The sequence below is a fragment of the Spirochaeta isovalerica genome (assembly GCF_014207565.1).
Taxonomy (GTDB): Bacteria; Spirochaetota; Spirochaetia; order DSM-2461; family DSM-2461; genus Spirochaeta_F; species Spirochaeta_F isovalerica.
Window position 1 is genome coordinate 19957 of sequence record NZ_JACHGJ010000011.1, and the last position, 106222, is coordinate 126178.

Sequence of the window (106222 nt, forward strand, 5' to 3'; positions counted from 1 at the left end):
AGAACCTGAACCTGAACCTGAACCTGAACCTGAACCTGAACCTGAACCTGAACCTGAACCTGAACCTGAACCTGAACCTGAACCTGAACCTGAACCTGAACCCGAACCCGAACCCGAACCCGAACCCGAAGAAGATCTTAAAGGTAATCTTCTAGGTCTGATGCATTACCTCTCCGATCTGACAGACTACATGAGCGAAGGTGCCCGGAAAAAGCTCGATGAAAAAGATATTACCCTGAAAATGGCAAAAGTCACATCAAAGCTTGAAGGCAAACACACATTGACTGAAATCGGAAACCTCTACGACAGGAGAAAAAACCAGAGAAAAAATATAGATATCAACGATGATAAATTATTCTCTAGTTTTTCCTTCCTCACACGTATGACAGAAGAACATCCTGATAACAAAGTAAAAAAAGCTCTGGTAAACAAAATGGACAATCTTCTGGAAAAAATCCGAAATCATAAAAAAGAAGAAAACGGAGAAGACTAGAGCTGTCTCCCCTCACTCAGTTTACTTTCAAAAAGGGTTTTGTCCCGTCCTTTCAGTCCGTGTTCTTCTCCTTCCAGCATTCTGCTAAGCGCCTTCAGTTCATCACGGGAAAAACGAACGCTTCCTTTTATATACTGATCGAAAGCCTCAAAGGCGAGAGGACAGACTGTGGAAGCCGCCTGATACATGGCTTCTGCATAAACGCGTATTTCTTTCTGGGCATGGGCATCCATACGCAACCTGAGAAAATGAAAAAGATTATGAAGATCGATCTGCCAGTACCATTCCGTATAGAGACTGAGCGGCAGATTGATTCTGGCAAGCTCTCTGGCAATATCCTGTTCCAGAAGCGATTCATAATTGCTGTAGACCCGTTTCTGATCTTCTTTAAAAAGCTCAATAACTTTTTTCTTGATTTCTTCAGGAACTTCCTCTTCCGAACGCCCCTGCTTGTTATCGGAACTTTGAAAGGAAATATCAGCCAGTTCGGGAATGTAAAAATCATCGTTCATTACACTATAGCGCCCGGAAATTTCATTTAGCCTTGCCGTTCTGTGTCGGATCCATTGTCTGGCGACAAATAGAGGCATCTTACAGTGGAAAGTAAAAACGACCTGCTCAAAAGGAGATGTGTGGTCATTTCTCAGAAGATAGGTTATGAGTCCTTTATCTTCTCTGACGCTTTTTGTCCCTTTTCCATAGGATACCCGGGCAGCCTGGACGATTCTTTCATCACTTCCCATATAATCGACAAGGCGGACAAACCCCTTGTTCAACACCGGAAATTCCTTATCCAGTATTTTCTCCGCTTCTTCTACAAAACAATGTGCCATTAGCAGCTACCTTCCTCAAAAAAGCCGGGGGATATCTCTCCCCGTGAAATATCTCTTATCTTTTCCGCAAACAGGTCTTTTTCATCCATAGGGATTTGAGTCCTTATGGTGATTCCCGTGGAAAATTCTTCCTCCACATTCAAAGCGCCCACATCTGCGAGTATTTTCTTGACTCCGTCAAACAAGCTGTAATCCAGAGTGAAGACAGTCTTTATTGTATAGATTTTTTCTTTAACAGGTAATGCCTCGAGAACATTTTTTGCCGATTGTCCGTAAGCGCTGACAAGTCCGCCCGTTCCAAGTTTCGTTCCTCCGAAATATCTGGTTACGGTTAAAAGGACATCTGTCAAACCGCTTCCCTTCAGAACTTCATATACGGGACGTCCCGCCGTTCCGTGCGGCTCCCCGTCGTCACTAAGCCCCGACATGGCACGATCATCTCCCGTAAAGAATGCATACACCACATGCCGGCATCCGGGATAGGAATCGCGAATTTCCCGGATTCGTTTTTTAACCTCTTCCTGCCCTGTCAGAGGTTCGACAGTGGCAATAAACCGGGATTTTTTCATCTCATACTCAATGGTATGTTTTTTTGCTGGAATTTTTATTTTTTCCATATGATTATTTTAATTATGAATCTCTATATTTTAATATGGTTTGCCCTTGGGATTATTTTCATTATATCAGAATTATTTATTCCGGGCTTTACTATTTTTTTCTTCGGCTGCGGGGCTTTACTCACCGCCGTGACCGGTTTGATTTTTCCTTCTGTCGCTCAGAGTTACGTCATTCAACTGATTATCTGGCTGACTTCCTCGATCCTCTCACTCGTCTTCCTGAGAAGAAAATTTTCCAAAACCTTCACCGGGAAAATTCACAAAAACCAAACAGACAGCTTCATAGGAGAACAGGCTGTCGTCATAGACGATATCGGAGAAAAGACACCGGGGCGGATAAGCATACTGGGAACGACCTGGAAGGCCGAATCATCCGATGGATCCAGATTTTACAAAAAAGACAAAGTCCGTATTGTAAAGCGGAAAGAGTCTGAGAGCCTCACATTTATCGTAGAAAGATTTACTGATGATTAAGAATTATATAAAGGAGTTGTGAATGGAATTAATACCGCTGATTATTATATCAGCCCTAGTGATTATCATCCTGTTCAAGATGATCCGCATCGTTCCCGAACAGGAAGCATGGATTATCGAGGAATTCGGAAAATTCAAAAAAGAATTGGGTGCCGGATTGCATTTTGTAATCCCGGTTATTCAGAGAGTCGCCTATAAGCTCGAACTGAGAGAGGAAGTGATCGACGTTATGCCTCAGATCTGCATAACAAGAGACAATGTGCAGATAACTGTTGACGGAATTTTATATCTCAAAGTAATCGATCCTCAGAAAGCCAGTTACGGCATTGAAAATTACCGGTTTGCAACAGCTCAGCTCGCACAGACCACAATGAGATCGGAAATCGGAAAAATCGAGCTGGATAACACTTTTTCCGAAAGAAATTCTATCAATAATGCTGTTGTGAAAAGCGTAGATGAGGCAAGTGACCCCTGGGGTATTAAAGTTACCCGGTATGAAATTAAAAACCTCGATCCTCCGGAATCCGTTGAAAAAGCCATGGAAAGGCAAATGACCGCTGAAAGAGAGAAAAGAGCTGATGTTCTTGAAAGCGATGGTGTAAAACAGGCTGCCATCAACGAATCAAAAGGAGCGAGAGAGGAAGCTATAAACCGGAGTAAAGGTGAAAAGCAGAAGAAGATCAATGTCGCCGACGGAAAAGCAAGAGCAATAGAACTCCAGGCTGAAGCAACGGCGGAAGGAATAAGGCTGATCGCCCAGGCTATCAATAAGCCCAACGGAGATAAGGCCAGATCCATGAGAATATTCCAGCAGTATTTATCTCAGCTTGGAACGATTCTCAAGAATTCCAAAACTCAGGTCATTCCTCTGGAAGCAGCACAGCTCAAATCTCTTTTCAAAACGGTTATTCCGGCTTTGTCAGATAAGGAGGCCAAGTAATGCTCAGTAATATAGTAATAATCATTCTTCTGGTCATTCTTGGAATAGCCATACTGCGCAGTATCAGAATCGTTCCGGCCAAAAAAGCCTTTGTTGTAGAGAGACTGGGAAAATACTGTAAAACCATGGAAGCCGGTTTCCATATTCTGGTACCCTTTATCGACAAGGTGGCATACAAGCACTCCCTGAAAGAGAAAGCTCTCGACGTCCCCATACAGCCCTGCTTTACACAGGACAACGTCAAGGTCATGGTTGACGGCGTGGTTTACATGCGCGTTGTCGATCCCAAAAAAGCCAGTTACGGAATTACCAAAAGAGTTAAAACGCCTCATCTGACTGATTATGAATACGCCACGATTCAACTAGCCCAGACAACCATGAGATCCGTCATCGGCAAACTGGAACTGGACAGGACTTTCGAGGAGAGAGATTCGATCAACGCGGAGATAGTCAGAGATGTAGACGAAGCTACGAATCCCTGGGGAATTACGGTTTCCCGATATGAAATCCAGAATATCAAAGTTCCCGACAGCATTTTAACCACTATGGAAAAACAGATGCAGGCCGAGAGGATCCGGAGAGCTGTCATTCTTGAAAGCGAGGGATCGATGGAAGCAAGAATCAACCGCTCCATCGGAGATATGGAAAAAGCCATCAATGAAAGTGAAGGGGAAAAGCAGAAAATGATCAACGAAGCCGAAGGAAAGGCTTCAGAGATCAGAGCCCTTTCTCGGGCAACGGCGATCAGTTTAGCCAAAGTGGCGTCAGCAATAGGACAGGAAAACGGTGAGGATGCCGTATCTCTTCAGCTGACCGAAAGCTATTTTGAAGAGCTTAACAATCTGGCGAAAAGTGATACGGAAGTCATTCTTCCCGTCGACATGACCAATATCAAAGAGATCGAAAACCGAATCAAAGATTTTATTAAATAATAAACCATTCCGGCCGGCAGCGTGAAAATCTGCCGGCCTCTAATTTAAAAATATTGTTGACAGATAAAAATACTTATAATTAGACATTTGACGTTTTTTATGTTATCTTATCCATGTATTAATTTATAAAATAAAACTCACAATTACATACACAACTGACTTTCTCTATATTAGTATTTATTATATCTACTTTCTGTCTTAATCGTGAATTGTGAAGTTATCGGAATAGTATCGAGGAGAATTCGTGTTAAAAAAGCAGTTTCCCAAAGTTCATTACTACGATCAGGACTTTGTCGATATATATAACAGAACATGGGCATGGACACAGGATGTATGGAAAAAAGGTACTCCCGAAAACGGTTTCGGAAGTACTTATATGTCGCATCAGGACGATTCCGTCATCAATCAATTCGATACCTGTTTTTCATCTTTTTTTCTGGTATACAGCAATAAAGTTTATGATCCCGCCAAACAGCTGGATATTTTTTATTCAAAACAGGAAGAAAACGGCGCCATAAGAAGCATGTACTCAATAGACGACGGTAAACCTGTTTTTACTGAAGGAAACCCCGAGTCTGTCATGCCTCCCCTTTTCGCCTGGGCCGAGTACAATATCTTTCACAAAGTCGGACAGAAAAAACGAATTAAAGAAATCATGCCTGCGCTCGAACAGTACTATGACTGGCTTGAAAGCGAATTCATGGATGATTCGGGTATGTATTCCGTGCCTCTCGAGGCGACAACCATGATTAATTCACCAAGAGACAAGATGTATTATCCCGTTGATTTTAACAGCCAGCAGGCTCTCAACAGTCTATACATGTCAGCACTTGGCGATATATTGAATGACAAGGATCTGAGTTTCCGTTATAAAAGAAAATATTTTGCCTTGAAAACCCGTATCAATTCACAGATGTGGGACGATGTAACCGGCCTCTATCTCGATCTGGATAAAAACAGAGAAAGAATTCAGGTAAAAACCATTGCTTCATTCTGGCCTTTACTTGCAGAGATACCCAATGAAGAAAAACTTGAACAGCTGATAGCCCATCTGAAAAACCCGGACACTTTCGGTACTGATAATCCATTCCCCTCACTGGCAGCTGACGAACCCGCTTTTTCTGAAAACGGAGAAGGTTACAGAGGTTCAGTTTTTCCGGTATTCACATTTATGGTTATCAAAGGTCTGGAAAAGTACGGTCAATACGATCTGGCAAGGGAATGCTCAATCCGTCATATGTATTATATACTCGATACCTTTCACCCTGAAAGCGGAAAAAAGGGGTCCCTCTGGGAAGCCTACAAGCCCATGAAAGACGGTCCGGCTATCTGGACAGGTAAAGAAGATTTTAACAGGGAACTCTTCATTCCTGCTGCTGCACTCTCCACTCTCTCTTTAATGATAGAGAATGTTGTGGGGCTGTTTATTTCTCTACCGAGGAAAACAGTAGACTGGATCATTCCCACACTGGAATTAATGGGTATTGAAGATCTTTCCTTGAAAAGAAATTACATTACCATATTGAGTAATAAGAGTTCGAGAGGATGGGAAATCAGACTCGAATCTGAAAAGCTATACTATTTTACAATTGATTTGATCGGAAGCAAGAAGAAAACGCTTCCCATTCCTTCGGGAAAATGTTCCATGCTGATCGAAAAGCTTTAATAAAAAACGCCTCTTTTTGAGGCATTTTTTATTTATAATTCCCGCCTGCCCTTAAAGGCTCTACTGATACTCAATTTATCGGCGTATTCAAAATCACCACCGACCGGAATCCCTGAAGCGATCCTCGTTATGCTTATCGCGCTTTCCTTAAACATCTGTGCAATAAATAAAGCCGTTGAATCCCCTTCAAGCGTAGGGTTTGTGGCGATGATGATTTCCTCTATACTATTTTTCTTGACTCTCTCCGCCAGTCTTCCCAGTTGCAGTTCTTCCGGACCTATGCCATCTAAAGGAGACAGGACGCCATTGATAACGTGAAACAGCCCATGGAATTCACCGGTTGAATCAATAGTCAGAACATCCTGGGGCTGTTCTACGACACAGAGTATCGATCTGTCACGAGAGAGTGAGCTGCATATGTGACATATATCATCTTCTGTATAATTGCCGCATTCGGGGCAGGGATGTATTCTATCCTGAATCTCCATAATCTCAAGCCCAAGCGTTTCATTGAAACCCCTCTGACTTCCAAGCAGATAATAAGCGATTCTGGAAGCGCTTTTCTTTCCAACCCCGGGAAGCTTTGAAAGGTTTTTAATGAGAAGATCGAGACTGTCCATCAGAAACCGGCCATTCCTGGAGGTATGTTGAGGTCTCCCGCCATTTCCGTTTTTATTTTTTCTTTTATATTTATACTGGCAGCCACAAAAGCTGACTTTATCAGATCTTCAAGCATCGTAATGTCGCGGGGATCCACGCAGAGAGGATCGAGTTTAACCGACTGTACTTCCATCTGTCCGTTGATAACGACTTCCACAAGATTTCCGCCGGCATTACCACTGGCCGTTATATTCTTCAGTTTCTCCTGCATATCTCCCATTTTAGACTGCACGTCCTGAAGATTTTTCATAAAATCCATTGGATTGAAATTCATTTATTCACCTCTGATCAGTTGTCCCCTGAATACTGATTTGACAAGATCGATCTGGGGATCTGATTCCTCTTTCTTTTCCTGCTCTTCCACGTTGCTTACCGTTTCAATTCTGATGTCTTTATCGAAAAGCTTTTTCATCTCATCGATAATGAAACTCGATTCCCGGTTAACAAAAGAGGATTCAAAAAGCGACCGGAAAGTCAAAGTCAGAATTTTATCGTTCAGCTCCCATCTCTGAGCTTTGCTCAAAGCGGCGTAAAGAGACATATTTGCTGATTTCAAGTGTTTCAATAATCTGTTTTTCAATTCGACCGAACTGAGTTCCGGTTCCCCGGCAGGCTCTTCTTCCGGCTGAGCAACGATCCTTTCCTGTACCGGAACGGAGGGGCTTTCATTTTTTCTGAACTTACTGAAAAACTCACTGGCCGCCTGGCCGCTGTCCTGCGGTTTCTCAAAGCCCGTTTCCTCAATTACCGATTGCTTTACCGGAGCTGTCGGCGTTACTGACGTACCTGACCCGGGAGAGATGCTACCTGTAACAAGTTCATTTCTCAGCATACCGATATTATTCATTATCGCTTCAGGACTGATGTATACCGCAAGCGATGACATTTTGCTTAAAAGGATATCGAGTTCAAAACGCTGATTCAGAGAATAGCGAATATCTCTGTAAAGTTGAAAAGTCAAGTCTACGGCATATTCGAGCTGCTGCACCGAAAAGGAATCAATAACTTTCCGGGAAAACCTTTCGATATTGAAACCGAGTAGTGATTCCTTGCGAATATTGTGCTTGATAAAAAGTATATGACGGAAATATTCCGAAAGATCTATTACAAACTGTTCGATGGCAACACCTGTGTTGAGAATCGTTTCTCCATATTCAATGACATCCGCCGCTTTCCCGTCGGCCATAAGTTCGGCAAGCTCATTCATCTGATCGAGACCGACCAGACCCAGCTTCTCGCGTATTTTCTCAAGAGTCAGTTCACCTTCGGAGAACGAAACGACCTGATCGTACAAAGTATAGGCATCGCGAAGCGATCCCGTTGCCTCTTTGGCAATCCAGAAGAGCGCGTCATCTTCATATTTCAACCCGGATTCATCGGATATCGATGCCAGAAGCTCTTTAATGACATCAGTGGATATAAGACGGAAATTAAACTGCTGGCAGCGGGATTTTATTGTCGCCGGCACTTTATGAATTTCCGTAGTGGCGAAGATGAATACAATATAGGGGGGTGGTTCTTCAATAGTTTTCAACAGCGCGTTAAAAGCACTGTTTGAAAGCATGTGGACCTCATCGATAATATAAATCTTAAATTTGGAATTGCTGGGAGCAAAAAGAACTTCATCTTTGATCTCGCGAATATCGTTGACGCCCGTATTCGACGCACCGTCGATCTCTATGACGTCAAGGGAATTGCCCTGAGCAATTTCTTTGCAGTTCGTACATGTACCGCAGGGATCCGCCGTCGGACCGTTCAGACAATTTAAAGATTTTGCGAGTATCCGCGCTGATGAGGTTTTACCTACCCCTCTGGGCCCGGAAAAGAGATAGGCGTGGGCTATTCTCTCTGTTTCGATGGAACGTCTCAGTGTCGCCGCGACAAATTCCTGACCGGAGAGTTCGTCCAGCTTCTGAGGTCTCTTTCTGCTAGCTGTTACTTCGTATGCCATAAAAAAACCCCTTCAGCTCATTTCAAGCTAGTTGCACACATTTCTCAATTACTTACCGCTGCTACCTTCCGGTCCTGACGGGGTTGGGCAATGAGGAATAGTGCAGAACCTGAAAGTCAGCACCGAAGGGGAAAAAACGGAGAGAGGGGGATTCGAACCCCCGGTACCTTGCGATACACACGCTTTCCAAGCGTGCTCCTTCGGCCTCTCGGACATCTCTCCAGGTTGAAATGATATGTTTTTACCGTCAGTACCGATTGGCTTCTGACAGAGTATGCCCAAGAGGATTCGAACCTCCGACCTTTAGATCCGCAATCTAACGCTCTATCCAACTGAGCTATGGGCACGCGATCGGAGAGGGGGGGATTCGAACCCCCGGTGCGGTTACCCGCACAACACCTTAGCAGGGTGCCACCTTCGGCCGCTCGGTCACCTCTCCAGTAATTGTTTGAACGGAGAGGGTGGGATTCGAACCCACGGTAGGTCTCCCTACGCTGGTTTTCAAGACCAGTTCCTTCGACCGCTCGGACACCTCTCCTTATAATTACGAAGGGTAAAATAACCTGAATGCCCTCTATAAGTCAATAGTTTTTAACCTTTTTAAAAGATTAATTATCTTTTATAATACGCCCTATGAATGATATAAAAATGGTCCAGCTCAAGAGTCTAGGTTTTAATTTCACTGATAAAAAATATCTGCCTGAAAACGCCGATGAGTTCACAATCCGCTTCAGACAGGCTCCTGCACGGGAGTACAGACAATTATCTCACGATGAAATAGGTATTTTAAAAAGTCGAGGCAACACAGCCGACAACTGGAACAATATTCTGGTAACGGAAAATTTCAGCCCGAACAGGGTTATCAATAATAAATTCTACGGATTAAACCGAATCGGTGATATCGATGACGTCTATCTCGATTTCCATGATCTGCACCAGCCCGCGGGTATCTATGACAGTACGATTGTATCTTGCGATATCGGCTCCAATGCGGCTCTCAGCAATGTAAACTATATATCCCATTATATTGTCGGAGACGGTGCTATCATACTCAACGTCAATGAAATGCTGACTACCGATCATGCCAAATTCGGTAACGGTATCGTAAAAGACGGAGAAGATGAAAGCGTCAGAATCGAAATTGAGTTGAGCAATGAAAACGGCAACAGGGCTGTTCTCCCCTTCGATACAATGATCTCCGGAGACGCCTGGCTCTGGTCTAAATTCCGCGATGACAGAGCTCTGATGAACAGGCTCAAAGAGATAACGCAAAATTCTTTTGATTCTTCCAGAGCCTATTACGGAACAATCGGTGAATTTACGGTTATAAAGAACTGCCGGATTATTAAAGATGTTAAAGTCGGAAGCCACGCCTATATCAAGGGATGCAATAAACTGAAAAACCTTACGGTTAACAGCAGTCTTAAATCATCAACACAGCTTGGAGAAGGCATTGAATTGGTCAATGGAATAGTAGGGTACGGATGCCGGGCATTTTATGGTGTAAAAGCCATTCGGTTTATTATGTCCGATTATTCAACACTGAAATACGGAGCCAGGCTGATAAACTCGTTCCTCGGTTCTAATTCAACGATATCCTGTTGCGAAGTTCTCAATTCCCTTATTTTCCCAGGTCATGAACAACACCACAACAATTCCTTCCTCTGTGCAGCCACATTGGGGGGTCAGAGCAATATTGCTTCCGGCGCCACTATTGGTTCCAATCACAATTCGCGAGCCAATGACGGCGAAATACAGGCCTCAAGGGGATTCTGGCCGGGCCTTTGCACAAGTCTGAAACATAACTCCAAATTTTCTTCCTTTAATCTGCTGGCGAAAGGATCCTATCCTTCGGAAATAAATAATCCCCTCCCTTTTTCTCTTCTTTCCAATAACGAAACAAAAGGACATCTTCAAATTATCCCCGCCTACTGGTTTCAATATAATCTCTATGCTCTGGCAAGAAATTCATGGAAATATTCCGTACGGGACCAGAGAGTCGTCAAGCAATTGAATCTGAAATTCGATTATCTGGCACCGGATACGGCAAATGAAATAGTCGAAGCCTTATCTTATCTGAAAAAGATTGTAACCGAAACTGATGCTTTTAAAGATTCAAAATTCACCGATGAAGAGGAATACCTGCTGGCAAACCCTCAGCTTACCATTGATGTCAATACGATTGAAAATAACAGGAGAAGCACTCAGATTCTGAAATGCGGAAAAGCCTATAAAATCTATAAGGAATTTCTTCTCTTTTATTTACTTCGCAACACTATAACATATTGCGAAACTTTCAATGTAAGCCTTTCTGCTCTATGGGAAGAATATCAAGATTCTGAAATTGACAAATGGAGTAGCCTCGGAGGTCAATTAATCAGGGAAAAAGATCTTGATGATTTGAAAACACGGATCAAAAACGGAGAATTGAAGACCTGGGATGATATTCATCAGAAATATAATGACTATTCTTCCCTATATGAAAAATCAAAGCTGCAACATGGTTTATCTCTCTTTAAAAGATACTTCAAAAGTTTAAATATGGAAGATTATATTGATAGTTTCATCCAAACCTGTCGCTATATCAGTGAAAAAACTTATGAATCGAGAGCAAAAGATTATACTAATCCGTTCAGATTGAGTACCTATGATAACAGGGAAGAAATGGAAGAAGTTGTGGGAAAACTGGAAGATAACAGCTTTATTATTCAGATAGAAGATGAAATGAATGAATTAATAAAACTGGCGGAGAAACATCTCCGCCGATCATGAAAATCAATCATTACTGATAATTTCAAATATACGGTCGAGATCATCTGAAGAATAATAGGTGATCTCGATTTTTCCCTTATTGATATTACCTTTAATTTGTACTTTCGTACCGAAAACATCGATAAATTTCTGCTCGACATGCATGATTTCCGGTATTTTCTTTTTGGGTATTCCCTCTTTTTTACTCGTAGGCCGTGATCCTTTATTCAGATCTCCCGCCATAGTTTCCGCTTCACGGACAGTTAAACCCTTATCAACGATTCGGTTAAAAAGGATTCTCTGGTCCGCAGGGTTCACAGTAGAGAGGATTGAGCGTGCGTGCCCGGATGTCAGTTTACCTTCGTTAAGAGAATCCTGCATATCTTCAGGTAATTTTAAAAGACGTAGGCTATTAGCCACCGTTGATCGATTTTTTCCGACCCGATCAGCCAGATCCTGCTGGTTGAGATTAAGGGTTTCCATAATATGACGATAAGCTCTGGCCTCTTCTATGGGTGTGAGGTTTTCTCTCTGTATATTTTCGATTAAGGCAATTTCAAGCTTATCTTCTTCAGAAAAGGATCTAACGATTAAGGGTATCTGTTCAATTCCCGCCAGGCGTGAAGCGCGATAACGCCTTTCACCGGCAACAATAATATAATAACCCTCTTTTTCAGAGTTTTTTTCAGCTAAAACAGGCTGAATAACACCTTTCTGTTTGATCGATTCAGCAAGTTCAACAAGAGAATCTTCGTCAAAAGTTTTTCTCGGCTGATTTGGATTGGCTTCGATTCTATCCAGAGATACAAATATGATTTTATCTGTATCATCTACAACTACCCTATCCATCTCCGCATAGTTATTGATATCAATCATTTCTGAATTCAATTCAAGGAGAGCATCAAGCCCTTTCCCGAGAGCTTTGTTTTTAGACACGGTCAATTACCTCTAATGCGAGTTTATAGTAGCTTTTTGCTCCGACACAGCTGTTATCGTACAGATTGATGGGAACACCATGCGAAGGCGCTTCGGTCAATCGTATATTCCTTGGAATGATTGTCTGAAAGAGGATCTCCGGATGAGATGCAAATGTGGATTTTACCTTATGGATGACTTCGTTGCTCAATCTCGTTCTGGAATCATACATAGTAAATACAATACCGGCTATTTTTAATTTCTTGTTTACCGTCTGCTGAATTCTCTTAACCGTTTGAAATAACATTGTAATAAAACCCTCAAGGGCGAAAAACTCACACTGGAGGGGAACGATTACATAATCTGAAGCAACAAACCCATTGAGAGTTAAAACTCCCAGCGAAGGTGGACAATCAATCAGAATATAATCAAAATTATCCTTAACGCTTTCAAGAGCCTTTTTGAGAATGAATTCCCGGCCTTCCATATCGACTAGCTCAATCGTCGCTCCTGAAAGATTAAGGTTTGAAGTTACAATGAAAAGACCTTCCTGGTCCGTTTTTACAATGACATCCTCGATATTTCTTTTATCTGTAATGACTTCGTAAATTCCATCCTGTTTATTATTACAACCGACAGAACTGGACAGATTACCTTGAGGGTCAAAGTCAACCAGAAGGACTTTTTTGCCTTCCGCTGCTATATAGGAACCGACATTTACGGCTGTCGTAGTCTTTCCGACTCCACCTTTCTGGTTAGCAAATACGATAGTTTTTCCCATGAGAAAGATTATACATGATTGTATTTGTCTTGTCGATTAAGAAGGGTTTGACTATGGACTTTACTGTTTTGAATTTAGTATTATTACTCCGAGCCTGAATTACCCTAATCATGGTCCTATAACTGATCAGGCCTCAAGAATACAATTCTTACAGGAGTTTAAAATGAAAGATAGAGTCGAAGCTGCATTAAACGATGTTCGACCTTCCCTTCAGGCAGATGGAGGAGATATTGAGCTTATAGAAGTACAGGAAGACGGAACCGTTATGGTTAAGCTCGTCGGAGCCTGTGCAGGATGCCCTATGTCACAGATGACACTGAAGCAGGGTGTTGAAAACTATCTCAAAAAAGTTATACCCGAAGTAAAATCTGTAGAATCCGTTTAATTTCCAAAAAGTTTTATTACAAATCTACCGATAATCATAAATGAATTGAATTTATTGAATTATGATCTAAATTGTATAATACAGCACATTATTATTAATGTGCCTGTATTATTTATATAAAAATGATATCGGAGATATTAATGAAAAGTAGCAGTCGGGCACAATCTGTTTCACTGCTGGATAAATCTTTACTGAAGACTTTTCCAAAAGTAGAACTACATCGTCATCTGGAAGGTATGTTTTCTCTAAAACATCTCTTCGAACTTTCCCGAAAGAACAATCTCGATACTCCGGAAGCTTTTGCAGATTTTAAAAAAGAGGTCCAGTTTCCCAAAGATTCCGGTCCGGACTTTCTCCTTTTTTTATCTAAATTTAAAAGATACTGGTATAGATCCTTCGATGATATCGATTATCTTGTCTATCATTCCGTCTTAAATCTCAAAGAAGAAGGTTTAATCTACCTCGAATTGAGATTTGCTCCGGAACATTTCGCTGAATATAATGATTTTGATAGAATAGAAGTTGTTAAAACAGTCATAAATGCTGCAGATAGAGCTGCTAAAGAAATAAATCTTCCCATCAATTATCTTCTGACCTATAACAGAATGTTTCAAACTGCTGAACAAATGATAGAGCAGCATAAAAAAATTGATAAGCTGGAAATCCCCAGTATCGTGGGAATAGACCTGGCAGGAGATGAAGTTAACTACGCTCCTGAGCTCTATATTCCTTTCTTTGACTATATAAAGGGATTAAATAAATACAAGATAGACATTCATGCCGGAGAAATAACCGGTCCCGATCAGGTTTGGAGTGCAATTGAAAAACTTCATGCTGACAGAATTGGTCATGGTATATCTGCAATAAAAGATACAAAACTGCTCGAATATCTTAAGAAAAATGATATTTATCTCTGCCAGTGTATAACGTCAAATTTCCAGACCGGCTCCTGGGTCGATTCACCATCCCATCCTCTCAATGATCTCTATAAAATGGGATATCCCGTATGTATCAATTCAGACGATCCTTCAGTACAGGATGCAGACTTGACGGATGATTACCTCAAATGCGTCGAATATTTTGATTTTAGTGCAGAGGATTTCTATAAACTAAATATAAATGCCATCAATGCTTCATTCATTTCTGAAAACGAAAAAAGGATACTAATATCAAAATTCGATAAAGAGTATAAGGTATTCCTGGAAAAGCTTAAATAATTCCACTTACTGCATTTTCTTCATCAAACAACTCAGATATTCTTTTCAATATTTTATCCACAGAAGATTAGAATTAATCATCGAACTGTTATTAAAGGGTTTATATAGTCTATTTTCTTATAATAAAAAGAATTAATTCCTTTAAATAATAAAACCCAACCTGAGTTTTCTATAATTCACTAATTTTATTAACAAGATATCCACAGTCAATGTTTCACGTGAAACATTGAGATCCAAATTATAAATAAAAAAGTTTCACGTGAAACATCCAGTTATAATAAAACTGTCTTGAGCGTTTCACGTGAAACATTTATCTATGACGGATTACTTAATTATATAAGTATCTTTGAAATTATTCGTCAAATAATGTAGGTTCGTCTGAATCATCATTTTTAATAATCTCAGCAGCTGTTTCCGCTCCTTCTTCCGGATCTACTTTATCATTTTCAGCTCTGGCAACACCTACTAAGGAATCATCTTCTGCCACATTGACAATTTTAACTCCCAAAGCATTTCTTCCAAGAATGGAAACATTTGCAAGCGAAAGCTTTATAGTTTTTCCTTGGGAAGTCATGCAAACTAAACTATCAGTGTCATTAACTGTTATCGCACTGATAAGCTTTCCGGTTTTATCTGTGACATTATAGGCTTTCTGTCCCTGTGTTCCTCTTCCATGTGGATTAAAATCATCAAACTCGGTACGTTTACCAAAACCATATTCAGAAAGCATAAAAATCTGTTCATTTTCTTTCTTAATGCTGACTCCTACCAGAATATCATCATCATCAGATAACTTGATACCTCGCACGCCATGAGTCTGCCGTCCCATGGCTCTTACGCTTTCTTCGTGAAATCTCAATCCTTTTCCATTTCTGGTAAACAGCATAACATCATCGTCTCCGGTAGTAAGCTCCGCTTTTATGAGCTTATCTCCTTCGTCGAGAATAATAGCAGCTATACCTCTTGTCTTAGCATTTCTGAAAGCATAAGTGGATACTCTTTTTACAACTGCTTTTTCAGTAGCCATGAAAAGATATGTATCTTCTGAAAACTCATCTATCTGGACTGTAGTCGTTATATCCTCATCGGGCAGGAATTCAAAAATTGTTTTAAGGTGCTTTCCTCTTGATCCTCTTGTTCCCTCAGGGATTTCATATACTTTCAACCAGTAAGCCTTACCAAGAGTTGTGACAAACATAATCTTATCATGCGTATTGGCAATGAAAATATGCTCTACATAATCATCATCTTTCAGAACGGTTGAATTGGAACCTTTTCCACCTCGAGCCTGTTCTTTATAAGCTGTTAAAGGAACTCTTTTAATAAATCCTCTATTGGAAATAAGAACGACTACATCCTCTTTTTCAATGAGGTCTTCCATAATCATTCCATTGATTTCCTCGTTCAGAATTTCGGTCCTTCTTTCATCTCCGTATTTTTCTGAAAGTTCTGTTGTCTCTTCCTTTATAACATCGAGTATTTTCTTATCATCAGCTAATAATCCTTCAAGATAGGCTATTAGTTCCCTGATTTCTATCAATTCATCGATAATCTTCTGAGTTTCAAGACTGGTCAGTTTCTGGAGCCTCATATCCAGGATAGCCTGTGATTGCTCTTCGGAAAAACTGAATCTTGCCATCAGATTAGCTCTGGCAATATTAACATTACTGGAGGATTTGATAATCTGAATTACTTCATCTATATTATCAAGGGCAATTTTCAATCCCTCTAATATATGTTCTCTCTCTTTGGCCTTTTTAAGATCAAATTTGGTTCTTCTGGTAATAACATCAAATCTGTGCTCTATAAAAGAATCGAGCATGTCTTTTAAAGTGCAAAGCTTTGGCATGCCATTAACGAGAGCCAGGTTGTTGACATTGAAATTCGATTGGAGAGCTGTATGATTAAACAAAAGATTCATTGTAACTTTCGGAGAAACATTTCTCTTCAGTTCAATAACAATCCTCATTCCGTTTCTATCAGACTCATCACGAATATCCGATATTCCGTCAACTCTCTTGTCACGAACAAGATCGGCTATTTTAATTATTAGAGTCGCCTTGTTAACCATATAAGGTAACTCTGTGACTATGATAGCCTCTTTCTCCGGTCTGATTTCTTCTACTGTGTATCTGGCTCTTACGGTAATCTTACCCCGTCCGGTGAGAAAAGCATCTTTAATTCCTTTTCTCCCATAGATGATTCCCCCCTGGGGAAAATCAGGCCCTTGAATACACTCAAGAAGCTCTTCTGAAGTAATATCTCTGTTCTCTATTGAGGCGTTTATTGCATTACAGACTTCAATAAGATTATGAGGGGCCATATTGGTGGCCATACCGACTGCAATACCGCTTGCTCCATTGACCAGCAAAAAGGGAAAGGCTGTCGGAAGAACAAGAGGTTCCTTCATAGAATCATCGTAGTTCGGGCCGAAATCGATAGTATCTTTTTTAATATCCCGCAACATGGCTTCAGCAACTTTAGCCATTTTTGCTTCAGTATAACGCATAGCTGCAGGGGGATCTCCGTCAATGGACCCGAAGTTACCCTGACCCTGGACGACAGGCAATCTCAACGAAAAATCCTGGGCTAATCGCACCAGAGCATCATAAATAGACTGGTCGCCATGTGGGTGATACTTACCGAGAACATCTCCGACAATTCGTCCACATTTTTTATAGGACCGCTCGTTTCGGAGACCCATCTCATTCATGGCATAAAGAATTCGCCTATGGACCGGTTTAAGACCGTCCCTGACATCTGGCAATGCCCGGCTGACAATGACGGACATAGCATAGTTGAGATAAGATTCCTTAACCTCGTCTTCTATAGCTATAGGTATGATCCTGCTTTTATCATCCTTTATTAAATCACTCATGAGTTATCCTTTATTTAATTAAACATCAAGATTGGAAACAGATAAGGCATTATCTTCAATAAACTTTCGTCTCGGCGGTACTTCTTCACCCATCAAAGTTGTAAACATCTCATCTGCTGCAACAAAATCTTCAAGTTTAACCTGTTTTATCAATCTTCTGTCGGGATCCATTGTCGTCTCCCAGAGCTGGTCGGGGTTCATTTCTCCCAAACCTTTATATCTTTGAATATTGAGTTTATCTTCAGACATATTGAGTTCTTTCAGAAGCCTGTCCTTTTGAGCATCATCATAGACATAATTGATTTTTTTATCAGCAACAATCTTATAGAGAGGAGGCATGGCCAGATAAACATGACCGTTTTCAATAAGCGGTGTCATATACCGGAAAAAGAAAGTTAAGAGAAGAGTTCTGATATGCGATCCGTCAACATCGGCATCAGCCATAATGATAACTTTATGATATCGCAGTTTTGACAGATCAAAAGTACTACCGATACTGGCTCCTAAAGCCGTAATTATTGGAAGCATCTTTTCATTACTAATTACTTTCTCAATTCTGGTTTTCTCTACATTGAGCATTTTTCCCCAGAGAGGAAGAATAGCCTGAAATGACCTGTCTCTTCCCATCTTAGCGCTTCCACCAGCAGAATCTCCCTCAACAATATAAACTTCACAGTTTTCGGGATTTCTATCGGAACAGTCAGCCAGTTTTCCCGGAAGACTTGTCGATTCAAGGAATCCTTTTCTTCTGGTCATCTCTCTGGCACGCTTGGCAGCTGCTCTGGCTTTAGCCGCTGTTAAACATTTTTCCAGTATGACATCGACAATTTCAGGGTTTTCTTCAAAATAATTGGTCAGTCTCTCGGAGACAATGGAATCTGTAATTCCCCTGACCTCGGAGTTGCCCAGTTTTGTCTTCGTCTGACCTTCAAACTGAGGATCGGGTATTTTTACCGATAAAACACAGGTCAAACCTTCTCTGACGTCATCACCGGAAAGGCTTTCATCGAACTTTTTTGATATTTTTGAATTTTTCAACAATTCATTAATTGTTCTTGTCAGCGCCGCTTTAAAACCGGAAAGATGGGTTCCCCCTTCTTTCGTGTTTATATTATTGGCAAAAGTGAAGATATTTTCCGTGTAGCCGTGATTGTACTGCATTGCCAGTTCAACAGTTACCATGTCTTTCAAAAATTCAAAATATATGGGTTCCTCATGAAGAGGTTCTTTATTTTTATTGAGATACTGTACAAAGGATTTTACGCCTCCCTCGAACATGAATTCTCTCTCTTTCTCCAAACCGGCTCTTTCGTCTTTCAGAACGATTTTTATCCCTTTATTCAGGAACGCAAGTTCTCTCAGACGCTTTGAAAGGATATCGAATGAGTATTCACACTCATCAAAAATAGTAGGATCGGGCTGAAATCTCGTTCTGGTTCCGCGGATATCCGTAGTTCCTTCTACAGCAACAGGTCCATCGGGTATTCCCCTCTTATACCTCTGCACATGAACTTTTCCCAGTCTGTGAACATCAACTTCACACCAGGTTGAAAGCGCATTAACGACAGAAGCACCTACTCCGTGTAGACCTCCCGAGACTTTATAAGTGCTGCCGTCGAATTTTCCACCGGCATGAAGTTTAGTCATAACCATTTCAAGAGCACTTATTTTCTCAACGGGGTGGATATCGACAGGAATTCCTCGTCCATTATCAATAACAGAGATACTGTTACCATCTTCTATACAGACTTTGATTTCCGTACAAAATCCGGCAAGAGCTTCATCTATACTGTTATCGACTATTTCATAAACAAGATGATGTAAACCGTCAGGTCCTGTTGAACCGATATACATTCCCGGTCTTTTCCGGACAGCTTCCAGCCCTTTAAGTACCTGGATATGTTGAGCATCATAATTATTCTGCATGATTAACTACCTGTTTGCATAATTTTATACATATAAAATGTTCGTGTGAAAAGATAAATCAGTATATCGACTGATAGTGAAAAAGTAAAGGTCGATAAGCGCTTGCAACTCTATGATTTCTCAAATAAACTATATTCGCTTTGACTTTGTATAACATGTGGATAAATACCAATATTTATTTACTATATAAACAATTACAATATCAAATATATCGTTAATATGTATTTTATTTGAATTTATTCTGTGGAAAAAAATTAAGTGCTTCTCTGTCAAGTAATTACAAAGATACCGGAAACACTTATCCACAGGCATATATATTAATTAATTATTTACAATTTGCGGAAATTCTTAATAATATGGTTTATGGAGAGATTATGAGTTCCTACGATTTCAGCATTTTCTGGAAAGAATCGATTAAGCAGCTTAAAGAGGAAAAATTGATAAGCAGCCAGGAATTTGATATGTGGTTCACTAATATCAATTATGTGAGGAGCTCCGAATCAACCATAACTGTCAGTGTTCCTTCCAATTTTTACAAAGATCAGGTTATTCAAAGGTATCTGGATATTCTGGAAAATAAGCTTTTCGAACTTTCCGGAAGAAAATTAAAACTCGAATTTGAAATTATTCAGAAAACCGAGATTGTAATTCCGGAGAAAGAAGAAAAGGCCCAGAATCGACCTTCCTTTAGTGAGAAAGGACAGGAAATATCTGTAAAAGAAGTAAGACGATCCCATCCACAGTTAAGGGAAGATTATACTTTCGATAATTTTATTATTGGTAACAATAATGAATTCGCCGCGAACGCGGCAAAGGGAATAGCCGATAACCCCGGAGCCAACTACAACCCCTGTTTGATTTATGGCGGTGTCGGTATGGGCAAAACCCACTTGATGCAGTCAATTGGAAATTCCATTTATCAGAAAATGAATGGAAAAAAAATCGTATTTATTTCAGCTGAAACTTTTGTTTCAGAATTCGTGCAAGCCGTTCAGAAAGGATCACAGCAGGCCTTTAAAAACAAGTACAGAAACAATGTTGACGTCCTTCTTATTGACGACATTCACGAATTTCACAGTAAAGAAAGTACTCAGGATGAACTTTTTCATACTTTTAACGCCCTTTATGATGCCAATAAGCAAATGGTATTTACCATTGACCGTCCGCCTTCCGAACTGGTTAACTTTGCTAACCGCCTAAAAAGCCGTTTTGAAATGGGTCTTAATGTCGATCTCCAGCCTCCTAATTATGAAACAAGACTGGCTATTCTCAAGAATATGAATGAAAACAGCCATAGCAATATTCCTGAAGAAGTCATGGAACTTATAAGTAAAAACATAACGACCAATATCAGGGATCTCAAAGCGGCTCTGACGAAATTGATAGCCTATGCTGAACTGGTCGGGAAAAATATTACTCTCGAAATTGCCCAGAACCAGCTTAAACAGGCTTTTAATGCTCCTATACAGGCAAATATTACTATTGATCGTGTACAGAGAATCGTATCCGAATACTTCAATATCACTCCAAACGATCTCAAAGGTAAAAAAAGGACAAAAGTTATTACCTATCCCAGGCAGATATGTATGTATATTATCAGGGAGATTACCGACTTTTCCACTACGGAAATCGGTCTTGAATTCGGAGGAAGGGACCATACAACGGTTATGCATTCCTGTCAGAGAATTGAAGACAGAATGAAAACCGACTCGACACTCGAGCCACTGGTGATGAATTTAATACGGTCCGTAAAAGAACATGGTAATAATTAGTTAATAAGTGATATAATTCAGTGGATAAATTCTGTATAATCCGCTTTACTTTAGAAAGACTGTGAATTCTGTGAATTCCCGAGGCCATTTATACAGAAGTTTAGTATTGGATAAAATGTGATTATCTATAGATTTGTTTGGTTATCCACAAATTCACAAGGCCTACTACTACAACTACTGTTTTTTATAAAAAAATTTAGGAGAATTTGAAAATGAAATTCAATTGTGAAAAAAACGTTATTCTCAAGGAAATTTCCATAGCACATGAGATAATTTCCTCAAGAAATGCTCTGTCTATCCTCTCTAATGTAATGATTGAAGCCATTGACGATTCGCTAATTATAAGGGCTACTGATCTCAAAGTCGGTTTTGAAACCAGAATTCCAGTACATGTTGAAGTTTCGGGAAGCACTTCAGTTTTTTGTGATAAATTTCTTGGAATACTTCGCTCATTACCGGAAGGGGATATTGATTTTCTTCTGAAAGATAACGAGAAGCTGGTAATCAAACCAGTTGATAAAAAGATCGATTTTCAGCTCAAAACCATTTCTTCTGAAAAATTTCCGGAAATTCAGGATATCGGAGAAGAGCATTATTTTGAGTTTCCCCAGAGTAAATTCAATGAAATGATTTCTCAGACTGTTTTTTCCATCTCCGATGATGAGACCAGATATTTTATGAATGGTGTCTATATGGAGAAAAACGGGGAAGAAATCATTATGGTCGCGACTGACGGAAGACGGCTTTCCTATATTTCCGAGACTTCTGAAAATCCCATCGATGATTTTAACGGGGTGATTATTCCCTCTAAAATTCTCAATCTCGTGAAAAAATTATCCTCCGGTGAAGGAAATCTTTCCATTGCCGTTTCAGAGAAAACGCTTTATGTTAAATTCGATAATCAGAAAGTCTACTCAACTCTGATTGACGGCCAGTTTCCCAATTACAATCGCGTCATACCCGAAAAACAGGATTACAGTATTACCATCAGTAAAAGAGACTTTTCCGATGCTTTGAAACGTGTTTCCCTTTTAGCCGAACAGAAGTCCAAGAGGATTTTTCTCACTGTATCAGGAGAAACAATCTCACTTAAATCGGAAGAGAGTGATATCGGGGTGGCTAAAGAGGATTTTTCCTGTGTCTACAATGGTCCCGATCTGACTATCGCATTAAATTGCCAGTATCTTCAGGATCCGCTGAGAGTCATAGAAGACGAGGAAATCAGAATTGATTTTACAGAAGCTAATAGAGCTATCACTCTTAATTCCGTACCTCAGAAAAATTATTTTCATATCATAATGCCAATGCAGATGGATTAAAATTGCCTGTAACAGCAATAAAACTGATAAACTTCCGGAATATTAAACAGTGTGAACTGAATACCGATGCTCCGGAAGTTTTTTTTGTCGGTGAAAACGGACAGGGAAAAACAAATATTCTCGAATCAGTCTATTATCTCTGTTACGGGACGTCATTCAGAACCAGAGAAGATAGCATTCTCTGTAAAAATGATGAGAGTTTTTTCAGCGCTTCAGCCTCCTACTTCAAATCAAGGGAAGATATCAATGAAATTGCCATTTCCTGGAAGAACAGAGTTAAAAATATCCGCCTGAATGGGAAAACCATCACTGACAGAAAAGATATAATCAGAAACCAGCCCTGTATTATTTTCTGTCATGATGACATAGGATTTGTTAACGGCCCTCCTGAAAAACGGAGGCTTTTCCTCGATCAGACTCTCAGTCTTTACAACCCCTATTACATCGATCTGCTGCGCAAATATAAAAAAATTCTCAAAACGAGAAACCATCTTCTCAGGGAGAATAATACTGCTCTGCTTGACGTATATGATGAGCAGTTTGTGGAACTCGGTATGGAAATTCAGAAGAAAAGAGAAGAAATAACCAGTCTTTTCGAACCATTTTTCAAAGATAAATTCAGTGAAATTGCCAAATTCAAAGAACTAGTGGCGATACAGTATCAATCGACGTGGTCGGGAATGAATGAAAAAGATGAAATTCTGAATTTTATCAGAAATAAGCGGAAATATGAGATTCTCAATGGCGTCTCCTCTTCAGGACCTCACAGGGACAAACTTCTTTTTCTTCACAGAGACAGTGATTTTTCTCAGATAGGATCGACGGGTCAGATGAGATTGATCTCCCTTATCCTGAGGATTATCCAGGCTGAATTCTATTCCCGCACTACCGGAAGAAAACCCCTTCTGCTGTTAGATGATGTTTTACTGGAGCTGGACAGGGAAAAAAGAATTCGCATTCTAGAAAATCTGCCGCCTTATGAACAGGCATTTTTCACCTTTCTGCCCAATGAAGACTATGTAAATTACCACAAAGAAAATACAATGGTTTATGAAGTGAAATCGGGAGGCTTCAAAAAACGTGGATAAAGCCGGAGATCTGTTAAGAAATCTTCCATTTTTCTCTCAGTCAGGAGATCCGAATTCCGGTGACTATGCTGGTTTTTTTGGATCCTGGGAAAAATTAGCCGGTCAAAAACTCTCTCAATATTCCAGAATAGTCGATATTGAAAACAATTCTCTTCTGATCGAAGTTGATCATCCCGCCATAATACAGCTCCTGCAGATGAAATACAGTGAAATTCTTGGAAAAGTAAGGCGAAATTATCCTCAGCTGCAAATCGGGGACATGAGGATGTTTGTAAAAAATCCCGAATACGTAAAACAGAGGGAAGATAGGAAAAACATATCTTTTCCCGGAGATGAAAAAGCAATAAGAGAAAGCGCTGAAAAAAAACAGGACGTAATTGAGTCGATTGATAACGAGAATTTCAGAGATCTTTTACGGGACATGAAGAAAAGGTCTCAACTTTAATCGGGAGAGTTGACATGTGGCGAATTTAAAATTTATATTAACTGGAATTGTAAATTTCGCCAAATAAAATTCTTTATCCATATACAGGAGTATTAAGATGAAAAGAACATATCAGCCCAGTAAGGTAAAAAGAAATAGAAAATTCGGATTTCGGGCCAGAATGAAGACTAAATCCGGTAGAGCTGTTCTTGCCAGAAGAAGAAGAAAAGGCAGAACAAAACTTTCTATATCAGATGAGAAAAAGCCTTACTAAGAATGAACGTTTAGGGAAAAGGTCAGATCTGAAACGGGTTTTCTCTGAAGGAAAACATATTTCCTCCAGAGGAGCCAAATTGATTTACGTTTCAAACGGTCTGGCCTTTAACCGTTTTGCCGTAGCTCTGGTGAGAAAGTACGGTAATTCTGTTGAGCGGAACAAGGCCAAAAGGGTATTGAGAGAAATATATAGAGAATCAAAAGATTCTCTTATTTCCGGATACGATATAATCGTTGTCTTGTATCCTGGCAATTTAACTTTTATCGAAAGAAAAAAACAGTTTTATTCCTTAATGAAAAGGGGAGATCTTGTTAAAGTTTCTTAAAAATATAATCAAGTATCTCTTGATTGGTATTATTCTATTCTATAAAAAAGTGATTTCTCCGCTATTGCCGAACAGCTGCAGATTTTACCCTACATGTTCTACTTATTCGCTGGAAGCGGTAAAAAAATACGGCCCTTTTAAAGGGTCTTATTTATCTATTAAAAGAATTACAAAATGCCACCCATTTAATCCGGGTGGATATGATCCTTTACCATAAGGATATGGGAGATTAAATGGACAAACGAACGCTTTTGGCAGTTATTCTGTCAGTCATAGTTATGACAGGGGGGTATCTGCTTCAGAACAAACTGGCACCTCCCGCGCCTGTAATTGAAGAGACTGAAGCAGCTGCAGCGGTTGAAACAGTTGAACAGGAGACTACAGCGGAACCTGCAGAGACTGTAACAATCGATTTTGAAGCGGTCGATGAGGTTGTTCCTGCAAGAACAGTAAAAGTTGATACAGATGTTTTGTCTGTTGAATTCAGCAACAGCGGAGCCGTTATAACTTCTCTGGTTCTGAAAGACCATTTGGATTATGCCACAAATCTTCCAATTGACATGATTAATAAGGGAGATGGCGATTACAATGCCTTCAACATCAGTTTTGATGAAAAATTCAATCAGTTTCTGACTGAAAATTTTCATTATGAGAACAAAGGCAACGGAGTTCATGAATTTTACAGAGATTTCCGTAAAACAGGCAGTGATGAAGTTTTCAGAGTTGTCAAACGATACACATTTTCCGATCAGGAATATCTTTTTAAAATTGATGTAACCCTGGTCGATGCTCCCTATAGCAGTTATTCTCTTTCTTTCGGACCTGACATCGGTCCAACTTTTACCAAACTTGATAACAGAAATGAACTGAGACGGTATTATTCCTATAGCGACGGGAAAAAAGAGAATCACAAACTTAAAGGCGATGTGGAAACCATCACCAATCAAGTCGATTGGGCTTCAATCAACGGGAAGTATTTCTCATTGATTATTGTTCCCGAAGATAGAACCAGCGCTATTACCTGGGAAAAGAATACATTAAGCGGTTATAATAATTCTTCCGAACTCCATTTGACCAGTAATTTATCTGGAAGCAGAACTGACAGCAGTTATTATGTTTATGCGGGACCGAAAAATACTGAGATACTGAAAAAATATGAAAGCAGTGAAACTAATCAGTTCGGTCTGAGCGAAAGTCATTTTGATGAAGTCATTGATTCATCGACTATTCCCGGTCTCGGATGGCTTTCAAATATCCTTAAATACATTCTAATTTTCTTTAATAAGCTTATACCGAACTACGGTATTGCCATTATATTGCTAACTTTATTAATTAAGATTATTTTTTATCCTGTAACTCATAAGAGCTTTGAGTCTACCAGTAAGATGCAGGCTATACAGCCCAAGCTGAAGAAACTCCAGGATCAGTATAAGAATGATCCACAGAAGCTCAATATGGCAACTGCGGAGCTTTATAAAGAAGAAGGTGTCAATCCTTTAGGCGGGTGTCTGCCTATGCTGGTGCAGATGCCGATCTTTTTTGCTCTTTACGGTTTGCTGAACAGCTATTTCGGATTGAGAGGCGCGTCGTTCATCCCCGGATGGATTGATAATCTTTCCAGTCCCGAATCCATATTTACATTACCTTTTGCCATACCTCTTCTTGGATGGACAGCCGTGAGGCTTCTTCCTTTCCTTTATCTGGGAACGCAGCTGGTGATGTCCAGAATCACTCAGGCCGGCACTGCAGCAGCAGGCGGACAGAGTAATTCGCAGATGAAAATGCTTACTTTAGGTATGCCGATAATGTTCTTTTTCATTCTTTATGACATGCCGTCGGGACTTCTCCTGTACTGGACCGTAACAAACGTTCTGTCAGCGGCGCAGCAATATGTCATTAACAAAAAAAAGGCGGCGCAATCCTGAAAGTGAGCTCCTGAAAGGAAAACGAAAGCAACCAGGAGTTGACTATGATAAAAGAATTTGAAGGTAAAACCGAGAAAGAGGCTATTTCAAAGGCTGTCTCAGAACTCGGTCTTCAACAGGATGAGTTTGATGTTGAAATTTTAGAAACAGTATCGAACGGAATTTTTAAAAGAGGTTCAGTCAAAATCCGCGTACATGTGGAAGATGAATCTACCGGAGTCCCTCATCAGAAAATTGATTTTGAAGGGGATCTGGAAAAAGAAACAGCGGTATTTGTGACAAATATCATTGAAAAGATGGGTTATCCCGGTTCGGTTTCAGTGAATTTCCGCGATGAAAGAAAAATAGGTCTGGATATAAAATCAGAGCATTCGGCTATTCTTATCGGCAAGAAAGGAAAGAATATGGATGCTATCCAGTTACTGGCCAATGTTTATCTGGGAAAGATAACTCCTTCCGATGAAAAGCCGGCAAGGGTTATTATTGATTCTGAGAACTACAGGAGACGGAGAGAAGACAGTATTGTCAGAATGGCGAGAAAAACAGCTGAACAGGTTTGCCGTTCAAAGAATTCCAAACTCCTCGAGCCGATGAATCCCTTTGAAAGAAGGCTCATCCATACAGCGCTCAATGATATGAATGATGTAATAACAAAGAGTGAAGGTGACGGACTCTACAAGCAGGTGAGAATCATCTACAAAGGCAGTAGAGAATAAAGATTTACTTGTGGAAAAAATGTTTATAATTTTAAAACAGGAAGCTTATGGCTTCCTGTTTTTTTATTTTCTGAATTTTTATTCCCTGAATTTTATAAATATTCACTAATCCCTTATAAAAAGTATACTGTCTGAATTTTTATTAATAGAAATTCAGACAGTATTTTCAGAATAACAAAGCTTCAGTTGTTAATAAGTTGTTAATAAAAAATCCTTTAGAGATTCAGATGTGTTCTCAATGATTACTGATACTTTTTCTCTTCTCTCCAGTTTACGGAGTTCTTCGGGAAGTTCAGGTTTAACAGAGATAACTTTTTCGATAACTTCAGTGAATTTTCCCGGATGAGCCGTCGAAAGAACCATTAGGGGCTGATCTCCATTGTCCTTTTGGAATAATCGAGCTGCTTTGTATCCCACAGCTGTATGTGGACACATTATATACTTCTCTTTTTCATAAACTTCTTTAATAGTGTCTTCTGTTGTTGTATCGTCGACTCTGTAAGCGGAAATTTTATTACGGAAATTTTCCACTTTCCCCTTAAAAAGATGAAACATTCTCTCGTAGTTGCTTGGAGCACCGACATCCATGGCATTTGAAATGGTGTGAACGGAAGCCATGGGGTTATAAAAGCCGTCTTCAAGATATTTCGGTACAACATCATTGGCATTAGTTGCTGCGACAAAACGGGAAATCGGTAACCCCCAGGACTGGGCATAAAGTCCGGCAGTCAGATTTCCGAAATTACCGCTTGGTACGGTAAAAACTGTTTCTGGGGCATGATCCTTTATTCGGGAGTAGGCCCAGACATAATAAAAAGACTGAGGGATCAATCGTCCCAGATTTATGGAATTGGCTGAAGAAAGGGTAATTTTATCAGTAATATCTTTATCGACAAAAGCATCCTTTACCATTTTCTGGCAATCATCAAAGGAACCTTTTACTTCGAGGGCTCTGATATTTTCTCCCAGTGTTGTTAGCTGTTTTTCCTGAAGTGGACTGACCCTTCCTGAAGGATAAAGTATGACGACTTCAATATTGTTTTTACCGACAAAGGCCTGGGCTACTGCCGATCCTGTATCACCGGAAGTCGCTGTAAGGATAACAGCTTTTCTCTCTCTTTTTTTCAGAAGAGTATCCATTGACTGGGCGAGAAAGGAAGCTCCGAAATCCTTGAATGCGCAACTTTTTCCATGAAAGAGTTCGAGGATGGAAATATTATTTTGCAGTTCAGTGATTTCAGGTGAAAAAGGGAAAGCCTTTTCTGCTATGTCAAATGACTGGCTCCGGTTGAAAGTAGATCTGAGCAGACTGAAAATCATCTCTCCGGCAATTTCCGTAAAAGATGTTTCATTCCCGAATCTGCTGAAAATGACACTTAAATCAGCCTGTTCTGCCGGAATATAGAGTCCTCCGTCGGGAGCCAGTCCCTGGAAGAGGGCTGTGGAAAAATCGACCATATCGTCTGAATTTCTTGTACTGTAAAAATGCATAAAAACTCCTTGGAAAAATCTAGGCAATAAATGTTTTGTGAATGGTATTCAGAGCCGTTTCCTTGTCTCTGTTTTCTATAACCAGAGATATGTTGCGCTCTGAAGACCCCTGGGCTATGGCCAGGATGTTGACTCCGCTGTTTCCAAGTGAACTGAAAAGTTTTCCCGATATGCCGGTCATACCCTTCATGTTCTCTCCGATCACAGCAATTATTTCAAGGTTGTTTTTTACATCAATTCTATTTATTTTTTTTGTTTTGATTTCATATTCAAGTTTCTTCTCAAGATAACTGACGGCTTTTTCGACTTCCGAAGAGCGAATTACTATGCAGATACTGTGCTCTGAAGACGCCTGGGTAATCATGATAATATTGACACCAGCTTCAGCCAGGGCGCTGAAAATGGAAGAAGCTATACCGGGGATACCGAGCATACCACCCCCTTCCACATTGATAAAGGAAACACTGTCAATGGATGCTATTCCAGTAATGGCTCTCTCTCTGATAACCGGTCCTGTCCCGATTATTGTTCCTTTATTAGATGGATTGAGAGTATTTTTGATTACGACCGGTATATTTTTTTCCACTGTGGGCATAAGAGTGTAAGGGTGAATAACTTCAGCACCGAAATATGAAAGCTCCATAGCTTCTTCTATGGTTAATCTCGGAATAGTATGGGCATTATCCACAATCCTGGGATCCGCCGTTAGAACACCGTTAACATCTGTCCATATTTCCACAATATCAGCATTCATGGCCGCACCGATAAGAGAAGCGGTATAATCGCTGCCGTTTCGGCCGAGTGTTGTCGTTATACCCTTCTCAGATGAGGCGATAAAACCGGTAATTATATATAGTGTTTCAGGATCGGACAGTCTTTCGCGAATCCTGCTGTAGCTTCTGTCCAGAAAAACATTGCTGCTTCCGTAATGATCATCTGTCACAATCATATCTCTGGCATCGGCCATTTCCGATTTTTGTCCGAGAGAATTGAAATAGGCCGCCGTGACAGTACAATTGAGCCGCTCACCGAAACTCATAATTAGATCTCCGGTTCTGAGCGAACACTCCTGAACCAGTTCCACACCATGAAGAATATCTTTCAGTTCTCCGATAAGTGTGTTTACCGATTCAATAACAGGCTGCTTGTCCTTCCCCTCGAAAAGCACTTCAATTGCGTTATAATGCTGATCTCTGATTGCTTGCAGGTTGTTTATGTAGTTTTTATCACCATTTTCAGCGCTGGAAGAGGCTTCGAGCAGCAGGTTGGTTATCCCTTTCATGGCAGAAAGAACGACGAAAACCCTCTCGTTTTCCGATTGAATAATTTTGACTGTATTTTTAATTCTGTCTCCGTCGGCGAGAGAGCTCCCGCCGAATTTCTGCACCTTCATGAGATTTCCTCTATTGATGTTATTTAACCCATACTATATCTTTTTCTAGTCAGATTAGAAAATATATAAATCTTGAATATATCAACAAAAAGGTGTTTTCCATGCATAAATATATTATTGAGGGCGGCTTTCCCATAAAAGGGAAAATCAAGGCTAACGGCAATAAAAATGCCGCTCTTCCCTGCATCGCCGCCACTCTTTTGAGCGATGAAGATGTTATTCTGAGCAACATACCGGAGATTGAAGATGTTCTGGTTATGTTTGATATTCTCAGACATCTGGGGTCGGATGTTGAAAAAATCAGCGATCATAAATACAGAGTCAAAACCAATGATATAAAAACCAGCGAGCTCCCGGCTGAGATATGCGGAAAGGTGAGAGCCTCCATACTTTTTGCCGGTCCCATTCTGGCCAGAACAGGTAAAGTCATTCTTCCCCCACCGGGAGGCGATGTCATAGGCCGGAGACGACTGGATACCCATTTTCTGGCGCTTTCCGAGCTTGGTGCCCGCGTTGAGATTGACGGTGTTTTCAAACTTACAGCCAACAAACTGATCGGACAGGATATTTTTCTCGATGAGGCATCTGTTACGGCAACGGAAAACGCCATTATGGCTGCTGTATTGGCAGAAGGGGAAACCATTCTCTCCAATTGTGCTTCGGAGCCCCATATCCAGGATCTCTGCAATATGCTCAATGCCATGGGAGCTGATATTTCCGGTATCGGATCCAACATTCTCAAAATCCAGGGAAAAGGTAAACTATCGGGAACGGAATTTAATATCGGAGCTGATTTTATGGAAGTCGGCTCTCTAATTGGTTTATGTGCCGTAACAGGCGGAGAACTTGAGATAAACGATGCTGATCCCCATTACCTGAGAATGACCCGTCTCGGTTTTAACAAAATGGGTATTAACTGGCAGCAGGATGAAAATTCCGTATTTGTTCCTTCCAACCAGAAGATGAAAATAGTAGCCGATCTCGGAGGAAGTATCCCTCATATCGATGACGCTCCCTGGCCCGGTTTTCCACCGGATCTTCTGAGCATCATGACGGTTGTCGCTACGCAGGTTGAGGGAACAATACTTATCCATGAGAAAATGTTCGAGTCCAGAATGTTTTTTGTGGACAAACTGATAGGAATGGGTGCGGGTATCATTCTCTGCGATCCCCATAGAGCAGTAATAACAGGCCCCAGACGGCTTCGGGGCGACAGTCTGGTATCTCCGGACGTCAGAGCAGGAATGGCTATGGTTATAGCCGCTCTCTGCGCTCAGGGACAAAGTGAAATTCATAATGTCTATCAGATTGAAAGGGGTTATGAAGACATTGCAAACCGTTTGAATTCTCTGGGTGCACGCATTAAGCGGGTAAAAGACGAATAAATTCACATTTCCACAGGATCAGCCCGGTAAATTCGGTACCGGGCTTTTTTTATCCACAATTTATTAGAGAAATTCAGAATTCATCCACAGCTTTTCCACAAGGCTTGAATTCATTATATTAGTTATAACTTATTTTTTAATTGATTATATAGAAAGGAATTATTTGTTTACGGATCTCATAAATCTCAAAATTAATCAAATTTATTAATAACTTGTTCCACTCTTTTGAAAAGTTTTTAACAAGTTATCCACAAGTAAATTGTGTATTAATCGTATAACCCTTTCCCCTGACAGTCTTTATAATGAAATTATCTTCAGAGAGGTCTTTCATCAGGAAAAATAGCTTTTTTCTCAGTGAATTGATATGGACATCGAGAGAGCGGCTTTTATCCTCTCCCAGGCCTAATCTGTAGATAAATGTCTCCCGCCCTACAATTCTGTTTTTGTTGGAGACAAGAAGGTGAAGTATCTTATATTCCATTTCCGTTAAAGAGATTGAGTTTTCTCTGAAATGAATACCGGATAAATCGAAAAAAGCTGTCTCTCCCTTGATGCTTAGCCTGTCATAATTGAAGATTTTTAAAGCTCTGCTATTCAATTCATCAAGCACAAAAGGCGCTTTGATAAAATCTGATGCTCCCAGAGAAAAGGCACGGCTGATGAGGGAGATCTGTCCATAAACTATAAAGGGGATAAAATCATATTCTTTGAACAAATTTCTTTTATCTGATATTTCACGGAAGGAAGCAAGAATTATATCGGAAGATTTGTAGGGCTTTTCCGTGATTACATAAGTGAAGGGAGTGTAATTATCTTCTGATAATTCGGAGATAAGATAATCAAGTTCGCTTTCGGGATTGATTATATTTAATATCTTCCTCATTTATATGGCCCGCTTATAATAAAAAAAAGGGTCTTAAAGACCCTTTTACATCAACCCAGGAAAACCTGGCCGCTGTTATCAATAGCAAGTATTGTTTTACATTCACTGCATCGGAATCTGCCGGCCCGGCTGGCTTTAAGTTTTTTGGAACAAATAGGACAGCGGAAAATTTTCGGAAAAACATCGCTTTTAGGCGCCGTTCCGTCAGGTCCGAAAAATTCGACAGCTTCATCCAGACTATCCTGGATATTGAAAAACTGGGAAAAACCGAGAAGCTGAAATACTTCGTAAACTTTAGGCTGTATCTCAAGTAGGACCAGATCACCGCCGCGGGGTTTAACAGATTTCAGAAAAGCTGTGAAAGATCCTATACCGGTACTGGAGACGTAATTCAATCCACCGCAATGGAAAATGAGCTTTGTAAAACCGGCTTCAATAGCCTTGGTTACACGCTTCTGGAAAAAGTTCGAATTGTATGTATCGATATATCCGGTTAAATAAAGGACTAGGCATCCTTTTGTTGTCGGTATACTCTGTAGTCTTATTTTGAGGCTATCATCTTTTTCTTCGTCAAAACCCGGTACGATATTGTTGTTGTTGCTCATGCTACCCCTTCATTTTCACATATTGAAAGTGAAGTATTCAAAATGTATCAATTTCTATTCTATTTATCGGCATCCTTTTTGTCAAATATTATAGATATTATTTCACTTCATATTTCAAATACAATTGTAAAACTTTATTGAGCCGTTTATTATTTTTAGAGAGGTAATGCCTGTGAAAAGAATAATTTCATCATTTATTATATTAATTCCCTTTGCCCTTTCCTTTCTGACGGCCCAGACGACTAATGATCTATCTGATTTTCTCAATCCGGATATTTCTCTGGAAGTCCTGAGCCGTTTAAAGCCTTCAGAACTGGATGAGATCATAAATTCTGAAAAATTCATTGTTATCAACGGAACTGTTTCGTCAATCATGGAGATTGAAAGGTCCGACAACGATCTCATACTGGATCTTCATGTCGTCAACGGAAAGTGGATTGGTCTCGATAAAGTTGAAAATTACTCCTGTATCGTCAATATTAACGGAAAGGAGTGGGAATCACGTTTTCCCGGAAGAACGCCCAGGGTTGTCTCTGACGAAATTTTTGTACAGAACGACAGAATCCTCGTAATTGGTAAATTGAGCTCTTATGTTATGGAACAGGGCGTTCTGAAAGCTGTGATTGATGCGGACTATTTAAGAAAGATTCAGTAGAAAACAATATGCTTCGGTTCAATGGCTTTATTCTGCCATGAAAAATGATCGGCCCTTTCAATCACCTGTTTCAGTTCTCTGATATTGCCCGGCCAGGAGTGATCTTTTAATTTGTTCATAGCACCGGCCGTTATTTTTCTTTCACTTTTATTTATTTTCAGAAAATGCCGCGATAGTTCACCGATATCCTCTTTTCGGGCCCTTAAGGGAGGTATATTAATAATTAGCGTCGTAATTCTGTAAAATAAATCTTCTCTGAAGTTCCCCTTGCTGACTTCATCTCTCAAGTTGCGGTTTGACGCTGTAATAAGTTGAAAGTCAGATTTCAACTCTTTTGTCCCTCCCACTCTGTTGAAAGTTCCGTATTCTAGAACTCTCAGCAGTTTCACTTGAGCCGTTTTGGATAATTCACTCACTTCATCGAGCATCAGGGTTGAACCGTCGGCGGTCTCGAACAGTCCGGCTCTTTCTACAGCATCGGTGAAAGCTCCTTTTCTTGTACCGAAGAGTTCCGATTCGACCAGGTTTTCCGCAAGAGAGCCGCAGTTCAGAGCAAACAGCTTTTTTTTCTGATCCGACCGGCATTTATGTATGGCTCTGGCGGCCATTTCTTTTCCCGTACCGGTTTCGCCGGTTAAATGGATATGAATGGAACTGGATCTCAATCTGATAATATCTTTTTTGAGCTTTTGAATATGGGAAGATGTTCCAACAAGCTCCGGGAGCAGTATTTCCGATTCCGAATCCGAATGATCGGGCATGTTATAGATAATCTGTTTTATGGTTTCTATGAGAATGCTTTTGTCTTTTCTTTTATTGAGAAAGGAATGGGCTCCTGTTTTCATCAGCGATACAACAAAAGGAAGTTCCGTTGTATCGGACAGAAATATCAGAGGTACGGGCAGAAGTCTTTCTATGAGCTCTGAGAGAAAATCCACGCTGTGCCCTGTGTATTCGGGGTTGATCAGAAGTATATCTGTTTCCCATTTCAGCGGCGGCAGTCGTGATTCAATATCCTGAAGGAGAAGATTGTGGAGAGTGCAGTATTCAGGGAGCCAGCAGATCAGATCATTGTAGTAATCAGGATCTCTATCAATGTAAAATAAGCGGAACATGGGAAGATTATACATCAATGAGAAGAGTCGGAAAGGAAGGTAAAGGGAAAGTTATTTTTCCAATTGTCCCTAATCAGATCTTCATATACTCGTAGACAGTATGCCAGTCGGTATCGCTTTTTACTGACAGGTATTTACCTGCCGGAACGGACAGAGGCGGCAGAAGTATAAAGAAACCGATTATTGAAGAAACAAATCCGGGCATGAACAGAAGCAGAGCCGCAAGGAATGCTCCCGACAGTTTATGAAAAAGAGTTTCGGGAAAACAGCCGTCGAGACAGCTTTCGTTAATCTTGCTTATTCTATTGCTTACGCTCAGATAAGAGAAGAAAAGTCCAGCCAGAGACAGGCAGCTGATAAGAGCGAGTATGAGAAAATCTCCGAAGAGGTGAGTCAGAAAAAGTGTGAGGATGAGATCCACTATCTGAATTATAGCCGCTCCCATAAGAAAAAAAAGTATCTGAACGGCTTTAGTATCTTTAAATAAAGAAAGAATATACTGAACGCTTAGCATGAAAACCTCATTTATTTTTGAAAAGTCTGTAGACAATCAGGTTTATATGGAACATCAAGTAGGGGAAAATATAAAAAATCCGCCAGGGTTTGAGAATCGACCTACCCAGTCTCGAGAAAAAACGTTTTGAGACTCTCTTTGAAGGCCTTTTCTTTTTACCTGAAAAGATTTCAAAGCAGTCAGGGCTCCATAGAGTCAGGCCGGGATTGAATTTATCGCAGTTGCGGTAGAGCCAGTAATTTTTTCCTTTCAGTCCGCTTCCCGCCAGCAGAAGAGAAGGTGAAGATTTTTTAATAGCCAGGGTTATATCTTTTTCACTCTCTTTATTGTAGAAACTGCTGCTTCTTCCAACGAGATGAAGACCGGGATAGGAATCCTTAAGGTTTTTTTCCGACGTCATAATCGTTTTTCTGTTGGAACCGATGATATATATGGATTTTCCGTTTCTTTCCAGTATGCTCAGAATCTTCAAAACAAGATCATAATTGATATAGACTGATGATTCGCGGCCGTAAAGAAATTTTATCCCCCCTGTGATCAGGGATGATGATGGCAATACAAGGGATGCTTTATTCAAAAGAGTTCTGAATTCTCTGCTGTTCCGAGCTTTAATATAATCGGCAAAGCTTAAAAGAACTATCTGATTGGATTTATCATTCTGCAGTAATTCCAGAATTTTTTCCTCCAGATTCTTTTCTTCGAGAATATCCAGGGGAACTTTCATAAAGTTGATGCGGCTGTTCAGTCTTTCAGACTCCATTTTTCATTCTCCAGTAATAGAACTTTGACAGCAGCCGTTGCAAAAAGGGCTGCTGTTTCTGTTCTCAAAATATTGTCTCCCAGGTAAACCGGTTTAAAATCTCTCTCGAAAAGGATCTCCACTTCCCGATCTGATAATCCCCCCTCCGGGCCGATCACTATAAAAACCTCATCGGGGGTCTCATTAAGATACTGATGTAGGGAATTGTGGTCAATCCTCTCCTGATGGCAGAAAAGTCCCAGACTTTTTATTCCTGTATAATCGAATAATCTTTCCATTTTGACTGGCTTACAGATTTCCGGGACTATTTCCGAACCGCTTTGCTGCATAGCTTCCAGGGCAATCTTCTCCCACCGCTCCCTTTTTTTGTTTCTGTCTTTATCGTTTTCAAAACGGGGAACGGCGTGGTCGCTTTCAACTGGGATGATACGGGAAACGCCCGATTCAACAGCCTGGCGGATGACAAGATCCATCTTTTTACCTTTCGGCAAACACTGAACAAGTGTTATTTCAGTCAGTTTTCTCCTCGAAGTTTTATCGGGACTGACATTGAGGCGGCATGAGTCTTCTTCTATTTTGCTGATCACGATATTCCAGTGATTCCCTTGTCTGTCCAGACCGGGAAAAGTATCGCCTTCTTTTTTTCTGAGAACCCGGCAGAGATAATGAAAGCTTTCACCTGTCAAAGTTAGAGTATCATCTCCGGAAAACTCATTTGGTAAAATAAACTGTCTCATACTTATCCGTTTACAGATTTTACTATGAATCTCCGGTTTCTGGGTCCGTCATATTCACAGAAATATATACCCTGCCATGTTCCCAGAGCCAGCCGGCCGCCAAATACTGGTACGGTAACGGACAAACCGGTTAAAGTCGCTTTTATATGGGCATCGGAATTTCCTTCCAGATGGGTGTAACCCGCTTGATAGGGTATCAGTTTGTTGAGCGATCGGATCATATCCTTTTTTACAGCAGGATCGGCATTTTCATTGATGGTAATTCCGGCTGTCGTATGAGGGCAGTAGACGACAGCGATTCCTTCTTCAAGTCCGGTGGCGGAAACCGCCGCCTGAACTTGCGGGGAAATATCGATCATGATAGTCCGCTCGGGAGTTTTTATAGGTATTTCACTGTAGCTCATAACTTTTCTTTCAGCAGTTCCACGGCCTTCTGGAGAGATTCATCGTACTCCATATCGAAAACCGGAGGATTGTCCGACATGCGGTTCACTTCCGAATTGATCAGTCTCCGGATCGTCGTATCGGAGAGAATGATATTATCATTTCTCAATTCTTTGATGAAACTGGCGATTGTTCTGTCGTTGACTTCACTATCCTGTACGAACTCTCTTATCGTGTTCTTTTCAAGGAGTCTGGAGTAGGATTCCAGTTCTTCGTCAGTGAATTCGGGTAGCTCTACAGGCACATCGGGATCGATTCCGGTTTTATCTATGCTGATTCCTGAAGGTGTATAATAACGGGCCATAGTGAGTTTTATGGCGCTTTCTCCCAGGCCGACCATGGTCTGCACCGACCCTTTTCCGTAACTTGTCTGACCTACGACAACAGCTCTGTTTCTATCTTTCAGTGCTCCGGTCAGGATTTCTGAAGCCGAAGCGGAACCGTTATCGATAATAACAACTATGGGGATATCTTCATCGACAAGAGTTCCTCTTTTTGCAGTAAAAACCTCATTTTCGTCTTCTATACGTGATTTAGTGCTGACAATTGTGCCGTTGTCGAAAAAATAATCAGCAATTTCCACAACTGACGAGAGAAGACCCCCGGGATTCCCGCGAAGATCAATAATAAGCCCTTCATAGCGGTTCCGTTTAAAGGTTTTTATGGCATCTTCAATGCGCTTCGCCGTGTAGGGAGTGAACTGGATGATTCTCATATAGGCGATTTCGTCATCGATCATATCCTCTTTGACGGTGGGTATTTCTATGTTGTCTCTGACAAGTGTCACATCGAAAGTGATGCTTTCTCCTCTGAGGATTGTCACATCAACAGGTGTGCCGGGAGTGCCTCTGAGCAGATCGGAGACTTCACTTGTTGTCAGATCTTTGGCCGATTCACCATCAATTTTATAAATGTAGTCACCCGAGTGAATGCCTGCTCTGAATGCCGGCGTTCCTTCTATCGGCGAGACAACTTCTACATAGGGCTTTCGGCCATAGGGATTATCCTCATCAAAGATGAGGGATTTGGAAATGTACAAACCGACACCGCCGAATTTCCCCTGGGTCGTATCGGTCAGGTTCTGAACCGCCAGTTCGTCGAGATAAACCGAATAGGGATCATCAAGACTTTCAAAAAGTCCGTTCATGGCTCCTTTGAACAGGTCTTCCGGCGGAACTTCCTCCACATAATTATTTAAAATGTAATAATAGGCGTTTTTGAGAAGATTCATGTACTTCTCAACTTCCCGGTTGTATGTGAAACTGTTCTGTGCTGCAACGGAGGGCGCCCTGAAGGCGAAAAGGAGTATAACGACAGCGACAAGCAATGTCGATGTGACCCCCGCCCAGATTAATCTTTCTCTCTTTCTTTTCATAACAATCCTCTAAGGCCTTACTTGACCGGTTTATACTAACAAACTTAAAATTACTCTGTGTACATTATAATATAATAACAGAAAAAGAAAGGAGACCAGATGCAGATTCTGTCCATAGCCAGCGGAAAAGGGGGCGTGGGAAAATCCTTAGTCGCCGCGAATCTCTCCATCGCCCTGGCCAAAGCCGGTAAAAAAGTCGTTCTCGCCGATCTGGATCTGGGAGGATCCAATCTCCATCTCATTCTGGGAAACCGCATTCCCGAAAAAGGGATAGGGACTCTTCTCAACAAACCTTTCACCACTATCGACGAGATTATTTACGAAACGGATTACAAAAACCTCCTCTTCATTCCCGGTGAAGCCGAACTTCCCGGAGCTGCCAATATCAGCGCGACCCAGAAAAAAAAGCTGATCAGAAAGCTTCTTACTCTCGATGCGGATTATCTAATCGCCGACCTGGGGGCCGGAACCAGCTTCAATACGATGGATATGTTTCTGCTTTCGGGGCAGGGACTGATTGTTACCACCCCGACTCTGACAGCGACGCTCAATGCCTACCTGTTTCTGAAAAATGCCGTTTTCAGAATCATGAGCGCCTCCTTTCCCAGGAAATCTCCGGCCTTTCAATATCTGGAGTCTCTGAGGAAAGACGGCGAGTCGCTTCAGAAGGTCTTTATTCCCCGGCTGGTGGAAAACATAAAGAAAATCGATCCGGAAAGCCACGCTTTATACGAAGAGAGGATAAAGAGCCTCCAGCCGAGACTGATTCTCAATATGCTCGAAGATCCTAAAGACGCGAATAAAGCAGGTAAGCTCCGCCATTCCTGCCGGGAGTACCTGGGAATCAACCTCGATCATCTCGGCGTGATGTACCGGGACGAGCTGCAGACGGTAGCTCTTAATTCTCGGTTGCCGATTGTGTCCTATAAGCCCCAGTCGGTTCTGTCACAGGCTATTTTCCGCATTGCCGACAAAATCCTGGAACAGGAAAACGATCTGGCGCCCCGGCCGCTGACATTTGATGAGAGTGAGACGTCTTTCCAGATAGCCGAGCTGGAAGCGGAGACTGACTTCAACTCCAAGATGCAGTCACTGGAAGAGCTCCTCGACTGCGGCGCTCTGACTCAGGGAGATTTGATTGATACGATAAAAAGCCAGCAGTTCGAACTGAATATGCTGAGAAGAGAGAACCGGTTTTTGAAAAACCAGTTTGTAAAAAACAATAAAAGAAAGTAACTAATAAGGAAAAACAATGCTCTATATTTCTTTTCCCACCTGGCTGAAGCCGGAAATCATACCGGGGCTTCCCGTGCGATGGTACGGCCTGATGTATTTAATCGCTTTTGCCATCGCCTTCTACCTGTTCAAATATCAGGTAAAAGAGAAAAAAATCGATGTTCCCGAAGATGATGTCGTGAATTTTATTTTCTGGACCATAATCGGCCTGATTATCGGGGCGAGAATTTTCGCCGCCCTCGTTTACGACACGACGGGAATTTACAGGTCAAAGCCCTGGTTGATTTTCTGGCCATTCTATAACGGTCAGTTTGTCGGTCTTCAGGGGATGTCCTATCATGGGGGCGTCATAGGCGGAGTTGTCGGCGCCGTTATCTACACAAAAGTTAAAAAGTACAACACGCTTCTGTGGGGCGATATGCTCACCGCCGCCATACCCCTGGGCTACACATTCGGGCGTCTGGGCAATTTTATCAACGGGGAACTTTACGGGCGAGTCACTACATCTCCCTTGGGAATTGTTTTCCCTCATGCCCAGCGCTTTTCGACGTCTCTGGACTGGGTCCGTGACACGGCCGCCAGGATCGGTATGGATATAAGCGGCATGAATGTCGTCAATCTTCCCCGTCATCCCTCTCAGTTGTATGAAGCGCTTTTCGAAGGAATTATCCTCTGGGCGATACTGTGGTTTATTGTAAGAAAGAGGAAGCCCTTTAACGGATTTGTTATAAGCGCCTATATGATCGGATACGGCGTTTTCCGGTTTTTTATCGAATATATGAGAGAGCCCGATGCGGGAATGGATTTCCCCCTTCAGTGGGGCGCATCGGAAGCTCCCAACTATCTGCTCACCTCATTTTTCAACTTCTCGACCGGTCAGATTCTCTGTTTCATCATGATTCTTTCCGGAACGGGTATGAATCTCTTTCTCTATTTCAGAAAGAAAAACAGTGAGAAAATCGTGGAAAAGCCGATAAATAAAGGTAAGAACGACATGAGGAAATTGAAAAAAAAGATAAAATGATCAGAATTAAAGCAATAATGCTGCTGGTTGTATTCATAACTCTTCCTCTTTTCGGGGAAGAGTTTTTTATTGAAGAATACAATTACACAGTTTACATTCCCGAAGGCTGGAACACTTTTGACCGGACCAGCCTCTCAGAACTTTCATTCGTTTCCGATGACCAGACGGTCATTTTTCAGACGACAGTATACGACGGGGCGAAATTCGGCTCATCTCTGGAAATGTATGAGGCTCTTACAGTAGATTTTCGTGGAGAAAGCGATGGCGAAAGATTCCGTTATAACGGAGATGATGCCTATCTGGCGGATATCACTTTTTCACAGGGAGACGGCGAGCTGAGGGGATGGTTTCTCTTCATTAATAGAGATGACAGAGACTATTACCTTTTATCATTCAGCGGGTTGGATTTCTATGAGGAGAAGCTCCCTTTTATTCTATCTACACTCGACAGTTTCAGGATTGAAAGCGAAAACTCCCTGTATAAGCCGGGAGCTATCAGTCAATTCTATTATCCCTTTCCCGGAAAAGGCGATGTCATGGCCCAGATGGTGCTCAATGGATCCATCGTCAGTTTTCAGACCGATCTGAATGAATTCGATGCCTCCCAGGCGGTTATTGAAAGAGAAGCTCAGCTGATGAAATATTATCAGGATCTGGGTGACAAACCTCTGTTCGAGGAAGCCTGGAAACGCTATTACAATATAATATACAGAGATAATTACAGCCGTTTTGACTCTCTGGGACAGACTCTGCAGAGTGTTTTGTCCGGCAACAGTGACCGGGAAAAAGCTGTTATTCTCCTCAACTGGATACAGAATTTCAAATATACCAGCTCGGATACTTTTTCTGACCTCCTGTCTCCTATAAGCACGGTCTCCAATGAAGAGGGGGACTGCGATGCCCGGGGGCTTTCCTATTCCATTATGCTGGGACACCTGGGAATCGATTCCATACTCCTCGTTTCGTGGCAGTACAAGCACTCAATCAGTGCGGTGAATGTCCCCGGAGATGGAGCCAGGTATCCTCTCGGCGATGTCAGTTACTTGGTCGGAGAAACCACGGAAGTGGTCGATCTGGGAATGATACCCCAATCCATGGCTGACGGTGAAAAGTGGATTCCCGTTGTTTTTACAGGGGATTAAAGCTTAAACTTAATACGAACAAATACCGAATTTTTATAAGGAAATATGAAAAAACAGAACCGGCTCACAAACCTGGTAAAAAACACCCCATATCTCAAACCGACTTTGGCATTTATGCTGATTTTTATTTTAGCTGGAGCTTTGGTCGTCTGGACCGAAAGCGACAGCAATGATCAGTTTGTTGATTTTATCGACGGTCTCTGGTGGGCGATCATTACATTCAGCACGACGGGCTACGGGGATAAATACCCCATAACTCTGGGCGGGCGGATCGTTGCGGTCATCACGATTTTTCTGGGTGTGGCGGGAATGAGCTTCCTTTCCGGTGTGTTCGCTTCTGTTTTTGTCGATAGAAATTCCAGAGCGAGGAGGGGTCTCGTGGATTATCCGAAAATGAAAGATCATCTTGTAATATGCGGTTGGACCGAAGAGATAAAGGAGATCCTTCTCGATATCGTCGGTTTTGCCAACAGTTTCGTTTCCGAAGAGATTATAATCATCTCAAATATACCCAGCGAAAGAATTGAAACTCTCAAGGAAAGCCGGGAACTGGCTGATCTGAAGTTTGTCAGGGGAGATTATTTTTCCGATTCCGCCCTTAAAAGAGCCAATGTCCAGTCGGCTAGAAAAGTTCTGATTCTATCGGATACTTTTGAAAGTCACGCCGATGCGGAAGCCGATTCCAAAACGATCATGACAGTTATGTCGATCAGAACCCTTTCCCGGGAAGTTTATATATGTGCGGAAATGATAAACCGTAAATATGAAAGCAACCTCAAACAGGCCATGTGCGACGAAATCCTCTTTAAAAGAGAGGTCTCTCAGAAAGTGCTTTCCTATACTTCTGTAGAAAACGGAATGGGGCATATCCTCTATGATCTTTTGTCCCAGAGAGAGCATGGATCAAGATTGAGAACCATAGATATCGATGAACGTTACATAGACGGTCCTTTTCACGATTACAAAGTCGGGGAGGCCGAATCTCCTTTTATCATACTCGGGCTTCTGGAAAATACAGGATCACCAAACAAGATGAAAATGGAAGCTCTTAGAGCGGCACAGAAAACCTCCAATATGTCTCTGCTGGTGGACAATCTGCAAAGCGTAAAGGATCTGGAAGTTAACAAGCCCCTTTTTGTTCCTCCCAACGATTATGTCATTAAGAGACATACTCAGGCCATCGTTCTGGAGAAAATCTATGAAGCAAAATGAGATAATTGATAAACTTAAGAAGATTCCCCTTTTTGCAGAGATCTGCGAAAACGATGAATATATGAATGAAGTGAGCCGCATCTGCACTATCCGGAAATTCAGGAAAGATGAGAAAATCATAGTTGAAGGCGATATCGGCTCTGAGATGTTCATTGTCTATGATGGAGCTGTTGAAATCATTAAAAGATCCCGGGCGGGAGACGACTTTACAGTTGTCAAACTCAAAGCGGAATACAATGTTTTTTTCGGGGAAATGGCCCTGATTGATGATGATAAACGATCTGCTACTGTTCTGGCCCTGGAGGATTCGATCTTTATTGTAATCGATAAAGATGATTTTGAAAAACTCGGCAACAGAAAACCGGAAATAGGTTTGCCCATTACCAGAGTCATTCTCAAGACTCTGGCATCCCGTTTGAGAAAGACAAATGAAGATGTTCTGACTCTTTTTGATGCCCTTGTTAATGAAATTAAGAACTGATTTTCCTGAAAATGGTAGTCATTTGAGAATTTGTATGTATGAAAAAGAATACAGTAAACTATGTGCCAGGCGTGATATATTTCAGATGAAATGTTAATTCTATATATAATAAGAAAATATATGTTTTTATGTATAGATACATTGTTGGTATGGAAATTGCATTATTAAAACTGTTAATAAAAAATTGGAGCTTGATGATGTTTAATAATGTGAGCGTGACTGTTGCAGCTAATCCGGCTGGTTCGCTGGAAAAAGAATTTGTAAGAAAATCCATTCATTTGCTTATTGCATCCATTCCGGTTCTGGCTTCTATTAATATATCCATTACAATCGGACTGCTTACGGCTGGTACGCTGATTTACAGTTATGCTGAGACCTTGCGATGCTCCGGTTCCAATGTCTTTCTTATATCCAATATTACAGTAATGGCAGCAAGAGAAAGAGACAATAATAGATTTGTTCTCGGTCCCGTCACCCTCGGTCTCGGAGCTTTGCTCACCCTGCTGCTCTATCCCAATCCCGCTGCGACAATTGGTATCTATGCTCTGGCTTTCGGAGATGGTTTGTCCAGTGTTTTCGGGAAGTTGTTCGGCAGAGTTAGAATACCTGGCCTCGGAGGAAAAACCGTTGCTGGTTCTCTGACTTGCTTTCTCGCCGTGTTTCTTGCGACCACAGCTGTCTCCGGCCTTGTTTTCGAGTCTGTTCTGATAGCCCTGGCCGCCACCGCCATCGAAGCAATCCCCTTGAAGGATTTCGATAACCTTGTCATTCCTGTCGGAACGGCAGCCATTGCCCAACTGATTTTATAAAGAAATCATATCCATAGATAATATGTATACAAAGATCTCGAATAGATAATCGCACCCGTAAATAATAGCGTTATGGAAATAAGAGGGACGGGAAGCAGGAGAAGTAATTCATCTCCGGCAATTATCAGAACGGCAGCTATAAGAACTGCCAGATAGTTTCGCGATCTTGTCGTCAGAGATACCCGTATAAAATTAATAACAGTCAGAACCCTAATCGACAGTGTCATGACAAGCAGACTCAGGGAATCACTTATATTATAGAGAAAAAAACCGTTCATTCTCGTGGGATCGATTGGCATAAGGGCCGATATGGTAAAAGAAAGCAATAGGATGGATATCAGAATGGTTCCCAATTTCTGAAACTGTACGCCTATGGGAAAGAGACTCGAAGCAAAAAAGCAGAAAACGCCGAACAGTCTGAAAAAATAATAAGCTCTGGTAATCAGAACTCCGTAAAAAGGCGAAACCTGAATCATAATAAGCTGTAATTCAAACAGTCTGATAGACTGAAGGGACAGTGACAAAATAAAGAGGATGAAGAAGAATATTTCGGGAGAGACTTTTTTCTTGAAATAATGAAAGAGAACCAACGATGTTATTATGGAAAAGACATAAAGAACCGAAGCCGTAATTATGGCCCAGTATAGAGAATTGTAGGCCGAATCGGATGTAAACCTGTCCAGTTTATTAAGCGAATTCACCAGTGAGGACAGAGAGAAATAATCATCCTTATTGAGATAAAAAAAAGTGATGAGAAAAAAAGCCGAGAGGACAAAACAGAATAGAATAGTCAGTCTTATAAGTCTGTTTCTCAGCGATAAAGTCATATTCCTATTAAATACTACTTTTATCAAAAAAACAAAGGATAAAAAACTTTTGTTTTTTCATTTTTGTTCGATAAAGAAAGAAGAGACTTGTTGTAAATAAATTTTACGGCCGGTCTTTGCTATCTGAGGAGTGTCCATGAAAAAAACAGTTCTTATCTGCAGCTTACTGCTTATAGCTTTTTCTCTTTTTGCCGGAGATACTGCAAGGTTTGTCAATCTCGGCTTTTCCGGTGACGGCGCTTACTTCATGTTTGCCCAGCACGGCTTTCAGTCTGATACAGGAAAGTTATACTCAGATCTATATATTGTGGATGTTAAGAGGAATGTCTTTGTTTCCGGAGGAGTCCATCACGGGGAATATGAGTCCATTATAGAACCGGGGCAATCTTCAGACGGAGCTCTTTACACGTTACTGGAATCCACAGCCGATCAGAGAAGACGATATAATATCGCCTATCTGGAAAAAGGCCGCCCTTTATATATAAGATTTCCCGAACGGGAAGAGGAAAATCCCAATAATCTGAATTTCCGGGATTTTGAAAGGAACACAGCCTATACCATAGATCTTGTGCAGGAAGTGGAAGGTGAAGGATCGGCTCTTAAATCGCGATTCTATATCGACCTCAAACTGGAACAGCGCAACGGAATTGTCAAAAATCTGAAAATCGGTCATCCCGATTATTACAGAGAGGGGATTACTGGATATGAAATAAACAGAATTCTTCTTTCACCCGATGAAGATTCTCTCATATTCATAATCAATAAAAGCGATGTGGATCTCAATGTCCGTTATATGATCGAAACGGCAAAAATAAATTAAACAATAATCATATTTTTGATATTATGAGGCTTCCGGGAGGGAGCCTTTTCTTTTCCCGCAGCAAAGTTCAGGAGTCAATTATGAGAATTAGCCGAATGTTTTACCGCACCATGAAAGAAGTTCCGAAGGAAGCGTCCATTCCGAGCCATCAGCTGATGTTCCGCGCCGGTATGATCCAGCAGGTTTCCAGCGGCATATACAATTATCTCCCTCTGGCTTTGAAAAGCATTCGGAAGATAGAGCGGATAATTCGCGACGTTCTAGTGGAATCCGGTTGCGAGGAAGTTCTTCTTCCAGTGGTGCAGCCAGCAGAGCTTTGGAAAGAAAGCGGCCGCTGGGAATATTACGGAGATGAACTTCTCCGGTTTACCGACCGAAAAGATAATGAGTTCTGTCTGGGGCCGACCCATGAAGAGGTCATTACCGATATGGTCAGACGCAATCTCAAATCCTATAAGCAGCTTCCCTGGAATATATTTCAGATACAGACGAAATTCCGCGATGAGATCAGGCCCCGTTTCGGACTTATGAGAGGACGGGAATTTATAATGAAAGACGGATACAGTTTCGATACTGATTCGGAAGCATCCCGGGAAACATATTACAGAATGTATAAGGCTTATGAAGAGATTTTCCGGCGGACCGGTGTGGACTTTAAAGCCGTGGAAGCTCTGACAGGCAATATCGGGGGATCTCTCAGTCATGAATTTCAGGTTCTGGCCGATTCCGGAGAAGATCTGATTATCAGTTGCCCCAGGTGTGCCTATGCAGCCAATGCAGAGAAAGCCCGTACAGTCTTCCCTGTTGACGAGGCAGAGGTCACCACAACCGAATCACCTGCGGATGTACATACTCCCGGAGCCGGCTCCATTGAAGAGGTTTCAGCCTTTCTCGACCGGAGTCCCCGGGACTTTATAAAAAGCCTTCTCTATCGGGTTGACGGGAAACCGGTTCTGGTTCTCCTTCGGGGAGATCGGGAGGTCAATGAAGCTAAATTACTGGCTGTACTTCAGGGCAATACAATCGGGCTCGCTGATGAAGAGACGGTTCAGTCTCTCTGCGGAACGGAAACTGGATATGTCGGGCCTGTTGGCTTGAATGATAAAGTTCCGGTATTGGCGGACAGATCCGTGGAAGGCCGTTCGGGTATGGTCTGCGGTGCTAACAGGAAAGACTATCACAAAATCAATGTCTGTTGGGAAAGAGATTACAAAGCGGAAATAGTGGATGATTTTTCATTCGCCCGCTCTGGAGACCCCTGTCCCGAATGCGGAGCAAAGCTTGAGGAGTTCCGCGGCATAGAAGTCGGGCAGGTCTTTCATCTCGGGACTAAATACAGCGAATCGATGAATTGTACTTTTCTCGACAGCGAAGGTAAGGAGCAGCCGGTTGTAATGGGCTGTTACGGAATCGGTGTGGGAAGAACTATGGCTGCAGCGATCGAGCAGAATCATGACGAATCCGGAATTGTCTGGCCGGTCGCCATCGCTCCCTATGAAGTGGTTGTCATGCCCCTTCAAATGAACAGTTCTGAAGTCATTGAAGCCGGAGAGAAAATCTATAGGGAACTTCTCGAAGGGGGAATTGATGCCCTGATTGATGACAGAGAGGAAAGAGCGGGATTTAAATTCAATGATGCCGATCTGGTCGGTTATCCGCTTCAGATCGGCATAGGCCGGAAATCCCTTGAAAAAGGAGTTCTGGAAATCAAAATCCGGAAAACCGGAGAAAAGCTGGAAATGTCTCCCGATGCAGTTGTCTCATTTGTTTCCGATTTTCTGGGCAGAGAAAAAGTGAAGTGATATACTTTAACAATATGAAAAGAACCGGGTTTACTCTCATAATGCTGTTTATTACCGCTTCCGCCTCTCTCCAGGCGGTTGATCACTTCATGATGGAGCTGGGGTCGGGTGTGATGTGGGTTCATAATGAAGCTTATGGAAAAGATGGCCCTGGAGATCAAGACCCCGATCCGATCCTGTTCCATCTGACTCTCAATTTTCCCCTGTACTTTTCAGAGAATTTTTATTTTAACCCCGGTATCGGGATTTCAGCGAATTCCTGGCAGTTTGTGGAAGATCAGGGGTGGGCCATGCCGGTCGATCCCATGTGGCAGGATCTTTATGTCATGATGCTGGATCTGGATCTGCCGGTGGGGTTTCAGTTGAATTTCAAATCCTTTTCCCTTTCATTCTATGCAGGACCTCAGTTCAATTTCAGAATACCCCTCTGGGGTGAAAAACAGGATGTCCGCAATGAAATGACAAATTATTTCTTCTCCGGCGGGAGCTTTCTCAATGTACTGGGCGGCTTTTCCTTTGTTTTTCCCCTTTCGGAAAAATTCGCTTTTACCTTCAGAACCGAATCTCACATACCCCTCCATAACCTATGGAATGATGGAGGACTCCCTTTCAGTGATGGCTTTACCCTCAGCGCATCAGCGGGAGCCCGTTTTATCTGGTAGCAGGGAATCTATTCCAAAGTGCTTTTCCGGCTGACAATGAGAGTTATCAGTGCCGAGGTGGCTACGTCGATCAGAACGGCGAATCCGATAAGCAGGGGAACGACCGGTTTTATCAGCAGGTAGGAATCTGTCAGCCCCGTATGGGAACGGCTGTAAAATTCGGAAAGCATATAAAGGGCTGTGTAGACGCCCATAGCCGGAAAAGATGCCAGAGTGAACGAAACCAGAATCGAAAATAAAATCACCCAGAAAATCTGATATAAAGTAATTTCAAGACTCGAATAGGACTTGAGGATTGTCAGGAATGTCACTGAAGTGACAAGGGCCGTACCCGCTTTGGCAAACATGGCATTTAAAGGCAGAGTCAGTGCTGAAATTTTTCTGGATATAAAAAGGTTTTTTTTCAACGTTCTTGTGAGAATAGAAAGGCTGAAAAAGGAATCTCCGCTTATCAGACCGTGAAACAGAGGAAGGATCAGGTTGTAAAGCGTTTTATAGGGGTTGGTTTTTCTGTCGGTCAAATACAAAGCCAGCGGATATGCGATCAGAATAATAACCGCCGATGAGATGGAGAGTATCAGAATGAGATTGGAAAACATGGCCCTGTCGGGAATCGACTTTATGGATCTGGTAAGGCTGAAGCTGATAAATGCCAGAAATACTGGAGAAATGCCGGAAATGACCATATTCAATTCAAAAAGAATCCGCGAAAGCGAATCGAAGAGGTTAAAAGCCGGTTCGGATACTTCTTTGTCTCTGTACATTATAAAGCCGAGTATGAAGGAGAGAAAATAGATCGGAAGAAGTACATTGCTGTTTCCTGTGAAAAGGGTAAACATATTCTGAGGGAAAATGGACATGAATGTGTTTCTCTGATCAGCAAGATCGAAAAGGCTTCGGGTTTCAACTATAAGCGGGATACGGGAGGGAGAAATAATAATCGTCACCAGGACACCGATTGAAACAAGAAGAACGGTTGACGCTGCGATAAGCAGAGCGGTGATCAGAACGGTCCGGATCAGTTTTTTTTCCCGTCTCAGTTTACATACCGCAATAGCCAGGGAAAAGAAGACCATAGGAAAGACAATGTATCTCCCGATATTGATTGACAGGGAAGAGAGATGCAGTAAAAAGCTATTCACTCCTTCTCCGACAGGTATTAATAATGCCGAAAGGATGCCGGCCAGAAGAGCCACTATCGAGCTTATAAGTAATTTCATGAATTTCTCCTGTTACTTTGGGTTAAATGGTGTCCGGTTTTCTCGGAATGACAGGCAGGCTTGAGAAGAGATTTTTCTTCTCCCGGTAATCCAGCCATTGGCCGTCTCCCTTCTCCGGTTTTTCATTCAGAATGTTGTTAATAAAAAGCGCGTAGCTGTCCATATCAGTTACATCACTGGTAAAAGCGCATCTGTAGGGAGCTCCCTCATCGGAAATGACAGCATCGGCAAAGGACCGGAAGAACCCCAGAAATCCTTTTTCCATGGGACTGCCCGTATGCCGGTTTTTTCTTGTCAGGGCAAAGGAAAGAACTTTTGCGGAGTCTCCTTCCATGATTTTCAGAAGCTCTCTTGTGAGATAAACCGTACCGTGAATGGATGACTCTATAGCTTCGTCGATTTCGGAAGTCGAAAAATCAGATAGTTGCTCATTGGTTTTATTTTCAGAATACACTAAAATGGCTTCGTCTATAGAGCGGAAAATTCTCATGCCTTCACGGATCACCGTACGGGAGGAGATGATGGAGGATTTGTTCCAGGGGAGTACCAGCAAGTTGTTTTTCTGCGGTTCTCCGCTGTTCTCGTCTCTGGAAATGACCGGCGCAATTACCTTATTTCCAGCTGCGAGATTTTTCTCGATCAGTTTCCTTCCAAGTAGTGTTTCGCTGCCCGTGATCAGTATGACTTTTCCCATATTGAGATTATAGTATCCTCTATATATTGCGAGGTCAACAAGGAGTCTAGATTGAAAATAGCAGCCGGACAGATAAATTCCGTCATTGCCGATTTTGAAGGAAACCGGGAGAAAATTGTCGAATATTCTCTCAGAGGAGCGAAGGAAGGCGCCGATCTTATTGTCTTTCCCGAGTTGTCTCTCTGCGGCTATCCTCCCATGGATCTTCTCGATTACAACAGCTTTGTTGAGGAAAACACATTGTCTCTGCGGTGGCTCCAGAGGCACCTTCCTGCTGAAATCGCCGTAGCAGTGGGACATGTTTCGCTTAACTCAAGCGGAACAGGTAAGAAACTCCGCAATGTCATTTCAGTAATTTACGGGGGAGAAGTTATCTTCACACAGGACAAGACACTCCTTCCCACTTACGATGTCTTCGATGAAACAAGGTATTTTGAGCCATCTTCGGAAAGAAAGCTTTTCACTTTCAGAGGAGAGAAAATCGGCATAGCCATTTGCGAAGATCTCTGGTGGGAATCGGCGAGAGATACAGATTCGGTCTATCCTATCGATCCGGTTATGGAACTGCTCGATCTGGGCGCGGAAATCATCCTCGTCCCTTCGGCCTCGCCTTTTCACAAAAGCAAAATCAAGAAGCGGCTCGCACTTTGCAGAAAGACAATCCGGAAAGGGGCTTCTTCCGTCTTTTACATTAACAGCGTCGGAGCAAACGACAGCCTTATCTTTGACGGGAATTCCATTGTGGTAGACAGGAAAGGGCGCCTGGTTAAAAAAGCGGCCGATTTCGAAGAGGATTTCTTTGTTTGTGATCCGGATGATTCCTGTAATGAAATCGAACTGGAATATGATAAGTATGGAGAGATTGAAAAAGCCCTGGTTCTGGGTCTTCGCGATTACGTTCACAAATGCGGTTTCTCCCGTGTTCACCTGGGCTCTTCAGGAGGGATCGACTCGGCTCTGGTCGCTGCGCTCGCCGTCAAAGCCCTGGGAGCGGAGAATGTCAAAACTTTCGCGATGCCTTCCCGATATTCATCAGACGGGAGTCTGACAGATTCGAAAAAACTGGCTGAAAATCTCGGCGTTTCCTACGATGTCATTGCCATAGAAGACATGTTCACATCTTTTCTCGGGGCGCTGGAGCCTCATTTCGGCGGACGGGAAATGGATGTGGCTGAAGAAAACATACAAGCCAGAATCAGAGGAACGCTGATGATGGGTTATTCCAACAAGTGGGGGTCCCTTGTTCTGACGACGGGAAACAAATCGGAACTTGCGACGGGCTACTGTACCCTTTACGGCGATATGGCCGGCGGACTGGCGGTTATAGGCGACCTCCTTAAAACAGAAGTATTTGATCTTTGCCGCTATATAAACCGCGACGGGGAGATCATTCCCTGGGAAATCATTAATAAACCGCCTTCCGCTGAATTGAGACCCGATCAAAAGGATGAGGATTCCCTTCCTCCCTATGATGTTCTGGACGGGATTCTCGTTGAATATCTGATGAACCACAGAACAGCTGATGAAATCGAAGCTCTCGGATATGAGCCGGAGACAGTTGAAAAGATTGTCAAGCTTGTGGGTCGGGTTGAATATAAAAGAGGCCAGGCTCCGCCGGTGCTCCGCATATCTGATAAGGCTTTCGGAACGGGCAGGAGGATGCCTGTCGCCAGAAAGCTGTACGAGGTTTAAAATATAACAGCCGCAAAAGTTCTGAAAAGACGATTGCGGCTGTTTTTTTATTTGATGAGTTTCAGAAGGGCGTCAAAATCATATTCAGATTTTTCAGCTGCTTTTTGCCATTTAGGTATTTTCTTGAATATGTCCGATGCCTCTTTCATATCTTTCCCGGATAGCGTCCAATAGTAGGCCCACCAGAGATAGAGCTCGAACCTTTCCTTGTTGAACCAGAGCGTCCCTTCATAGGAATTCAGTCCCATCAACTGTCTGAAGCCATCCATATCTATCAGTTCTTCCAGAAATTCCCCGGACAGGTAAGAACCCTTGATCCCGGCTATGCGGCTGTAGCGCTCCTGCAGAAATTTGAACAGGGAAATGATTTTATCGATATCGCTTTCCCCCCAGCCCATATCGGTAAAGAGATCTCTCAGGTAATGGATGATCATCCAGTTATCCAGTATGTTTCTGTTTATTCTTTCCTCGTCCGCCGGACTGATGAGACGACCAGTGTACCGATAGAGGGAGAACAGATAGAGAACAATGCGGTTCTGCCAGGTGAACCCTTCGCTGAAATAAGCGGATGCGGCTTTTTCCTTTTTAAGTTTTTTAGTTATATCATCGGGATGGGCCAGGGCTTCTCTGACCAGAGAAGCTACCTCTTCGACATCTCCCGTGCCACCGGCAAAATCGCGAACTGATTGATATGTTTCGACAAAATCCTTCAACGGCTCTTCTGAAATATCAGAAAGAGTTAAATGATTTTCTTTAAGATTCGTGAGGATTTCACGGTTCACATGTTTCCGGTAGGCTGCGTAAAGCGGCTGGAAAATCATTTCTCTGTATTCTCTGTCCATATCGGGCGTTCCCGAGCCATTGAGTTTGGAGCAGATATCGGCAATGCGGTTGGAATCGCTGTTTCTCAGTTCATGGATGTCCATAAAGACGTGGCTGTTAAAACCATCCAGCTCGACAAAGAGCCCGTTTTCGTAGATTTCCCTGCTGTTCCTGATAAACCACAATCCGTTTTTCAATTCCCTGAAGACACAGTAACAGTCGCCATCGTTTGTCAGGCCGAGAGATTCTCCCAGAGAAGAGCTTTCGAAACGGGATCCATTCTCATCATTTTCAATAAAAGGAGCTGAGTGGTTGATTGTACCTACGGCTCTTTCATAAGCATTGTTGTAGAGAACGAGCACATATTCTCCCCCGCATTTGTTGGAGTAGGCAAAGACATTATCATTTACGGCGCCCGAATGCTCGAACAGGTCAAAAAGCCTGAATCGATTTGCTGAAACAAACAGATAGCGGCGTTTCATAATAGGGAATATTTCCCTTTCGTGACGTTCAACCAGAGCCGGATCGGGATACTCATCCCAGAGCGGCTTATGAAATTCCATTCCGTATTTTTCTTTATAGCCTTCGATCTGGCCATGGCCTATCATGGGAAGGCCGGGCATCGTGAGCATCAGGGTCAGGACGCCGAAGTATTTGTCTCCTGTTCCGAACTGTACCGCTGCCGTATCTTCATCGGGGTTATTCATGAAATTCACAAATCGTTTGAGAATTTTTCTATCGTAATTGAGCGTGTTTTTTATGGTCTCTTTGTATTTACCGTTTTCCTCGTTTTTAAGCATATTCATGAAAGCGGAGTTGTAGACTCTGTGCATTCCCAGATTGCGGACGAAGTATCCCTCCATCATCCAGAAGGCTTCGGCGAGCAGCAGTGTATCGGGAGCTTCGGCGGCAACGCGGCTGACAACTTCCTTCCAGAATTCACCGCCGCAGGCATCGTCAAAATCCTTTGCGGTCATGGCGAAGTTTGCTCTCGATGCGATATCTCCTCCCTGTCCGGGAAGCGGGTACCAGAGCCTCTGGATATGTTTTTTAGCCAGAGTCATGGCTGCGTCGAAGCGAATGACGGGAAAATTCCTGGCGACATGAATTATCTGGCCGATAACGGCTTCCCGAACTTCTTCTTTGAGAAAATCGAGCTGGGCCGTATCGTTCCAGGGCATGGATGTTCCGTCATTGCCGTGATAAATGTACCGGGTTTCTCCTGTATGGAAATTGACCCGCTTGAAGGTAACGGCGGCATCGCTTTTGTCATAGTAATGGTCTTCCAGGTATATTCCGATTCCAGGGTCTTCGGAAAGATTTTCACTGTTGTAGGTATAGGAGGGAAAGGGAGGCCTATCGGTCTGTATGAACCAGTCCGGTCGGCTGCGAGTCCATTCGGAATCGATCCCCGTGTGATTGGGAACCATGTCACTAGCCAGGCGTATGCCTCTGTTCCGGCACCGTTCCCGCAGGTTGGCAAGAGCTTCCCAACCGCCGATTTCCCAGTCTATGTCATAACTGAATAGGGAATAAGCCGAAGAAACGGCATCGTGATTGCCGCAGCGTCTTTTGATTTCCCGTGAAGCATTGCTTCTGTTCCATATGCCGATCAGCCAAAGGCAGTTGATACCCCGGGACGCCATTATGTCGAGCTCTTCATCGGGAATCTGATCGAGCCTTTTTATTTCTCTTTTATAATCGCGGCTAAGCTGATTAAGCCAGACCAGTGCGTTTTTAGCCAGAAGGATAACTTCGGGCATCCAGTTGCTGTCGGCACTGTAGTTGGGGTTATCTTCATCCTCGCTGTTGTGATAAGCCCCGAATTCTAACGCCGTGGTCGGTCCCGGTCCGCTGAAATGTACTTTGTTCTCTTCTCTTATAAGATCAATGCCCTTAAGAAGCAATAAGAGAAAGTCATCAGTCAGAAAAGTCCACATTTCCTTCATATACTCGATCTGACTCTGGAGCGATTCAGGATGTTTCTGCGCCGGCTCAAGCAGAAGCTTGAGAAGATTGTCTCCATAAGTTCCGAAAGAGGGCGTTTTGTCGAAATGTTCCAGCAGCGAATAAAACGCCGGAGTGTAAGGCGTCTTCTCTGCAAGGGGCGAATCGTCAAATATTTCTCTGTATTTCTGTGCCGCCCTGTTACTGTTGCAGATTTTTAGAAGAATGATTTCTTCGAGTATTTTCTCCCGGGCGGGACTATTCTCTATAGGGTCGTCGAGAGAGCGCTCCGGTCCTCCAGAAAAAAATTGCCCGTAGAGCTTGAGCATGGCATCTATTTTCCCCTTTCCATACTGTTCGGAAAGGGTTTTCAGTGCGCTATTGAAAGCGAGATTGTCCGACTCCAGGAGATAACGTCCGATCAGATAGTGGTTAATTCTCTCAATCAGAGCCAAAGCATTCAAATCGCTGGAATGATAAAATTCTTCCAGCTCCGAATTCTTTCGCTTGATTTTATTAATATTCTCGGTGAGATCCTGTATCTGATAATTTCCTTTCAGGAGTGTTTTGCCTGTCTCAGAAAAGGATAATTCTTTCAAATTGTATTTCTCTCTGCATTCATTTCTCAAATGCATTTCCAGAGTCATATCACCGATCATTTTTGGTATCTCCTGATTTCGTCTTTATTCAACTATAAATGAAAAGCCGGCTTAAAGCCGGCAATTTATTATTTAGAGAGTTATTTTCTGGTTTTTTCTGATTTCCACCAGAGAGCTGATGCTTTCCTTGAGCTTTTCCGCTTTCATCAGCTTTTCCACAGTCGGAGTCATCCGGTAGGACCAGTTAACATCCTGGACCGTACCGGGGATGTTTATCCTCTCGAAGTGAATATCGCTGTCGCAAATGCTGCTGTCCAGAGCGAAAAAATCCTGAATCTGAATCATACAGATTGCCGACCGGCTCCTGAACAGAGCTTCAAGGAAAAACTTGACAGCTTCTTCGCCAGGCTGATCATAAGGAATCTCCTGCACATCAAGACCTGCGGCAAGAGCGGCTTTATCCTGCTCCTCAAACCACCACTGCCTCAGGGTTGTTGAGTCATGAACAGCAGGCGTACAGACTGACAGCTCTGGATACTGGCTGACTTTGGTATAGGGATCACCTTCCTGTCCCCATTCTCTGGCCCAGCGAACAACTTTGAGTCCCAGGATTCCGAGTTTCTGAAGAACGGAAGGCACACAGTCGGGGACGGCCCCCAGATCTTCCGCGCAGACAAGCATATCTGTTGTATTTTTCATAAAGGAGAGGAGATTCAGGGCATTTTCCTCCCAGATTTTCTCGGCTTCTGCACCGCATCGGGCAGAAAGCTCCTCTATTTTGCCTTTTTCCCATTGATTGAGGCTTTCGTAACCTCTTGTTTCCCGGAAAGACCAGGAAAGACTGAAATTATCATCATCTACAGGAATGAGCGTGACATTTTTAAGCATCTCTCCCAGTACGGATTTGGCTTTATCGGAAAGATCGGACCGGTAAATCACTTTCTCCGATGAATAAGTGTCATTAAAGAGAAAGAGATTTTCGTTTCCGATTCTGTCGAGACAGATATTTATGACAGACTCGGCTTCGGCTCCCAGCTTTTCTCTCAATTCGTGTTCAAAAACGTGAGGTCGGGACATCCATGTGATTCGCCCCTTATCAAAGCCGATATCTTCCAGGTCTTTTCTGGATATATAAGCTGAGGGATTGAAGTAGCCCATACTGCCCGTAACCATATGAAAGGGGATATTCCAGATACGGAAGAAACCGAGCACATGGTCAATCCTGTAGGCGTGATAGAATTTCGCCGCCTGTTTCAAACGTTTTCTCCACCAGCTGTAATCATCTTTTTTCAGATTGGTCCAATTGTAGACGGGAAACCCCCAATTCTGACCGTCTGTCGAGAACATATCCGGCGGAGCGCCCGCGGAAAGGCTGAGATCGAAAAATTTTCTATCGGCCCAGACATCGCAGCTGTCTTCATTCATCAGGATGGGTATATCTCCTTTGAGGCTGATACCCATGGAATCGAGCTTGGCAGCCGAATCCTTCAGCTGTTTTTCCAGATGATACTGGACCCATACGTGAAAGTAATTGTCCTCTTCATATTTATCCCATAGTTTGTCGAGATCTTTTGCGGAGGGATTTCTGAAGTTTTTCCAATCCTTCCATGATGCCATCAGGTTGTTCCTGCGGATTGTGGAAAAAACAGCATAATTTTTGACCCAGGGATTTTCTTTCATCCAGCCGGTGACAGCTTTGTCAGCTCTGATAGATTTTATATTGCTGTCATATATTTTTCTTAAGATTTCCAGTTTTCCCGTCAGAACGGAAGCAAAACTGACTCTTTTCAGCGGCTCCAGCTCTTTTTTCAGAGCCGCAATGTCCCCGGCGAAATCTTTCGATTCGGGTATATCTTCAAGACGCATGAAAATGGGGTGAAGGGCAAAGGCGCTTAATGCGCTATAAGGAGATTCCTGATAACCGGTATCGTTTACGGGAAGAATCTGAATCAGATCGAGATTGGTCTGACGGCACCATTCTCCCAAATGTGCCAAATCGGCAAATTCTCCAATACCGCAGCTTTTTTCGCTCCTGAGAGAAAATACGGGGACAACGACACCGGTCAATTTATGATCTACAGGGGGAAACTTCATTGTTAACCTCTTTGTTTTTATGTTTGTTCCAGCAGTCTATCATTAAAAGTGCTGCAACTCAATGGAATACGTGCAAACGGTTGCATAAAAGGTGAGTTTTCTTATGGCTGATTATTCGGGCATCGTGCCCTTATGCCCACATATGTTCCAGCTTTTCTATGAGCTTGCCATTCTGTGTATCGGGAATATGGTCTTTCAGCATGATTTCATGCAGTGACGTGATAATGAGATCCTGAACCTCATTGTCTGTGATTTTTTCCGCCATCTCCCAGAATGTTTCAATTGTTTTTACTCTTTCTTCAAAAGTTTCGAGATAGGAATCAAAAGAGTCGAAGTAAAGTTTTTCTGTCAGCTCATGAAGATCGGATACTTCCGAATCCTCAATCTTTCCGTCTGACAACAGTAGACTCTTCAGGCAGCCGGCAAAGAAAACTTTTTCTTTCTGATCCAAAAGATTTACATTTTCCATAAAAACTCCTGTACATATTGAATTTTATCACGCACAGGATTTATCTGCAAATTAATTCAGGAGCGGGAACAGGCCTCTTTGCACCAGGACCGGAATTGCGGTTCGGAAATACGTTTAAGTTTATCGTATTGCTTGTCATCCAGCTTCTTTAGAGCCTGATTGATTTTTTTGACCTCTTCTTCGGGAAGACGGCACTCCTCCGCTCTTAAAGTCAGATAAGCTATATTCTCCTCTTTTGTCATTTTTATCCCTCAGTGTATTAAAGTTCGATCCAGATAAAGATATAATTACCGTCATATAGAATCAATTACAAAATTAGAGGTGTTTGATGACCTGTAAAAGAGCCGGCTTAGTTTTATTGTCTTTATCCATAGTTATTCTACTGGGAAGCTGCAGTAAAGGGAACAGCGGATTATTCCCGGTAACCCTTAAAGGCAGAACCGGATTTATTAATAGAAAAGGAGACGTCGTCATTGAGCCCCGTTATGAGACAGCTCTGAGTTTTTCCGAAGGTCTCGCCCTGGCTGTCGAAGAGGGTAAAGGCGGTTTTATCAATTCCAAAGGAGAAACGGTTATTCCCTTTATTTATGATAATGCCTCCTCTTTCAGCGAAGGGCTGGCTATGGTTGTTCAGGATGGAAAGTGCGGCTATATCAATCAGAAAAACGAGATCGTGATACCTTTTGTGTATGATCGCGCCGGAGATTTCAATGAAAACGCCGCTTCTGTCGTTTCCGGAGATGAACATTTTTATATAAATAAGAAAAATGAGAAACTATTCGGCGGCGATTGGCTGAGCGCCACCTCATTCAGCGAGGGAATGGCCAGAATAAGCCGTGAGGGAAAAATCGGATTTATCAACAGCAAAGGGGTGGAAGTCATCGCCCCTAAATATGAATTCGCCGGAGATTTTTCCGAAGGTCTCGCGCTTGCGGTGTCCGGGGATAAAGGCGGGTATATCAATAAGGATGAGGAATTTGTTATAGAGCCTCAGTATCTCTACTCCAAAGATTTTTCCGAAGGACTGGCTTTAATCGTTTCCGAAGGCCTGGGCGGGTTTATCGATAAAAAAGGAGAACTTGTCATTGAGCCGAAGTACAGTTTTGCCGGAGATTTTTCAGACGGACTGGCAAGAGTCCGCTTGGGCAAAGATGATAAACTCGGATTTATCAATAAAGAGGGGGAATGGGTGATTGAAGCCCATTATGACTATGCCGATGATTTCCATTTCGGTATGGCTCTTGTTATCGAAGACGGATATGCGCGGTATATCAACCGGAAAGGCGAAACAATCTGGAGTTACAAAGATGAAGAAAATTGAAATACGGAAGCCCGATGATTTTCATATTCACTTAAGACAGGGGGATCTTCTGAGAATGACCGTCCCTCATTGTTCAGCATACTATGCCCGGGCCATTGTGATGCCCAATACCATTCCGCCTGTTGATTCTGTTTCGACGATGGAGGAATATCGTCGCCAGATCAATAAAATAGATCCCGGCTTTGAACCATTAATGACATTCAAGCTGCTGAAAAACATGGCGGAAGATGAAATCCGATCCCTGAAAAAAGCAGGGGCGATAGCGGGAAAACTTTATCCCGCCGGCGCGACGACCAATTCGGCTGACGGAATAACCGATTGGAGAGATATTGCCGGTTTATTGAAAGTGATGGAAGAGGAGGGATTGATCCTGAGTATTCACGGAGAAGATCCTTCAGTTTTTTCCCTCGATAGAGAGAAAGCCTATATTCCGGAGATTCTGGAGATTTGCCGAAATTTCCCAGATTTAAGGGTCGTATTTGAGCATCTTTCCAGTGCCGAAGGGGTTGAAGCCGTAAAGGAGGGTCCGGATAATCTGGCAGGAACCATTACGGTACATCACCTTTTGCTGACCCTTGATGATGTGATCGGAGGCGCTCTGAATCCCCATAATTTCTGCAAACCCGTTCTGAAAGGACCGGAGGACAGAAAGGCTATTCAGGACGTCGTTCTGGAGGGAAACGGGAAATTCTTTTTCGGTTCCGACAGTGCTCCCCATAGTTCTGACAAAAAGCTGCAGGGGGCGGCCGGTGCCTACACGGCTCCCGTGACTCTGCTTTTGCTGGCGGATTTTTTTGATGAAAAGGGAAAACTGGATCTGCTGGAGAATTTTACATCGAGGTTCGGCGCTGAATTTTACGGGATTCCCCTTAACAGGGAAAAAATAACGCTGACAGAGAAGAGCTGGACGATGCCCGATAAATATGGAGACGTCGTTCCCTTTTTCGCATCGAAAAAGATCAACTGGACAGTGAAAAACCAAAGTATCAATCAGGAGAGTTTATAAATGGCTGACGGTACGGTATTACCGGTTATTGTAGATATTGAAGGCGGTATCAGGGCGGGTGCTCTTATGAACCGCAAAGCTTTTTCCAAAAGCATAGAGACGAAAGTGCTGTGGATCGTTCATCCCGAAACCGGACGGGTTCTCCCCTGGGAGGGAGATCCTTTATATATTTCTCTGATAGAGAATAAGGGCTTTTTTTCGGCACAGCTGCCGGAGGGCAGTTCTCCCATTGCCTGTGAGCTGACTGACGGGGAGGAAGATCCGGAACTGCATGAAAATACAGCGCTGGATGCGGAGAAGGAAAAGGAGTCGAGAATCCTCTACAGTCTGGCGGAAACAATAGCCCGGCGGAAAAAAGAGATGCCTTCAGGCTCCTACACGACACATCTCTTTGAGAAAGGTCTTGAGAAGATCCGCAAAAAGGTGGGGGAGGAAGCTATTGAATTGATTCTGGCTGTCTCCAGAGAAGATATCGTATATGAATCGGCGGATCTGATTTACCATCTGCTCGTGCTGCTTGAAGCGGCCGGCGTGGATTTCCACGATCTTATGGCCGAACTCGAAAGGCGCGATTCCTAGAATGTCCTCCCGGTATCGGAGGGCGTGGCTTTCCAAATCCCTCCGATTGGTCATAGTGGCGAAATCCGCAGTCCATTGAGCCGGGAGATCGAGCTCATGTTTCAGTTATAGTCTTTTCTCGAGTACTGAATTTTCGGTTTGCTCTTCATAAAGATGGAAATGGCCCGGACGGGACATTCGTTGACACAGCGGTAGCAAAGAGTACATCGGCCTTGCTGTCCGACTCTGTTTTCTCTGATTTCCAGGTTTTCCACAGGACAGATCTGAACGCATTTCTGGCATAAGATGCAATCGCTGCTGATTTTCACAGAGTTTCTGAGCTTCACCATCATGGCTTTGCCCCAGGTCCGCTGAAGAATAAATCCGGAAAAACGGGAAAACCATTTTCTTCCGTCCCTGCATATTCCCCCGCTCCTGATCGTATCAACGGCTAAAGCGATTTTACGATCAGCCTTGACATATGATCGGGCTGTTTCGGAAAGCGGCTTGTTGAAAAAAATATTAACATCGGTCAGGTTGCTCGGCATATTGATATGAATGCTGTGGAGATGCTTAACGCCGGCTTCTTTCAGAATGTAGAAGGGGAGAGCCCCTCCGTCTCCGCTGAATAAAAGCTGGGTGCAGATCGTCGTGAGATTTTTACCTTTAAAGTCCTCAATATGGCTCTCCAGGAATTCTTTAACGATGAATGGCAGCATGCTGTCGTGGATGGGGTAGGCCAGCACGATGTTTTCGGCTTCGCCGATGATTCGGGAAAAATCGATCTCTCTGTGTTCGATCGAATGAAGGCTGTAATAACTTCCCCGTTCGTAAAGTTCAGCAAATTTGCCTATAACGTATTTGGTATTTCCCGTTCCTGAAAAATAGAGGTAGAGGTTTTTCATATCTTATCCTCCTCTGTTTGCCCGAAAGGTCTTCTGCGAAGATAACTCTTTCAATTTCAAACAGGACTGTTACAATATTCAGTATGACACACTTTGAAGAAATTGAAATACTGAACAATTTTTATCAGACTTCCTCTTTTTTCCCCATGCCGACGGTTTTAATCAGCACGTTGAGTCCTGAGGGAGAAACGAACCTCGGGGCCTATAGCCTCTGTTTTCCCTATTATATTGCGGAAAAAGATTATTTCGGAATGTTTCTGGGGGCGAGGAATTCGAGCAATACGGCGCAGAATATTCTGAGGGACAGGAAATGTGCTATCAATTTTCTGCCCGATAAAAAAAGGTATCTGAAAGAGATTGTCCGGCTCGGTTTTCCCGGGGAGGAGACTTCCGAGAAAATGAGAGAAACCATTTTTCATCTCCAGAAAGGGCTCCGCGCAGAAGAAAAAGCCGATGAATCATTTCCTCTGATCATTTCGGAAGCCGAACAGGTTTTTGAGTGCACCTGGGATGATTTCGAGACAATTCCGCCCGATGGCGATGGTGTCGTCTATCATCCTCCCTATAACCGGTATAACGGGATAACGTCGGAACACGGGGCCATTTTCATTCTGAAAATCGATAAGATCCTTCTCAGAACCAAATGGAAAAAAGCTCTTATCGAAGGCAGTTCGCATATGCCGGCTTTTCCGGTTGACTACGGGTTCAGGAATAATGCGGACTTCTGGATCTCCCCTTTCCGGAAACCTCTCCGATTTCCGATTCCGAAAGACAAAGGCGTGGGAGAGGATGTGGTCCGTGCCGCAGCCTTGAAATTGAATGAGCAGATACAATGGGATGAAGAGTGCTTCATCAGGCTCAAGAGAATTCCGAAGATATTTCTCAATACAGCTTTGAAGGGGATTCTGGAAGATGCGGAAAATCGCGGGGTTTCCCGTATAACACTTGAGCTGCTCGATGAGATCAGAGATAAGAGGAACAAGGAGAAAAAGTATAATTAAAAAAGCCCCTGTCGGTTTTGTATCCAACAGAGGCCTGTTTCATTTGAAGCAGATTATGCTTTCAGTAGCTTATTAATGGATTCAGCGGCATGCCGCCCCTGACCCATGGCGAGTATGACCGTCGCCGCTCCCAGAACGATGTCCCCTCCGGCGTAGATCCGGTCAATCGAGGTCTTGTTGTTCTCATCGACAACGATATTTCCCCACTTGTTCACTTCCAGATCGGGTGTGGAATTGCTCAGAATCGGGTTGGCGTTATTTCCCAGCGAGGGAATGCAGGCATCGAGATCTATGATGAAGTTACTACCCTCGATGGGAACGGGTCTCCGCCGTCCCGAATCGTCAGGCTCGCCCAGCTCATATTTCAGGCATTCTATTCCTTTTACGCGGCCGTTTTCATCGCCGAGAATTTTAACCGGATTGGTAAGGAAATCAAAAATGATACCCTCTTCCTTGGCATGATGGACTTCCTCCACTCTGGCGGGCATTTCGGCCTCCGTCCGGCGGTAAACGACATGGACTTCTTCGGCGCCGATGCGCTTGGCTGTCCTGGCCGCATCCATGGCTACGTTTCCCCCTCCGAAGATAGCGACTTTTTTCGCATGGTAAATCGGGGTGCGGGAGTTTGCCGTATCATAGGCTTTCATCAGGTTTGAGCGGGTCAGGTATTCATTGGCCGAGAAGACGCCGACGAGATTTTCCCCTTCTATGCCCATAAACTTGGGCAGTCCCGCACCGGCAGCAATGTAAACGGCATCAAATCCATCTTTTTCCAACAGATCCGTGAGCTTTCTCGTTTTTCCCACAAGAAAGTTGGTCACAATCTTTACGCCCATTTTTACAAGCGTATCGATTTCGATTTCAACTATTTTCTTGGGAAGTCTGAACTCAGGGATGCCGTAAACCGTAACGCCGCCGTTCTTGTGGAAGGCTTCGTAAACCGTAACATCATGTCCTTCCTTGCGAAGGTCGAAGGCGGCGGAGAGTCCCGAGGGACCGCTTCCCACGATGGCGACTCTCTTTCCGGTGGAAGGCGCCACTTCGGGAACCTGTATTTTATCGTTCTCTCTCTCCCAATCGGCAACATATCTTTCGATACGGCCGATCTGTACGGAACGCATAACATCTTTTTCCGCTTTTCCTACAGTACAGGTCGCCATACATTGGGTTTCCTGGGGGCAGACCCGTCCGCAGATGGCTGGAAGGCTGCTGCTTTCCTTGATTATGCCGATTGATTTTTCGAAATCCCCTTCGGCAGCGGCGGCAATAAATCCCGGAATATTGATGGAGACGGGACAGCCGGAAATACAGGGGGCATTCTTGCACTGGAGGCAGCGCATGGCTTCCAGTTTCACCTGGCTTTCAGTATATCCGAGTGCCACTTCCTCCATATTGTTTCTCCGGACCAAGGGATCCTGGGACGGCATTTCCTGAAGCGGAATAGCCCGTCTGGATTTAGGGTTCAATGCTGAAGGATCGATCGTCTTTATCAGTTCGTCGGCTTCTTTCGCCAGTACATCGGGGCTGACGTATTCCATTATTTCTCCCCTCCTTTGCTGTCCAGGCCGATGCGGCAGTTGTGTTCCTCTTCCTGATGTTTGTATGTATTGAGCCTGTTGATCATGTTGTCGAAATCCACAAGATGCCCATCGAACTCCGGTCCGTCGACGCAGACGAATTTGGTTTCGTCTCCGACCGTGACCCGGCAGCCGCCGCACATTCCCGTTCCGTCGATCATAATGGTGTTGAGCGAGACTGTGGTTTTCACCTTGTAAGGTTTGGTGGTGAGAGCGCAGAATTTCATCATGACCGGCGGCCCTATGGCTACGACTTCGGCGGGATCGCGGCTTTCGCAGATCTCTTTCAATGGCGCGGTTACAAGGTCTTTCCGTCCGTAGGATCCGTCGTCGGTACAAATGATCACCTCATCGGAATAAGCCCGGATTTCATCTTCCAGAATCAGAAGATCTTTGTTTCTGGCTCCGATAATGGAGATCACCTCGTTCCCTGCTTTTTTGAAAGCTTCCACAATCGGTCTCAAGGGAGCGACACCGATTCCTCCGCCGACGCAGACGACGGGCTTGTCGTATTTGACAATATGGGTCGCTTTGCCCAGTGGTCCGAGCAGACTGTCGATGTAGTCGCCTTCCGATTTTTTCCCCAGTTCTTTTGTCGAATCGCCAACAGCCTGGAAGATGATGGTTATGGTTCCCTTCTCTTCATCAGCTCCGGCAATAGTCAGGGGAATTCTTTCTCCGAACTCCTCGCTGACGATTAGAATGATAAACTGACCGGCTTTTCTCTCTTCGGCGATCAGGGGTGCCTCAATCTCCATCTGAAAGACGTCGTCGGATAATTGAATTTTTCTTATAATTTTGTTCATAGTGTTTTCCTGTTTTCAGTATCATACCATTTGTCTGATGAATCCCAAACGAACTTTTTTATTATTTATAGATAAATTTTTTGTTATTCAACTATAAGTAACAATTTATGATAGATTAGAATAATCCATTTTTTGCACTAATCTCAGCCCCGGCGGTATTTTCAGTTGACCTTTCAAAATGATCGGACGAGAATTCAGATATGAAAAATTTCCAATATTATAACCCGGTCAGAGTCGTCTTCGGAAAAGGAACCATAAGAGAGTTGAAAAAGCTTTTGCGCGATAAGAGCAAGATTCTCTTCCTCTACGGCGGCGGTTCGATCAAGAAAAACGGCGTATACGATCAGGTCGTCGAGGCATTAAAAGGCAAGGACTTTATAGAATACAGCGGGATACAGGCCAATCCCGATTACGAAGACTGCATGAACTGCGTCCTTCTGGCGGAAAAGGAGAATGTTGATTTCATTCTCTCCGTAGGAGGGGGATCGGTTCTCGATGCGGCGAAGTTCATCGCCGCGGCTATTTACTACGAAGGCGGGGAGCCATGGGAAATTCTCATCGGCAAAGGGAGGATTAAAAAGGCTCTTCCCCTCGGTTCCGTATTGACGCTTCCGGCGACGGGCTCGGAAATGAATGCCAATTCTGTCATCTCCAGACGGGAGATCGGAGAAAAGCGGGCATTCAGCAGTCCCCATGTATATCCCGAGTTTTCCATTCTCGATCCCGAAACAACTTACAGCCTCTCGAAGCGTCAGGTAGCAAACGGAATCGTCGATGCCTGGGTTCATGTGCTTGAACAGTATATGACGACAAGTCTCGATTCACCTCTTCAGGACAGACAGGCGGAAGCCGTGCTGCTCACTCTGCTGGAAGAAGGACCGAAAGCCGTTCTCAGCAATAAGGATTATGAAGTCCAGGCCAATATTATGTGGTGTTCCACAAACGCTTTGAACGGTTTGATCGGCTGCGGCGTGGATCAGGATTGGGCCACCCACGGCATCGGACATGAACTGACCGCTCTTTACGGCATCGATCATGCCCGGACTCTCGCAGTTGTTCTTCCCGGTCTATTATCATTAATGAGAAAACAAAAGGAACAGAAACTTCTGCAGTATGCCGAGCGAATCTGGGGAATCTCCATGGGCGACACCAATGTGAGGATCGATGAAGCCATAGCCAGAACCTGTCTTTTCTTCGAGTCTCTGGGAGTTGATACCCGCTATTCCGATCTGGGTATCGATGAAGATGCTCCTGAAAAAATAGCAGCCAGAATCGATGGAAGAAATGAAGTGTTCGGCGAGGGGCAGAATATCCGCGGTCCCGAAATCATCAAAATCCTGAAGAATCTTAAAGATTGATACTATTTCCGGAGGGGAATATACCTCTCCGGAATTTCCCAGATAATGATACTGCTTCCGGTTTCCCGGAAATAACCGCTTTTTATCAATTCCCTCATCGGTTCAAGCGGACCGACACCTTCTTTTGCCAGATTCAGAATATCCAACTGAAGAGCCAGTTTTAATTCCGATTCAAAATTCCAGCGGCTGTCGAAACTGTAACTCGTTCCCACGAGAAGTAGGGGGATCTCAGGATCATCAAACAAACCCAGCGAAGGGGGGGCCGCGTCTGCCAAAATCGTTTTTCTATAGCGTTCCTCTTTATTCTCCAGAGGAGGCACAAAAGCCAGAAGATCGCCTTTGAATGGCTGATACTCCGCTTCTGAGATATAGAAGCTTCGCCGTGATAAGCCATATTTTTCGATATATGGCATCACAAGACTGGATATCTCCCGGGCTGCGGCCGCTGAAGCAGCTTCCGTCCAGTGAGTATCGTATTGAAAGAATACTTTTTCTTTCAAAGAAGTCTTTTGGAAGGGTTCTCTCAGATCTGCCGCAGGGATTCCCAGATTTCTAAACCGGGCCAGCGCATCATCATATCGGTTTTCCAGGGGGGATGAAAAAGAATACAGCTGTGACTTCTCCCGGTAAATCCGGCTTTTATTGGGGATCGGCACAATGACCAGTTCTAACCCCTCGTTATCAAAAAAAGTTTTGGCTTTTTCAATTTCTCCGAAAAAATCATCATAAGTCGTTTCTGGATTCAAATCTTCATCAAACTCTTCCGAAGTGAAAAGCCAGTCTTCCCGTCCAATGAGGACTCCCCGGTTACCCTCTTTGAAGAACCGGTATTTTATTCCCGACCAGAAGCTGAGAGCCCGGTTCTGCAGAGATATGCTCTTTTCAAAGCGACTCGTCATTTCACTGATAAAGCGACCGTCGATCAGTTCCTTTTTTTCTTTTATACTGAAGTCCTCAAGATCTGTCAGTCCCTCGACTCCGGGGTAAAGGAGAAAAGCCAGGGAAAGAATGGCAAGCAGTGCAACTGCTGTTTTTTTCAATCGAATCATAGCCTTTCCTCCTAAAACCTGAAGTAGAGAAAGGGAGAGTAGCTGTCCGAAAGAATCTTCAGAACTGACAGACCCAGTAAGGCTGTATAAATAACGGCGTGGGACATTCCCTTCTCCCTGATAGTATTGAGCGCTTTATCATCGTGATACTTTTCTTCGAAAACAATAAGAAGAACAGCCACAGCTCCGGTAAAAAGGGAGAATCGGCTCAGCTGCCAGCTGACCGATGCGCTTATGGCCAGTCCGTTTAGGCCGAACATTCCGCTCAGCATGGACGTTATGCCATTGAAATCTCCCGCCCGGAAGAAAACCCAGCTGATACCGACTAATATAAGAGTCCTGACATGATGGAGGGTCTTTTTCGCTGTCGATTCCTGATGAAGGTGAAGACCGCTTTTTCTTTCGATCATAAGCCACAGGCCGTGCCATATTCCCCATAGGGCAAAATTCCAGGCTGCACCGTGCCAGAGCCCGCCGAGAAACATGACGAGAAAGAGATTCAAATAGGTTCTCCGGCTCCCTTTCCGGTTTCCCCCAAGGGGGATGTAGAGATAATCGCGGAGCCAGCGGGACAGGCTGATGTGCCAGCGCTGCCAGAACTCCGTTATGCTTGCCGACTTATAGGGCGCATCGAAATTCTTTTTAAAATGGAAGCCCATCATCTGCCCCAGACCCAGGGCCATATCGGAATAACCGGAGAAATCAAAGTAGATCTGAATGGCATAGGCCGCTGTGCCCAGCCACGATTCAATAAATGTTGGAGCGCTCTGTGCGAAAATTACGTCGGCCAGCGGCGCTACCGTATCGGCTATGAGAACTTTTTTACAGACTCCGATAGCAAAGAGAACAAAACCCTGACCGAAAAGATGAAGGTTGTGTTCCCTTTGTTTCAGCTGGTCTATTATGTCTTTGTATCGAAGAATGGGACCGGCAATGAGCTGGGGAAAAAGAGTGACATAGGTCGCCAATTCAAAAAAGCTGTCAGCCGGGGGCGCATCGTTCCGATAGACATCGATGACATAACTCATGGACTGAAAAATATAAAAAGAAATGCCGATGGGAAGAATGACCTGCTGATAGGCGAGGGGTTGTAACCCCGCCAGTTCCAGCAGAGCGTTTAAGGAATCCGCTCCGAAATTGAAGTATTTGAAGTAAGCCAGAATCGAGAGATTGGAGGCGACAGCAGTTGCGAGGAGGAGGCGCGCTTTCTTATTCTGTTCTCTGTTCCTGTACAGGGAGCGGCCAAAAAGATAGTTTCCAAGGGAGACTCCGATAAGCAGCAGGAGAAAATCCACCCGCCAGAAGGCGTAAAACAACCAGCTCCCCAGAAGTATGACAGATGTTCTCATTTTCTCCGGTACGAGGTAGTACAGGAGAAAAAAAAGAGGCATGAATAAAAAAAGGAAAGCCGGAGTGGTAAAGACCATGTTCCGTCAGGGCTCCTTTATGCCGGCAGTGATGACCATAGACCGGGGAGAGGCGTTATTGCCGTAAACAATTACAGAGGTTGATCCTCCCCGTGTCATGGGAAGCGGGCCCAGTTCAAGAATCTTTCCGCTACCGGATTTTAAAGCAAAATCAATTTCAAGCGGATTGACGGCCCGCTGAACCGATTGTCCGGGATTTATGTCTGAGAACAGATCGTCTCCTGTTTCGCTCACATAAAGAGACGCTGTCTCTTCAAGGCAATTGTAGAAATAAATCTGGTTTTTAGCCGGAGCCTCATGTTCGATATCTTCAAAAGCGAAACTACCTGCCGCAGTAAAAATGAGAGTGTAGTATTTGCCGCTCATGGGAATGATTTCCAGAAAATCATCGCCTGCCTCGATAAAATACATCCCCGGGCCGATCTGATGGTATAGGGCGCTTTCTCTGCTTTCCGCCGTGGAAAATGTTTCCGACCCGATATGAATTTCCATATTTGTCCGGGGCTCCGCAAAAATGACCCTTACGAGAGCGCTCTCCGGAGAAATTCCCGAACCGTAGAGAGACTGGGCCGCCAGGGAGATCGATACAATCCATGATAAGAGGAGCATCAGACTTACTTTTTTCATCATACTTTATTCTCCGAAGGATCTCATCCACTCTATCGAGTCGGCGAATCCGGCCATTCTGGTGTATTTGTGGGGAATTCCGGGGTAGACTTCATACTTCACTTCGCTGCCCAGCTCTCTGAGCCCGTCGACGAAAATGTCGGCGCTGGCCGTTGTAATGATAAAGTCCGTTCCTCCCTGAACAACAAATGAAGGAATACCGTGTCCCGAAAGACCGGTGTTGTTCATCGCCATATATTTGTGCATGACCGGGTAATCCTCCGCGAGATTGTCGGTATAGAGTGACCGGTAAAAATCTTCATTGAAGAGTTTCTTTGAATCATAGCCGAAGTAGTATTGGAAGACATCGACGCACATGGTAGAGGCATCTTCCTCGAAGGTTTCGAGAAAGCGTTCCTGCAGGTAATCGGCGGGATCGATTTTATCTTCGCCGTACATTTTCATATAGGTGTAAATGATTTCCGCACCATAGCAGACGCCTTCTCTGAAGAGAGCTGCGATATCATTGGTCGAGGCGTATCCTATCACTCCCGTCAGATCTATTTCGGGAGCGTATTCCGACAGCAGATCGGCGGCGGCGAATGCGGCGTGGCCTCCCTGGGAATAGCCGGCAGTAAAGGTCTGTCCGGAGAGGTTTGCCTTGAGAGATGAAAAGTCTTCGGTCTCGAAGAGGTTTTTAACGGCTCTGATGGAATCGAGCATTACGTGACCTTCGGCCAGCTTGGAAAAGTAGCGCTGCGGCCGGTCGGGATCATTGAAACCCAGATAATCGGGGAATACGGCGATAAACCCGCTGCCTCCGTAGGCCAGCATGTTCTGCTTGTACCATCCCCAGCGTCTTAATTCCGGAACTTCGAAAGAGGGCGCGCAGGCATCGGATATTCCCGTCGTGCCGGAACCGAATACGTAGAGGGGGAAATCCTCATCCACAGCCGTATCGGGTATGAACAGCTGGGCGTGTATTATGGCCTGAGAACCGTCGAAATCCGTGCTGACGAACCGGATGTGGTAGGTTCGGACACCATATTGCAGCGGCTCCATGGCATAATCTTCTATGAAGGGCTTGACCGCTTCAACCGTTTCATTCAGAGAGTAGACTTTCCTTTTCTCAACGAGGGTGATGTCTCCCGGAAGGGGGAGCTGCGGTTCTTCCGCGACTGGCTGCGGCTCAACCTGCACCTGGGTTTGGTTTTCAACCGTCTGTTCAATATCAGCGCTCTTGTTTCCGCTGCAGGAAAAAGAGAGAAGTATAAAGGGCAATATCAATAAAAAAAATAAATTACCTGTAATGGATTTCATGGTTTCCTCTTATTTCGTATGGTTTTCGATCCAGGTTCTGGATTTTTCAAAACTTATCTGTCTGGTATCGTGTCTGGCATCTTTGTAAAAGACATAATCCACCGGAACATTCATAGACCTCAGCTTTTCTACAAATTGTGTCTGTGTTTCCGGGAAAATGACGATATCGTTTCCACCCTGATAGATGGCTACGGGAATCCTCTGTCCGGCAAGTCCCGTGCTATTCATTTCCACATAATGGAAAAGGTCGGGATAATCCCTTTCAAGGGTTTCTTCTGTAAGCGATGCGATAAACTCATCCCTGAAAAGCCCCTGCGGCACATGAGGGTAATAGGACTGCATGCCGCCCACACACATCCGAAGCAGATCTCTCTCAAGATTGTCGGCAAATTTTTCTATCAGGATTTGTGACGGGTCGACATTTTCAATTCCGTATAATTGGCTGTAAGTGTAGAGAACCATAGGTGCCACATCGGAATACTCCCGGAAAAGGGAAAAAATATCTGTTGTAGGACCGTAGCCGATAATGCCGCTCAGCGACACATCGGGAGCGTATGAAAGCCTGTAATCGGCGGCGGCGAAGGCGGCATGACCCCCCTGGGAAAAGCCGGCCACAAAGTGGCTCGTATAAGAAACGGTATCCAGTTTCAGTTCCTGAAGAAGGTTTTTAAGGGCTCTTATGGAATCGAGGAGAACTCTCGCTTCACATTCGGCGACCATATAATACTGCAATCTGTCAGGATCTCCGAATCCCATATAATCGGAAAAAATCCCGATTGATCCCTGTCCGGCATGGGCCAGAACATGAGAGCGGTATAAGCCCCATCTGATTCCCAGGATGTGCTCTCTGGAAGGGCGGCAGCTGTCCCTCAGGCCCGTGGAGCCTGCGCCGAATACATAGACGGAACGGCTGTCCCTGTCTTCATAGCGGGGGATAAAAATCTGTGTCGTTATCGGAGCATCTGTGCCGTCAGGGTAAAGGCTGTTGAACTTTACCCAGTAAATATCGACAGAGTATTTCGCTTCCGGTACAACATATCCTTCAAATAGCTCCTGATTGAAGTCCTCTATCTCCCGGGGACTTAAGGTGCCTTCCAGTTCGTATGAAATGATTTCACCGGGAGCTCTGGATGATAGGGGTGAAAGAATCAGCAGTAAAAACAGAACCGGAAGGCTTTTTCTCACTGGCTGCTCTCTTCAGACGCAGCGGGAGAAGTCTCTACCATCTCTCCGTTGGTTGCCGGAGTCGTCTCCAGGTCGGGATTGTAATAGAGAATACTGAGTCTCTCATTATCCACCCTGTGCTTGAGTTTCACATAGAGCGTTTCCGTTGCCTTGTCGTACACCCAGCCATCGGAATAACGCTGAAAATTGGGGTCGCTGTTCCACTTCATGCCGTGCATATAGATCCGCACGAAAGGCTTTACCCCTTTTATGGCAAAGTGATGTATCGAACCTTTGGGAAAATTGATCGTCACTATTGTTTCCCTTGTGCTTTTCTGGATTGTCTGAGAGGAGGCTGATGTGAGAATCCAGGATCCGGCCCCGAGGATCTCATCGAGTGGTTCCTGTCTCACATAATAGGGATTTTCCGTCAGATCATAATAAAAATCTTCCGGAAGTATTGTCCCGGATTCAGAGGAGATCCTGTTGTCTTCTGTAATTAAGAAAGCCGGAATAAATGCCGACTCTCCCGCACGGCTCAGGATGGAAATAATCATTTTCATCCCGACAGTCCTGTAGAAGTCGTTATCCAGAAGATTTCCCGATCTAAGAAGCTCCCTTCCCGCACGGAATGAGCTTTCTACATTGACCTGTCCCTCTTCATCGAGAAACAGACCTTCGTCGAGCCAGTTCACCGACGGGAGAATATGCTGTTCGACAGTATCGATGATAAAAGCGTCGTAATCCCTGTCGGGATAATCATTATAGACACTGTTTATAATCTGAAGTTTCGTAATTGTCCGCCCGAGGCTGTCGCTGTCCAGAATTGACGAGGACATGGTCAGAACTTTATCTATCTGGTTTTCCAGACGATTGCTTCTCATAAAATCAAGCAGGTTTTCCCGGGACAGGATGGCCTGATTCTCGGCATCGAGCTGAGCTATAATCTCCCGGCGTTCCAGATTCTGATCACTTATCAAATCGCGTGTTTCGACGACGATATTCCCGATATAGGGAGCTGACCAGGCCGTGAGTTCGTTCTCCAGGGCGACGGAAGCGGTGCGGATGAGGCTGGCAGAGGTTCTGTAGGATCCCCTTGTCAGACTCTCAGAAAGGTAGGAACGGGCCGTCGTTTCATTAAACTGCTGCTCCCCTTCGGCATCGGTCCACATTCCCGTTTTACTGTTGAATCGGGAATTCCATCCGAAAAAGGCATTGTTGACGAAAGTGGAAACGGCTTCGCTGTATTCGGAAGAAAGATCTTCGCTGTTCTGCTCGTACCATTTTTCAGCTGTCCGCCCTTTGCTGACCAGCGTTTCCTGGATGACAAGCGTAACGGGGTTGTTGTCCGGGACAGCAATCTTTATAAAATCATTCTGGCTGTCCACGACATACTCATTGGTCATGGCCAGAAAAAAATTGGTTTCTCCGTTGCTGATAACCGGCGTATTGTCCTCTTCCGTATAACCGAGTGCGAAGCCTCTGTCCTCCTTGAACGGGAGGGACAGGCTGGTAATGGGAGGAACGGTTTCTGGCAGGTCCGCGCGGACGGAAATTTTGTTGTCGGCGAAATCTGTGCTGAATTCCAGTCTGATCTCGTTGTCAAAAAAAAGGGTGAAGCTGTTTTCCCCCTCTTCGTAATTTGTCAAAATCGATTTATGTGTGATGCCGTCGGCTGTTTCAATTGTCAGCACTTTGCGGGAGTTGAAGAGAAAACTCATACCATTGACGAACATGTTCAGTTTTTTTATTTCCGATGGTCTGACGGGAGTGCCCTTTGTAGCCTTGCCTGTCAGTTCTATATTCCCGATGGCTCTGCTGAAGCTCAGCTGCTGCGTATAGTGCATAAAAAAGAAAAACCCGGTCATCAGGATGTACAGCGCCGGAATTATGTAGAAGCGGCGTCTAATTTTTTTTTCCATAGGGAAAAATAGTATCAGCAGAAATCCAAAAATGCAACCTTGTCCAGAACGCCCAGTCACTATATATTTAAGGCCTATAGGAGATATAAGCCAATGTCACAACGGGTAAAGGGTTTGCTCATCAGCCCTTTTATTCTTTTTATAATCACATCCTGTGTCAGCTCGCCGGAAAATCCGGAAAAACCCTATACCGGCGACAAGGAGTCTTCCGCCGTTGCAGAACGGCCCGGGGAAGATCCCATAGCTTTTTATCGCGGACCGGAAGACGCTGCCGAAGCGATCCGGGTAATGGAAGAAATGGAAGATGAAAAAATGGACCGCGATTCCCGCTTCATCTACTACTCACTGCTTATTTCCAACAATGATTTGGATAAAGCGGCGGAACAGCTCGATATCCTGCTTAGTGAGAATCCCGACGACAAAGAGGTTCTGGCCGCTTATATTACCCTGGCTGACTACAGAGGAGAGAAAGACAGGAGAGATACAGCTCTCGATAATCTGATTTCTCTTGATCCCGACAGCAGTTTTGTTATTAACATGAAAGGGTCTTTCGCCCTGAGGGATGAAAAATACGGGGAAGCGGAAAAGCTCTTCCTGAACAGCCTCTCTCTGGACAGGGAAAACTCCGAGACTTATATCGGACTGGCCAACGCTTTAATGCACATAAAGGACAGGGAAGAGGAGAGCCTCCGTTTTTTTAACATGGCGGAACAGATCGATCCTGATAATCCCTACATTTACAGCGATCGATCGAGGGTCTACCGTTTTCTCAAAGATTATGGGAAGGCGGAAGATGACATTTCCAGAGCTATCGAACTCTATCCTTCTGAGTGGAATTATCTGGACAGAGCCAGAATACGGATAGGAGACCTCAATGAAAAGGATGATGCGAAAGAGGATCTTCTCAAGGTTCTCGCTCTCAATCCGGAGAATTTCTTCGCCAATGTGTATCTGGCCGGTATTTATGATGAACAGGGTGAGTATGATCTATCCCTGACTCATTACGAGAAGGTTCTTGATCTCGCTTCCGATTACAATTTCGCTTATCCGGCAATGGGAAAACTGTATTTTATTAAAGAGCGCTGGGCCGAATCCGCGGAAATGTACCGAAAGGCTGTTGAAAGCGGTCTCAATGAAATGACATATCCCCTTATGGGCTGGCTGGCTTTTTATAAAGACGGCAAAGAAAAGGAAGGACAGCGGCTGCTCAATGCCTATATCGGGAAGCTGGACAGAAGCAGTTCCCTATACGAGATGTACCGTTATTATCTCTCTCCCTCATCGCCTTATTTTGTTCAGATGGCCATTGATAAGGAGAAAGATCAGATGATGCAGGACCGTATGAAGTTCTATATGGGCATGATTGATTATCTTAAAGGTAGAAAAGACACGGCGCGGGCCATTCTTGGAGAGGTCGCTGCCAGAAAAGGGGCTCCGGAATTTGAACTGGCTAACCTCTATATGGAGAAAGAATGAAAATAGATAATATCAGTGATACGATAAACAGAATTGTGTTCGATGACAGGGAGATCCTGCTGATCGGCACGGCTCACGTATCACATGAAAGCGTTGATGAAGTAAAACAGGCTATTGAGAGTGAAGAGCCCGGAAGGGTGTGTATTGAAATTGACGAAGGTCGATATCAGTCGATAATTGATGAGGAAAGTTGGAAAAAGCTCGATATCCATCAGGCTATCAGACAGAAAAAAGGCTTTCTCATGATTGCCAGCCTTATCCTCGGTTCCTTTCAGAAGAAGATAGGGGCCGATATGGGAATCCGCCCCGGAGAAGAAATGAAAATAGCCGCGGAAGCCGCTACAGAAAAAGGCATTCCCTTTTCTTTCAGCGACAGGCCGATTCAGATAACGCTCCAGAGGGCCTGGAGAAAAAGCAACCTCTGGAACAAAATGAAGCTTCTCTCCTCTTTGATTGCTTCGGCCTTTACTACGGAGAAGGTAGAGAAAAGCGATATAGAAGAACTGAAAAACTCCAATGCCCTCCAGGGAATGATGGAAGAGCTGGCCGGTTATCTCCCTTCGGTAAAAGAAGTTCTCATCGATGAAAGAGACCGCTATCTGGCTACGAACATCTTCAACACGACTGAAAAAAAGGTCGTCGCCGTCGTGGGAGCCGGTCATGGACCGGGAATCCTGAAATGGTTCGAAAGGCTTGATAAAAAAGAAGTAGAGGCGGATATTTCCGATATTTCCGTAGTCCCGCCCAAAAGGCTATACGAAAAGGCCATTCCCTGGATTATTCCTTTTGTTATTGTGGGAATTATCACCGCGGGATTTTTCACCTCCGGTGTAAACGCCGGTTTCAATATGATACTTGTCTGGATTCTGGCCAACGGGATACCTGCCGCTTTGGGGGCTATTATCGCCGCGGCGCATCCCCTTACCATCATTATCAGTTTCGCCGCGGCACCCATAACGTCGATGAATCCGACTATCGGAGTGGGATTTGTTTCGGGGCTTCTTGAATCATCTTTCCGCAAACCGCGAATCAGGGATCTGGAAAACCTTCAGGATGATGCCGGTTCTCTGAAAGGGTGGTATGGAAACCGTGTCCTTAGAATCCTTCTGGTATTTCTCCTCTCCTCTCTCGGCAGCGCCATAGGGACCTGGTGGGCCATACCTCATCTGTCCATCCTCCTCGGATCCTGATGGAAAAGATCCTGGATCCCCAATGGAGGCTCCCCGTTAAATCGTGGTGCTCCTCCATTGAAGATTCCGCCATGAGCCAGATCGCCAATCTGGCCGGGCATCCCGCCCTTTTCAAACATATCGCTATTATGCCCGACTGCCATAGCGGTTACGGCATGCCCATCGGCGGTGTCATCGCCAGTGAAAGTTATGTGGTTCCCAATGCCGTCGGTGTCGATATCGGCTGCGGCATGGGGGCTGTCGAAACGGATCTGAACCTATCTGATATTCAGGATAACAGGACTATCCGGTCTCTGCTCGATGCGGTTAAGGCTTCTGTTCCGGTCGGTGAAGGTCATGCTCATAGAGAAGAAAAGGGCTGGGAGGGTTTCGAGGCCTTTCTCGAGTCCATACCGGACTCTCCCGGATGGTTCAGTCCCGCAGTCTGGAGCCTGGCGAAGAGGAATCTCGGAACGCTCGGCGGCGGAAATCATTTCATTGAACTTCAGCATGATGAAAACAATCGCATCTGGCTGATGCTCCACTCGGGATCGAGAAATCTCGGATACAAAATCGCCGAATTCTACAACAATCTCGCCAGGGAAAAAGAGACCCGTCCCGATGATCTGGCCTATCTCAGCGCAGACAGTCCCGGTGGAAAAGCATATATCCGCGATATGGTTTTCGCCATGGCTTATGCTGCAGAGAACAGGAGCCGGATGATGACGGCATTCAAGGAATCCCTCCTGGACCTGTTTCCCGGCGCTGCTTTTATCAGAGAGATTAATATTCATCACAATTTTGCCGCCAGAGAAAAACATTTCGGGAAGGATGTGTGGATTCATCGCAAAGGGGCCACCTCCGCCGCCGGGGGAGAGATGGGAATAATACCGGGAAGTATGGGGACGGCTTCCTACATTGTCAGAGGTCTCGGAAACCCGGAATCCTTTATGTCCTGTTCACATGGCGCGGGAAGGATTATGAGCCGAACGAAAGCCTGCCGCGAATTGTCGGTGGATGAATGTAATGCCGCTATGGGAGATATCGTCTTTGACCGGTGGCGCATGGTCGGGAAAGGAAACAGGAAAAACCGCCATATGCTTGATCTCGGAGAGAGCCCTCTGGCTTACAAGAACATTGATGATGTCATCGATGCCCAAAGGGATCTTGTCGAACCGGTTGTAAAATTGAAGCCTCTCGGAGTGATCAAAGGCTAGCCGCCATTTTACTTATGAAAGATATTGTTCAAAACGGCTTTGATTTTTTCCGGTTCTTTTCCCGGGGCGGGAGCGTAAAACTTGTTATATCCCATCTCTTTGGCGGTCTTCTCCCGCCGTTTTAAATGGGAGACTTTTCTGATTTCTCCTGCCAGGCTCAGCTCTCCCGCCGAAGCGAGTTCCGCCGGAAGGGACAATCCCGTTCTGGCGGAATAAATAGCCAGAGCCAGGGGCAGCTCAATACCCACTTCACTGATTTTTAAACCGCCGGCAATATTGATGTAGATATCCTGATCGGAAAAACGGATTCCCCCGTGCTTTTCCAGAACAGCGGCGACTCGTGAAACTCTCTGCGAGTCTATCCGGTCAGAGTAAACCCGGGAGGATCCTCCTTTGGCCGGAACAGTGAGAGCCTGTATTTCCACCATGAGAATTCGGGAGCCTTCGTATACCGATGCTATGGCTATTCCCGCGGGTATGTCTCCTTGTCTTTTTTCCAGAAAAATCCCCGAAGGATTTGTCACTTCATTCAGTCCCTTGCCGTCCATTAGAAAAAGACCGATTTCATCGATACTGCCGAAACGGTTTTTCGTGGAGCGGAGGATCCGCAGATCAGAGTCGGACTGATCAAAGTAGAGAACCGTATCAACCATGTGCTCAATGACTTTAGGTCCGGCAATGGTTCCTTCCTTCGTGACATGGGCAATGAGAAAAATGGAACTGCTGTGTTCTTTGGCCCAGCTTATCAGCTCGTGACAGCAGAATTTCAGTTGACCGACTGTGCCGGGAACAGATCCGGCTTCCGATGCGAACAGAGTCTGGATGGAATCGATAATAACCAGTTTCGGTCTGCCTTTTTCCAACTCTGTTAAAATTCGGGCGAGATCGAAATCCGTCAGAATTTTCAAATCCGAACCGGTGACACCGAGCCTGTGTGCTCTCATTTTTATCTGTCCGGGAGATTCCTCCCCCGAAACGTAAAGAACCGATTCTTTTTTCGCGGCAGTGCCGGAAAGCTGGAGCATGAGAGTCGATTTCCCGATCCCCGGTTCTCCCCCGATAAGAATGGCAGAGCCCTTCATGATTCCGCCGCCCAGTACCCGGTCGACTTCCCCTATCCCCGATCCGGTTCTTATATCCGGAGTCGTTTCAATTTTATCGATGGACTGCACGGGGGAAAGCGCGATATCCCTGCCCGCAGGAGTGGATCGGTTCTCCTCAGCCGAAACTTCGGTAAAACTGTTCCACTCGCCGCATTCGGGACAGCGTCCGAGCCATTTGGGTTCGCGATGATCACATATGCTGCAAAGAAAGACTGTCTTTTTTTTTGCCAAATCTATGCCGTTCTATTTTATATCCAGAAGTTCAACCTGAAACAGAAGCCAGGAATTGGGAGCAATCGGTCCGGCCTGAACATCACCGTAAGCCAGATTGGGCGGTATGATTACCGACCTCTGTTCACCGATAGACATGGAAAGAAGAGTTTCATCCCATCCGGCGATAACGGACTGGGTTCCGACTGTGAATTCAAAGGGCTGACCTCTTGATATGGAGCTGTCAAAAACAGTGCCATCGATGAGCATAGCTGTATAATGAACGCTCACGGTGTCTCCGTTCTGCGCTTTAATGCCATTACCTTCTCTGGATATATTGTAATAAATACCGGTCAGAGTTTTCTGAACACCCTCTCCCAAAGCGTCAATGGCCGCAAAGACATCGGGATTTTCAGTTTTAAAAGTTTCCAGCTGCCGGTCAAGAGCCACTTTGCTCAGACGATTGAAGGTGTCTTGATCCGTTTGGAAAGAGAGAGCATCAGAATCGGTTCTGACAATCTCGACAGATAAAATTTCCTGTCCTCTTTTCAATTTGGCCAGAACCGCATTTCCCTCAACCAGGCGTCCGAAAGCAGTATATTTCCCATTCAGAACGGAGTCAGTTGTTTTTGAAATAAAGAAACGGCTTCCGCTGGACATGCCGGAAACGGCATCCATTGAGATAAGGCCCGGTTGATCGTATGTAAGAGAACTGTCCATTTCCACAGGAAAGTTGTATCCGATATCGGAACTTCCGTTATTAGCCGGATCCCCTGCGAACAAAGCGTAATTTTCTATTTCGCGATAAAATTCCATACCATCGTAGAAACCCTCTTCCGCAACATTTATAAAATTCAGTACTGTCAGCGGCGCTGTTTCATAATCGAGATCGAAAATCATCGTACCTTTGTCTGTTGCTATTTTTGCGTATATTCCGGGATTTAAGAGAGATTCGCCGTCTTTATACAGGTCTTCCGTGGTCTGTCCTTTAGCGGAAAGAAGCACTGTGGAGATTAAAAGCAGCGTAATGACTGCCCATATTCGTTTTATCATAATCATGTTCCTGTGGTCGTGGTCTTAAAGGCTGCATAAGCCTCTATAAAGTTAACATATAATAAATGAAATTGCGATGTTTCCGTTACAAAGAAAAAAAGCCGTTTTATTAAAACGGCTTTTAAGTACAAGGAACAATCAGTAACTGATCAGTTCAACCTCAAAAACGAGCCATGTGTCGGGAGGAATAATTCCGCCGGCACCACGACTGCCGTAGGCCATTTCGGGGGGCAGAACGATTGTTCTCTTCTCTCCGACTTTCATGGAAAGAACAGTTTCGTCCCAACCGGGGATAACCTGGCGGGCGCCGACGACAAACTCGAAGGGCTGGTTTCTATCGACGGAAGAATCGAATTTTCTGCCGTCCATGAAAGTTCCCGTATAGTGAACTGTTACTTTTGTTCCGGCGGGGGGAGTTTTTCCCGTACCTTCTTTTTTGATAACATAGCGTATTCCCGAGTCTGTTACCTGGGCATCGGGCCATCTGCTGTTGATTTCATCGATGATGGCTTTACTGGCTTCTTCAGCTTTTTTTCTGGCATCGGCCACAAGCTTTTCATTGATGGCATCGAATGCCGCCTGGTCAGCCTGGAATGCCTCGGCTTCGGCGCCGTTGCGGATAATGGTCACTTTTTTGATTTCATCGCCCTGCTTGATGGCGTTGACAACATCCTGACCTTCCACGACATGGCCGAAAATGGTGTGTTTGCCCTGGAGCCAGTCAGTGGCCACATGAGTTATGAAAAACTGACTTCCGTTTGTGCCGGGACCGGCATTGGCCATAGCCAGAACACCCGGTCCGTCGAAGACAAGGCTGTCATCGATTTCATCGGCGAAATTGTACCCGGGGCCGCCGGCTCCCGTACCCATGGGATCTCCTCCCTGTATCATGAAATCGGCGATGACCCTGTGGAATTTCAATCCGTCGTAGTAAGGTCCGCTTTTCACGGAAGTATTCATCTTGCCTTCCGCAAGGGCGACAAAGTTAATAACTGTAAGGGGTGTTTTTTCGTATTCCAGGGATAGGATGATATCTCCCCTGGTGGTTTCCATAACGGCGTAGAGGCCGTCAGGCAGGTTTTTTGCTTCTTCACATGCAGACATAGTTACGGTGACGAGCAATAAAGTAAGTGTAGACAATAGTCTGGAGAACCTGAAATTGCTCATATCTCCTCCTGTAAGAAATTTTCCATACGATAACACAATTGGATTATTAAAAAAAGAGTGCACCATATACGGTTAGAGGAAGTTCCAGCGATTCTCCCCGGTCAAATTGACCAGGCCGGATTCCTCCAGGTGCCCGGCGATGACATCGCCAAGAAAAATTTCTCTGTCGATAGCTTCAAGGCTATGTCCTGTATCCGGGAAGAAGCCCAGCCTCTTATTGCTTTCCAGATCGGTATGAGCGATTCTGTATGTCTTGTTTTCATCCAGAGGAACTCCCCGGATTTCGACGCTTTTGATTCTGTTGCCTTTTTTTAACGACAAATCGGCTTCAACTCTCATTCCGCTTATCTGTGGAATGCCGATGGGTGCCCCTCTCAGGCCGTGGTGATAGAAACGGTTCAGATTTTCATCCAGACCTTTTTCAAGGCTTTCCAGAATGGCCGATCCTGTCATTGTGGACACACAGGGATTCGCTGTTGAAAAACAGGCTCTGTTCAAGTCGGCACGGGTTATTTCTCCTTTCGAAATGGGCTTTTGAAGATTGCCCGCGGCGACAAGAGCCAGTTCCGTATTACCGTAGCGGCACAGCGCGTCTGCTGTCAGGTTGCCCAGGGCACACTCATTCCAGTAATCCAGGTCCAGATCCCTTTGGGCGGCTGCCACAAACTGCCGACCTATGACCGCAGCTTCCTCTCTGGCCTTTTCTATGGCTGATATAATCTCGGGAGCCTCTTCTACATGATCATTGACAGGGTATAGAAATGCTTTTTTAGATATGATCTTTCCGGTCTCTGAGTCGACGGTAATATCGACCCGCCCCAGGTATTCTCCATACTGACCGCAATGGTGGATTAGGTTTTCGCTGTTGTTTATAACGCCGCCCGGTGTCCGCGTGTGACTGTGCCCGCCGATAACCAGATCTATATCATCGTTATTGAAAAGAATTTCGATGTCCTCCTGAATGCCCATGTGGGATAGGAATATAATCACCTGAGCACCTTTTTCTTTCAGCTTTTCTGTCTGTTCCTGCGCACAGGATACATTGTCGGGAAAATGGAGCCCCAGGGGTTCATAAGCTCTGCCCCAGGGGTTGGACATGCCGAAAACACCGATTTTTATCGGACCGAAATAAAAAATCATGTTTTCCTTCAGCCCTTCGAGAGGCGGATTTTCTCCGTTTCGGAAGTTAGCCCCCAGAACAGGAAAGTTCAAGCGTTTAAGGGACTCTTTCAGGGAATCCAGACCGTAGACCAGTCCAATGTCATTCCCGACAGTCTGGGCATCGTATCCCATGGCATTGAGGATGTGTGTGTAGGCTCGGCATTTTGTCAGCCCGCAGTAATCGAGGCTGCGGTCCGAGCTGTCTCCCGCGTCAAAAAAAAGGCAGGTTTTCCCTTCTGCTTCCGCAATGGCCCGCTCTCTTTTGTATATGGTGAAAATCCTGGCGCTGTTTCTGTCTCTTCCATGAATGTCTGAAGTAAAGAAAATAGTAAAATCGCGATTCATGTATAATGACCTCTTTCTGTTCAGTCTTAATCTACAGATATACTATTCCGGAATTAACGAAAAAAAAAGGAGTCCTCTTCAGAACTCCCTTTGCTTATGAAAATTGTTATCTCAATTTATCTGGCCTCAGTCGATAACTCTGGCTATAAGAACACAATCGGAGGATTTTATTCCCTCTACCAGCTCTGCGACATCAGAACCTTTTGCCACTTCAATGATGTTATAGTAGATTTCCCCTCTGTGCTGGGATGCCATTCCTTCTGTCGAGATACCTTTAGCGGAAAGACCTTTCAGCAGGTCGTTCATCTGATCATTGCACTCTTTTGTCGCCAGTATGATTCTGGTTCCGCCATTGTAATCGAGCGTACAGGAGGGGAAGTTGACAGAGTTGACGATATTTCCCGTTTCCAGGAAATCCTTCAGCTGCTGGGATACCATTTCCGCACAGTTTTCTTCCGCTTCATCAGTCGATGCCCCCAGGTGGGGAACGCAGATGACATTGTCCTTTCCGATAACCGTATTGTTGGGGAAGTCGGTAACGTATTTGGCTATCTGTCCTGCCGCAACGGCATCTACAGCAGCCTGGTCATCGATGATGCCCCCTCTGGCGAAGTTGAGAATAACGGCGTTTTTCTTCATCAGCTTCATGTTTTCTGCGTTGATAATGCCTTTAGTTCCGTCATTGAGGGGAACATGAACTGTCACATAGTCACAGACTTTCAGCATCTTATCGAGGTTATCCGCCTGATGGATGCTGCTGGAAATATTCCAGGCGGCTTTCAGGGTCAGATAGGGGTCGTATCCGTAAACTTCCATTCCAAGAGCGGAGCAGGCGTTGGCGACCTGAACACCGATGGCTCCCAGTCCGATTACGCCCAGTTTCTTGCCTTTGATTTCTCCACCGGCAAAGTTGGATTTGTTTTTTTCCACGACTTTAGCGACATCTTCTTCCCCGGCAATAGTCTTTGTCCAGGCAACACCGCCGGCAAAGTCTCTGGCAGTCGTCAGCATGGCGCCGATAACGAGCTCTTTAACCGAGTTGGCATTTGCCCCCGGTGCGTTGAACACAACGATTCCCTGTTCCGTACATCTGTCCAGGGGGATATTGTTTACCCCGGCTCCTGCTCTGGCGACAACTTTGACTGATGCAGGAATTTCCATATCATGCATTTTGTAGCTTCTCAAGATGATCCCGTCGGGATTTGTCCCGTCTTCCGATATGCTATAGCTCTCGCCGGGGAGCAACCCCAATCCCTTTTCTGAAATCTTGTTTAAAGTCTGTATTTTAAACACTCTCAACCTCCGGTATTTTTTTGACTATATCATTCTGCCGCCTGGGTATCAGGAGACTCTTTGTATACGATCTGAAGATGAAGGTCGCTGACCTGCTCTTCATCGACATGGGCGGGACAATCGTCCATAGGAGAAATGCCCATATTGTTTTTCGGGAAGGGGATGACATCGCGAATTGTTTCTCTTCCCGCCATGATCATGACCAACCGGTCCAGTCCCGAAGCGATTCCTCCATGGGGGGGGGCTCCGTAGCGGAAAGATTCAAGCAGAAATCCAAAGCGCTCTTCCGCCAGCTCCTTCGGAAATCCGACGATATTGAAAATTCTCTGCTGCAGCACCGGATCATGGACCCTGATAGACCCCGAAGCCAGTTCGTAGCCGTTGAGGACCAGGTCGTAGAGATCTCCGAGGACATCCCCGGGATTCTCTTCCATGGTATCGATAAAGCGGTCCTGAGGCATGGAGAACATATGGTGAGCCGGTTCCCAGCACTCTTCTTCCTCGTTGTAATCGAAGAGGGGGAAGTCGACTATCCAGCAGAAACGGTACTGGCTTTCGTCTATAAGGTTCAGATCCTTACCGAGACGGCTTCTCACAGCGCCGAGAGAGGTACAGGCTGTTTTCCAGGGCGCACCCATCAGGAGAATCAGGTCCCCTTCTTTTGCGCCGAGTCCTTCTTTGATCCGGTCCGCCGTGTTCTGGTAGAACTTGGAAATTCCGCCGTCGAGGCCCTCAGCTGTGACTTTCATCCAGGCCAGGCCTTTGGCGCCGTATTTCTTCGCTGTATCCTCCAGCTCGGTAATTTTCTTTCTCGAATAGGCTTCCGCTGCGCCGGGAACGACCAGCGCTTTGACAGCCCCTTTGCCGTCTTCCAGAACGGATTTGAATACGGAGAAATCCCCTCCGTCCACGTAGGGTGCGAAATCCCGGAATTTGAGATCGAATCTCAGGTCGGGCTTGTCGCTACCGTATGTATTCATGGCATCGTGATAGCTTATTCTCTCGAAAGTTGCGGGCAGTTCGATATTCATCAGTTTCCGGAAGATATGCTGATACATGGCTTCGGTCATTTCGAAAACATCGTCCGCCGAAACGAAGCTCATTTCCACGTCGATCTGGGTGAACTCGAGCTGTCTGTCTCCTCTGGCGTCCTCATCGCGGTAACACCGGGCGATCTGGAAATAGCGGTCAAAACCGGAGACCATGAGGATCTGCTTGTAGAGCTGGGGCGACTGGGGAAGGGCGAAAAATTTCCCTTCGTGGAGCCGAGAGGGAACGAGAAAGTCCCTGGCTCCTTCGGGCGTGGATTTTATCAGGGTCGGAGTTTCGATCTCCATAAAATCGCGGCTGTCGAAAAACTCTCTGACAGCGAAAGCCAGATCGGTCCTGAGTTTGATTCTCTTCTGCATTCCTGCGCTTCTCAGGTCGAGATAGCGGTAACGGAGCCGGAGGTTTTCATTGGCTTCGCTCTCTTCATCAATCATGAAGGGAAGTGTTTCGCAGCTGTTGAGAATGGTTATTTTCTCGGCTTTCACCTCGATTTCACCGGTACTCATATCTTTATTGACCATGGAGTCGGGGCGCTTGCGAACTTCACCCTCCACGGCGATTACATATTCTATTTTCAGGGATTCGGCATCGCTTTTCAGTTTTTCATCAGCATCTTCGTCAATGACGACCTGAGTCATGCCGTATCTGTCTCTGAGATTGAGGAAATGGATTCCCCCGTGGTCGCGGTTTCTGTGTACCCATCCGTTGAGTGTTACTTTTTTTCCGGCCCAGCTCGCGTCGAGCTGGCCGCATGTTGCCGTACGTCTGTTTTTTACCATGTAGCTAATGTATCATCACTGCGTACATGAATCAATTGCGAGTTCGGCAGTGATTGTCAGACTTTCGGGTAAATTCTGTACTTGTGGAGCATCCTGTCGGGCTGGTAGGACCTTTTTGTCTTTCTCAGGCCTTCCATTCCCATATCCTGTTCCAGATTGATGATCCGTGCCTCATCACAGAACTCGCGGACATAAGCCTGGAACATATACTGGTATATGCCTTTTTTTTCGATATTGCCTTTGGCGAAATGTATCACATAGGATGATTCTCCGGCATATTCTCCCATGACAAATCCCGAAGGCTCTCCATCAGCCAGGAACAGCGCGCCGGAAAGACCCAGTTCGTTGTAGAGCTTCAAGCCGTCGATACAGGCATTGTAATCGGAATCGCCCATCTCCTGGCCCGATCGGCATTGCCAGAGCTGGAGAAGCGAAAGAATATCCTTCATGGAATCTTTGTCGATTTTCCGGATCTCGGGATCGTGTTCCCTCAGAAACTGGCTGACCAGGTTCCGCTTTTTCGACAGCTTCCTTCCGGGGTAATCGGCGAGCTTTTCTTTTTGGTAGATGTATTCCGAATCGTCTTCTATGTACTCGATCCGGTAATCATTTTCCGGAAAAAAACGCAGCCACTTTTCCGGTATGGGAAAGATGCATTGATAGGATTCGCTTCTTACGAGGTTTTTCAGTGATTCGATATAGTTTTCGGAACATTTTTCGAGGTTTTCCAGGGGCATGATGTAATGCTCGCCATTGTAGCTCAGTCCCGACAGATAGGTATAACCGTCGCTATCGACTATTTGATAATCGTGTTTGTCTCTGAACAGATAGAGATTGGCAAAACAGTATTCAGACAGGGCCGTATCCGCATCTTTCAATTTGGAAATAAGCAGCTCCCGGTTATTGAGCCCCAGCGGGCTTGTATGCACATGCAATTTGGTCGCAGTCATTTTTTCTCCAGAATAACAGTGAAATCGTTTTGCAGATAATGTTCGATGATTTTTATGCTCTTTAACTTGTTATTATTAATATCTTCGATCATCTTAACGACTTCTTCAGGGTGAAAATAATAATAGGTTTCATCCCGGTCGGGCGAATTATGGTGTAGCAGGTTGAAAACAACATACTTTTCCGCCAGAGCGAGAAACAGCTTAATGGCATCTTTGAGGAAATCGTGATTGTTTCCCATATTGATATTAAAGATGCCTGATGAATAAATGGTATGAAAATCTCCTTCGGCAAAGGAGTTTTCCGCAAAGATATCCAGGTGGAGGAAATTGTACTCCGGGTATTTCGCCCGTGCCCTTTCCACCATATGTTCAAGAATATCCACACCCGTATAATCAGGAGTTTCGTGAATGGCCTTCAGATGTTCCAGGAGATTGCCCAGGCCGCAGCCGACATCGAGAATTCTGTGACCGTTGAGTTCAACATTCTCGGTTAAAATGCGGAAGCGGTCAAATTGGGCTTCTCGGCTTTCCCAGCCCAGAGTCCTGAAATCAGGCAGGTCTTCGCGGAGTTTCGGTTCATAGTAATTCCTGATTATATCAAGCTTTTTCATTTAGTTCCCTAATTTGGTGATAATTGAAAAATACAAAACATGGGAGAGAAAGTAAAATTTAATGTTCACTTTATATACTGTTTTTATTATATTGTTGTGGAAACAGGAGTGTTCATGAACAAAATTTATCTCGACAATAACGCCACAACGAAAGTCGATCCGCGCGTTATGGATAAAATGGCGCCTTTTTTTGTGGAGAAATACGGCAATCCCAATTCTCTCCACGGATTCGGAACGGAAACCCATCCCGCCATGGCCGAAGCTTTGAACAGTTTGTATGCCGGTATAAATGCATCTGACGATTCTGACATCCTCGTTACCAGCTGCGGCACGGAAAGCAATAACACGGTCCTTAAGGGCATATTCATAGATTACATTTTAAAAGGTGAGAAAAAGCACCTTATCACATCTCAGATTGAGCATCCCGCGATCAGAAACACCTGCGAATTCCTGGAATCGATAGGTGCTGAAGTGACGTATCTTCCGGTTAATGATGACGGCATCGTCACTCCGGAAATTCTGAAAAAGCATCTGAGGCGGGGCGAAACGGCTCTCGTTTCCATTATGTGGGCCAATAACGAAACCGGCCTTATCAATCCCGTCAAAGATCTGGCTTTGGCCGCTCATGAATACGGAGCGCTTTTCCATACCGATGCCGTACAGGCCCTGGGAAAGATCAAAGTCGATGTTCAGGATACGGATGTGGATTTTCTGACCTTCAGCGGACATAAATTTCACGGGCCCAAAGGGGTCGGCGGTCTCTATATCAAGGAAGGGCTGAAACTGACACCATTCTTCCACGGCGGCGAGCAGATGGGGAGGAAGAGAGCCGGAACGGTCAATGTTCCCCTTATGGTGGGAATGGGCTATGCCCTTGATCTGGCTGTAAAAGCCCTCGATTACGAGAATAAGGAAATCAGAAGGCTGAGAGACAAGCTGGAAGATGCCATAATGTCTATAAAAGATACTATCGTCATCGGTAAGAGAGAGCTCAGGACGCCAAACACAATTCTGGTCAGTTTCAAGGGGATCGAAGGAGAAGCTTTTCTCTGGGACCTCAACTGGAACGGTATCGCCGCTTCCACGGGAAGCGCCTGTTCCTCTGAAGATCTTGAGGCGGATGCCACATTCCAGGCCATGCATGTCGATGCGGACCTCTCCCATACGGGCGTCAGGTTCAGCCTCTCGCGCTTCACGACGGAAGAGGAAATTGACCGGGCCATTGAAGTGATTAAAAAAACAGTAGAAAGACTGCGCTCGATTTCGAGTACTTATAGATAGAAAGGAGATCATGAATGGGAAAAAATGATCTGATCGGCGGTTCCCTCTGGGACCATTATTCCAACAAGGTTGCCGATAGAATGAACAATCCAAGGAATCTTGGTGAAATATCAGAAGATGAAGCCAAAGCGATGGGAGCAAGGCTCATTGTCGCTGACTGGGGAGCCGAATCGTGCGGAGATGCGGTTAGACTCTACTGGGCTGTCGATGAGAAGACCGAAAAGATCGTCAAAGGCTCCTTTAAGAGTTTCGGCTGCGGTACGGCAATCGCTTCCAGCGATATGATGGTGGAACTCTGTCTGGGGAAAACCGTCGAGGAAGCCATGAAGATAACTAACCTCGATGTTGAAAAAGCTCTCAGAGACAATCCCGACGAGCCGGCTGTGCCTCCTCAGAAAATGCATTGTTCCGTTATGGCTTACGATGTCATCAAACAGGCTGTCGCTATATACAAAGGAACCGATAAGGAAGCGCTTGATGACCAGGAGATGGTCTGCGAGTGTGCCCAGGTTACCCTTTCCACGATAAAGGAAGTCATTCGAATCAATGACCTGAAAACGGTGGAGGCTATTACGGAATATACGAAAGCGGGAGCTTTCTGCAAATCCTGTATCAAACCGGGCGGCCATGAGGAAAAGAAATATTATCTTGTTGATATTCTGAAAGAAACCAGAGCCGAAATAGAGCTGGAAAGAGAGAAAGAAGAAGCTGAAAAGTTTGAAAACAAGAGCTTCTTCCAGAAGAGCAAGATGATTCAGGCATTCTTTGATGCGGAAATCCGGCCCATGCTTCAGTCCGATGGCGGAGATATTGATATCGTTGATATCATCGACAAAGGGGACGACCTCGAACTTCAGGTCCGTTACCAGGGAGCCTGTCACGGCTGCGCCAGCTCTACAGCCGGTACGCTTTATTTTATTGAAGGAAAAGTCCATGAATCTCTGAGCGATAAAATCGCCGTATCCATTGTGTGATCTAGCGTTTCAGATTTGAAAAAGGGATATCACCGTTTCCGGTTTGATATCCCTTTTTTTTATTCTTCGGGAATGATCCTGAAGCGGACAGACTGAATCCTGTTGTTCCTGACTTTCAGGATTTCGTAAGTCCCCTCTTCAAAATCGAGGACTTCTCCCTCTTCGGGAATATGGCCGATTTTCTCTATGATATATCCGCTTATCGTCAGTATCCTGCGGCTGTGTTCCAGTTCTATATCCAGCTTATCGTGAATTGTATAGAAGCTCGTGTCTCCGGCAATGATCCAGGAATTTTTCCCTTCGGATATAATCTTGTCTGTTTCCTTTATTTCGTTTTCGTCGTATAGCTCTCCGAAAATCTCTTCGATCACATCTTCTCTGGTGACGATTCCCGCCAGGCCGCCGTATTCGTCGAGTACTATGGCGATATTGATAGCCTTCTGTTTAAAGAGAGTGAAGACTTCATTCACTTTTTTGGAGTGGGGTATATACAGAGGTTCGAGCATCATATCGCGCAACCGGAGATCTTCCATCGTTTCCCGGTCTATTTTTATCAGTTCCTTGACAAGAACGATACCGACGATATTCTCGGGATTTTCTTTGAAAATGGGGATGCGGCTGAAACCGGATCGGAGCATATCATCTATTGCTTCCGAAAGAAACAGGTCACCGCTGAGGCTGTATACATCTTTTCTATGGGTTACGATCCCCTGGATCGGCGTGTCGTTGATGCGGAAGACGTTTTTCACCATCTGGTTCTCATAGGTTTCCACAATCCCCATATTCTCTCCCATGCTTACCATAAGGAGAAGGTTTTCCAGAGTGAGAGTCTTCTGGGTGCTGGAAACGAAAATCCTCGTAATGGTTGAACTTATGAGTGTTATGATCCATATAAAAGGACGGAATATCCAGGAGAGAAACCAGACCACAGGAGCCGTATGGAGACAGATCGACGTGTTTTTCGCCATGGCGATCTGCTTAGGCGTCACCTCTCCGAAAATAAGAATAAACAGAGTGAGCGCCCCGGTCATATAACCCAGGGCATGACTGCCGAACAAGTTAATGGTCAGCTTGGTCGCCAGTGTTGTCGCACCGATATTTACCAGGTTGTTACCTATGAGCAGCGTCGTCAGAAGAATGTCGGGGTTGTGGGAGAGCTTCTGAACCCGCTCTCCCTTTTTTCCATGCTCATCTACAAGCTTATGCGCCTGAATCAGCGAAAGAGAAGTGAATGCGGTTTCTGTAGATGAAAAAAAGCCGGATAACATCAGAAAAACAGTCAGGAGAACCAGATCAATAGTCATTGAAGTCTCCTGCAGGTCGGAAATTAGAGATTCTTAAAGTACATAAAAAAGGGTCGTCATCATCCATAAATGAAGTATTTAACGTCTTTTTGATTTTTTCAAGAATCATGAGGTCTAAAAAAGGGAATAAGAATTGCCGTTTTGCGAAAATATTGTTATTTTCTTCTTCGATAATCACAAGACATATATCTAACGTACAAGGAGCCTTAGACTAAAATGGGGAAAAAAAAGTTTAAGACGGAAGTGGATCAGCTGCTTCATCTGCTGATTCACTCACTTTACTCTCACAGCGAAATCTTCCTGAGAGAGCTTATTTCCAACTCATCAGACGCACTGGACAAGCTGAAATACCTGACAGTTGCCGATGAAAACTATAAAAACATTACTTTCGAACCCAGAATCGACATTAAAATCGATGAAGAAAACCACAAGACCCTGACTATTTCCGATACGGGAATCGGTATGAACGACAAGGATCTGGAAGAGTCTCTGGGAACAATCGCCCGTTCGGGAACCAAGAACTTCCTGAGCCAGCTCTCCGGAGACGCCGTTAAAGACTCGAACCTGATCGGCCAGTTCGGCGTCGGTTTCTATTCCATCTTCATGGTTGCCGACAAAGTTGAAGTTCTCACCAGAAAAGCCGGTGAAGAGAAGGGATGGAGCTGGACCAGCGACGGCAAGAGCGGCTATACCCTTGTTGAAAAAGAGAAGGAGACCCACGGGACCGATGTGATTCTTCACCTCAACGAGAAGGGCAGCGAATACGACAACCGCTGGCAGTTGGAGCAGATAACCAAGAAATACTCCAACCATATCGCTTTCCCGATCTTCCTCCATTACGAGTCCAAGCGCTATGAAGGCGAAGGGGACGACAGAAAAGAGATTAAAGAGAACAAGGTTGAGCAGATCAACTCTGCCTCGGCTCTCTGGAAGCGGTCCAAATCCGAACTGAAAGACGAAGATTACAACGAATTCTATAAAACCATCACCGGAGAAAGTGAAGAGCCGATGATGACGATGCATACAAAAGCAGAAGGTACTCTCGAGTACACGACCCTTTTCTATGTTCCGAAAAAAGCACCCATGGACATGTTCTACGCCGACTACAAGCCGGGTGTTAAGCTCTATGTCCGCCGTGTTTTCATTACAGATGATGAAAAGGAGCTTCTGCCCACATACCTTCGCTTCATAAAAGGTGTAATCGATTCGGAAGATCTGCCTCTCAATGTAAGCCGCGAAATCCTCCAGCAGAACCGCGTTATGAACAATATCAGAACCGCTTCTGTTAAGAAGATTCTCTCTGAACTGAAAAAGTTCTCTGATGACAAGGACAAATACGCCGAGTTTATCGAGCAGTACAACCGTCCCCTCAAAGAAGGGGTTTACTCCGATTACGCCAACAAGGAAGAGCTTCTCGAGCTTGTCCGCTACAAATCGACCAAGGTTGAAGGATGGACAAGCCTCCAGGAGTACAAGGACAGAATGCAGGTGGATCAGAAAGGGATCTACTACATTACCGGAGACAACGAGAAGACCTTGAGAAACTCTCCTCTTCTCGAAGCCTATAAGAAAAAAGATATCGAAGTCCTGATTATGGATGATGAGATCGATGAAATCGTCGCACCCATGATCGGAACGTTCAAAGAATCCGAGCTCAAGGCTGTCAATAAGTCCGGGGCAATGGATGACCTGAAGACCGAAGAAGATGAAAAGAAAGAAGAGGAAATGAAACCCCTTCTCGAAAAGATTAAAGCCGCTCTCGGTGAAGCTGTTAAAGATGTCGTCGCTTCAAGCCGTCTCCACGATTCGCCTTCCTGTATCGTTGTTGATGAGAATGACCCGACTGCCCAGATGCAGCAGATGCTGAAACAGATGGGGCAGACGGATATTCCCGAAATCAAACCGATTCTCGAAATCAACCCCGATCACGAGATCGTTAAGAAGATGGAAAGCAGCAGCGATGAGGATCTGATCAAAGATGCCAGCCTCCTGCTGCTCGATCAGGCCATGATGGTAGAGGGGATGGAACTGAAAGATCCTTCGGAATTTGCCAAGAGACTGAACAGAGTCATTGCCAAATCCTTATAGGTGCAGAGGTTTTCAATTTACTAAAAGAGTAACCGCGGTCGATGGGCCGCGGTTTTTTTTATTCTGTTGGAACCCTGCGGATTAGCATACTAAAAAGCATGATGAGAGCCGGCTTCCTGTGGTAGAATAAGCGCAAAACAATTTAAAAAGGAGCAATCATGGATAAATTGCAGGAATACGCCGATGTCATTCTGACTTCAGGCGTCAATCTTAAAAAAGGACAGAAACTTAATATAGCCTGCAGCTACGGAAGCTATGGCTTCGCCAGGCTGCTTGGAGAGCGGGCCTATGATCAGGGCGCAGGATTCGTCAATATCGAAATACGGGATAATTATCTGGCGAGAGCGAGAGCGGCAAACCAGGAAGGTGCCCAGCTTGAATACTTTCCTCTCTTCAGCCAGGTTCAGTCGGCCCAATGCGTTTCCGAGGAATGGGCTTACATAAGCATCGATAACACCGATGAATCCCATGTTCTGAAGGATGCTGATGCCGATAAAATTCAAACCATGACGAAAACCAGCCGCAAGGGAAGAGACATTCTGTTAACCTCTCTGATGAAAGATAAAATCCCCTGGAACATTGTCGCTTTCCCCAATGAAACCTGGGCGAAGGAAGTTCTGGGAGATGACGCTACGGCGGAAGAGCTCTGGAAAGTTCTGAAACCGATTCTCCGCCTCGACCAGAATGACCCTGTTGCCGCATGGAGAGAACACAGCGAAACGCTGAGAAGGCGATGCCGGAAACTTGAAGAGATGAAGATTGACTCCCTCCGCTTTACCGACGGCGACGGGACTGACCTTTATCTCGGTATTCCTAAGGGATCAAAATGGGAAGGCGGAGGAGCCTTGCTCCCCGACGGAAGGGCTTTTATGCCTAACATTCCGACAGAAGAGGTTTTTACCACACCCGACAGATTGCGAACGGAGGGATTTGTCAAAGTGAGAAAGCCTCTTCAGGTCCTCGAAACAAGAGTCGAAGGAGCCTGGTTCCGCTTCAAAGCCGGTAAAGTGGTGGAGTTCGGAGCCGAAGTGGGTGAAGAGATCCTCGGGAAATTCCTTGCTATTGATGAAGGAGCTACCATGCTGGGAGAAATTGCTCTGGTTGACGGGTCTTCCAAAATCGCTGAATCGGGCAAATTGTTCGGATCGATTCTCTTTGATGAAAACGCCTCCAGCCATATGGCTCTGGGATTCGGATTCCCCGGATCGGTTCCCGGCGGCGATGCCATGACCGAAGATGAACTCCGCGACGCCGGCTGCAATACTTCTATGGTTCATATCGACTTTATGATCGGCTGGGAGAAAACAAATGTGACAGCCATGGACAAATCGGGGAAGGAAATCACTATAATGAAAGATGGAACCTTTGTAATTTAATCTTGCAGATCAGGAGATTACATGAACATCTTACTGGGCCATACCAATATGGATCTCGACTGTATCGGATCGATTGTTATGGCCCGATACCTTTATCCCGATTATGTGCCGGTGAAAAGCCGGCTTATCCATCCTGTTGCTAATAATCTCTATAACCTTTATCAGAATCATCTCGGATTTATCAATCCCATCGAACTGGAGAATGAACAGGTCGATCATGTGGTTGTTTTCGATACGAGGTCGCGGAAGCGGATCCGGGAGTATTTTGACCGGCTGGGTGCGGACTGGCAGGGAAAAATCGACATCTACGATCATCATGTCAACGATTCGATGGATATACCCGGCGCAGAGCTGAATGAATGCGTGTATGGATCAAATACGTCATTTATCTGTGAAAAAGTGATGGAAAAGGGATCGGTCATCCATCCCGACGACGCGACAATCGCTTTGTGCGGCATATTCGCCGACACGGGAAACTTTACCCATCAGAATGTCTGTGCCCAGGATTTCGCCGCAGCGGCCTGGCTTATGGAAATGGGGGCGAATAAATCGATCGCCATGAAATTCCTGAGCAAGCTGAGCGAAGAGTATCAGGTGACCCTGTTTCATCAGGTCCTCAATAATATCACCATCCGCAATATTCACGGCCATTCTGTAGCCATTGTCTATATGGAGCTGGAGAGCCAGGTCAATGGAATGGCGGCGGTTATAGAAAAAGCTTTCGAGATAGAGCATTGCGACGCTATTTTCGGCATTTTCTGTTTCTGCGATTCCGAGAACTCCCTGATTATAGGAAGGAGCCGGAAAGAAAAAATCGATATGGTTTCCATTCTGGGCGACTGGGGCGGAGGAGGCCATACCAGGGCCGGCTCAGCACTTTTGAAAAAGCGGTTCGGCACAACGGTGAAAGATGAATTCCTGCTCCACCTGGAATCCATGCTTCTACCTGCCATAAAAGCCAGAGATCTGATGACAGCCGAAGTCTTGACGATTAATGAGAACAAAACGGTTCTGGAGTGCTCTCTTTATCTGGAGGAGATTTCCCATACCGGCGTACCTGTTGAAAATGATGCGGGACAGCTTTGCGGAATGATAACTCTCAGAGATATAAGCAAAGCCCGTAAAGTTGATCAGATGCATTCGAGAATAAAAGGATATATGACAAAGAAAGTGTTTTCCTGCCATCCCGATGCTTCGGTTCGGAAGATAGAATCGCTATTCAACCAGCACCATGTCGGGCACCTTCCGGTCGTAGATGAAGAGATGAAGATTCTGGGAATTGTGACCAGAAGGGATTATCTTGATTTTCTGGAGAACATTAAGGGATGAATTTTGCTGAATATTAGTAATTTCATACACCTTGTAGTATATTTTATTATACAGTTTCACCTTTTTATTCAGACTTAGTGTGCAAAAAGAAACTGATAGAGGAACAGAAGTGCACAGATTTGGTGTTTAATTATTATGGCACAGTCTTTGCATTATGTTTATGCCAGTTAAAAATGTTAAAAAAAAGATTATCCATGGAGGATATTATGAAGAAAATAGTATTAGGTTTGATTGTCAGCACACTGGTTTTCGGTCTGGCAGCCCAGAGCCGTCCTTTTGAAGTTTCCAAAAACTCCTACGATCCGTTTATCGCGCAGAAGGGAGGGTTCGAGTCCCTTTTCGTAAACCCCGCTGCCATGGCCGGTGAGACAGATATATTTACCTGGGATATTGAAGGCGGAATGCAGGGGAAGAAGAGTACGTTCGATACAATACAGCTGATGATGAATAACTCGGAACTGCTTTCGGGAGAATCAACTGCTGCCGAACTGACTCCTGCTGATGCAGAGCAGATTATGGATCTTCTTGCGGAAAATATGACTGATCAGACAGTGCAAGACCTTCTTGCATCAACATCTTTGGATGGCTCCATTACAACACCAGAAGAACTTATTGCATATCTGGAAAACAATGAAATCAGTGAAACCGATGCAACCCAGATTGCCCAGAACATCGAAAATGATCCAGCAATTCTGGAAGACGCCGTTAACGGGCTGATCGGTGAACTGAAAGTCAATGTCGAGTTTACAACCAAAATGGGTACCCTTATAAAAGGTTTCGGTATCGGTATTTATGGTAATGCCTATTCCGTACTCGATGCCGGGCAGATGGGATTCGATACTCTAATAGCCGAGACAGGTGTTAAAGCCGGATACGGTTTCAATATCGGACCTTTCGGAATCGGTGTCAGCGGTGACTTCGCCATGATCGGAGATTTTACCGGGGATGGTCAGGGAATCGCTCTTGCTGATATCGGCGGTATTATGAACCACACCATGTACTACGGATATGCCTGGGGAATCGATGCCGGTATGACATTTGATATCCTTCCCAGCCTTACAGTCGGTGCCGTTATGACAGACATTATCGGTACATACAACTATGTGGGAATCACAACTCTGGAAAATATGATGTCCGGAGCGACTCCGGCAAAACTTTCCTATGATTACAAATTCGATCTCGATCTGGATATGGGTATAACATGGTCTCCTAAAATCGGCAGCGGCAAGCTTCTCAACTTTTCATTCAGTGCCGATTATTACGATTTTATCGGAATGTTCAGAACTCCTCCCCAGAATTTTCAGGATGTTGTTGATCATATGAGATTCGGAGCCCATATGCAGCTTCTCTCGTTTATCAATGCCAGAGCTCAGTACTACCAGGAATACTTTACAGTCGGTGCCGGTGTTGACCTGCTGTTCCTCGAAGTCTACGGAGAATTCCAGTTCAAACAGACTTTCGACGATATCGGAGCGGCTGCTCTTGTAAAACTGCACTTCTAATTGATGTAATATTATTGGTTACGAATGAGGCCTCCCGAACTCCGGGAGGCCTTTATTATTTATAAGATGCTGGTGAGGGCTCTTTGATGAGATCCTCTTCCTTTACATTAAAAATCTTCATTAAATTCAATTTCAGATCGGAAAAATCAGGCTCTCAATTTATTCAGCAATTCGAAAAATCCCGGGAAAGTAATATCGACAGCTTCCGCAGTATCAATCCTATTCACTCCCGATGCTCCCAGAGCCGCAATAGCCAGAGACATGACCACTCTATGGTCTCCATGGCCTTTTACATCGGTCCCGGTCAGTTTGCTTTTCCGGATGATCATGCCGTCTTCCAGCTCATCGATATGAGCCCCCATTTTGCGAAGCTCTTTAGTCATCACATCTATCCGGTCGGTTTCTTTCATTCGCGCCTGGGGAACATTGGCCAGATGGGTTTCCCCTTCGGCATAACAGGCTGTTACAGCTAGAGCGGGCAGAGCGTCCGGAGTGGCATTGAGGTCAAGAGTACAACCTTTCATAGGCCGGCCCTTGATTGTGATGTAATCCGCACCGATCTCGGTTTCGCATCCGAGCTTTTCCAGCATATGAACAACGTCCTTGTCACCCTGGCTATCTGTCATATCCAGACCGTTCAGGGTTAATTCCGATCCGGTAATGGCAGCGGCACAGAGGAAGAAGGTTCCTGATGAAAAATCGGCAGGTATCGCTTTGTTGAAAGCCTTGTATTTCTGCCCGCCTGGAATAATGAAGCGTTTGAAGTTTTCGTTTGTGTATCTGATCCCCTGTTCATCGAGCCAGCGAAGAGTTATCTCTGCATAGGGCTGTTCATTGAGCAGAGGAACATTGATGATTGTCTCCCCATTAAAGAGCGGTGCCGCAAGAAGCAGGCTGGAAAGGTATTGGCTGGTAGGGCATTCTATTGAGATTTCCCCCCCCGCAGCTGGTCCGGAAATGGTAAAGGGGGCACAACCTCTCTCAGAAGATTTTACATTGGCTCCCAGTTCGGAAAGGGCGTTGAGCAGGTTGGCGGCAGATCGGTTTCGGATCTGTTCGTCTCCATCAAAAGTAATCGGCTTGTCGGTTAACCCGGCAAGAGATGCTATCAGGTAAATGGTGGTTCCGGAATTGCCCACATCGATAGGGTCTTGCGGAGCAGTCAGTTTTCCTCCGGTCCCTACGACAGTAAAAGTTCCGTTTTCAGATGTAATTCGGGCTCCAAGAGCCCGGCAGGCTTCCATGCAGGACCGCACATCGGCGGAATCGAGGAGGTTGGTCAGCGTGCTGGTGCCATCGGCCAATGTTGCGATGAGCAGCGCTCTGATGGAATGGGATTTTGATGCGGGGATGTTTATTGATCCCTTTAATCTGGAAGGTCCGGCTTCGGCAATCATGGATTTCTCCTCGAATGGTGTTTCTTTCTGGAGAGTCTAGCACTTTTGGATAATTTTGTAAGACTTTTTGACTTTACTTTTACAGTAAGAAAGATTTTTGCAGATTTTGGAGTATTTTTATAATTACGCTGCGGGTTGGTTTTACTGGAGCAGCTTTTTGATTTTACTTGTGCCAATGCCCCGTTGTGTAGGTGGTGAGGTATGGGTAAGACATTTTTATTGTTTTTTGTTTTTTTTCTGGTTCTGACGGGGTGTAAGAATCCTATCGTGCCTGACGGGGGGGATGAGGATCCTGCTTCAGAGGAAAATCAAGCGCCTTATAATATTATCGGACCGTCACTTTATGATTATGAGTTTGATTATGGAGTTGCAACTTCTTTCTTTCTTGAAACGGCTTCTCCCGGTTCGCAACTTGATCCTGATGGCGATTCTGTTCAATTTGATTTTGATTCATTACCGGAAGGTTTTTCCCTGGATCTGGACACAGGTGAAATCACAATTCTTAATCCCGAAAGCCCCAATAATCATGGCGGCGATTATAATGTAATCATTAATGTATGGACTGAAGATGAGTTCGGGCTGACTTCAGATAGTTTTGAAGTTACTGTTTTTGTGCATAATCCCTCCTAATTTTCCGATAGTGAAAGTATGAGTTTGCATTAATTGTTTAGCAGTGCTTAAATTATAAAAAAGATAACAATCAGGAGTAGCTGATAATGAGATCTAAAAAAGTTTTTTTTCTAACCGTACTAACTGTTGTGTTTTTTTCATGTTCCAACTCTTTTCTGCCGATCGGTAGTGACGATCAATTGGGGATTGATGGTTCCCTTGCTTCAACAGAGCCGGAAATAATAGTGGACTCTGATAGAAATGTTGCTGTTTTCAGAGGTTCTGATGGTGTTTCTATTGATATAGAATCTGATGATGAGGAACTGGATAAAACAGTGAAATGTGTAACTCCTCTGCAATCAATAATATTCCCGGAAAATCAAGTTTCACGTAATGCAAGTTCCCAAAGATCTCTAAAAAGCATTGTTATCGGTAAAAGTGATGATGGTGAAACGGGAATCTGGCTGGTTTTCAATGACGGCACTGTCAGAAACCCGATAAATGAAGAAACAGGTAAAAGGACTTCCCGATTCAGAGGAGTCAGTCAGGAAGATGGAGAAGGCTTTCTCGGAAATGATATAAGGGCATTTCTCGGTTGGACATATCATCCGGAAATAATCAGCGAGGATGGAAAGATCATCGGCGGGTATGCATACAATGAGTCAGGTTTTGATAAACATAGGATTTTCATTGCTCCTGGTTCTCAGGCTGGACTCTATTGGAGATTGCACGAGCGAAGTGACGGTTCTTATATCCTGACGAGACCGAATGTCATTGGCGTAAAGGAAATAGGAGAGGATCTGCTCTCCAGGTTCCTGTGGAGAATCCTTTCTCGTTTGAAGCTTCTATTTCTGGACTCTCTTGATAACTACTTAATAAATGTAACAGAAATTACGTCCGGTGATGTTGAAGGAACATATGAAATCAATGGCTCGGATAAAGATAATCAACAATCGAAAGCCCTTGTGAATCTATGGAATGTTCTATCCATTGAAACTGTTAATAATCAAACAGGAAATAATCCCTACAATATTATCGGTCCCGAAGAAGTTACTGTAATATTTGATTATGGAGAAGAAACGCCTATAACACTCGATATCGATTCTCCTGACAGTTCTCTCGACCCCGATGGCGATAGTGTTTTGTTCTTCAGCGGAGAGCTACCCGAGGGTGTCACTCTGGATGCGACTACAGGTATTATTACCGTACTGAATCCGCCAAAGGGTGATTATGACGAAACAATCACTCTATGGACGGAAGATGAAACAGGGTTGAGATCCGATCAATTCTATTTGGTAATTCATTTTCGAATGCCTTCCTGATTTAGCAGATACCGGACTTTTTCCGGTTAATATTAAATAGTAGATATAAAGTATCCTCTGAGAGTCTGTATTTTCAATAATCAAGATTTTCAGAGGATTTTACTGTATGTTAGAATAGGTCAATTTTACGGAATAGAAGGTGGATTATCGTATAATGAAGAGGTTTCTAACATTTCTGTGTTTCTCGATATTAATATTTCCTCTTTCAGCACAGAGTCGGATTCCCAAAGATACAGGCGGAGTAACCTATGACACATATTTAGGTATAGCTTCTGTTGCAGGATCCGGATCTCAAGATACCGTTCAGGTTTTGTTCTATGAAGTTGATAATACAGAGAGCGATCCATTTTATCTGGCTATCGACAGCCCCGGTGTTATTTCCAATACATCTCCTGATGACATTTTAGGAGCATCTCCTCAAACCACCGTCGATGTTCTGGGAGGATCGGGCGCACTTTCTGACCCTGTAGCAAATGACTTTGAATTTGTCGATAGAGCAGAAGCAATATCGGGAGCAACATCTCTTGGTTCCCAGATATTCACTAATGAAACAGGTTGGGAGTACATAGGCCCATTCTATCCTTCAGACGGAGAAGCAATAGGTAATAAATATTATTTTCGTATTGTGATCTCTATAAATGCTGATGTGGATAGAAACGGCTATAGACTGGATGTCTCTTATAATAACCCCGGAAGCGGAAATCCTCCCAGCGGATCATCCTCTTTCAGAGCTTTCGCCTATTCCTGGAATATTGCTTTGCTGGGCGATAGTAACAGCGATGCAGCGGGAGGAACAGATCGCCTTTACGAGTTATACCCTTTTGTTCCGGAAGGAGCCGTCGCCGCATCGGATCAAATCGTTTTTTCCAATTTGGATGTGGATCAGGCCCAGGGAACCGGTAATGCACAAATTAATGTAACAGGTTCTGGATATAATTTGTCCAATGCCGAATCAGAAGCGGTTTCTCTCGGAGCAGTCGGCGCTTCTGGTAATGGCGTTGTGTTTAATTCAGCCTATTCCATTTCCGAAGATACGGGAACATGGAAAGCCAAATACCTCGATGGTGAAGGTATGGCCGGTTACTATTCAAACCCGGCTGAATTCTGGCATTGGAGGGCTTTGAATGGCTTTCCAGTCGTCGCCGGAACGTTTTATAACCCCGATTCAGATGGAAATGTTCAGGAACTACTGAGAACATATGCCGATTATTACGTCCCACAGCCTCCGGACCATATTTCATTAAGTCTTGATGACGGAATTGCGGAAATCGGAGGAACAGAGACTGTTGTTTTACAGGTCGTTGATGAGGCTGGAAATCCCGTTCCTTATATTAGAGATATATATGTCACGGTTAGCGGAAGCGGTGTAATCGCGCCTGATATCACGAACCCCGATGGGGGATTGGCAGATACCCTGGAAGAGCTGCTGACGACAGACTCATCTGGAATGGCCACTTTTACGGTTACCGATGCCGTTCCGGAAAGCGTTACGATTACTGTCACGACTGACGGTTCAAACAGTTCTGATAATTTAACAAATAATGTTGCGAATGATAGTGGATCGATTGTTTTTTTCAATACGATCCCCCCTACTATCAGTTCAACAGCCGGCACTACAATAGATATTAACCAGACTGCTCAGGCAATCGGTGATATTTTGATAACGGATGTTGGTGGTGGCAACCTTACGACTGTAAATGATATTCGGTTAATGATACCGTCCGCTTTGTCAGATACGTTCTTCAATAATGGCGCTACAATAGGTTTAACTCCTACCGGAACAGGTACAGTCGGAGCTGCAGATTTTCTCCCCGATCCCGACGATGGAGATGAAAATATAATCCTCATTCCTGTAACAGCGGATTTTTCGGCTGGAGATACTTTGACAATCACTGGGCTGGAAGTCGACACGGGATCTATAACCGGAAATGGCAGGATAGCTCTTTCCTTCGATGGCGGCGGAACATATAATGTTATTGACGATAAATATGTCTCGGTCAGCAATCTAAGTCTTTACACCTGGCTGGGAACAGTCGATAGCAGCTGGAATACCGGGGGCAACTGGGACCAGGGCACTGTACCCGGTGATACCGATGATGTCAAAATCAAGAATACTGTTAATAGCCCGGTTCTCGATATCAATACTGCCAATCTGGGATCTCTCATAATTGATTCCGGTGCTTCGTTAGACCTTAGTACATATAATCTGACTGTCAGCGGTTTAATCAGTAATAACGGTACAATCTTCCTTGAGGGGACTCAAACCGTTTCAGCGACAATGGATTCTGATTCCGGTCTGGTCGTTTATGATGGGAATACTGATGTAACTTCTCTAGCCGCCGGTTCAGATTATTTTGATTTGGAATTCAATGGGACCGGAACGAACTGGGCTATAAACGCTGCTCTGACCGTAAACGGAGATTTATCTGTTGAATCGGGAAACACTCTGGACCTTGGCTCTGATAACCTTGCTGTCATCGGAAGTATTTCGAATAACGGAATAATTTCCCTTGAGGGAGCCCAAACCTTTACTGCAACTATGGATACTGATTCCGGGCTGGTCATTTTCAATGGTAATGCGGGAGCCACGGGTCTTGTGGCCGGCTATGATTACTATGATCTTGAGTTTTCAGGTGCTGGTGCGCCAACGGCCTGGGAGCTCGGTGGTGTCCTGACAATTAATAATGATTTAACTATTTCTGTCAATAACGAGGTCGATCTCGCTGCAAATGACATCACTGTTACTGGAACGTTCTCTAATAACGGAACTTTGATTCTCGATGGAACGGAAACTTTGGCATTGACTATGGATACGGATTCCGGTCTTGTCTCGTATCAGGGAGCAGCCGGCGGAACGCTGTATGACCTTGCCGATCCTGATTATTTCGATCTGGAAATCGATAGCGCCGGCCAGGTTTTCGTTGCAGATGGAGCCATAACTGTTGCAAATGATTTGACTGTAACAGCAGGAACTCTGAGCGCTGTGACAAATGCCCTGACAGTAGCAGGAGCTTCTGATCTTGCTGGAAATATTACCTCATCTGATGGAAATCTCTGGCTGCAGGGAGCTGTTACTCTCTCAGGAAATGCAGCAGTAGATTCCGGAGCCGGAGCCGGAGATATTCAGATCGATAGTACTATCGATGGCGCTTTCGGACTGACGCTTGATAGCGGAACCGGAACGGTTACTCTCGGAGGAGCAGCCGGAGCTATCGGCTCAGGGACATCATTAACAACTTTGCTTATTGATGGAGTTTCAATCAGTTCCATTCCATCTATAAGATCATCTGTTGTAGAAATGAATTCCACCGGTGCTGCCGATATTACTATCAGTCAGGCAGGAAGTCAGATTTCTTCATTTGCTGCAGCCGTTGCCAACGGTCGATCTATTCTTCTATCGAATAATACGGCTTCACTGATAATTCCAAACGGCGGTACGATTGTCCCCGGTGATATATCGGCGACGGACGGTACTATAAATATTCAGAATACAGGAAGCATAACACTGACCGGAGATATAAATGCCGGAACAGGAACAGCGACTCTGGACACTTTAAGCGCAGCTGTAATTGATGGAAACGGCGCCATTTACTCTGATGTCATCAATCTGCAAACAGATGCTTCATCGAGCGGGTTTATTGGCTCTTTCGCGAATAATATTGAAACTTATTCAAGCGGCGCTGCTATAACAACAGCTCTCTCTGTGGGAGGCGGCGCTCAATTAAGTACTTATATCGATCATCAGACTGGTAATCTCAGTCTTGTTTCAGTCAATCTCGGTTTAACTCCGGCCGGTTTCTCATTAATCTCTTCCGGTTTGCTAACTATAACAGGATCACCAATTTCCGTCGTCGATCTCAACCTCGAAAGCACAGGTGGAGCTCTTTCCATTCCGGCTTCAGCTGACTTAACGGCTTCCGGGACTCTTGATCTGTCAGCCGGAAACGGAGATCTGACCATAAGTGCAGTTGTTACTAAAACAGGAGCCGGAACAGCGACAATATCGTCATCTACTGGCAACATTAGTGATTCCGGTGCCGGCTATATTGTCAATTCGACTGGAACAACATTTTTAAATGCAGCAGGAACAATCATTTTAGATAATGTTTCCAATAATATTGCCGATCTAACCATCGATACTACAGGGAATGATATTACCTTAGATTATGGAAATAATTCTGTTCTATCTGCCGGAGCAGGAGATTCTTTTGGTAATCTGACCCTTGGCGGAATTAATTCTGCAGTTTTTACTCTCGGTACAGCTATCGATATCAATGGCGATTTAAATCTGGCAAATGGAACGCTTGATGTCGATAACACAAATGATTTTCAAATCAACCTGGCAGGCAACTGGAATAATACCGGTGGAATCTTTAACGAGCAGAACGGATTAGTCGTTCTCGATGGAGCCGGAGGTGGAACTGTCAGTTCCGAGACTTATTATAATCTTGAAGTGAGTTCCGGTGCCGGAACCTATACGTTAACCGGGAATCTGGACGTAAATGATCTTTCCTTAACTTCAGGGGTGCTTGATGTTTCTGCTTCTGATTTTCAGATTAATGTAGCCGGAAACTGGAGCAATTCCGGGGCGACATTTAACGAACAGAACGGTCTGGTCGTTTTTGATGGAACAGGTACTATAGATGCGGAAACCTTTTATGATATGGAAGTGAATTCCGCAGCCGGAACTCATACCTTATCGGGAAATCTTGTTGTCGGTAACGATATAACTTTAACTTCCGGGACCTTGGATGTTTCTGCGACGAACTATTCAGTCAATGTAATAAGAAGTTGGACGAATTCCGGCGGTACTTTCATCGCACAAAACGGAACAGTGACCTTCGACGGAGCCGGGCAGACCGGCAGCATCGCCACAGGAGGAACAGGAGCCGGTCAGGATTTCTACAACCTTGTAATCAACGACGGAGGCGGTTTGGCGTCGACCTGGACGTTGGGTAACGATACGCTTGTGACCAATGACCTGACGGTAACGGACGGAACGCTGGACACTTCGACCTTCAACCTTCAGGTGAGCGGCGCGACGGCTCTTGTGGACACAGACGGAACACTTGATTTCTCCTCTTCCCTGATCGCGGATGTTTTGAATCTCGATGCGGTGCTGGATGTAAACGGTACATTGCTCGGCGGAGCGGGAACGATCCAGGCTAGCGAGAATGTCGATTTCACCGGAGGAGCGTTTACCAAGGGCACAGGAGTCTTCGAGTTTGACGGAGTCGCTCCGAGTAAGACGCTTGTTGCAGC

The 106222-nt window shown here is 44.4% G+C and carries 91 protein-coding genes, 4 tRNA genes and 1 other RNA gene; 46 read left to right on the forward strand and 50 right to left on the reverse strand.

All coding sequences use genetic code 11. The features are described from left to right. Nucleotides 1-160 precede the first annotated feature (160 nt). A complete protein-coding gene (locus tag HNR50_RS19840; RefSeq protein WP_221439941.1) occupies nt 161-493 on the forward strand; it encodes a hypothetical protein in 333 nt (110 codons plus the stop codon). On the opposite strand, the gene thyX is transcribed toward HNR50_RS19840, so the two are convergent. Then, entirely contained in the window at nt 490-1326 is an 837-nt protein-coding gene (gene thyX, locus HNR50_RS19845; RefSeq protein ID WP_184748552.1) for an FAD-dependent thymidylate synthase, read from the reverse strand. The genes HNR50_RS19840 and thyX overlap by 4 nt on opposite strands. Continuing rightward, a complete protein-coding gene (locus tag HNR50_RS19850) occupies nt 1326-1943 on the reverse strand; it encodes an IMPACT family protein (RefSeq protein WP_184748553.1) in 618 nt (205 codons plus the stop codon). The genes thyX and HNR50_RS19850 overlap by 1 nt, the downstream gene beginning before the upstream one ends. Here HNR50_RS19850 and HNR50_RS19855 point away from each other — a divergent pair, their 5' ends adjacent. The 4 genes from HNR50_RS19855 (at nt 1944) to HNR50_RS19870 (ending at nt 5955) form a co-directional block, all read left to right on the forward strand. After that, nucleotides 1944-2417 (forward strand): NfeD family protein, encoded by a 474-nt coding sequence (locus HNR50_RS19855; protein ID WP_184748554.1) that lies wholly within the window; start codon nt 1944-1946, stop codon nt 2415-2417. 22 nt (nt 2418-2439) lie between these two features. Beyond that, complete coding sequence (locus HNR50_RS19860) at nt 2440-3357, forward strand: SPFH domain-containing protein (protein ID WP_184748555.1); 918 nt, start codon at nt 2440-2442, stop codon at nt 3355-3357. Continuing rightward, a complete protein-coding gene (locus HNR50_RS19865; RefSeq protein WP_184748556.1) occupies nt 3357-4289 on the forward strand; it encodes an SPFH domain-containing protein in 933 nt (310 codons plus the stop codon). Before HNR50_RS19860 ends, HNR50_RS19865 begins: the two co-directional genes overlap by 1 nt. 244 nt (nt 4290-4533) lie before the next feature. Next, nucleotides 4534-5955, forward strand: a complete 1422-nt coding sequence (locus HNR50_RS19870) for an MGH1-like glycoside hydrolase domain-containing protein (protein WP_184748557.1) — start codon at nt 4534-4536, stop codon at nt 5953-5955. A 32-nt stretch (nt 5956-5987) separates the two neighbouring features. On the opposite strand, the gene recR is transcribed toward HNR50_RS19870, so the two are convergent. From recR to HNR50_RS19910, 8 genes are all read right to left on the reverse strand, one after another. Further along, a complete protein-coding gene (gene recR, locus HNR50_RS19875; protein ID WP_184748558.1) occupies nt 5988-6575 on the reverse strand; it encodes a recombination mediator RecR in 588 nt (195 codons plus the stop codon). Continuing rightward, nucleotides 6575-6889, reverse strand: coding sequence for a YbaB/EbfC family nucleoid-associated protein (locus HNR50_RS19880; RefSeq protein ID WP_184748559.1), 315 nt, complete (start codon nt 6887-6889; stop codon nt 6575-6577). Before HNR50_RS19880 ends, recR begins: the two co-directional genes overlap by 1 nt. Further along, nucleotides 6890-8566: a DNA polymerase III subunit gamma/tau gene (dnaX, locus tag HNR50_RS19885; protein ID WP_184748560.1), complete on the reverse strand. Its 1677-nt coding sequence runs from the start codon at nt 8564-8566 to the stop codon at nt 6890-6892. Nucleotides 8567-8583: 17 nt separating this feature from the next. Then, nucleotides 8584-8681, reverse strand: an RNA gene (gene ffs, locus HNR50_RS19890) — signal recognition particle sRNA small type. Nucleotides 8682-8703: 22 nt separating this feature from the next. After that, a tRNA-Ser gene (locus HNR50_RS19895) sits at nt 8704-8788 on the reverse strand. A gap of 51 nt (nt 8789-8839) precedes the next feature. Continuing rightward, nucleotides 8840-8913 (reverse strand) — tRNA-Arg (locus HNR50_RS19900). A gap of 5 nt (nt 8914-8918) precedes the next feature. Beyond that, nucleotides 8919-9005, reverse strand: a tRNA-Ser gene (locus HNR50_RS19905). A 14-nt stretch (nt 9006-9019) separates the two neighbouring features. Further along, nucleotides 9020-9104, reverse strand: a tRNA-Ser gene (locus tag HNR50_RS19910). A gap of 95 nt (nt 9105-9199) precedes the next feature. Between HNR50_RS19910 and HNR50_RS19915 the strand changes: the two genes are divergently transcribed. Beyond that, nucleotides 9200-11338 carry a DUF4954 family protein gene (locus HNR50_RS19915; RefSeq protein WP_184748561.1) on the forward strand — a complete coding sequence of 713 codons (2139 nt, stop codon included), beginning with the start codon at nt 9200-9202 and terminating at the stop codon, nt 11336-11338. A 3-nt stretch (nt 11339-11341) separates the two neighbouring features. Here the strand turns inward: HNR50_RS19915 and HNR50_RS19920 are convergent, their stop codons facing one another. Together HNR50_RS19920 and HNR50_RS19925 are read right to left on the reverse strand one after the other, a co-directional pair. Beyond that, nucleotides 11342-12253: a ParB/RepB/Spo0J family partition protein gene (locus tag HNR50_RS19920; protein WP_184748562.1), complete on the reverse strand. Its 912-nt coding sequence runs from the start codon at nt 12251-12253 to the stop codon at nt 11342-11344. Next, nucleotides 12246-13013 carry a ParA family protein gene (locus tag HNR50_RS19925; protein WP_184748563.1) on the reverse strand — a complete coding sequence of 256 codons (768 nt, stop codon included), beginning with the start codon at nt 13011-13013 and terminating at the stop codon, nt 12246-12248. The genes HNR50_RS19920 and HNR50_RS19925 overlap by 8 nt, the downstream gene beginning before the upstream one ends. 163 nt (nt 13014-13176) lie before the next feature. On the opposite strand from HNR50_RS19925, the gene HNR50_RS19930 reads away from it, so the two are divergent. Both HNR50_RS19930 and add read left to right on the forward strand, forming a co-directional pair. Further along, nucleotides 13177-13398 (forward strand): NifU family protein, encoded by a 222-nt coding sequence (locus HNR50_RS19930; protein WP_184748564.1) that lies wholly within the window; start codon nt 13177-13179, stop codon nt 13396-13398. A 140-nt stretch (nt 13399-13538) separates the two neighbouring features. Next, on the forward strand, nt 13539-14615 hold the full coding sequence (add, locus tag HNR50_RS19935) for an adenosine deaminase (RefSeq protein WP_184748565.1): 1077 nt from the start codon (nt 13539-13541) through the stop codon (nt 14613-14615). A gap of 352 nt (nt 14616-14967) precedes the next feature. On the opposite strand, the gene gyrA is transcribed toward add, so the two are convergent. Further along, nucleotides 14968-17493, reverse strand: coding sequence for a DNA topoisomerase (ATP-hydrolyzing) subunit A (gyrA, locus tag HNR50_RS19940; protein WP_184748566.1), 2526 nt, complete (start codon nt 17491-17493; stop codon nt 14968-14970). Nucleotides 17494-17511: 18 nt separating this feature from the next. Then, the gene (gene gyrB, locus HNR50_RS19945; RefSeq protein WP_184748567.1) at nt 17512-19419 is read right to left on the reverse strand and encodes a DNA topoisomerase (ATP-hydrolyzing) subunit B; all 1908 of its coding nucleotides are present in this window, start codon (nt 19417-19419) and stop codon (nt 17512-17514) included. Nucleotides 19420-19793: 374 nt separating this feature from the next. Between gyrB and dnaA the strand changes: the two genes are divergently transcribed. The 9 genes from dnaA (at nt 19794) to jag (ending at nt 27265) form a co-directional block, all read left to right on the forward strand. Further along, a complete protein-coding gene (gene dnaA / locus HNR50_RS19950; protein ID WP_184748568.1) occupies nt 19794-21191 on the forward strand; it encodes a chromosomal replication initiator protein DnaA in 1398 nt (465 codons plus the stop codon). 212 nt (nt 21192-21403) lie between these two features. Continuing rightward, nucleotides 21404-22510: a DNA polymerase III subunit beta gene (gene dnaN / locus HNR50_RS19955; protein ID WP_184748569.1), complete on the forward strand. Its 1107-nt coding sequence runs from the start codon at nt 21404-21406 to the stop codon at nt 22508-22510. Nucleotides 22511-22512: 2 nt separating this feature from the next. Next, nucleotides 22513-23598, forward strand: a complete 1086-nt coding sequence (gene recF, locus HNR50_RS19960; protein ID WP_184748570.1) for a DNA replication/repair protein RecF — start codon at nt 22513-22515, stop codon at nt 23596-23598. Then, the gene (locus HNR50_RS19965; protein WP_184748571.1) at nt 23591-24043 is read left to right on the forward strand and encodes a DciA family protein; all 453 of its coding nucleotides are present in this window, start codon (nt 23591-23593) and stop codon (nt 24041-24043) included. Before recF ends, HNR50_RS19965 begins: the two co-directional genes overlap by 8 nt. Nucleotides 24044-24140: 97 nt before the next feature. Further along, nucleotides 24141-24296, forward strand: a complete 156-nt coding sequence (rpmH, locus tag HNR50_RS19970) for a 50S ribosomal protein L34 (protein WP_184748572.1) — start codon at nt 24141-24143, stop codon at nt 24294-24296. Further along, a complete protein-coding gene (gene rnpA, locus HNR50_RS19975; RefSeq protein WP_184748573.1) occupies nt 24277-24624 on the forward strand; it encodes a ribonuclease P protein component in 348 nt (115 codons plus the stop codon). The genes rpmH and rnpA overlap by 20 nt, the downstream gene beginning before the upstream one ends. Nucleotides 24625-24643: 19 nt before the next feature. Further along, nucleotides 24644-24841, forward strand: coding sequence for a membrane protein insertion efficiency factor YidD (gene yidD / locus HNR50_RS19980; protein WP_343060249.1), 198 nt, complete (start codon nt 24644-24646; stop codon nt 24839-24841). A gap of 16 nt (nt 24842-24857) precedes the next feature. After that, nucleotides 24858-26549, forward strand: coding sequence for a membrane protein insertase YidC (gene yidC / locus HNR50_RS19985; protein WP_184748574.1), 1692 nt, complete (start codon nt 24858-24860; stop codon nt 26547-26549). A 44-nt stretch (nt 26550-26593) separates the two neighbouring features. Next, nucleotides 26594-27265, forward strand: a complete 672-nt coding sequence (jag, locus tag HNR50_RS19990) for an RNA-binding cell elongation regulator Jag/EloR (RefSeq protein WP_184748575.1) — start codon at nt 26594-26596, stop codon at nt 27263-27265. Nucleotides 27266-27454: 189 nt separating this feature from the next. Here jag and thrC read toward each other — a convergent pair whose 3' ends face one another. Both thrC and HNR50_RS20000 read right to left on the reverse strand, forming a co-directional pair. Continuing rightward, nucleotides 27455-28756, reverse strand: a complete 1302-nt coding sequence (gene thrC, locus HNR50_RS19995; RefSeq protein WP_184748576.1) for a threonine synthase — start codon at nt 28754-28756, stop codon at nt 27455-27457. Nucleotides 28757-28775: 19 nt separating this feature from the next. Continuing rightward, nucleotides 28776-30149: an aspartate kinase gene (locus HNR50_RS20000; protein WP_184748577.1), complete on the reverse strand. Its 1374-nt coding sequence runs from the start codon at nt 30147-30149 to the stop codon at nt 28776-28778. Between the two features lie 101 nt (nt 30150-30250). On the opposite strand from HNR50_RS20000, the gene murA reads away from it, so the two are divergent. Further along, a complete protein-coding gene (gene murA / locus HNR50_RS20005) occupies nt 30251-31534 on the forward strand; it encodes a UDP-N-acetylglucosamine 1-carboxyvinyltransferase (RefSeq protein WP_184748578.1) in 1284 nt (427 codons plus the stop codon). 244 nt (nt 31535-31778) lie between these two features. On the opposite strand, the gene HNR50_RS20010 is transcribed toward murA, so the two are convergent. Both HNR50_RS20010 and HNR50_RS20015 read right to left on the reverse strand, forming a co-directional pair. Then, on the reverse strand, nt 31779-32417 hold the full coding sequence (locus HNR50_RS20010) for a winged helix-turn-helix domain-containing protein (RefSeq protein WP_184748579.1): 639 nt from the start codon (nt 32415-32417) through the stop codon (nt 31779-31781). A gap of 50 nt (nt 32418-32467) precedes the next feature. Next, nucleotides 32468-33022, reverse strand: coding sequence for an STAS domain-containing protein (locus HNR50_RS20015; protein ID WP_184748580.1), 555 nt, complete (start codon nt 33020-33022; stop codon nt 32468-32470). 172 nt (nt 33023-33194) lie between these two features. Between HNR50_RS20015 and HNR50_RS20020 the strand changes: the two genes are divergently transcribed. Continuing rightward, nucleotides 33195-33677 (forward strand): hypothetical protein, encoded by a 483-nt coding sequence (locus tag HNR50_RS20020; protein WP_184748581.1) that lies wholly within the window; start codon nt 33195-33197, stop codon nt 33675-33677. Here HNR50_RS20020 and HNR50_RS20025 read toward each other — a convergent pair. From HNR50_RS20025 to HNR50_RS20050, 6 genes are all read right to left on the reverse strand, one after another. Beyond that, a complete protein-coding gene (locus tag HNR50_RS20025) occupies nt 33671-34792 on the reverse strand; it encodes a sigma-54-dependent transcriptional regulator (protein ID WP_184748582.1) in 1122 nt (373 codons plus the stop codon). The two genes, HNR50_RS20020 and HNR50_RS20025, sit on opposite strands and share 7 nt — an antisense overlap. 73 nt (nt 34793-34865) lie before the next feature. After that, nucleotides 34866-35306, reverse strand: coding sequence for an FxsA family protein (locus HNR50_RS20030; RefSeq protein ID WP_184748583.1), 441 nt, complete (start codon nt 35304-35306; stop codon nt 34866-34868). A gap of 7 nt (nt 35307-35313) precedes the next feature. After that, on the reverse strand, nt 35314-36066 hold the full coding sequence (locus tag HNR50_RS20035) for a WecB/TagA/CpsF family glycosyltransferase (RefSeq protein ID WP_184748584.1): 753 nt from the start codon (nt 36064-36066) through the stop codon (nt 35314-35316). Further along, a complete protein-coding gene (locus HNR50_RS20040) occupies nt 36048-36803 on the reverse strand; it encodes an RsmE family RNA methyltransferase (RefSeq protein ID WP_281389154.1) in 756 nt (251 codons plus the stop codon). The genes HNR50_RS20035 and HNR50_RS20040 overlap by 19 nt, the downstream gene beginning before the upstream one ends. Before the next feature lie 2 nt (nt 36804-36805). Next, nucleotides 36806-37207, reverse strand: coding sequence for a secondary thiamine-phosphate synthase enzyme YjbQ (locus HNR50_RS20045; RefSeq protein ID WP_184748586.1), 402 nt, complete (start codon nt 37205-37207; stop codon nt 36806-36808). Continuing rightward, on the reverse strand, nt 37204-38622 hold the full coding sequence (locus HNR50_RS20050) for a S41 family peptidase (protein ID WP_184748587.1): 1419 nt from the start codon (nt 38620-38622) through the stop codon (nt 37204-37206). Before HNR50_RS20050 ends, HNR50_RS20045 begins: the two co-directional genes overlap by 4 nt. A gap of 99 nt (nt 38623-38721) precedes the next feature. Here HNR50_RS20050 and HNR50_RS20055 point away from each other — a divergent pair, with 99 nt between their 5' ends. The 6 genes from HNR50_RS20055 (at nt 38722) to HNR50_RS20080 (ending at nt 44526) form a co-directional block, all read left to right on the forward strand. Further along, a complete protein-coding gene (locus HNR50_RS20055; protein ID WP_184748588.1) occupies nt 38722-39858 on the forward strand; it encodes a P-loop NTPase in 1137 nt (378 codons plus the stop codon). A gap of 16 nt (nt 39859-39874) precedes the next feature. Beyond that, on the forward strand, nt 39875-40882 hold the full coding sequence (gene lgt, locus HNR50_RS20060) for a prolipoprotein diacylglyceryl transferase (protein ID WP_184748589.1): 1008 nt from the start codon (nt 39875-39877) through the stop codon (nt 40880-40882). Then, on the forward strand, nt 40879-42024 hold the full coding sequence (locus HNR50_RS20065) for a hypothetical protein (protein WP_184748590.1): 1146 nt from the start codon (nt 40879-40881) through the stop codon (nt 42022-42024). The genes lgt and HNR50_RS20065 overlap by 4 nt, the downstream gene beginning before the upstream one ends. Nucleotides 42025-42069: 45 nt before the next feature. Further along, nucleotides 42070-43236 carry a potassium channel family protein gene (locus HNR50_RS20070; protein ID WP_184748591.1) on the forward strand — a complete coding sequence of 389 codons (1167 nt, stop codon included), beginning with the start codon at nt 42070-42072 and terminating at the stop codon, nt 43234-43236. After that, the gene (locus HNR50_RS20075; protein ID WP_184748592.1) at nt 43223-43717 is read left to right on the forward strand and encodes a Crp/Fnr family transcriptional regulator; all 495 of its coding nucleotides are present in this window, start codon (nt 43223-43225) and stop codon (nt 43715-43717) included. The genes HNR50_RS20070 and HNR50_RS20075 overlap by 14 nt, the downstream gene beginning before the upstream one ends. Nucleotides 43718-43914: 197 nt before the next feature. Then, on the forward strand, nt 43915-44526 hold the full coding sequence (locus HNR50_RS20080) for a diacylglycerol/polyprenol kinase family protein (RefSeq protein ID WP_184748593.1): 612 nt from the start codon (nt 43915-43917) through the stop codon (nt 44524-44526). A gap of 5 nt (nt 44527-44531) precedes the next feature. Here the strand turns inward: HNR50_RS20080 and HNR50_RS20085 are convergent, their stop codons facing one another. Continuing rightward, complete coding sequence (locus tag HNR50_RS20085) at nt 44532-45353, reverse strand: hypothetical protein (protein ID WP_184748594.1); 822 nt, start codon at nt 45351-45353, stop codon at nt 44532-44534. Nucleotides 45354-45489: 136 nt separating this feature from the next. Between HNR50_RS20085 and HNR50_RS20090 the strand changes: the two genes are divergently transcribed. From HNR50_RS20090 to HNR50_RS20100, 3 genes are all read left to right on the forward strand, one after another. Further along, nucleotides 45490-46173, forward strand: a complete 684-nt coding sequence (locus HNR50_RS20090) for a DUF2259 domain-containing protein (protein ID WP_184748595.1) — start codon at nt 45490-45492, stop codon at nt 46171-46173. An 80-nt stretch (nt 46174-46253) separates the two neighbouring features. After that, on the forward strand, nt 46254-47975 hold the full coding sequence (locus tag HNR50_RS20095; protein WP_184748596.1) for a proline--tRNA ligase: 1722 nt from the start codon (nt 46254-46256) through the stop codon (nt 47973-47975). A gap of 14 nt (nt 47976-47989) precedes the next feature. Next, a complete protein-coding gene (locus HNR50_RS20100; RefSeq protein WP_184748597.1) occupies nt 47990-48637 on the forward strand; it encodes a hypothetical protein in 648 nt (215 codons plus the stop codon). Between the two features lie 8 nt (nt 48638-48645). On the opposite strand, the gene HNR50_RS20105 is transcribed toward HNR50_RS20100, so the two are convergent. After that, a complete protein-coding gene (locus HNR50_RS20105; RefSeq protein WP_184748598.1) occupies nt 48646-49857 on the reverse strand; it encodes a dicarboxylate/amino acid:cation symporter in 1212 nt (403 codons plus the stop codon). 22 nt (nt 49858-49879) lie between these two features. Further along, entirely contained in the window at nt 49880-50551 is a 672-nt protein-coding gene (locus HNR50_RS20110; RefSeq protein WP_184748599.1) for a Rossmann-fold NAD(P)-binding domain-containing protein, read from the reverse strand. Nucleotides 50552-50602: 51 nt separating this feature from the next. On the opposite strand from HNR50_RS20110, the gene HNR50_RS20115 reads away from it, so the two are divergent. Next, nucleotides 50603-52243: an NAD+ synthase gene (locus HNR50_RS20115; RefSeq protein ID WP_184748600.1), complete on the forward strand. Its 1641-nt coding sequence runs from the start codon at nt 50603-50605 to the stop codon at nt 52241-52243. A gap of 47 nt (nt 52244-52290) precedes the next feature. Here HNR50_RS20115 and HNR50_RS20120 read toward each other — a convergent pair whose 3' ends face one another. The 4 genes from HNR50_RS20120 to HNR50_RS20135 form a co-directional block, all read right to left on the reverse strand. After that, nucleotides 52291-55671, reverse strand: a complete 3381-nt coding sequence (locus tag HNR50_RS20120; RefSeq protein WP_184748601.1) for an alpha-amylase family glycosyl hydrolase — start codon at nt 55669-55671, stop codon at nt 52291-52293. A 72-nt stretch (nt 55672-55743) separates the two neighbouring features. Continuing rightward, nucleotides 55744-57705 (reverse strand): 4-alpha-glucanotransferase, encoded by a 1962-nt coding sequence (locus tag HNR50_RS20125; RefSeq protein ID WP_184748602.1) that lies wholly within the window; start codon nt 57703-57705, stop codon nt 55744-55746. Nucleotides 57706-57835: 130 nt separating this feature from the next. Further along, nucleotides 57836-58174: a hypothetical protein gene (locus HNR50_RS20130; protein ID WP_184748603.1), complete on the reverse strand. Its 339-nt coding sequence runs from the start codon at nt 58172-58174 to the stop codon at nt 57836-57838. A gap of 56 nt (nt 58175-58230) precedes the next feature. Further along, nucleotides 58231-58416, reverse strand: a complete 186-nt coding sequence (locus HNR50_RS20135; protein ID WP_184748604.1) for a hypothetical protein — start codon at nt 58414-58416, stop codon at nt 58231-58233. Between the two features lie 86 nt (nt 58417-58502). Here HNR50_RS20135 and HNR50_RS20140 point away from each other — a divergent pair, with 86 nt between their 5' ends. The 3 genes from HNR50_RS20140 to hisE are packed head-to-tail and all read left to right on the forward strand — an operon-like array spanning nt 58503 to nt 61080. Further along, nucleotides 58503-59495, forward strand: coding sequence for a WG repeat-containing protein (locus HNR50_RS20140; RefSeq protein ID WP_184748605.1), 993 nt, complete (start codon nt 58503-58505; stop codon nt 59493-59495). Then, nucleotides 59482-60501, forward strand: a complete 1020-nt coding sequence (gene pyrC, locus HNR50_RS20145) for a dihydroorotase (protein WP_184748606.1) — start codon at nt 59482-59484, stop codon at nt 60499-60501. The genes HNR50_RS20140 and pyrC overlap by 14 nt, the downstream gene beginning before the upstream one ends. After that, nucleotides 60502-61080: a phosphoribosyl-ATP diphosphatase gene (hisE, locus tag HNR50_RS20150; RefSeq protein ID WP_184748607.1), complete on the forward strand. Its 579-nt coding sequence runs from the start codon at nt 60502-60504 to the stop codon at nt 61078-61080. Between the two features lie 101 nt (nt 61081-61181). On the opposite strand, the gene HNR50_RS20155 is transcribed toward hisE, so the two are convergent. After that, nucleotides 61182-61964 carry an EFR1 family ferrodoxin gene (locus HNR50_RS20155; protein WP_184748608.1) on the reverse strand — a complete coding sequence of 261 codons (783 nt, stop codon included), beginning with the start codon at nt 61962-61964 and terminating at the stop codon, nt 61182-61184. 83 nt (nt 61965-62047) lie between these two features. On the opposite strand from HNR50_RS20155, the gene HNR50_RS20160 reads away from it, so the two are divergent. Further along, the gene (locus HNR50_RS20160; protein WP_184748609.1) at nt 62048-62965 is read left to right on the forward strand and encodes a PCP reductase family protein; all 918 of its coding nucleotides are present in this window, start codon (nt 62048-62050) and stop codon (nt 62963-62965) included. 53 nt (nt 62966-63018) lie between these two features. On the opposite strand, the gene gltA is transcribed toward HNR50_RS20160, so the two are convergent. After that, nucleotides 63019-64503: an NADPH-dependent glutamate synthase gene (gene gltA / locus HNR50_RS20165; RefSeq protein ID WP_184748610.1), complete on the reverse strand. Its 1485-nt coding sequence runs from the start codon at nt 64501-64503 to the stop codon at nt 63019-63021. Next, nucleotides 64503-65348 carry a sulfide/dihydroorotate dehydrogenase-like FAD/NAD-binding protein gene (locus HNR50_RS20170; protein ID WP_184748611.1) on the reverse strand — a complete coding sequence of 282 codons (846 nt, stop codon included), beginning with the start codon at nt 65346-65348 and terminating at the stop codon, nt 64503-64505. The genes gltA and HNR50_RS20170 overlap by 1 nt, the downstream gene beginning before the upstream one ends. 200 nt (nt 65349-65548) lie before the next feature. On the opposite strand from HNR50_RS20170, the gene HNR50_RS20175 reads away from it, so the two are divergent. Next, on the forward strand, nt 65549-66706 hold the full coding sequence (locus HNR50_RS20175; RefSeq protein WP_184748612.1) for an iron-containing alcohol dehydrogenase: 1158 nt from the start codon (nt 65549-65551) through the stop codon (nt 66704-66706). A 2-nt stretch (nt 66707-66708) separates the two neighbouring features. Here HNR50_RS20175 and HNR50_RS20180 read toward each other — a convergent pair whose 3' ends face one another. From HNR50_RS20180 to HNR50_RS20205, 6 genes are read right to left on the reverse strand one after another with little or no spacing between them, the layout of a single operon-like run. Continuing rightward, a complete protein-coding gene (locus HNR50_RS20180) occupies nt 66709-67755 on the reverse strand; it encodes an alginate O-acetyltransferase AlgX-related protein (RefSeq protein ID WP_184748613.1) in 1047 nt (348 codons plus the stop codon). Nucleotides 67756-67766: 11 nt separating this feature from the next. Further along, nucleotides 67767-69182: an MBOAT family O-acyltransferase gene (locus HNR50_RS20185; RefSeq protein WP_184748614.1), complete on the reverse strand. Its 1416-nt coding sequence runs from the start codon at nt 69180-69182 to the stop codon at nt 67767-67769. Between the two features lie 6 nt (nt 69183-69188). After that, a complete protein-coding gene (locus HNR50_RS20190) occupies nt 69189-69812 on the reverse strand; it encodes an alginate O-acetyltransferase AlgF (protein ID WP_184748615.1) in 624 nt (207 codons plus the stop codon). Nucleotides 69813-69815: 3 nt separating this feature from the next. Next, a complete protein-coding gene (locus tag HNR50_RS20195; protein WP_184748616.1) occupies nt 69816-71108 on the reverse strand; it encodes a lipase family protein in 1293 nt (430 codons plus the stop codon). A gap of 9 nt (nt 71109-71117) precedes the next feature. Beyond that, nucleotides 71118-72293, reverse strand: a complete 1176-nt coding sequence (locus HNR50_RS22500) for a lipase family protein (protein ID WP_184748617.1) — start codon at nt 72291-72293, stop codon at nt 71118-71120. Continuing rightward, nucleotides 72290-74194 carry a hypothetical protein gene (locus HNR50_RS20205; protein WP_184748618.1) on the reverse strand — a complete coding sequence of 635 codons (1905 nt, stop codon included), beginning with the start codon at nt 74192-74194 and terminating at the stop codon, nt 72290-72292. The genes HNR50_RS22500 and HNR50_RS20205 overlap by 4 nt, the downstream gene beginning before the upstream one ends. A gap of 93 nt (nt 74195-74287) precedes the next feature. Here HNR50_RS20205 and HNR50_RS20210 point away from each other — a divergent pair, with 93 nt between their 5' ends. From HNR50_RS20210 to HNR50_RS20220, 3 genes are read left to right on the forward strand one after another with little or no spacing between them, the layout of a single operon-like run. Then, nucleotides 74288-75670 (forward strand): tetratricopeptide repeat protein, encoded by a 1383-nt coding sequence (locus HNR50_RS20210; RefSeq protein ID WP_184748619.1) that lies wholly within the window; start codon nt 74288-74290, stop codon nt 75668-75670. Continuing rightward, nucleotides 75667-76860 carry a TraB/GumN family protein gene (locus HNR50_RS20215; protein ID WP_184748620.1) on the forward strand — a complete coding sequence of 398 codons (1194 nt, stop codon included), beginning with the start codon at nt 75667-75669 and terminating at the stop codon, nt 76858-76860. Before HNR50_RS20210 ends, HNR50_RS20215 begins: the two co-directional genes overlap by 4 nt. Further along, a complete protein-coding gene (locus HNR50_RS20220) occupies nt 76860-78056 on the forward strand; it encodes an RtcB family protein (protein WP_184748621.1) in 1197 nt (398 codons plus the stop codon). The genes HNR50_RS20215 and HNR50_RS20220 overlap by 1 nt, the downstream gene beginning before the upstream one ends. Nucleotides 78057-78064: 8 nt before the next feature. On the opposite strand, the gene radA is transcribed toward HNR50_RS20220, so the two are convergent. From radA to HNR50_RS20260, 8 genes are all read right to left on the reverse strand, one after another. Continuing rightward, on the reverse strand, nt 78065-79390 hold the full coding sequence (gene radA / locus HNR50_RS20225; RefSeq protein ID WP_184748622.1) for a DNA repair protein RadA: 1326 nt from the start codon (nt 79388-79390) through the stop codon (nt 78065-78067). A 12-nt stretch (nt 79391-79402) separates the two neighbouring features. Beyond that, nucleotides 79403-80422, reverse strand: coding sequence for a peptidylprolyl isomerase (locus HNR50_RS20230; RefSeq protein ID WP_184748623.1), 1020 nt, complete (start codon nt 80420-80422; stop codon nt 79403-79405). A 138-nt stretch (nt 80423-80560) separates the two neighbouring features. Further along, the gene (locus HNR50_RS20235) at nt 80561-81589 is read right to left on the reverse strand and encodes a peptidylprolyl isomerase (RefSeq protein WP_246434139.1); all 1029 of its coding nucleotides are present in this window, start codon (nt 81587-81589) and stop codon (nt 80561-80563) included. A 72-nt stretch (nt 81590-81661) separates the two neighbouring features. Beyond that, on the reverse strand, nt 81662-83095 hold the full coding sequence (locus HNR50_RS20240) for a bifunctional metallophosphatase/5'-nucleotidase (protein ID WP_184748624.1): 1434 nt from the start codon (nt 83093-83095) through the stop codon (nt 81662-81664). 126 nt (nt 83096-83221) lie between these two features. After that, nucleotides 83222-84388: an NAD(P)-dependent oxidoreductase gene (locus HNR50_RS20245; protein WP_184748625.1), complete on the reverse strand. Its 1167-nt coding sequence runs from the start codon at nt 84386-84388 to the stop codon at nt 83222-83224. Between the two features lie 29 nt (nt 84389-84417). Continuing rightward, nucleotides 84418-86217, reverse strand: coding sequence for an aspartate--tRNA ligase (gene aspS, locus HNR50_RS20250; protein WP_184748626.1), 1800 nt, complete (start codon nt 86215-86217; stop codon nt 84418-84420). Nucleotides 86218-86273: 56 nt separating this feature from the next. After that, complete coding sequence (locus HNR50_RS20255) at nt 86274-87167, reverse strand: DUF2156 domain-containing protein (protein ID WP_184748627.1); 894 nt, start codon at nt 87165-87167, stop codon at nt 86274-86276. After that, the gene (locus tag HNR50_RS20260; RefSeq protein WP_184748628.1) at nt 87164-87778 is read right to left on the reverse strand and encodes a class I SAM-dependent methyltransferase; all 615 of its coding nucleotides are present in this window, start codon (nt 87776-87778) and stop codon (nt 87164-87166) included. The genes HNR50_RS20255 and HNR50_RS20260 overlap by 4 nt, the downstream gene beginning before the upstream one ends. Before the next feature lie 114 nt (nt 87779-87892). Here HNR50_RS20260 and HNR50_RS20265 point away from each other — a divergent pair, with 114 nt between their 5' ends. Both HNR50_RS20265 and HNR50_RS20270 read left to right on the forward strand, forming a co-directional pair. Next, nucleotides 87893-89059, forward strand: coding sequence for a NifS family cysteine desulfurase (locus HNR50_RS20265; RefSeq protein ID WP_184748629.1), 1167 nt, complete (start codon nt 87893-87895; stop codon nt 89057-89059). A 14-nt stretch (nt 89060-89073) separates the two neighbouring features. Beyond that, nucleotides 89074-90033, forward strand: a complete 960-nt coding sequence (locus HNR50_RS20270; RefSeq protein ID WP_184748630.1) for an iron-sulfur cluster assembly scaffold protein — start codon at nt 89074-89076, stop codon at nt 90031-90033. 59 nt (nt 90034-90092) lie between these two features. Here the strand turns inward: HNR50_RS20270 and HNR50_RS20275 are convergent, their stop codons facing one another. Then, on the reverse strand, nt 90093-91337 hold the full coding sequence (locus HNR50_RS20275) for a hemolysin family protein (protein ID WP_184748631.1): 1245 nt from the start codon (nt 91335-91337) through the stop codon (nt 90093-90095). A 216-nt stretch (nt 91338-91553) separates the two neighbouring features. Here HNR50_RS20275 and htpG point away from each other — a divergent pair, with 216 nt between their 5' ends. From htpG to HNR50_RS20295, 4 genes are all read left to right on the forward strand, one after another. Next, nucleotides 91554-93425, forward strand: coding sequence for a molecular chaperone HtpG (gene htpG / locus HNR50_RS20280; RefSeq protein ID WP_184748632.1), 1872 nt, complete (start codon nt 91554-91556; stop codon nt 93423-93425). 158 nt (nt 93426-93583) lie between these two features. Continuing rightward, nucleotides 93584-94801, forward strand: a complete 1218-nt coding sequence (locus HNR50_RS20285; RefSeq protein ID WP_184748633.1) for an aminopeptidase — start codon at nt 93584-93586, stop codon at nt 94799-94801. A 21-nt stretch (nt 94802-94822) separates the two neighbouring features. Further along, nucleotides 94823-96130, forward strand: a complete 1308-nt coding sequence (locus tag HNR50_RS20290; protein ID WP_184748634.1) for a CBS domain-containing protein — start codon at nt 94823-94825, stop codon at nt 96128-96130. Nucleotides 96131-96336: 206 nt separating this feature from the next. Then, nucleotides 96337-97632: a hypothetical protein gene (locus tag HNR50_RS20295; protein ID WP_184748635.1), complete on the forward strand. Its 1296-nt coding sequence runs from the start codon at nt 96337-96339 to the stop codon at nt 97630-97632. A 146-nt stretch (nt 97633-97778) separates the two neighbouring features. Here the strand turns inward: HNR50_RS20295 and aroA are convergent, their stop codons facing one another. Further along, nucleotides 97779-99029, reverse strand: a complete 1251-nt coding sequence (gene aroA, locus HNR50_RS20300) for a 3-phosphoshikimate 1-carboxyvinyltransferase (protein ID WP_184748636.1) — start codon at nt 99027-99029, stop codon at nt 97779-97781. 201 nt (nt 99030-99230) lie between these two features. Between aroA and HNR50_RS20305 the strand changes: the two genes are divergently transcribed. From HNR50_RS20305 to HNR50_RS20315, 3 genes are all read left to right on the forward strand, one after another. Beyond that, a complete protein-coding gene (locus HNR50_RS20305) occupies nt 99231-99659 on the forward strand; it encodes a hypothetical protein (protein WP_184748637.1) in 429 nt (142 codons plus the stop codon). Between the two features lie 86 nt (nt 99660-99745). Next, nucleotides 99746-100960 (forward strand): Ig domain-containing protein, encoded by a 1215-nt coding sequence (locus HNR50_RS20310; protein WP_184748638.1) that lies wholly within the window; start codon nt 99746-99748, stop codon nt 100958-100960. A 310-nt stretch (nt 100961-101270) separates the two neighbouring features. Beyond that, the coding region (locus HNR50_RS20315; RefSeq protein WP_184748639.1) for a beta strand repeat-containing protein at nt 101271-106222 on the forward strand (4952 nt) is incomplete at its 3' end.

Coding starts and splice junctions, on each gene's coding strand:
- HNR50_RS19840 (WP_221439941.1), top strand. CDS start 161: ATGCATTACCTCTCCGATCTGACAGACTACATGAGCGAAGGTGCCCGG.
- thyX (WP_184748552.1), bottom strand. CDS start 1,326: ATGGCACATTGTTTTGTAGAAGAAGCGGAGAAAATACTGGATAAGGAA.
- HNR50_RS19850 (WP_184748553.1), bottom strand. CDS start 1,943: ATGGAAAAAATAAAAATTCCAGCAAAAAAACATACCATTGAGTATGAG.
- HNR50_RS19855 (WP_184748554.1), top strand. CDS start 1,944: ATGATTATTTTAATTATGAATCTCTATATTTTAATATGGTTTGCCCTT.
- HNR50_RS19860 (WP_184748555.1), top strand. CDS start 2,440: ATGGAATTAATACCGCTGATTATTATATCAGCCCTAGTGATTATCATC.
- HNR50_RS19865 (WP_184748556.1), top strand. CDS start 3,357: ATGCTCAGTAATATAGTAATAATCATTCTTCTGGTCATTCTTGGAATA.
- recR (WP_184748558.1), bottom strand. CDS start 6,575: ATGGACAGTCTCGATCTTCTCATTAAAAACCTTTCAAAGCTTCCCGGG.
- HNR50_RS19880 (WP_184748559.1), bottom strand. CDS start 6,889: ATGAATTTCAATCCAATGGATTTTATGAAAAATCTTCAGGACGTGCAG.
- dnaX (WP_184748560.1), bottom strand. CDS start 8,566: ATGGCATACGAAGTAACAGCTAGCAGAAAGAGACCTCAGAAGCTGGAC.
- HNR50_RS19915 (WP_184748561.1), top strand. CDS start 9,200: ATGAATGATATAAAAATGGTCCAGCTCAAGAGTCTAGGTTTTAATTTC.
- HNR50_RS19925 (WP_184748563.1), bottom strand. CDS start 13,013: ATGGGAAAAACTATCGTATTTGCTAACCAGAAAGGTGGAGTCGGAAAG.
- HNR50_RS19930 (WP_184748564.1), top strand. CDS start 13,177: ATGAAAGATAGAGTCGAAGCTGCATTAAACGATGTTCGACCTTCCCTT.
- add (WP_184748565.1), top strand. CDS start 13,539: ATGAAAAGTAGCAGTCGGGCACAATCTGTTTCACTGCTGGATAAATCT.
- gyrA (WP_184748566.1), bottom strand. CDS start 17,493: ATGAGTGATTTAATAAAGGATGATAAAAGCAGGATCATACCTATAGCT.
- gyrB (WP_184748567.1), bottom strand. CDS start 19,419: ATGCAGAATAATTATGATGCTCAACATATCCAGGTACTTAAAGGGCTG.
- dnaA (WP_184748568.1), top strand. CDS start 19,794: ATGAGTTCCTACGATTTCAGCATTTTCTGGAAAGAATCGATTAAGCAG.
- dnaN (WP_184748569.1), top strand. CDS start 21,404: ATGAAATTCAATTGTGAAAAAAACGTTATTCTCAAGGAAATTTCCATA.
- rpmH (WP_184748572.1), top strand. CDS start 24,141: ATGAAAAGAACATATCAGCCCAGTAAGGTAAAAAGAAATAGAAAATTC.
- rnpA (WP_184748573.1), top strand. CDS start 24,277: ATGAGAAAAAGCCTTACTAAGAATGAACGTTTAGGGAAAAGGTCAGAT.
- yidC (WP_184748574.1), top strand. CDS start 24,858: ATGGACAAACGAACGCTTTTGGCAGTTATTCTGTCAGTCATAGTTATG.
- jag (WP_184748575.1), top strand. CDS start 26,594: ATGATAAAAGAATTTGAAGGTAAAACCGAGAAAGAGGCTATTTCAAAG.
- thrC (WP_184748576.1), bottom strand. CDS start 28,756: ATGCATTTTTACAGTACAAGAAATTCAGACGATATGGTCGATTTTTCC.
- HNR50_RS20000 (WP_184748577.1), bottom strand. CDS start 30,149: ATGAAGGTGCAGAAATTCGGCGGGAGCTCTCTCGCCGACGGAGACAGA.
- murA (WP_184748578.1), top strand. CDS start 30,251: ATGCATAAATATATTATTGAGGGCGGCTTTCCCATAAAAGGGAAAATC.
- HNR50_RS20010 (WP_184748579.1), bottom strand. CDS start 32,417: ATGAGGAAGATATTAAATATAATCAATCCCGAAAGCGAACTTGATTAT.
- HNR50_RS20015 (WP_184748580.1), bottom strand. CDS start 33,022: ATGAGCAACAACAACAATATCGTACCGGGTTTTGACGAAGAAAAAGAT.
- HNR50_RS20025 (WP_184748582.1), bottom strand. CDS start 34,792: ATGTTCCGCTTATTTTACATTGATAGAGATCCTGATTACTACAATGAT.
- HNR50_RS20030 (WP_184748583.1), bottom strand. CDS start 35,306: ATGCTAAGCGTTCAGTATATTCTTTCTTTATTTAAAGATACTAAAGCC.
- HNR50_RS20035 (WP_184748584.1), bottom strand. CDS start 36,066: ATGGAGTCTGAAAGACTGAACAGCCGCATCAACTTTATGAAAGTTCCC.
- HNR50_RS20040 (WP_281389154.1), bottom strand. CDS start 36,803: ATGAGACAGTTTATTTTACCAAATGAGTTTTCCGGAGATGATACTCTA.
- HNR50_RS20045 (WP_184748586.1), bottom strand. CDS start 37,207: ATGAGCTACAGTGAAATACCTATAAAAACTCCCGAGCGGACTATCATG.
- HNR50_RS20050 (WP_184748587.1), bottom strand. CDS start 38,622: ATGAAAAGAAAGAGAGAAAGATTAATCTGGGCGGGGGTCACATCGACA.
- HNR50_RS20055 (WP_184748588.1), top strand. CDS start 38,722: ATGCAGATTCTGTCCATAGCCAGCGGAAAAGGGGGCGTGGGAAAATCC.
- lgt (WP_184748589.1), top strand. CDS start 39,875: ATGCTCTATATTTCTTTTCCCACCTGGCTGAAGCCGGAAATCATACCG.
- HNR50_RS20065 (WP_184748590.1), top strand. CDS start 40,879: ATGATCAGAATTAAAGCAATAATGCTGCTGGTTGTATTCATAACTCTT.
- HNR50_RS20070 (WP_184748591.1), top strand. CDS start 42,070: ATGAAAAAACAGAACCGGCTCACAAACCTGGTAAAAAACACCCCATAT.
- HNR50_RS20075 (WP_184748592.1), top strand. CDS start 43,223: ATGAAGCAAAATGAGATAATTGATAAACTTAAGAAGATTCCCCTTTTT.
- HNR50_RS20080 (WP_184748593.1), top strand. CDS start 43,915: ATGTTTAATAATGTGAGCGTGACTGTTGCAGCTAATCCGGCTGGTTCG.
- HNR50_RS20085 (WP_184748594.1), bottom strand. CDS start 45,353: ATGACTTTATCGCTGAGAAACAGACTTATAAGACTGACTATTCTATTC.
- HNR50_RS20090 (WP_184748595.1), top strand. CDS start 45,490: ATGAAAAAAACAGTTCTTATCTGCAGCTTACTGCTTATAGCTTTTTCT.
- HNR50_RS20095 (WP_184748596.1), top strand. CDS start 46,254: ATGAGAATTAGCCGAATGTTTTACCGCACCATGAAAGAAGTTCCGAAG.
- HNR50_RS20100 (WP_184748597.1), top strand. CDS start 47,990: ATGAAAAGAACCGGGTTTACTCTCATAATGCTGTTTATTACCGCTTCC.
- HNR50_RS20105 (WP_184748598.1), bottom strand. CDS start 49,857: ATGAAATTACTTATAAGCTCGATAGTGGCTCTTCTGGCCGGCATCCTT.
- HNR50_RS20110 (WP_184748599.1), bottom strand. CDS start 50,551: ATGGGAAAAGTCATACTGATCACGGGCAGCGAAACACTACTTGGAAGG.
- HNR50_RS20120 (WP_184748601.1), bottom strand. CDS start 55,671: ATGATCGGTGATATGACTCTGGAAATGCATTTGAGAAATGAATGCAGA.
- HNR50_RS20125 (WP_184748602.1), bottom strand. CDS start 57,705: ATGAAGTTTCCCCCTGTAGATCATAAATTGACCGGTGTCGTTGTCCCC.
- HNR50_RS20130 (WP_184748603.1), bottom strand. CDS start 58,174: ATGGAAAATGTAAATCTTTTGGATCAGAAAGAAAAAGTTTTCTTTGCC.
- HNR50_RS20135 (WP_184748604.1), bottom strand. CDS start 58,416: ATGACAAAAGAGGAGAATATAGCTTATCTGACTTTAAGAGCGGAGGAG.
- HNR50_RS20140 (WP_184748605.1), top strand. CDS start 58,503: ATGACCTGTAAAAGAGCCGGCTTAGTTTTATTGTCTTTATCCATAGTT.
- pyrC (WP_184748606.1), top strand. CDS start 59,482: ATGAAGAAAATTGAAATACGGAAGCCCGATGATTTTCATATTCACTTA.
- hisE (WP_184748607.1), top strand. CDS start 60,502: ATGGCTGACGGTACGGTATTACCGGTTATTGTAGATATTGAAGGCGGT.
- HNR50_RS20155 (WP_184748608.1), bottom strand. CDS start 61,964: ATGAAAAACCTCTACCTCTATTTTTCAGGAACGGGAAATACCAAATAC.
- HNR50_RS20160 (WP_184748609.1), top strand. CDS start 62,048: ATGACACACTTTGAAGAAATTGAAATACTGAACAATTTTTATCAGACT.
- gltA (WP_184748610.1), bottom strand. CDS start 64,503: ATGGAATACGTCAGCCCCGATGTACTGGCGAAAGAAGCCGACGAACTG.
- HNR50_RS20170 (WP_184748611.1), bottom strand. CDS start 65,348: ATGAACAAAATTATAAGAAAAATTCAATTATCCGACGACGTCTTTCAG.
- HNR50_RS20175 (WP_184748612.1), top strand. CDS start 65,549: ATGAAAAATTTCCAATATTATAACCCGGTCAGAGTCGTCTTCGGAAAA.
- HNR50_RS20180 (WP_184748613.1), bottom strand. CDS start 67,755: ATGATTCGATTGAAAAAAACAGCAGTTGCACTGCTTGCCATTCTTTCC.
- HNR50_RS20185 (WP_184748614.1), bottom strand. CDS start 69,182: ATGGTCTTTACCACTCCGGCTTTCCTTTTTTTATTCATGCCTCTTTTT.
- HNR50_RS20190 (WP_184748615.1), bottom strand. CDS start 69,812: ATGATGAAAAAAGTAAGTCTGATGCTCCTCTTATCATGGATTGTATCG.
- HNR50_RS20195 (WP_184748616.1), bottom strand. CDS start 71,108: ATGAAATCCATTACAGGTAATTTATTTTTTTTATTGATATTGCCCTTT.
- HNR50_RS20205 (WP_184748618.1), bottom strand. CDS start 74,194: ATGGAAAAAAAAATTAGACGCCGCTTCTACATAATTCCGGCGCTGTAC.
- HNR50_RS20210 (WP_184748619.1), top strand. CDS start 74,288: ATGTCACAACGGGTAAAGGGTTTGCTCATCAGCCCTTTTATTCTTTTT.
- HNR50_RS20215 (WP_184748620.1), top strand. CDS start 75,667: ATGAAAATAGATAATATCAGTGATACGATAAACAGAATTGTGTTCGAT.
- HNR50_RS20220 (WP_184748621.1), top strand. CDS start 76,860: ATGGAAAAGATCCTGGATCCCCAATGGAGGCTCCCCGTTAAATCGTGG.
- HNR50_RS20230 (WP_184748623.1), bottom strand. CDS start 80,422: ATGATAAAACGAATATGGGCAGTCATTACGCTGCTTTTAATCTCCACA.
- HNR50_RS20235 (WP_246434139.1), bottom strand. CDS start 81,589: ATGAGCAATTTCAGGTTCTCCAGACTATTGTCTACACTTACTTTATTG.
- HNR50_RS20240 (WP_184748624.1), bottom strand. CDS start 83,095: ATGAATCGCGATTTTACTATTTTCTTTACTTCAGACATTCATGGAAGA.
- aspS (WP_184748626.1), bottom strand. CDS start 86,217: ATGGTAAAAAACAGACGTACGGCAACATGCGGCCAGCTCGACGCGAGC.
- HNR50_RS20255 (WP_184748627.1), bottom strand. CDS start 87,167: ATGACTGCGACCAAATTGCATGTGCATACAAGCCCGCTGGGGCTCAAT.
- HNR50_RS20260 (WP_184748628.1), bottom strand. CDS start 87,778: ATGAAAAAGCTTGATATAATCAGGAATTACTATGAACCGAAACTCCGC.
- HNR50_RS20265 (WP_184748629.1), top strand. CDS start 87,893: ATGAACAAAATTTATCTCGACAATAACGCCACAACGAAAGTCGATCCG.
- HNR50_RS20270 (WP_184748630.1), top strand. CDS start 89,074: ATGGGAAAAAATGATCTGATCGGCGGTTCCCTCTGGGACCATTATTCC.
- HNR50_RS20275 (WP_184748631.1), bottom strand. CDS start 91,337: ATGACTATTGATCTGGTTCTCCTGACTGTTTTTCTGATGTTATCCGGC.
- htpG (WP_184748632.1), top strand. CDS start 91,554: ATGGGGAAAAAAAAGTTTAAGACGGAAGTGGATCAGCTGCTTCATCTG.
- HNR50_RS20285 (WP_184748633.1), top strand. CDS start 93,584: ATGGATAAATTGCAGGAATACGCCGATGTCATTCTGACTTCAGGCGTC.
- HNR50_RS20290 (WP_184748634.1), top strand. CDS start 94,823: ATGAACATCTTACTGGGCCATACCAATATGGATCTCGACTGTATCGGA.
- HNR50_RS20295 (WP_184748635.1), top strand. CDS start 96,337: ATGAAGAAAATAGTATTAGGTTTGATTGTCAGCACACTGGTTTTCGGT.
- aroA (WP_184748636.1), bottom strand. CDS start 99,029: ATGATTGCCGAAGCCGGACCTTCCAGATTAAAGGGATCAATAAACATC.
- HNR50_RS20305 (WP_184748637.1), top strand. CDS start 99,231: ATGGGTAAGACATTTTTATTGTTTTTTGTTTTTTTTCTGGTTCTGACG.
- HNR50_RS20310 (WP_184748638.1), top strand. CDS start 99,746: ATGAGATCTAAAAAAGTTTTTTTTCTAACCGTACTAACTGTTGTGTTT.